The organism is Paenibacillus soyae (assembly GCF_024623455.1).
Lineage (GTDB): Bacteria > Bacillota > Bacilli > Paenibacillales > Paenibacillaceae > Pristimantibacillus > Pristimantibacillus soyae.
On record NZ_JANIPJ010000015.1, the window covers coordinates 113,786 to 208,765 of the forward strand.

Genomic DNA, 94,980 nt, shown 5'->3' on the forward strand with positions numbered 1-94,980 from the left:
GGCGACACGCCGATGATTTTTTGGATAATGCCGTCCGTTTTCCATATTTGCTGTTCGAATTGATACATGCTTAGCGTGGAGAACACAGCGTGATTAAAGGAATGATTGCCAATAATATGGCCTTCCCGCATCATTCTGGCAACAAGATCAGGATGCTTGGCAGCCCGGTCTCCCACGACAAAAAAGGTGGCGCAAACCTCGTATTGAGCCAGAACATCCAGAATGGCAGGCGTGTATCTCGGATCCGGAGCATCGTCGAAGGTGAGCGCCACTTTCTTTTGATCACGGGCGCCGTTTGTCATAAAGACGCTTGGGAATTTCCGTTTCAACGTATCCCAGGACATCACAGCCGATTGACGCCGTGCGGTACGCCGAACCGGACGTTTTTTTGTTTTGCGCTCACGCACAGCTTTCGGGCGCGATTGTTTTTTGGATGCAGCCGCCCGCTTAATCGTTTTGTTCTTAGGGGCCTGTTTGGCCGCTGGATTGACGACGGATGTCGGCGAGCTAGGACTGCCGAAGGCGTGAGGAGAGAAGCAGGTAAGGCACAGCGCGAGCAACAGGATCGTTTGTAAACAGGTTTTGGCGTGGTTCCGCATATCGCTTCATCCATTCCGCTTAAGTGTTGTACGCATTAGTGTGCCGCCTGCACGGAGGTTCATACATATTTCCGAGGAAATGACGGTAAGAAAAGCCCGACAGCGTCAATTGCTGTCGGGCTTGAAGAATGGGGATTATTTCATTTTGAATACTTGAATCGTACGTTGAAGCTGGGTTGCCATTGTAAGCATGCGCTCCGTTTCTTGTACGACCGCTTGCACGGAGGCGATCTGTTCGTTCATCGAAGCGGATACCTGCTCGGTGCCGGCAGCAGACTGCTGCGTAATGGCGGATATATTCTGAATCGCTGCAGAAATTTTTTGCGCGCTTTCAAGCATAGCGTCGCTTTCTTGCGAAAACGTATAAATTTGCTCCGAAATAAACGAGACGCTTTGTTCGATTTCTTTGAACACGTGCTCCGATTGGCGAATATGCTCGGTTTGAAGCTTGACGACTTCTTCGTTCACCTTCATATTGCTGATGACTTCTTGAATGCCTTCATCAATGCTCTTCACTAGATGGAATACTTGCTTCGTTGAGGTCGTCGATTCCTCCGCCAGCTTCCGCACTTCCTGCGCGACGACCGCGAAGCCCCTGCCATGCTCCCCGGCTCTTGCCGCTTCGATCGACGCGTTAAGCGACAGCAGGTTCGTCTGCTCCGCGATATCGGAGATCGTGGTCGTGATGGCGGAGATACCTTGCGCCTTGCGCGCCAAATCCTCAATTGTAGCGGCAACTTGGGAGGTCGCCTCCACGTTTCTCTGCATGCCTTCGGCCTGCACTTCCAGCGCTTCCCGGCCTTTGTCGACGAGCGCTATCGTCTGCTTCGACTTATCGTTCATTTCCTTGGTGGAATGGGCATAAGCCTCGACCTTCTTCTCGATCTCCGTGATCGATTCGCTCATATTCATAACGTCTTCCGAAATTTCGTTGGAGCCTGTAGCGAGCTCGTTTGCCGACGCTGCTACTTGCTGCATAGCCGTCTGAATGTTGTTGTTCTTATCGAATATGCTTCGGCTGGTGTCTGCGACATGCTTGATGATGTTGGATGTTTCCGTCAAGATTTCGCGAAGCTTGTCCACCATGCTGTTGAACGAGTGGCCGAGCTCTCCTGCGCTGGAGCTGGAGGATGTGTCGATTTTTTGCGTGAAGTCTCCTTTGGCGATGCGATAGGCTGCTCCCGATATTTCGTTGAAGGACTGCGTTATGGAACGTTCGATGAAGGAAACCGCGGGATACGCCGCGATGGCGAGAACCACGGCTCCGATAAGAACGGCGAGCACTTTGCCGCCGAGTATTGCTGTCATTAAGAGGGTAACAATGGCAAATAGCGCTAAAAGCAAATAAGTCGTAACCAATAATTTATTGCGTACCGACTGCGAATAGTACCATTGAATCATTATGTAAGCGCTCCTTTTATTAGAATAACCATATTATAACACCGATGCCGAAACCGGTCTATAATTGTCGAACCATAAAATAGCAGAATCGACAGGACTAAAGGCTTATTCGAATAGGTCTCAAAACGCAATAATAAATTCGGAAAATACCAATAATTTTTTCGGTGAACATTGAGATAGCGGATGCTACCATAATAGACAATTAACAGCATAAAAAAAGACGATATTTGTCGGAACAATCGATCGATTGTCGAAAAAACGAGGAGGAATCGAAAGATGGATTTTAATTCGGTATCGCTGGCCAGGCAAGTGGATTTTGTATTCAGGCAGTTGGAGGGCGAATTGAAGGATGCGACCGCAGGCACGGTGCTGATTCATATCCGCAACAATTCGGTTGGGAAGTTCGGCCTCAGGCATCATCCGATCGAGACGAAGGACGGCATGATCGAAGTCAGCGGAAAGGGGCTGACGCAGTCGCAAGTGCAAGCCTTCCGTCAGATGGCGATTGAAGCCCTTAAGTACAGAAAGGATTGGACGCACGGTGAAATCCTGTACGACTTTTCCGTCAAACCGAGCACAAACTCCTGGTCGGCCAGCGTTCTGTACGAGTCGAATTACAACATGGCCACATGGAATAGCCGTTATGTACCGAATGCCAAACCCCAGCAGTTACTGCGGGAATTTTCATAGTCATATTGGAAGATCTTGAACTGAAACCGGCCGCTCATGCCATAGAGAGCGGCCGGTTTTCTTTATAGCGGTTCATTCTTTTACCCGGATGCTAGATTTTACTATTCCACAAAGAGGCAGCTTCTCTTCATTCGGCTTCTCATCTTGTCGAAATAATGTAAGCGAAGACTAATTTGTATTCGTAACTAACGCGAAAATCTTGTCGGATTATAGCCAGTAAGACCCAAAAAAGGAATTGTAAACGATTGTGGTGCATGGTGCATCATACTATAATTAGGAATAATTCTTAGTACTTTACTCCTTCATTGCGTGCGCTTATGGGTGAATTTACTTGCAAAGTGGTGACGAACATGAAAGCCCAGCTTGCCAATAATCAATCATGGAATCGATGGATCCTAACGGCCTTCTGGTTGTTAATATCCATGATTCTCTTATTCTCCCAAGTTGTATATTTACTGAGGCAATCGGGAGACGGCTTGTTCGGAAGCAGCTTCGAGCTGTCTCCTTCCGTGATGCCGGTAGCTATTCCTTCTCTTCTAACTCTCATAGTCGCGGAATGCTTGATCCGGATGATGAGGCGGTACTTTGAACATTTGCTTATCGTCATCGGCTTCGCTTTTGCATTGTTGATCATGCTGACATACAGCGAGCAAGAGACCGGCATGTATATTACGCTCGGCATCCCGATTATCATTTCCTATTGTTATTTCGACCGGGGGCTCCTGCAGTTTACAACCTTCTTCACATCCGGCGCTTTTTTTGTTGCCGTGCAATGCTTTCCTTCGCTAAAGCAGCAAATCCATTTCGTTGATATCATCATTATTTTCGCCTTTACGATCGGGATGACGATGATCGGATATGCGGTCATCTCCAGAGGCGAAGAGCTCCAGCGTTCGCTCGAAAGGGCGATCTTGTCCGAGCTTGAAGCGTTCGCCGACTCCGTCGCGGTTGAGAACGACGCCAAAATCGATCACTTGACCGGACTATATAACCACATAACTTATCAAGAGTACGCGTCATTGCTGACGGAGCAGCATGAATGGTATGGCATGAAGCTGCTGCTTGCCGTGATCGATATCGATAACTTCAAATACGTGAACGATACGTACGGGCATCACGTTGGCGATATCGTCCTGATGAAAACGGCAGCGCTCCTTAAACATTCGATCTCGCACGAGGATATCGCCGCCCGTTACGGCGGAGAAGAATTTGTCGTGCTGCTGACGGGCAAAAGCTTGGAGGAAGCCGTGGCTTTGTTGGACCTTGTTCGTATGCGGCTTGAGGAAGCCTCCTTCCCCGAATTAGGAGAACATCATGTGACGATGAGCGTGGGTCTAGCGGAATATCGATCCGGCATGGATAAGGACAAGCTGTTCAAGCAAGCAGACGCTTATCTCTATGAAGCGAAGCGGTCCGGCAAAAACAGGATCGTCAGCCGGCATGGAGAGGAGGCAGCCAGTTATGCGTAGCTTGTTTCGGAAGCCCATGCACATGTCGTTATGGAATCATCGGATTCGGATGACCTACTGGTGCCTTACCGTCATTCTCATCTTGTCCATGCTCGTGCTCCTGCCGTTCGTGAAGCAATATTACCCGGACTATTTAGATACTTATATGAAGAATCAGATCTATTGGCAGTTCGGCTTCTTAATCAGCATGATGGTAATAGGTGAATGGCTGTATAAGAAAATAACGGTCATTCAGGATTACCTCGTGATAACGATTGGTGCAGGCTTCTCGACCGTCGTTTTGTTTTTTAATTACTCGGAATCATTCGGTCTGCTGATTGCTCTTATCCTGCCAATCGTGGCGTCCATCCTTCATTTCAATTATGCGAAGGTGCTGTATGCGAGTCTAGTGACGCTCGTGCCATTCGTCACCATTATGCCTTTTGATCATTATGAGCTTCTGGAGATGCCGATAAGAACTACAATGATCGGCGTGTGCATCATCGTATGCGCGACTGTGGCAACGCTTGGTATCGTAAACCGGGGGCTCAAGCTCATCGCCGATGAGAAAGAAGCGCTCGTGAACGAAAGGAATCACCGGCTTCAGCAGCTGGCGATTCAAGAAGCTTATTGCAAAGATTCTTTAACGGGACTGGACAATCACAAGAGGTTTCAGGAGCGCCTGCGATGCGTGCTCGACGACGAACAGGCAGCGCCGATCCATTTGGCCGTCATCGATATCGACAATTTCAAGTCCATTAACGACACGTTTGGCCATTCGAATGGCGATTTGGTGCTGCGGAGGGTAGGCGCGCTGTTGAAGGCGCACGAAAGCAAATGCGTCCACCCTTCGAGATACGGAGGAGAAGAGTTCACGATTATTTTCAAGGGCTTAGCCTTCCAGGCAGTTGCCGACGCGCTTGAAGACGTGAGGTCCCAAACGGAACGCTTGCTATTCCCTGAGCTTGACGGGAGAACGATTACCGTCAGCATTGGCTGTCATGCGGCCGAGGATGAGAAGGATGCCAGCACGCTGTTCCGGATTGCCGACACCGCGCTGTACCAAGCGAAACGAAACGGCAAAAACCGGGTCCAATATTCCGATTTCTTCAAGAAGGAAGGGGGTGTCCAGCGATGAGTTCGACGCTTACGATCGTTATGCTGTTATCCTTTATTGTGCCTGTACTGGTCCTTGCCGACACGGCGCTTGTCATTATTCGGCGCAATCCTGGACATTTGGAGAACCGCCTTGCCTTCTTGACGACAGCTGCTCTTGCGCTGATGGTGTTCTTCCATTTCTTCGAGCAGATGCTGCCTGAGCAGTACGCGGAGCGAATCACCCTCTACCTCGTGCACCCTGCTGCGATGGCAGCGGCAACCTGCGGGATGCTGCTGCACGTGCTGGTTACGAGACATTACCGCAAATGGCCGAAAAAAGTATGGCTAGCCGTCAGCGCGGTCCCTTACGTCTTCTATGCTGTAATGCTTGCGCTCAAGGGGGAGCGATATTTCGTAACGGGCGTTACCGTCGAGCATGGGTGGAAACAAACCGAAATGGCTGGCGGTATGTATATCGTGCTGGCGATGCTGGCTTCCTGCGCCGCTGCGAATTTTCTCATGAGCTTAGGGGCCTTACACAAATCGAATCATTCCGCGGGACGAAGCAGGTACGAGGTGCTGTTCAAAGCGAATGTTTTTTATATCGTGTCGACGGTGCTGGTCATGGCTTTATACGCGTCTTTCTCCAAGCTGTTTTTTATTCCGCTATCGATACTGTACCTGACGGCAGTCGTGTGGGGAGTCGCTTTACGCGTGTTCATGCATCATGACTTCCTGCCGACGGCGGAGCGTAAGTACGAGCTGCTATACCAGCTGTCGCCGGCGGCGATCGTTATCATGGACCGTCATTTGCAGTTGAAGGAAGTAAATCCAGGCGCCTTGCGTTTATTCGGCTTCGAACGGGATGAGGAGTTGAAGAATCGTTCCCTTCTGGAATTCGTGCCGGAGATCAATCGGGACCCGCTCCGCGAAGAATACCAAACGCTGTTCCCGAACGAGGATTGGTCGAACCGGGAGTTTGCCATCGTCAATCGTTACCAAGCCGCAAGACAAGTCGCCGTGGATACGGAAATTATGATGGAAGGCGAGGAATGGCGCGTTCTCGCCGTCATCAAGGATATAACGAGACAGAAGGAAGAAGAGCAGACCTTCCATTATATGGCGCATCATGATGCTTTGACGAAGCTGCCGAACCGTTACTTATTCAATGCGGAGCTGGAAGGCTCCTTGGCGGATATAAGGCCCAAACAAGGGATGCTCGGCGTTCTGCTTATCGATCTGGACCGGTTCAAGCTGGTGAATGATACGCTTGGGCATTCGGCCGGGGACGAGGCTCTGATCAAGGTGTCGGAGAGGCTGCTGTATTCCATCGGCGAGCTGCATCTGCTCGCTAGGCTGGGCGGAGACGAATTTATCGTACTGATCAAATACGCCAAGGAATACGAAGACATTATCGGCTTGGCGGAGGAGCTTCTCGCCTCCTTCCAGCGTCCGGTTACGCTGCTCGGCCAAGATTTCTATTTCGGCGGAAGCATCGGCATCAGCGTATATCCTTACGACGGGGATTCGTCCGACGTATTGATCAAGAAGGCTGATATCGCCATGTACAATGCCAAGCGCAACGGGGGCAATCAGTACCGCCTCTACACGGATGACATGATTGCATTGGTGCAAAGAGATGTCCGCTTGGAGAAGCATCTGCGCAGGTCGCTCGAAAAAAACGAATGGGTCTTGCATTATCAGCCGCAGTTCGATATCCAGTCGGGCAGACTGATTGGCGCGGAAGCGTTAATCAGATGGAACTCCGAAGAGCTTGGCATGGTATTCCCCGGCGACTTCATAACGCTGTCCGAACAGCTCGGGCTAATCAACGAAATCGGGCGGTGGGTTATTAATGAAGCCTGCGTTCAAGGCAAGCGCTGGGAGGACCTTGGCTGGACCGATTTCGTCTTATCCGTCAACGTGTCGTCGAGACAGCTGGACGAGCCGTATTTCGTCAAAAACGTGCAGTCGATCCTGCAATCAAGCGGTCTCGAGCCCTCCCATCTCTGTCTCGAAATTACGGAGAGCATGGTCGTGGATAAGCTGCATGCGGCGCGCTACATGCTGGACGAGCTGGTAGCGCTCGGCATTCATATCGCGCTGGACGATTTCGGCACCGGCTACTCGTCTCTCAGCGTGCTCAGACAGCTGCCGATCTCCGTCATTAAGATCGACCGTTCCTTCATTACCGATATGGAGAACGATCACGAAGGCTTGTCCATCGTCAAGACGATCGTGTCCATGGGACACGACTTGAACAAGCAGATCGTGGCGGAAGGCGTGGAGACGAAGGCGCAGCTGGACCTTCTGCTCGATATAGGCTGCGACAAAGCGCAAGGCTACTACTATTCCAAGCCATTGCCGCTCGAAAGCATGAACGAACTGCTGGAACGATCGGGCGAGCTCAGCAAAAGACGAAACGCATAACTTAGAAAGAAGAAAGCCGGTCCTCGAGAGGGCCGGCTTCAATATTGTTGGTGCCGTTAAGTTCCGAATTCGAAATCGGGGTAAACGTACGGCGTGGACGGCGCGGCAATCCGTTCGATCTTCGAAGCCTGAAGCGAAATGATGGAGTTTCCGTCATATTCGATCACGGTCAGCTCGCCTTTCACCTTGATCCATTCGTCCTCGTTATATTGTTCCGCTTTCGGCCATGTAATCACGAGGCCATAAGGGAGCGCGTCGGCCGAGCAGCAGTTCATCGCGAAGCGGCTCACCGCGATGCGGTCTTCGCCCATCTCCTCCTCGCGATATACAAAGCCGCTGATTTCTACCTCCTTGCCGGCTAGCGCGTCGCGATAAAGGTCGAGAGTCGTCAATGTCTCGATGAATTGCTTCTCGGGTACGATAATCAGCTCTTCGCCGTACAGCTTTTTGCCGAGCTTGGCATGATCGACCGTATATTCGTCGTAAGGAAACAAGGCGTCCAGCTCCTGCTCGATGACATCGGGCGCGCCATCCGAATTGCTCCGTTCCGCTGCGCCTGCATCCCGGTTAACGGACTCGCTGCCGGTGAAGCTGATCCCCTTCTTCTCTGCCATCGCGCTTCCCAGCGTGCTGGTTGGAACGAGGAGGATCGTGAGCAGAGGGAGCAGAAACAATCCGTACATGACCGTTCCTTTAAACGGCGACTTGGAATGATGGTGTCCGCAATCGCAATCGGTTCCGTGGTCAGACGAGCCTGCTTTGGATTTCGATCGGAGCGCTGCGAATATCTGGTATACGGCAGCCGCATACAACCCCAGCGCCGAAAGCTTGACAAGCAGCTCCATGCGCGGCGCGATGTACAGCACGGCCTGTCCGGAGTTGAACAAATAAACGATCATAAAGGCGAAGCCGGCAAGAAGCGCGGCTCGAATGAAATGATGGATCATATCAGCACCTCCGCAAGCATGGATCCTCCCAGCGTGAGAGCGAATGCGAGAGCGATAAGCAGCAGAACGACTTTAAGCTTGAACGTCGAGAGCATCATCAGCGTATTCTTCAGATCGACCATCGGGCCGAAGACGAGGAAGGCAAGCAGTGCCCCCGGCGGGAAAAGCCCGTTAAAGGAGACCGCGATAAACGCGTCGGACGTCGAGCATATCGATAATAGGAAGGCGAAAGCCATCATGAACATGTAGCCGATCAGCGGCTGGTCGGCAACCGAAGCGATGGACTCCCGATCGAGCGACGTTTGGATGACGGCCGTAAGCAAAGCGCCGAATATTAAATATTTGCCCATGTCAAAAAGTTCGTCGGACGCGTGAGCGAGCGTTGAAGACCATTTGTTCTTGATTCTACCAACTCGCGATACCGGCGCGTGATGATCCGAATGATCATGGAGAGCGGATGCCGCGCGAAGCGGACTGTTCTTCGCGAATTTGGCGAATAACAAGCCGATCGTCATCGCAACCGCAAGCGCTAAAGCCATTCGTCCATATACCATCTCTGGTGAAGCGCGGAACGCCAGATAAGTGGAAGAGAATACGATCGGATTGATGATGGGCCCGGCAAGCAAGTAAGTAATACCTATGTAGGCGGGCATCCCTTTGCGGATCAGCCGGCGGATAACGGGGATCATCCCGCATTCGCATAAAGGAAAGACAACGCCAAGCAGCCCTCCGAACAGAATGCCGGCCACCTTATTGCGAGGCGTGAATTTCCGAATCGTCTCGTCGGACACGAACACTTGCAATAGCGCGGAGAACAGGACGCCAAGCAGGATGAACGGAAAAGCTTCAAGCAGAATGCCGATGAACAGTAAATTGAACGATTGCATATGAACGGATTGCAGCAGGGCCGAAATGGCGCCCGGCAGCTCTCTGTTCCATAAAATCAGGGCCAGCATAATCGCGCATCCTAGACCGAGCAGCGGCGTTGCGTATCGAAATATCGTTTGTCGCATATTCGAATACCTTCCTTATTAGTAATGATTACGATAACATTATATACTATACCATATGCGAATGGGACAAACTATAGGACTATTTCCGATTTTTTCATAAAAAAGGCCGGCTTCCGCTGTCGCGGAAACCGGCCTGGTGTCGATTAATCGATTTTGTTCCCTCTTCTTCTTAGCTTGGCCTTGGTGATGAAGCCCGCGCCGATGCTAAGCAAGGTCAACATGCTGAATACTAGCACCAGCCAGCCGTTATGGGCGATCGATATGGCTGTCGCGCTCATGAAGAGCACGGACAAACAAGCAAAAAACAAAGATAGCGATTTGGACATTCCCGTCACTCCCCGTAGTTTTCGAAAAGGTTTGAAAATATTTTATAAGGTCTAGCATACTTTTATGAGCGATGCACATAATAACCTTGCAAGCTTGCAACACAACAAAGTGCAAAGGACGAAAGGAGAAATATCCTATGGCAAGAAGTAACCAACTTGTGGTCCCACAAGCAACGCAAGCACTGGAACAATTGAAGATGGAAGCAGCTCAGACTCTTGGTGTACAAGTTCCCGCTGACGGTTACTATGGTAACGTATCCACTCGCGACGCTGGCTCGCTTGGCGGCTATATTACAAAGAAGCTAGTCCAAATTGCAGAGCAGCAGCTGTCTGGCGGGTTGCGTTAATCGCTTTTTATACACAAGATGTACAGGCCCAAGGGTAACCTTGGGTCTTCTCTATTGTCGGCAAGAGTGATGAAACCGAATAAAAGCCCCTTCCCATTGTGAAGGAAGAGGCACATCCCGTCAATGCTTCAATATGTGTCCATGCGCAGCCGCTTCATCAGGCGATCGTCGCTGAGCCATCCGACATAAGAGCCAACCGTCTCGAATTGCTTGTTCATAAGGAGTACGCCGACGAAGGGATATTGCTTGCGGTGGCGGTAACGAACATCGGACCACCTTACCTCATAGCCCCAGTTGTGCTCCTTCACGTCCGCGCATGCGAAGCTTGTGAAATACAAAAACGAACGGATGGCCGGATCGTTTTTGGATTTTTCAACGGCTGCGTGAGTGGAGCATTTGGCCTTGTCGAGCCATTGCAGCTTGTCCCCTCTTAAATTGCCGATATGGAACGTTCCGTCCGCCGATTGCTTGACAATGTTCCAGATCGAGAGCGATATCGTTGGAATCGCGATATACCAATCGCCCCGCTCATGCTGCTTGTCCATCCACGTCAGCCGCCGTACCGTCTGCTTGGCCGCGAAGGTGCGCCATACGAAGTAGATGGCGAGGAGCAGGTACAGAAAGGGGAACAGGTTCGCGGGATTTACGATTCCGCCCGCCCAAAGTAAAATAGCGATAATATGGGACGTGAAGATGATGGGGTCGAAGATGTGGATAATGTTCCACGAAATCCATTTTTCGTTGAAAGGTCTCATGGCCTGCGTCCCGTACGTGTTGAACAGATCCGTAAACACATGCACGCATACGGCGAGCAGCACCCAGCCCCCCACATGAAGCCATGGCAGACTGCCTCGGTAAACGAGCTGCAGGAGACCCGTAATCGCGGCGGTCCAGATCAGAATGGCCGGGAGCGAATGGGACAAACCTCTGTGATTCCGGATATAACAAGCATTGCCTCTCAGGCGAAGCAAATTGTCCAGGTCCGGTGCTTGCGAACCGGCAATGGTGCCGATCAGAACGGCGGTGTGGACGGCGGGACTCCCCGCAACGACGGGATCGACCATCGCAAGACCCGCAAGTCCGATGCCCATAACAAGATGTGTGCCAGTATCCATAAGATGTGTTAGCCTCCCTGGTCGCATGATTAGGGATAGTATCGCCTCGGGAGCACCACTTTATCAAAGCGCATGGAAGGAGACTCGAACCAGATGCATGTTTGCTTCGCGGAATATCGCATCCTGCCCGAATTCAGGGAACAATTCCTAGTTCTCGCGGACAAATTGGTAGCCGGCGAGAACGGACTTGTCCAATTATATGAAGGAACCGATCAACCGGGCTTGTTCGTGGAGATTTGGCAGACGCCTTCCGAAGAGGAGGCGGAGCGCGTGAAGGAAGAACGCCTAAGCGGGCATTCTTCCTGGTCCGCGCTGTCGCCCTGGATTGCAGGGGGGACGGATAAGCTTCACGTGTGGACTTTCAAGCCTGCGGTTTCCTTACCGGGAAGCGGCTAGGATTAGCCGTTGATAGGCGTGCCGGGCGTCACGACTTCGCCGTTGAACGGATATTCGTAATTTATCGGTCCGTCGAACGTGACATAGTCCAGGTTAAGCATCAGAAGCAGGAAGCGCATGCCCGTCGCGGGATCGCTGATCACGATATGGTCGCGGCCAGCGGCTTCGATGACGCCCTTGAATATTTTGGCGTTCCATTCGCGGTTGTTCTCATAAGTCATATAGAATGTAGCGAGCTTGCCGCGGTTCAGGCGCAAAATATTCTCTACGTATGATTCCTCTACTGCTGGAAGCGTTACGATGTTTCCGCCGCCCGGCGTAATGAACGAGCCGCTCGGCACCGGAGGCGGCGTTTCCGCGCTGGCAGCTTGCACCGGGGTGCCCATCGGCATAGGCATAGGCATAGGCATTTGTCCGCCTGTCGGCATTGTCATTGGGCCACCCATCGGCGCCGCCATTTGACCGTCTGTCGGCATTGTCATTTGGCCGTTTGTCGGCATTGTCATTTGACCGCCTGTCGGCAACGCGGAGATGGAAGCCGTCGATCCGGCGCCGTATGGGTGAGCGTATGGATAGTACCCTCCACCGAAGCCGCCTGCTTGTTGACCTGGATATTCCTGTCTGAAACCATAATTCGTCATGCTGTTAATCCTCTCTTTCGCGCGTATGCGTGTGAAATATACCGCCATGAGGCGGAGCTAATAAACGGAAGGGCAATCGCCTGCGGTCGGGATGTAGAAGCAGTGGGCCTTGAAGCGTCCGCTGTTCGTTTGATCCCACCAAGTCCCCGGACAGCCTCCGGCCGGCCGGAAGAACCAAAGCGCGTTGGAGGCGGGATGCTGCCTTTCGCCGTTAATGACTCGTTTTGCTAGTCTGATCTCGCTCTCCCGCGCTCTCTGATAGAAGTAGCTCTTCTGTATCGCCTCGAAGCCGCCTGGGCTTTGATACACCATTTGCGGGATGGAGCGTATGTTTTTGAAATCGAGGCAGTTGCCGCGAACCCGGTTGACGCCTACGTTGCCAACCATCAGCATGCCTAGCTGGCCTTCGCCTTCCGCTTCGGCGCGCATAAGCCTCGCGAGCATCCTTGTGTCCTCCGTGTTTGCTTTAATAACGGCCATAGATGGGAGCCTCACTTCCCTTCGCGATTCGTCGAAATCTAATAGGCGTTACACCACATGGTTATTGTATTGCCCAGACGTTCGAATGGTTCCTGACCGAATACAATTGATTGCCACATTTTGAGTGTCGAAAATATGAACAGTGGGCGCGAACGTTGTCACATCTTCTTTTTTTCGGTATGATTAGATTCGATTCATCAATGAATGGAAGGCGCGGCATTGCTCGCGTCTCGTCGCATAACTCGGGAGGCTTGTTTTGTGTTCAAGGATTTAATCGCATTAACGAAACCGCGGCTCCTTCGTCTGAACATATTCGCGGCGCTGGGCGGCTTCTGGGTAGCTTCCAAGTGGGATTTCGATATTCCTCTTCTCATATGGATGTTGATCGGTTCTACGCTAACGATGGCTTCCGCAACGGTCGTGAACAATTATTGGGACAGAGAGCTGGATCAGAAGATGGAGCGCACGCGGAACCGCGCGCTGCCGATGGGCCGCATGAAGCCGGGCGCCGTGCTCGCGTACGGGCTCAGCATGGGCGTTGCGGGCATCGCGATCCTGTTCCTCCTCGTTCACCCGATCACGGGGTGGCTGGGACTTCTGGGCTGGTTTGCTTACATAGTCATTTATACGATTTGGCTGAAGCGCACTTCGACCTGGAGTACCTCGATCGGAGGAATCTCGGGAGCGATGCCGCCGGTAATCGGCTACTGCGCCGTAACCGGACAAGTCGACGCCGGCGCATGGATCTTGTTCGCCCTGCTGTTCCTGTGGCAGCCCGCGCATTTCTGGTCGCTCGCCATACGTCGCGTAGAAGAGTACCGGGAGGCCGGCTTTCCGCTGCTGCCCGTTGTGAAAGGCATCAAACGAACGAAGCTGCAGATGATTCCGTACGTGCTGCTGCTTATTCCGACGGTTTGGTTTATGTACTACTTCGATTACGCAGGAATATATTTCCTCATTATTTCGCTTGCGCTCAGCGTCGTATGGCTGATTCACACGCTGACGGGCATCTCGGCCAAAGACACGGAGAAGTGGGCCAAAACGAACTTTCTGATTTCCGTCAATTATTTGATGATCGTCTTTATCGTTATGATCGTGGATACGGCTAGAGCTTAGCCTAGTCCGAGGGGAGTGTATGCAGAATGGCATTCATTAAGAAACACAGCTTCAAAATTGCCGTACTTGCACTTTGCGCGGCAATGGGGATTTATTTGTTATTTACTTACGTGTGGAAGCCGGCCGAGCCGCTGCCGGTCCTTCAGGCGGCACCGTCGTTCGAGATGAGCGACATCGACGGCAATACCGTCTCGCTGGAATCGACGAACGGCAAGGTACGGCTCGTCTACTTCTACTTCGCGAATTGTCCAGACGTTTGTCCTCCGACGACGTTCAAGCTCTCCGAGGTGCAGGAGAAGCTGCGGGAGGAAGGAACGCTAGGCAAGGAAGTCGAGTTGATCTCCATTACGTTCGACCCGGAACGGGATACGCCGGAGGCGATAAGAGAATTCGCGGGGAATACGTTCGCCGAATTCGACGGCTGGCATTTCTTGCGCGGCGAAGAGGAAGCGACCATCGAGCTCGCCCGGAATTTCGAGGTCGGAGTGAAGAAGGACGAGGCGAATAATTCTTACATTCACTTCAACATTATTACGCTGGTCGATCAGGACGGCCAGATTCGCCAGTGGATGAACGGCAGCGACGACGAAGCCGTTACGCCCGAATACATCGTTAGCCAAGTGAATAGGCTGCTCTAGAAATCATCTTTGCTCCATTCGGAAGCGGGACTCTGCGCGGGATACACGATATGCGCATCGAGTCCCGCTTTTTCTAATTGCTGGATCAAATAGTCCTCCGGCGTGTTCTCGACGCCTGCGTATCCCCTTCTCGTATAGATATGCTCGGCGTCGGGGAACAGGTCGCGCAGCATGCCTCGAATTCTCTTGCCGGAGGAGTCGTTGTCCGTGAAAATGAACACTTGGCGGTCGCCGACCGCATGCCGCAGCTTCTCCAGCTGGTCGGTGCCCGGCGTCCCGAACGTGCAATAAATGTCGACTCCGCCGTCCAGCACGCGCCGCAGCCGGCTTCTATCGTTTTTTCCTTCCACCACAATCGCGTACTCCATGCCGCTTTCGCCTCCCTCAAAGATCATGAGCTTAGTTTACACCAATGCCCGCAACAAAAAAAACAAGCAGCCCGCCGAAGCGAGCCGCCTGTCAGGGGATGCGTTGGAACGGCTTACCAGAAGCCGGCACACGCGATAATTACAAGCAGAATGAACAATACCAGAATGCCTACTACGTTGTTGTTGTGATGGCCGCAGCCTTTGTCAAAAGCGGAGTTTACGCCAGTCATCTATGGTCACCTCTCTCCTGATTCTTGAGAGTCAAGTCGACCGTCTGACGGTCCCGCGTTCGCGGTGGGTCACTTGACATAGTTCATCCTATGAGCGGAGGAGACGAATGCCTTGTGCGTTCACCCAGTTCTACGAAAAATGGGTGTTTGGCGTATTCGGCGCGATCGGGCGAAGCTTGAAGAAGGGAAGGAACGCCGCCGCCAGCATTAACCCGAGGAATGCGATGAAATACGGCGATATGTAATCCCGGAGCTGACCGGCAAGCATCGGGCCCAGGAAAGCCCCGACCGAAAAGGCGATCGAAAGCACGGAGAAAGTACGCCCGTACTTGGCGCCGCCGCTCAGCTCGATGAGCAGCGTCGAAAGCGCGGGCAGAATGATGCCCTTCATCATTCCGATGCCGAGCAGCAGTACGGGAAGCGGCAAGGGGACCCCCGCCGCCATGCCGAAGTAGAGAAGCCCGAGGCAGACGGAGCCGAGCAGCGTCCGGTAAAATGCGGGATACCGGTTCAGGAAGAACATGCTGAGCGTGATAAGCGCGCCGATGCTAATGACGGAGAACAACAAGCCGGTTGTCATCATCGACTCCTGCGACTTCGCCAGGAGCGGAAGCTCGAAGGAGAGAATGCCCTGCGCGCAGCTGAAGCCGACCGGCAGCAGGAAGACCAGCCAAGGAAGAGGCTGCGCGGCAGGCTTCTTCTCTTTAAGCTTCTTCGCGGGGCCGGCTGCGGTCTGATTGGCTGGATGCTGATCCAGCTTGCGGTTAATGTCCTTAATGAACAGCAAAGCGCAGATCGCCGTGATGACAAGCACCCATCCGAGAAGCGTGAAAGCGACAGAGAAGCCAATCTTCGCCACGAGATAAGCGCCGGCCGCCGGGGAAACAACCGAGGCCAGCGTATGGACGAGGCCGTTGCCGGCCATGAGCTTGCCTTGCTCCGTAATATCATCCGTGAGCCGCGCAAGCAAAGCGAGGCACGCCGGAGACAAGAACGCGAGCACGAAGCCGCTGATGGAGCGCAGCAGCAGCAGCTGCCACGGATCGGTCACTTGCGATTGGAACAGAAGGACAATGCCGGCGGCCATCAGGCTGAAGACGATGAACAGCCGGCTGCCGTACCTGTCGACGCCGAAGCCCGCGATCAGATTGCCGGGCAGATGGGTGATCGAATACATGCCCATCATGAGTCCGATGAAGGATGGAGCGGCGCCGATCGAGATGGCGAACGGCGTTAGAATCGGATATTGGGCATGCAGGTCGAAGAAAGCGACGAACAGAAACAAATACAGCCAGATGGCGGTTTTCACGGGCGATCCTCCTTGGTTCTTACCTTGATAGTTACTAGTACGTGACGCTTGGACAGGATATGACTGCCTTACATGGAAGGCGGCGTTTACGCCCTATCTTTGCTAGGCTATAATGTTTGATAATAGGGTTTAGAACGAGATATAATGGAGGGGTTCGAAGGTGGATTTTTTGGATTTTTCGTCGTATGACACGGAGACTTGGACTACATTTCTGAAGGATAATTGGCTTGTGCTCGTCGTTGCGCTGATCGTGCTGCTTCTCGTCATCCGAATCGTGAAGACGGTCGTGAAATGGGCGATCGTTGCCGCCGTCGTCATCGGCTTGATCTTCTACAGCGGCTATACGCTGGACGACGTCAAGGAGATCGGCTCGAAGGTGATGGACGGAGCGAAGCAGGAAGCGATCGCCATGCTTGGCAAGGCGCAGGACGCGGAGTATACGGTGGACGAAGACGGCACGTATATCGTGAAGTCGGAGAGCATAGAGCTGAAGGGCGAGGTCGGCAAGAGCGAGGTTCAGGTATCTCTGTACGGCGCTCCATATATTACGCTTGAGCTCGACGGCGTTATCCAAACCTTCATCGATCAAGCGAAACAAAACGGTTAGCTTGCAGGCATTCCCGCCTGCATGAATGGGAGTGAAACACATGCAGGACGATCCGCAGAAGCGGGAGATCGACAACCGGCGGAACTTCTCGTTCCGTCTGAACTTTTTTTTCTTTATTACCTTTGCGTTATTCAGCCTGCTGATCGTGCGGCTGGCGGTGCTGCAGTTCGTTGAAGGCCCGACGCTCAACGCCAAAGGCGTCGACATCAGCACGCGAAGCAATCAGATTCCGCCGATTCGCGGCAATATCTACGACTCGAACGGGTATCCGATCGCGTATTCGACGTCAACCCAGTCGCTGTATTACAATATTCAGCCGTCCACCAAAGCGAAGAAGTATGACGCGGCAGCCAGGGAGACGGCCGAGAAGCTGGCGAAAATTTTCGAGAAGTACGGCGACCCGGAAAACGCGATGACCGTAGACGATATTTTATTCCAGATGGACCTTGAGTTTTCGCGTAACGTATTGTCCGTACCGAGACGGATCAAGTCGGGGCTGACGAACGCGGAAATCGCTTATTTCATGGAGAACAAATCAGAGTTCACGGGCATCGACATCATGGAGGAGAGCGTCCGCAACTACGACAAGAGCTCGATCGCGGTACAGCTCGTCGGCTATCTGAAGAAGTACAAAGGCGTCCGTACGACTAACGATTTCTACAAGACGAAGCTGGAGGAGACGGATCCGACGCTTCAGTACTTGGAGGAAGAAGAGGTCGGACTCGACGGACTCGAGTTCATGTATCAGGATGTCCTCCGCGGCAAAAACGGCCTGAAATCGTATCCGGTCAACAGCAAGGAGCATATTATCGGCCCGGTGCGCATCACGAATCCGGAGAAAGGCGCGAACTTATACCTTACGATCAATAAGGACGTACAGCTGAAGACGGAAGAAGCGATCATGACGCATCTCGAGAAAATCCGCACATCGAAGAACCGGTATGAGTACGCGCCTTATGCGCAGACAGGCTTTGCGGTTGCAATGGAAGTCGATACCGGTAAAGTAGTTGCCATGGCCAGTATGCCGGATTACGATCCGAACATTTGGGCTGGAGGCAGCATTAGCACCAAAGACTATGAGAACTTTGGATATGTACTGCCAAACGGAACGATTCGAACGGTGTATGGACCTTATACCGATGAAGAGCGCGGTAAGCATCCATCTTCCATAGTTCCGCTTGGTTCGACGGTGAAGCCGTTGACCGTGTTGATAGGCCTTAACGAAAAGCTGTTTTCGACAACAACTCGATATAATGACACGGGCGCCTTCTACTTCGGTGCAGAAGGACACCAGAGGAGAATCGGCAACTCGGAAGGCAAAGTTTTCGGCAGCATCGACGGCGCGGCGGCGATCGCCAACTCCTCCAACCCGTTCATGGCTGCAATGGTCGGTAATAAGCTTGCCGCTCGCGGAACGGTAGACGGCAAGTCCGCCGTCGAGATCTGGGACAGCTATATGAAGATGTTCGGACTTGGAGTCTCGACCGAAAGCGGACTGCCTGGAGAATCTTTGGGCGTTATCGACTATTTCCACGAAGCTAAAAGCGCGAGCACGCAATCCGCGCTAGTCTTCTCGTCGTTTGGCCAACAAGGCCGATATACAACGCTGCAACTCGCGCAATACGTGTCGATGCTTGCTAACCATGGCCAACGGATGAAGCCGCAATTCGTGAACGAAATAAAGGACACCGAAGGCAATGTGATTCAAGGCTTTACACCGGAGGTGCTTAATACGGTCGATATGCCGGAACAGTATTGGGAAGAGATCGAGGCCGGCATGTCTCAAGTTAAGGTGCAGGGCTTCGAGGGTTTCCAGCACAGCTACAACCGGAAGACGGGTACCTCAGAACAGGCGGTCGCTGGTGGGGAAATTGCTAACAACGCGGTATTTATCGCGTACGCGCCCGCGGACAAACCGAAGCTGGCCGTCGCGGTCGTCGTGCCGGATGGCGGCTTCGGCAGCTTCGGCGCCGCGCCGATCGCAAGGCAAATCTTCGACGCGTACGATGCGGAGATCGGTCTGACCGGCACGCCGAACACGGCGCTCAAAGCCGCTCAGACGCAGACGGCATCAGGTGCGAATGGCGCTGCCGGCGCAGATGACGCGGCTGCGGTGACAACCAACGAGCAGACGGAAACAACGGAGCAATAAGCCATGCTTGACCACGAACTGTCCTTGACTAACCGTCAAGGACAGTTTTTTTATTGCGATTTAATGGGCAGCGGCGGAGCCGAAAATAAATGTTGCACGAGAGAAACATTTTTGTGTATTATTAAAAAAGAGGCGCTGGTCTAAATAAGGTTGACTAGGGCAAAATCTATTAAAATGAACGGCAAGCTGTTACGAGAAAAGTTGAGAACCGGATAAGATGGGGAGGCATAAATGATGGGCAAAGGAAAACGGAGTCATTCCGCGTTAAAGAGATTTTGGATGACGATTTTATTTTTGGCCGTAACCGCGGTTGCGTTGGCCGCTTGCGGCAATGCCGCGGAGACACCGGGGGACGGCAAGCTGCGCGTTACCGCCACGACGGGCATGATCGCGGACATCGCGATGCAGGTAGGCGGCGAGCATGTCGACGTTACCGGGCTGATGGGGCCCGGTATCGACCCGCATTTGTATAAAGCTTCGCAAGGAGATGTCGAGAAGCTGGATGACGCGGATATCATTTTCTACAACGGTCTTCATCTGGAAGGGAAGATGGGGGAAATATTCGAGAAGCTGGAGAAGAGCAAGCCCGTCGTCGCGATCTCCTCGAAGTTGGAGGAATCGCAATTGATGACGGATCCGGCAGCGACCGGAGGCGCGGTGCACGATCCGCATATTTGGTTCGACGTGAAGCTGTGGATGTCGGCCGTGGAAGTCGTTCGTGATACGCTTGCCGAGAAGGATCCGGACCATGCGGAGCAATACAAGGCGAATGCGGAAGCGTATTTGGCCAAGATGGAGGAGCTGGACGGATACGCGCGCGAGCAGATCGCGTCCATTCCCGAGAAGAGCCGGATTCTCGTAACGGCGCATGACGCGTTCGGTTATTTCGGCAAAGCGTATGGCTTGCAGGTCACAGGATTGCAAGGGATGAATACGATGTCGGAATACGGCTCGAAGGATGTTAGCGAGCTGCGCGATTTCCTTGTCGAGAACGGGATCAAAGCCGTATTCGTCGAATCCAGCGTGTCCACGAAGTCGATTGAATCCGTCATTGAAGGCGCCAAGAAGCTGGGACATGAAGTGAGGATCGGCGGGGAGCTGTTCTCCGATGCCATGGGCGATGAAGGAACGGAGGAAGGCACTTATCTCGGCATGGTGAGACATAACGTAGACACGATCGTGAGCGCGCTCAAATAACGATCGTCGGGATCAAACGCGAAAGGATGTGAACGTCATGAGCGAAGCGGCAAAGCATCTTCGGCAGGAACAAGGTCCTGCTCCGCTCTCGGTGAGCGGCCTCAGCGTCGCGTATCAGAAGAAGCCCGTACTGAAAGGCGTAACGTTCGATGTGAATGAAGGCGAATTAATTGGGGTCATCGGACCGAACGGCGCGGGCAAATCGACGATGATGAAAGCGGCGCTCGGCTTAATTCCATCGATTGGCGGAGAAGTTCTCGTATACGGCAGGCCGGTCAAGGCTCAGCGCAAGCTGATCGGCTACGTGCCGCAGCGGGAATCCGTCGATTGGGATTTCCCAACGAACGCCCTGGACGTTGTGTTAATGGGCACCTACGGCAGGCTCGGCTGGTTCGGCCGTCCGGGAGCCAAGGAGAAGGCGCAGGCGCTCGAATGTCTGGAGAAGGTCGGCATGGCGGATTTCGCCGACCGGCAGATCAGCCAGCTGTCCGGCGGCCAACAGCAACGCGTATTTCTAGCGAGGGCGCTCGCTCAGAACGCGAAGCTGTACTTCATGGATGAACCGTTCGCCGGCGTCGACGCCGCCACGGAGAAGGCGATTATTACGCTGCTGCAAGAGCTGAAGAAGCAAGGCAAGACCGTAATCGTCGTTCATCATGATTTGGCGACGGTGCAGCAGTATTTTGATTCGGTGCTTCTATTGAATGTAGAGCTTCAGGCGTACGGTCCTACGGCCGAGACGTTCACGCAGGAGAAGCTGCAGCGCACGTACGGCGGGCGGCTGGCGTTTCTGGATCATAGCCTGATCCAAGGGGGAAGCGGCCAAAGCTGCGATAGAGGTGATCGGACATGTTGAACTTTATGGCCATGCTCGCCGATCCCAACATGCAGTGGATCTTCTTCGGCTGCCTGCTGCTCGGTCTTAGCAGCGGCGTAATCGGAAGCTTCTCGTATTTACGCAAGCAGAGTCTGGTCGGCGATACGCTGGCTCACGCGGCTTTGCCCGGCATATGCATCGCCTTTATGCTGACGGGCGTCAAATCGATCGGCATATTTCTGATTGGAGCGGGCATCGCGGGCGTTATCGCGACGTTCGGGATCGGCTATATTACAAGGCATTCCAGGCTCAAGCAGGATGCGGCGCTTGGCATAGTGCTCAGCGTTTTTTTTGGACTCGGCATCGTACTTCTTACGTTCATCCAGCATGGCGACTATGGCAATCAATCGGGCCTTGATAAATTTCTGTTCGGGCAGGCGGCCGCGATGGTCGGCTCGGATGTCGTAACCATGTCGGTCATCTGTTTATCGCTCGTCACGATTTGCACGCTGTTCTTCAAACAATTTAAGCTGATCTCCTTCGACCCCGGTTTTGCCAAAGGAATCGGTTATCCCGTCGCGCTCCTCGAGCAGCTTCTTATGCTGCTGATCGTGGTCGCCGTCGTTGTCGGCATTCAGGCGGTCGGCGTCGTGCTGATCGCGGCGCTTCTCATTACGCCGGCTGTATCGGCCAGATATTGGACGAATCGGCTCGGCGTCATGGTCGCCTTATCCGGCCTGTTCGGAGCGCTGAGCGGCGCGCTAGGCACATGGGTCAGCTCGTCCGTGACGAATTTGCCGACGGGACCCGTAACCGTGCTGGCCGCGACGTTGTTCTTCTTCGTCTCGGTGCTGTTCGGACCTCAGCGGGGGTTGATCGCCAAGCGGTTAGTCAGACTACGCGTGAAGAAGAGCTTCCTGCTCGAGAAGGAGCTTCGCGCGGAGCCGATGAAGGGAGAGACCGCGTTATGAGCGACTTCTGGATTTTGTTAACCGGCTCGCTCGTCGCGGCTTGCTGCGGAATCGTAGGCGTGTTCCTCGTGCTGCGCAAGATGGCGATGATCGGGGACGCGATCAGCCATTCCGTCATGCCGGGCATCGTCATCGCTTTCCTCATGAGCGGCTCGAGAGATTCCCTGCTTATGATGTTCGCCGCTCTCGTATTCGGCGTTTTCACCACGTTTCTGATCGGGATGTTCGAGCGGGGGGGCATTCAATCGGATGCCTCGATCGGCGTTGTTTTCACCGCGTTGTTCGCGATTGGCGTCATTCTGGTCAGCTTGTTCGCCCGTCAGGTGCATCTGGACCAAGACGCGATTCTATACGGAGAGATCGCCTTTGTGCATTGGAACCTATGGGAGATAGGCGGCGTCAGCATGGGGCCGAAGGCGGTGTGGCTCCTAGGCTTCACGCTGTTCGTCATCGTCGCCGTCATCGGCTTGCTCTACAAGCAATTTAAGCTATGCTCGTTCGATCCGGCTCTAGCCGCGGCGATCGGCATCCCGGTCGCTTTCTTCCACTATTTGCTCATGGGACTGGTGTCCATGGCCACCGTCAGCTCCTTCGAGAGCGTAGGCGCCATCCTCGTGGTCGGCATGCTGATCGTACCCGCATCGACGGCTTATCTGCTAACGGACCGGCTCGGGATGATGATCGTCCTGAGCGTCGCGGTCGGCATAGCAAGCACCTTCCTTGGATATGGCGCGTCCGTCTGGCTGGACGCTTCGATAGCCGGATGCATGGTATGCGCGGCTGGCGTATTGTTCATTATTGCGTTCTTGTTCTCTCCGAAGCACGGGCTCGTGAGCCGCAAGCTTCGGCAGCGCTCGCTCGCGGCCGCCGCGAATGGTTAAATAAGAGGCAAGCAAAGCCGTTTCTCGGTACGAGAAACGGTTTTGCTTTGTGTTATAAAACCATTTCTCGGTTCGAGAAACGGTTTTGCTTTGTGTTATAAAACCATTTCTCGGTTCGAGAAACGGTTTTGCTTTGTGTTATAAAACCATTTCTCGGTACGAGAAACGGTTTTTGCTTTGAGCACGTACTACCGAGTGCAGGTACGCCCCAGCAGATCAAGGCAAGCACGCAACCGAGTCGTATGGTTTCCGGACCATAATGTGTTAAAATAAGTTGTGCGTTTGGAACGGCGACAGAGATAAAGGAGATGAACATCATGCCGAAATACAAATTGCTGGCGCTCGATATGGACGGGACGCTGCTTAACGAGCGGAGCGAAATAAGCGAAGAAAACGCGGAATGGATCAGGCGGGCGCGGGAAGCGGGCGTTACGGTCAGCTTTTCGACCGGAAGAGGCTTCGTCAGCGCGCTGCCGTACGCGGAGCAGCTGAAGCTGGATTCGCCCATGATAACGGTGAACGGCGGGGAAATTTGGACGAAGCCGCACGTGCTGCATAAGCGTACGGAGCTCAGCCCGATCTACGTGGAGCGGCTGCACAAGCTGGCAAAGTCCTACCCCGAGGTTTGGTTCTGGGCTTATACGACTCTTGCGATTTACAACAAGGAACGCTGGTTCGGAGCCGGAGAGAGCTATGACTCCCATCATTGGCTGAAGTTCGGCTACTATACGGAAGACGACCGCGCGCGCGAGCTGATTTTGGCCGAAGTGCAGAGCTGGGGAGCGCTGGAAATCAGCAACTCGTCCCCTAATAATATCGAGCTTAATCCGCAAGGCGTGTCCAAAGCGAGCGCGCTTCGGGATCTCTGCGACTGGATGGGCATCGGGATGTCCGAGGTCGTGGCGGCCGGAGACAGCCTGAACGACATTGCGGCGATCCGGGAAGCGGGGCTCGGCGTGGCTATGGGCAACGCGCAGGAGGCCGTGAAGGAAGCGGCGGATGTCGTAACGCTGACCAATGACGAGCACGGGGTGGCGGAATTGATCAAGCGTTACGTGCTGTAGTCCGCGTAATGGGCCGGGGGCGGCCATTCGAAGCCTGAAAAGGAGCGATTACAATGGATATATTAGGTTGGTCATTAGTCATTCTGCTGTTCGTGGTCGGAATGGCGGGCACGATTTACCCGATACTGCCGGGATCGGTCGCGATTTACGCGGCGTTTTTCGTTTACGGCTTCTTCTTTTCATTCGACGAGCTTGGCATTATCTTCTGGATTTTGCAAACGTTAATATTCATCGTCCTCTTCATCGCGGATTACGCGGTGAGCGCCTGGGGGGTCAAACGCTTCGGCGGGTCGAGGGCGTCGGTGATCGGCAGCACGATCGGACTTATCTTCGGTCCGTTCGTTATACCGGCGTTCGGTCTCATTATCGGTCCGTTCGCGGGAGCCGTCATCGGCGAGATGATGGCGGGCTCGAATTTCGAGAAATCCGTTAAGGTCGGCTGGGGCTCGCTTGTCGGGTTATTCACCAGCGTCGTCGTGAAAATCATCCTTCAGAGCGTGATGATTGCATTGTTCGTGCTCTGGCTAGTATTCTAAGGTAGACACTATTTAAGGTAAAGGCGGTTGTACGCAGATGGTTAAAGTAACGGTATGGAACGAGTTTTTGCACGAGAAGCAGCATGAAGAAGTGAAGGAAGTCTATCCCGACGGCATACATAACGCCCTCGCCAAAGGCATTGCGGCCGGCGACATCGAGGTTGCGACGGCAACGCTGGAGGAGCCGGAGCACGGATTGACCGAGGAGCGCTTGAACAATACGGACGTACTGATCTGGTGGGGCCATATGGGCCATGACCAAGTGGACGACGCCATCGTGGAACGCGTGGCGCAGCGCGTATGGGCGGGCATGGGGCTCGTCGTGCTTCACTCCGGACATTTCTCGAAAATATTCAAAAGGCTTATGGGCACAAGCTGCGACCTGAAATGGCGCGAAGCGAACGAAAAGGAGCGCCTGTGGGTCGTGAACCCCGCGCATCCGATCGCGTCGGGCTTGCCGGAATACATCACGCTGGACCGCGAAGAAATGTACGGCGAGCATTTCGATGTTCCGACTCCGGACGAACTGATCTTCGTCAGCTGGTTCGAGGGCGGCGAAGTATTCCGCAGCGGCTGCACGTGGAGCCGCGGCCAAGGCAAGATTTTCTACTTCCGCCCGGGTCATGAGACATATCCGACCTACTATAATCCGCAAATTCTGCAGGTGATTCAGAACGGCGTCCGCTGGGCGGCTCCATCCGGCGCGGCGGCTCCCGTCCGCGGCAACCACCAGCCGCTTGAACCGATCGCGAACAAATCGTAAGGGGATGGCGCAGTGGCCACGCTTAAGAAAGATTCACTCATCAAAGGAACGCTAATTCTAGCTGCCGCCGCGCTGGTCGCCCGGTTCCTCGGTCTCTTCCAGCGCATTCCGCTTGATTACATGCTCGGGGACGAGGGCAATATCGCCTTCTCCGCCGCCAATATGGTCTATATGATCGTGCTCATGATCGCCACGGCGGGCTTCCCGAGCGCGATCAGCAAGATGGTCTCGGAGCGGTACGCCCTCGGCAGACCGGATGAAGCCCAGCGCATATACCGTGCAGGCTTGCTGTTCGGCGCGGTGGCCGGCCTTGTGCTGGCCGTCTCGTTGTTCGTGCTCGCGCCCGTTTTCGCGACGATCGCGAAGAAGCCCGGCATCGATCTGGCGGTGCGGGCGATCGCGCCGGCTCTCTTGTTCTTCCCGATCATCGCCATGATGCGGGGCTACTTCCAAGGGCGGCAGATGATGTCCGCCGGCGGAACATCGCAGATTATTGAGCAGTTCGTCCGCGTCATTCTGGGTCTCCTGCTGGGCTGGATCGTTCTTGTGCTCGGCTGGGGCGACCGATGGGCCGCGGCGGCCATTACGTTCGGAAGCGTGTTCGGCGGCATCGCGGCATTCACCGTTATGCTTCGGTTCGGACGCAAGCTGAAAAGACAGGACGCCGGGTCAAGAAGAACGTATAACGCCGAGGCTTCGGCCGCGTTCATGCCGTCGAGACCGGCTCCTTCGAGAATGCCGGCAAGCACGCTGCGCTACCGTACGATCTACAAAGAAATATTGAGCATGTCTATCCCGGCACTAATTACCTCCGTAGCGATCAATTTCATTAACTTGTTCGACGTCACGTTTTTTATGAGATTGACGGAACGGTTCTACACGGAAGCCGAAGCGACTCTGGAGCTGGCGGATTACGGCATCAAGGCTGTGTCGCTTGCCGGCATTCCGCCGATACTGGCCATCGCGCTCAGCTCGTCGATTATCCCGGTTATCTCCTCCGCCTATTCGCTTAAGCGGATGAACGAGGTGCAGCGCCAGTCGTCGACGGTCATGCGGATCGTCTGCTTCACGGGCGTGCCGTTCGCGCTGCTGCTGACGGTGGCGTCTTATTCCATCACCGGGCTTATCTTTGCAAGCCCAAGCGGCAGCGGGGCGGTGGCGGCGATGTCCGCGGCGACGATTCTGCAGATTACGATGATGACGTCGAACTCCATCCTGTACGGCATGGGCAAGCAGCGGCTGTCGATGAGGCATACGATTATCGGCCTAGTGCTTAAAGTCGTGTTCAGCGTCGCATTTGCGCCGTTCTTAGGGGTGTATGGCTTGATCCTGGCGTCGACCGTTTGCTTCGGAATCGTCACGCTGCTGAATCTCGCCAAGATCAATAAAGAAGTGAAGCTGTTCGTGCTCGGTAAACGTTGGTTTCCGTATTTGCTGGCCGTTGCCCTTGCCGCGCTTGCGGGCTGGGGAGCGGAGGTCGGTTTGCTGGCCGTTACGGACGGCTGGGCCGATAAGCTATCGTTCCTCGCGGCGGCGGCCGTTGCAACCATCGTCGTAGGCGGCATTTACGCGGTGCTGCTGCTGGCTCTTCGAGTCATTACGCCGGAGGATGTAGCCTCGTTCCCGAGAGCTCTTCGAGGTCCTATGAACAAGCTTTTGCGCATTTTTCAGCGCGGCGCTGCCACCGCTTAGCTGGCAGCATGAACAATACGGTTATCCTTTCGCCTAACGGCTGGAGGATAACCTTTTTTATTGCCGCTATTGGAATCCCATTCATTTACAACGGAGTGCGAACTTTAGTACAATAGATGAATCTATCAACCTATGAATCTACGATATGCGTAATTGGCGAAGGAGAGAATGGACGAATGAAAAGGAATGGGAAGGCTAGAGCGCTTGGATTGCTTCTGCTGACGCTGATTTTGGCGATTGCGGCAGGCTGTCAATCGTACGGCGGAGTCGATCTGAACCAAACGATCAAAAACTCGCTGATGGTGACGTCGAGCGAAAGCAAGGGAAGCTATGAGCTGGAGCTTCACCTGAACGAGGAAACGTTCGAGGATTACGAAGAAGAGGAAATCGAGATGCTTCAGCTGTTCTCCCGCATGAAGCTGGAGCTGCATCAAGCGAAGCTGCAGGATGAAACGAGCATGTCCTTGGAAGGCAGCCTTGTACTAGGACAGGACCAAGACATCTCCGTTGACTTCGGCGTTCAGATGGATGAAGAGACGCTTGTCATCGAGCTGGAAGACGCGAAGGCGCCGTTCGTGTTCGATGTTACGGGAACGGAGCTGTTCGAGGAGTACGACATTGAAGAAGAGCCTTCCATCGACGACGAGACGTTGACGCAGCTCGGATTCGATCTCATTGATATCGTCGGAAACTATGGGATCGGCAACCTCCCGAATCCGCAAAGCTTAAACGTAACGCCAGTGAATTTGCCGATCGGGGGCGCAGATACGCAGCTGATGCGCGTGTCGTTCACGATGGACGGGGACGAGCTGTGGGACTGGATCAATCGATATGTCGAGGCGCTGGTCTCCGACCGCGAAGGCTTGGAAGCGATGGTCAATGGCGTCTTCGACATGCTCGAGGCGAATCCCGGTTTATGGGAGCTATTAGGAGAGGTTAACCCGGTTCAGAAGGGAGTACTCGACGCGCCGACGCTGGACGACGTCGCGGCGGATGCCGTGGACGTTATTGCCGAAGAATTGGCGTATATCCAGGAGGAGCTGGAGTATATCGGCACCGAGGATCGGGAGTCGCTTGAGCTGCTGCTCGGAGACGAGCTGCAATTGAACGTCGACACCTACGTGGATGGTAAGCTTGCTATTCGCAAGCAGGATTTCGAATTGTCGTATACGGCCGGGGAAGGCTTCGAGGAAGAGATGCTTCTCCCGATTACCGGATTTACGCTTCGCGCTGGAACCGAACAATGGAACGTGAACGGTACGGTCGCGGCGGAAAAGCCGGCGAAGGCGGACAACGCCGTACAGCTTGAGGAAATCGAGCATGGCTATCAATTCCTGGAGCTGATTGACCAGGATTCCGATCTGCACGCGCTTCTGAAGGATACGTTCCACTTGAATCGTCAAAGCTACTACGGATTTACGGATGATTACATCAACCCGCCGATTCTGATGCCGGGCTATATCACAATCGTTCCCGTGAGAGACGTGGCGGAGGCTCTGGGCGCGGAGATTAAATTCGACGAAGAGTCTAGACGCGTAACCGTCTCGGATCCGATGACCGATACGACGATCGTATTCACGCCGGGAAGCGAGCAGGTCATCGTGAACGGGAAGGCGGAAGTATGGCCGCTGCCGACCATGGTCATCGACTGGACGACGTACGTGCCGGCCCGGAAGCTGGCCGAAGCGCTCGGAGCGGAGATCGAATGGGAACCGTTTTACGAAGGCAGCAATATACTTACGATCGAACGGGAACTCTAAACATAAGGAAGGTGAGAAGCATCATGGAGAAATTAACAACGGACGCCGCTTACCGCGAAGCGATAGCCGGCGAAGAGCTTGCGATCGTCGTATTCAAGACGACTTGGTGCAAGGACTGCCATTTCATCGACCCGTTCATGCCCGAGCTGATCAAGCATTACGAAGGCCGCGCCCGATTTTTCGAGATCGACCGCGACGAGCTGCCGGATCTGTGCTCCGAGCTTAACATTCTCGGCATACCGAGCTTCATCGCCTTTCGAGGGGGCAAGGAGCTCATCCGCTTCGTGAGCAAGCTGCGCAAATCGCGCGAGGAAATCGAATCGTTCGTCGACAAAGCGATCGCGGTCAGCGACGCATTGGCATAAACGCTCGGCATTCCATTTTTATCATAACTTATGCAGTCCGTATGCGGATCGGCGTTCAAACGCCTTCCCGCGTGCGGGCTTTCCTTTTTTGCCGGAAATGTAACCAATTCGGACGCATATCGTCACATTTTCAACATGGCTTTTAAGGGCTTTAATCGCTATAATTGAAAGGGTCATAACTTACGGAAAATAGGTGATTTCTAATGGTAACCGGCCGTTTTCGCGCGTTTGCTATCGCATCGTGCATCGGAATGCTTCTCGTACTGTTAGCCGGAGCGCTTGTTACGAATACCGAATCCGGCCGTGGCTGCGGAGATGATTGGCCGCTGTGTCACGGCAAATTCATACCCGCGTACACGTTCGAAACGGCGATTGAATTATCGCATCGGGTCGTGAGCGCGCTGGAAGGTCTTCTCGTTCTTGGAGTGCACATCGCGATTTACCGGAAGTACAAGCAGGATGCCAAACGCTTCAAGGAGCCTTATTATTATTCGACGGCGGCCTTATCGTTCACGATCATTCAAGCGCTGATGGGCGCTGCTGCGGTCAAATGGTATCAGTCGCCTCCCGTCATGGCGATTCACTTCGGGATCTCGATCATCGCTTTCGCCGCGACGATGCTTCTGGTCATCTGGACGTACCGCGCGCGCAGCGAGCGGCAGGAGACGTTCCTTGTGCCAAGCAGCATATATCCAAGGGCGCTTGCTACGGCCATCTACTGCTATGTCGTCATTTATTTGGGCGCGTTCATCCGCCACACGGATTCGGCGGGAGGCTGCGAGGGCTGGCCGTTATGCAACGGACAAGTCATTCCCGAGATGGAAGGAGCCACGGCCGCGGTATTCATCCACCGGGTAGCCGCGCTCATTCTCGGCATCGCGATCGCGGGTCTGTATGTGCATATTAGAAGGGTAAGCCCTGGCGGAGCGGGCCTTACGAAGCCGGCATGGTGGGTGCTTGTGCTCGTCGTGGCACAGGTGCTGAGCGGAGCCTATCTGACGGTTACCGTCGGCAATGAAGATGTTTTTATATTTACGAGCTTGCTGCATAACTTAATTATTGTAGCCTTATTTGGACTACTCCTCGATATAGTCATTCGTTCATGGAGGCTCAGGGAAGGACGCGCAAGGCCATAAGCCGCGCGTGTTGCGAGGTGCAATCTATCCGGCTGTAACGGCCGAAAGCGGAAAGGCGGCATGACCATGCTTCATTTCATGTTCGGAGAAGAAGAGAGGATGCCGGACGGCGCGTTCGCTGAAACCTGCTCGTATATGGATCAATTCGTATCAGCGCTGTCGAGACGGATCCGCGGCGGGCAAGACCCGGACAACAAGCTGCGCAAATACGAGGTGTGGACCAAAGGCCTGCGCTCGTCCCTGATCGAGCTCGAGCAGAGCCACTACGCCGCCATTCGTTTCAAGGAAAGGATCAAGTCGGGCTCGGCCTCGGACATGAGCCCCGAGGAACGCCTGGATTACGATCGTTACGTGTATTTCGACAAAAACAGCTTCATCCGCGTATTTTCCTTACTCGATAAGCTGGGCACGTTCCTGAACGAGCTGCTCGGCATGCGAACGGAGAGAATTAAGCCTCATTTCTCCTATTTCACGGTCCTTCGGAATATGAGGGAGCGCAATGCGCACCCGAACCTGACCTGGCGTCTTAACGACATCAAGGAGCACTACAAGGATTCCACGAATCGCCTCCGCAAACGAAGAAACGTCGAGATTCACTATATGAATTCCGAAATGCAGGATGATTTGATCCAAAGCCAGCGCATGTACGGAGCGGAGATCCAACTGGAGAACATTCAGCTTCAAGCGGAAGATCTGACGCGCTGCTTGCATATGGCGACCGAATCGCTAAGATTGACGTTTCAATATGCGGTCTCGCTCGAGAGGCAGCATCACCTATAATCCCGGGAGGGTGAATCCAGTGGAGCTAATGGGGAGAACGGCACTCGTGACCGGCAGCGCCAAGGGACTTGGCAAGCGCACCGCGATGCAGCTTGCCGAGCAGGGCTGCAATCTGATCATTAACTATTTGGAGAGCGAGCAGGAAGCGCTGCAGGTGAAAGCGGACATTGAGAAGCTCGGAGCGAAAGCTATAACGGTGCAGGCGGATATCGCCACAATCGAGGGAGCGCATAAGCTCGCGGACGCGGCTGAGCAGTGGGCGGGCGGCGTCGACATATTGGTGAACAACGCCGGCCCTTTCGTTCGTAAGCGGAAGCTGTTCAGCGAATATGACGAGGAGACCATCATCCGGCTGACGAACGGCAATCTGCTTAGCGTCATGCTGCTAGATCATCGTTTGCTGCCTCGCATGCGGGAGAAGAAATGGGGAAGGATTATCCACTTCGGCTTCGGTCATGCGAATGAAGCGCGCGCTTGGCCTCATCGGGCGGTCTATGCCGCGGCGAAGACGGGACTCGTCTCATTCACCAAATCGCTGGCGGTCGAGGAAGCGCCATTCGGGATTACCGTGAACCTGATCGGGCCGGGCGATATCCGCGGCGTGAACAAGGAGCGGTCAATTGAGGAAGCGGAGAACGAACACGACGCCGAATCGCCGCTCGGGCGTCCCGGAACAGGGGAGGATGTCGCAAGGGTTATCCTCTTCCTGTGCCAGAAACAGTCGAGCTTCCTGACGGGCAACGTCATTGACGTGACCGGAGGCTTCGACCCAATCAGAGCCAATATTAAAGGTATGTTCTAACGCGCATGTTCTAGTGCAAAAAAAGAGTCTTATCCATGCGGATGGCCGCCGTGGATAAGACTCTTTGCATTAAAATACTTGTACGACTTCTACGACACCGTCTACTTCTTCAAGCAGCGCGCGCTCGATACCGGCTTTCAGCGTGATTGTGGAGCTTGGGCAGCTGCCGCATGCACCCATCAGGCGAAGCTTAACGATACCGTCTTCCACGTCGACCAATTCCACGTCGCCGCCGTCGCGTTGCAGGAATGGACGCAGCTTGTCAAGAACGTCCAGCACCTCGTCATACATCGTGTCTTGTACTTGTTCACTCATTGCAATCAACTCCTTTCTCCCCTATTATAGTACAAAGCGATACAATTGAAAATGGTTCGCAAACGCATTCCAATAAAGTAAGGTGAATAGGCCATCATGATAAAACCAATGATCGAATTTTGCGCCAGCAATATGCATCACGGAACGGATGAGCTCATGCAGGAGCTGGAGCTTGACGATTCCGTCGACGTTATCGAATACGGCTGTCTGGGTAATTGCGGCGAATGTTACGCCAGGCCCTACGCTCTCGTGGACGGGACGATCGTAGGCGCCGACAGCGTCGAAGAGCTTTCGGAACGTATCCGTGAAGCGATCAAGCGCCAGCAGGCCGATCGCGACGCTCTGGACAAGCTCCTCGATGATTTATAAGCTAGCTTATCCCAAATGATGCTTCGAACGCCATAACACGCCGCTCTTGACCAGACGCGGCACGCGTCCGAGAATCGGCGTGCTGCCCATAATGCCGAAGCCGCTCTTCTTGCCAAGCGATCCGAGCACGCCCTTGAGCTTAATTTTGCCTAGGCGCGGCGTCTTATTCTCCCACATGGCCTGGAGAACTTCGGCAATTTGCTTGCCTTGAGCTCCGGCCGCTTGGCCGCTTGGCGAGAACGGCAGCGACGCGCAGTCGCCGACGATAAACACGTTGTTGTAATCGGGGAGCTGGTGGTGCGCGTTAATAATCAGCCTACCTTGGGGATCCTTCGGCAGCTCCATCCGCTGAACGATCTCCACGGGCTGTATGCCTGCCGTCCATACCGTGACGTCCGTATAGATAGGGGAGTCTGGATTGTTGCCGTCGTATAATACGCCTTGCTCCAATCGAGTCAGGCCGACATGCCCTCTCATCTCCACTTGATGCTCCATGAACCACTCCGCGACAAAATCCTGCAGCTTGCCCGGGAATGCCGACAATACGCGCGGTCCTCTGTCCAATATGCGGATGTTCAAATCCGGCCTGCTCTCGCGCAGCTCGGACGCGACTTCGACGCCGCTAAGTCCCCCGCCGACAATTGTTATTTGTCCATAAGGCTTCACATCATTAAGAAGCGCATAGGTTTTCCGGGCGGCTGAGAACGTTTGAATGCTGGTCGAAAATTGTTCCGCGCCTTCGATGCCGTGATATTTGTCCGTGCAGCCAAGCCCAACGACGAGCCAGTCATACGAGATCGGATCCTGATCCTCCATCAATACGAGCTGCCGCTCCAGGTCAACGTCCTTGATTTCTCCGAATGCCAGTCTCAGACGAGGATCGGACGGGAATTTCACCCGAAGATCCATATCCGAAACCGTGCCTGCCGCAAGAGCGTAATATTCGGTTTTCAAGCCCTGGAAGGGCATTCTGTCGACCAACACGATCGATACGTCATGCGGCAATTGGCTTTCGAGCAATTCGTTCGCGATGGCTGCTCCGCCGTAACCGCCGCCCAATATAACTAGTTTTCTCATACGATTTCCCAGCTCCACGATTCATGATGTTGGTTGTAGGTTGCGCCTACGACCTTTAGATTAATCATTCATAAATTTTGATCTCGTTGTAGAACGTGTCCCTCTCGACAGGAATTCGTCCGGCTCCCTTGATGAGCCAGATCAAGTCTTCTCTCGTAATGCCTTCCGGCGTTAACGCGCCCGCCGCGTGACTGATCTTCTCCTTGACGATCGTGCCGTGAGCATCCGAAGCGCCCATCGTTAACGCGACCTGCGTCAATTGAACGCCAATGTTAATAAAATACGCTTTAATATGCTGGAAGTTATCCAGCATGAGGCGGCTGATCGCGATCGTCTTCAGATCCTCGAACGCCGAATTGCGTCTGCGTATGCCGGCTTTCGGGTTGATCGGCTGCATGGACAGCGGAATGAATACCAGGAAACCGTTGGTTTCGTCCTGCAGCTCGCGAATCTGCATCAGATGGCGGATGCGGTCTTCCTTGGTTTCGATCGAGCCGTACAGCATCGTCGTATGCGTGCGCAGACCGAGGTTATGGGCGGTGCGATGAACGTCCAAGTATTGCGAGACGTCGGCTTTGGTAACGCGCATCTTCTTGCGATAGTGATCGGACAGGATTTCCGCGCCGCCGCCCGTCAGCGATTTGAGGCCGGCTTTCATCAGCTCTTGGAGCACTTCCTTGTAGCTCAGCCCGCTGATGCGGGAGAAGAAGTCGATTTCGGCGGCTGTGTAGGCTTTCAGCGTGACGTCCGGGTACTTCTCGTTCAGCGCCTTCAGGGAATCGACGTAATATTGGAACGGTACATGCTGGTTATGGCCGCCGACGATATGGAATTCGCGCACGCCGGGGTGAATATGCTGCTCGACGTATTCGATCATTTGCTCGCCGGACAGCGTGTATGCGCCGGGATCGCCTTCATCCTTGCGGAAGTTGCAGAAGGCGCAATGCGCTTCGCACACGTTCGTGAAGTACAAGCTCATATTTTCGATAAAATAAACCTTTTTCCCGTTCTTCCGGAGCGCGACCTCGTTGGCCAGCTGGCCGATGGTCAGCAGATCGTCGGATTCATATAAGAAGACGCCGTCTTCCAGCGTCAGACGCTGCCCGTGACGTACTTTTTCGATAATTTCACCCATTCTGCTGTCTTGTGTAGGGATGATGACATTCATGGGAAGTCCTCCTTCAGTGGTAGTTCAAACAATAAGTATGTGAAAAAAATAACTTGCGATAACGCCTAAGAAGCTGTAACCATTATAAACCTCACACGTAGCAGGGGCAACTAGAAAGTCATGCAAGCGGTCACACCTGGGGCGGACTGGAGGCTGCGCTCAAGCCCTTGAGCGGGAGGGTGATGTGGGGTATACTATGGATAAGTAAGTGAAGTGAAGCGAATGGAGGGATGTAGGATGATCACGATCAGCGAGCTGGCATCCGAAAAAATAAAAGAAATGCTGGAGCAGGAGGCTTCCCCGGACCTGTTCCTAAGAGTAGGCGTGAAGGAAGGCGGCTGCAGCGGCTTCTCCTATGGCATGGGCTTCGACGACGAGCAGAAGGAAGACGACCAAGTCATTACGGCGCAAGGCCTTAAGGTTGTCGTGGATAACGACAGCGTCAAATATTTGCGCGGTCTCGTCATCGATTTCAAGGAATCCGCGATGGGCGGCGGCTTCACGATCGAGAATCCGAACGCCAGCGCGACCTGCGGTTGCGGTTCGTCGTTCCGTACGGCGACCGATGCGGGCAAGCCTGCTGCCGAGGGCGAATGCTAATCGTAACACGTTAACGCGAACAAACCTCTCCTGCGGACAGCCGCCGGGGAGGTTTTTTTGGCGAAGAGGGGAGTACACGACCGATGTACCGGATTTTTATTGTGGAAGACGATGAGAAAATCGCGGCTATCCTGAGGAACAAAATGGAGCAATACGGCTACGAGGCCGCCGCTGCCGCCGATTTTCGGGACCTGATGCCGGAGATTGCGTCATTTGATCCGCAGCTCGTGCTGCTGGATATTAACCTGCCGTATTTCGACGGATACTATTGGTGCAGGCAAATCCGAACGCGCTCCAGCGTTCCGATCATCTTCCTATCGGCGAGGGCGGGCGAGATGGATCAGGTGATGGCGATCGAGAACGGCGGCGACGATTATATTACGAAGCCGATCCAGCTGGAGCTGTTGATGGCGAAGGTGCGCGGCGTGCTGAGGAGAGCATATGGGGAATACGCGAGACCCGATAACGCGGAGCGCGGCGACACGGCGTTGGAAGCGGCAGCCGGGTACGCCGAAATTATCGTCCACGGACTTAAGCTGTCCCTAAGCCGCAACGAGCTGGAATGGGACGGCAGAAGTGTCGAGCTTACGAAAAACGAGAGCCTGCTGGCGGAATGTCTGATGCGCCGTCCCGGAACGATCGTCGCAAGGGAGACGCTGCTCGAAGCGCTCTGGGATGACGTGCAGTTCGTGGACGACAACACGTTGTCGGTGAACGTAACAAGGCTGCGCAAGAAGCTGGAGGAGATCGGTCTCGCGAAATCGATCGAAACCGTAAGGGGACTCGGCTACAAGCTGTCGCTCGATAACGAAAGCAAGGCGGCGCCATCTAATGGATAGACATGGCGGAAGCCGGCCGCTGCTTGTGTTTATGCGGGACAGGCTGCTTAACATCCTTTGTTTTATCATGCTGATAGGGCTTTGCTGCTGCCTGTATATGCTGGAGAACGTCCGCTATCCCGGCTTGATCGAGACCGCGACGATGCTTTATTTTGTCCTGCTCGCTGTAGTTGTGTATGCGGCGTGGCTGTCCATCGACTATATGCGCCAGCGCTATTATTTCAAACAAGTAAACGAAGCGCTGGAGAGGTCGGACGAGCTTGGAGCGGCGACGATCATACAATCCCTTGCGACGGAGGAGCAGAAGCTCGTAACGCGTCTTATCAGGGAGCAGCACAGGGCGTATCTGAACGAGCTCAACAAATATCGCAGGCAGCAGGAGATGCATAATCATTTCGTCATGCAATGGGTTCATCATATGAAGACGCCGGTCTCCGTAGTGGATCTGCTCATCCAGGAAGCCCGCCGTCAGCCGCCGGCCGGGGAGGAAGGCTGGCTGGAGCTTATCGGCAGCATTCAAGAAGAGACCGAGCGGCAGACGCGGGCGCTTGAGATAATGCTCCATACGGCCCGGCTGGACAAGTTCGAACTTGATTTGCATATCCGCAGGACGGCGCTTCACGAATTGATCCGGAGCTCGGTCAACGCCCATAAGCGTTTGTGCATCCGCTACTCGATCTTTCCGAAGATCGAAGGGGAAGCATGGGTGGAGACGGATGACAAGTGGATGATGTTCGTCATGAACCAGCTCATCAGCAACGCGATCAAATACAGCAAGCAGAAGCCCGGCGTGAAGACGCTCTTGTTCCGGCTGTACGCTGCGGATGGGAATGGAAGCGGTATTCGTCTGCAGGTAATCGATTCCGGCATCGGCATCGCTCCCCACGACCTGCCGAGAATATTCGAGCCGTTCTTCACGGGGGAGAACGGGCGCGCGACCGGCGAATCGACCGGCATGGGCCTCTATTTGGCCAAGCAGGTCTGCAGCCGGCTCGGCATCGGGATCGGCGCGGAATCGGAGCTCGGCGCAGGGACGACGTTTACGCTTACCTTTCAAACCCGGGGCATCCATGTCCTGGACGAGTAGCGGCAGGATGACAATATTGTAAGATTGCCGCTCTATATTGAAAGGCAAATCGATGGGTTCGGCTCGATCTCGGATATATACTAGACACATCACTTTACACCAGAACGAATATCCCAGGAGGACCCGCCGCGATGAGCGTACTGAAAGCGCAAGGACTTGGCAAACTATACAGCACCAAAGGAAATCTCGTTTATAAAGCGTTGGAAAATATCGATTTGGAAGTAGAGACAGGGGAGTTCGTCGGCGTCATGGGACCGTCCGGCAGCGGCAAAACGACGCTTCTTAATCTGCTGGCAACCATTGACCGGCCCACCTCCGGCATGATCGAAATTAACGGCGTCAATCCGACCAAGCTGACGGACAACAAGCTGGCGTTGTTCCGCAGGCGCGAGCTCGGCTTCGTGTTCCAGGATTTCAACCTTCTGGACACGCTGTCGATCAAAGAAAATATCATTCTGCCGCTCGTCATGGAGGGCGAGAAGCCGAGAATTATCGAGGACCGGCTGAAGCCGATCGCCGAGATGCTCCAGATCGAATCGATCCTCGGGAAACGAACGTACGAGGTGTCCGGCGGCCAGAAGCAGAGAGCGGCGATCGCGAGGGCGATCATCCATAAGCCGACGCTGGTGCTGGCCGACGAACTAACGGGCAACCTGGATTCCAAAGCGGCCAAGGACGTGATGGACTCCCTGAAGGAAATGAATGAGGTGTTCAGGGCGACCGTCCTGATGGTAACGCATGATCCGTTCTCCGCCAGCTATTGCCAGCGCATCATCTTCATCAAGGACGGCAAGTTTTTCTCGGAAATACGCCGGGGCTCGAACCGCCAGGCGTTCTTCCAACAAATTTTGGACGCGCTGAGCGTGCTGGGAGGGAATTTCGATGACATTCCGTTCGCTCGCCCTTAGCAACGTCCGTGGCAATTGGCGCTCGTACAGCGCGTTTTTTCTCAGCAGCGTGTTTTCCGTTCTGATCTTCTATATTTATGCGGCGTTTCTGAATCATCCGGACGTGCTGAGCGGCCAAATCATCGGCGCTTCCAAGGTGAAGATCGGCATGCAGTACTGCCTGTACATCATTATGATTTTTTCGTTCCTGTTCATTCTGTACAGCAATTCGGCGTTTCTGAAGACAAGGAAGCAGGAATTCGGCTTGTTCTCCTTGTTCGGGATGACGAGGTCGCAGCTGCGAAAGCTGGTTATCTATGAAAATATGGTGATCGCCGTGCTGGCCATTGCGGCGGGGATCGGCCTCGGCATTTTGTTCAGCAAGCTGTTTTTTATGGCGCTTGCCGCCCTGCTCGGCATGGATGAAACGATTTCGTTCGCGGTCCCAATGGATGCGGTCTGGCTGACGGCCGGAGGTTTTTTTGCTCTGTTTCTTATCATCTCGATCTGGTCCGTGCTCCGAATCGGCAAGCAGCAGATCATCGAGCTGCTGAAAGCGGCGAGGCAGCCGAAGGGGAAGCTAACCTATAAGAAGTGGCAGGTTGTATTGGGGGCGCTGTGCCTGGTCAGCGGGTACGGCATGGCTTTCGTGATGAACTCCTACACGTTCATCATCCTTTCGCTGCCTATTCTCGTTACCGTCGTCGCAGGCACTTATTTTCTGTTCACGCAGCTTAGCATCGTATTTCTCCGGTTCGTTCAGAAGCGGCACGGGGTGTACTACAATCGAACAAACATGCTAATTGTCGCGCAGCTCGGCTACAAAATCCGGGACAACGCTCGTATTCTGTTCGTCGTGTCCATTCTTAGCGCGGTCATCATGACGGCGCTCGGCACGGTGTACTTAATGCAGATCCAAGGCAAACAGGACATGCTGGAGACGTCTCCGTTCTCGATTGCCTATGTGGAGAGAGGGCTTCACGCGCATGAGGTTATCGATCCGGACCAGCTGAAGCGGACCATTGCGGAGGACGGCTTTACGGTCGCAAGGGAATCGAAAATCGTAGGGGTCGGTCTCGATCAATACGTGATCGAGTTTACAGGCGATGATTCTAGTCGGCTTGGCTGGGGAGATGACCCGGATTACCGGTACACATCCGATGCCATGATCATATCCGTCACCGACTACAATAAGCTTGCGGGGGAGGCGGGCAGGGAGCCGCTAGTCGCGGAGAGCGGTAAGCTCACCGTGCTCTACAGCAGCTTCGACGACTCCACGTTCGGCAGCGGCACGGCGAAAGGCCGGATCAACGGTGAGCCGGTCGAGCTGCCCGTATCGGGCTCCATCAACGTAAGCATGCTGAACAATTGGCTGGATTCGAACGCGATAACGCTCGTCATGGATGATCTCGGCTTCGTGAATTTGCTCGCCAGCGTGCCGGAAGAGCAGCAGCGCGTCTTCTACGGCTATGAGCTTAACAATTGGGAGGAATCCGCCGGACTGGTCAAGAAGCTTGACGGCATGATCTCGGAGGAGCGGGGGGGCGATAAGGATTTCGGCCGGGCGGAGCGATTCGCCAGAATGAAAGAGACGATATCGCTGACGCTGTTCATCGGCATGTTCATCAGCTTGCTGTTCTTCATCGCGGCGGGAAGCATGATCTACTTCAAGCTGTTCACGGAAATACAGGAGGATCAGGCTCAGTTCAGAGGACTCTCGCGCATCGGCATGACCCGCAAGGAAATTCGCCGCGTCGTCGTGTCGCAGATCGCGATCGTCTTCTTCATCCCGTGCGTCGTCGGCATAAGCCACGCATTGTTCGCGATGCGCTCCCTCGACAATATGATGAATACGTCCAACTGGATCTATTCGTTCGTGGTTATCGGCATCTATATCGTCATGCAGACGCTGTACTTCCTGCTGGCGAGCAACAGCTACATGAAAAGCATGCTTCGCGGCTCGGCCGCGTAACGGAATAGATCAAAAAGCGAAGGACCGTCTCCCGGCCATTATGGCCGGCGGAGGCGGTCCTTTGCCGTGCCTACTTGGAAATCCATGCTTCTGTAGCCGGCTTCCGTCCGGCAGGAGAACGTCACGCCGCTTCCGGTATCAAGGAGCGTGAGCCGATGCCCGTGCTTCGAGCCCGTATCGATAGCGATCCGCCGCTCATCCGCCCATATCTCCCCGGGCGCGGCCCCCAGCTTGAATGTCGGCGTGTGGCCGAACATGATGCGGCTGAAGCGTCTGGCCGGAAGATTGGCCGGATCCGCATCGATAAGAGAGGCCAGCCCGTCAACCGGGTAAGTATGGAACTCCTCGCGTATTTCCGTTAAGTCGCGGACGGATTGGCTGGCATAAGGAATGCCCGGACGTATGCCGGCATGCACGAACAACACTTCGTCCTCCATATGGGTGAGGGGCAGAGATTGAATCCATTTCACGTAAGAGACAAGTCTGCCCGAAGCGCGGAAGCCTCTTCGTCTTCGGCTGCGCTTGTAGGCCGAGACCAACTTCAGCTCCTGATTGCCGGGAAGCGCGACGGCCCCCTGCGATTCGAGCTCGCGCACGAGATCGATCGTTCTCCAGGAAACGGGATTGTCCGCGTCGATGTAATCGCCCAGCATGACGAGACGGTCCTTCGAAGGATCGTAGCCAGCTTCCTGCAGGAGGCGAAGCAGTCCTTCCTTATGGCCGTGGATGTCCGATATGGCAAGCAGCCTATTGCCGCCGTTCTGTAATAATCCGCTGTTCACACGATCAACGACCTTTCATTCGCGATGCTTTCTTTCAAGATGCTTGCTTTCAAGTCTCACATACAATATATAGCCGCTCCGCGAGGTTGGTCTCGGCTATAGCGGTCCAAATCCCGGACAAGAAAGTTTCGGCGTGGTAAAATATAGGTATCATATAGCGCGCAAAGGGGAGCGATAATGAGAATGGTTCAGCCTATGGAAGGGAAGCTAGTCGCCGTGACGGGCGCGAACTCCGGTATGGGACTCGCCACCGTCGTGGAGCTTGCGCGGATGGGCGCGGAAGTTGTTATGATCTGCAGAAGCAGAACCCGCGGGGAAGAAGCGCTTGCTCGCGCGAGGGAGGAAAGCGGAAGCGGCAGCATTACGCTTATGCTGTGCGATTTGGGTTCGTTCGCCAGCATCCGCACGTTCGCCGAAGCGTTCCGGAAGCAATTCGATAAGCTGGATGTGCTCGTGAACAACGCGGGCGTCGTATCGCTTAAGCGGCAAGCGACGGAGGATGGCTACGAAATCATGATCGGCGTCAATCATCTCGGCCATTTCCTGCTCACGGGCGAGCTGCTGCCCTGTCTGCTCCGCGCGGAGCAAGGCCGGATCATCAACGTGTCCTCCGGCGCCCACAAAGCCGGCCGCATCCGGTATGACGATCATACGATGATGAACGGCGTGAACGTGGTGAACGGCTATGCAAGATCCAAGCTCGCCAACATCTTGTTCACCAAAGAGCTCGCAAGGAAGCTGAGCGGCACGAGGGTCACCGTTAACGCGCTTCATCCCGGCGCCGTCTCCACCGCGATCGGCGTCGACCGGCAATCGGGCTTCGGCAAATCGGTTCATCGCATGCTGCGGCCGTTTTTCCGGACGCCCCAGCAAGGCGCGGCTACCGCCATCTATCTCGCGTCCAGTCCCGACGTGTCCCGGATGACAGGCCTTTACTTCATCGACCGCAATCCGGCGCGCGTCACTGCCGCCGCGAGCGATGAGGTCGAGGCGGCGCGATTATGGGCTTGGAGCGAAGCGCAGACGGGCGTGGCGTACTGACGAGCCGCGGAAGACGAATGCAGGGGCGCTAGAGCTATTAAACGCTCAGTCCTTTCATTGGCGGCGTTTATTTCTTATCGTTGAGCTCAAGCGCCTGACGGCTTATTCTTCAAACGGCAGCCTTACGATCATCGTCGTCCCTTGCCCGACAACGCTCTGCGCTTCGATGGAGCCGCCATGAGCCAGGACGAGCTCCTTGGCAATGGCGAGACCAAGACCCATGCCTCCGCTTGTTCGGGCTCTCGCTTCGTCCGTCCGGTAGAACCGGTCGAATATATGCGGGAGATGCTCCGCGCCGATGCCGGGCCCCGAGTCGGCAATACGGATCGTCAGCCAGCGCCGCCGCCCCCCTTCTTGCTCGGCAGTCCTCTCGATCTCGGTCGTTATCGCGACTAGTCCTCCATGCGGCGTGTACCGTACGGCGTTGCCGACGAGATTGAACAATACTTGCGTCATTCGATGCTCGTCGAGCGGGATGGACGGCTGGCCCGTTCGATCGATGAGCTCGATCCGGAGCGCCTTGCCGGCCGCGTCCTCGGCGAATCGATCCGCTACCCGGGCTAACAAGTCCGAGACGGGGCAGACTGTCATTCGCAATTGAAGCTGCCTGGCTTCGGCAAGCGAGAGCAGCTGAAGATCGTCCACCAGCCGGCCGAGACGGATAAGCTCATCCTGCAGCGGCAGCAGCTTATAAGTCTCGATCGCGCCGCCTCGCTGCTGGAACAGATCCATCTGCCCTTGCAGGATGGAGAGCGGCGTGCGCAGCTCGTGGGCGACATCCGCCACGAGGCTGCGGCGCGCCTGTTCCGCCCGCAGCAGCCGGACGGACATTTCGTTGAACGTGCTGGCGACCTTGCCGTATTCGTCGCGGCTGAGGACGGGAGCTTGCGTGCCGAGGCCGCCGCTTCCCAGCCGCTCGATGGCGGGAAGCAGCAGCCTTAGCGGCGCCGTCACCCGCCTTGCTACCAAATAAGCGGCGATTAGCGACACAAGCAGGAGGACAAGCGTGAAGCCGACGAGGATGACGGTTACGGAGCTGCCGACTCCGAGCTGTATTTTCCGCACGCCAGCCGCCTCCGGATCGTAATAGAACAAGCTTCCGATTTTGGCGTCGTCCCAGTACAAGTCTCTTTTTAGACCGAGGCTTAGGATGACGCCTTCCTTCTGTTTGCCCGCAAGCAGACGATCGCCGTCCGCCGTTTGCACAAGGAAGCTTCCGGCAGCCTGCATGAAAGGATCGTTTTTGACGACCGCCCAATCCTTCTCCGTTCCCCAATCTTCATCGTTCTCCTCATAGAAGGCAAGCAGCCGGCTTTCGATCCGGTCCATCTGCTCGCTGCGGTCCGTAATTTCAATCGATCGAATCGTTCCGTTCACGACTAGTACGGTGACTAGGATCGAGATGAAGCAAATGCTCACGATCAATGCCGCCATGGCCAGGAAGAGCTTGCCCCTGACGCTCACGAGCCGCCTCCGCCGAACCGGTAGCCGAAGCCGAACACGGTCTCTATATAGACGGGAGAAGACGGGTCGTCTTCGATTTTTTTGCGGATGCGGCTAATGTGCGCATCGACGGTCCGCTCGTCATTCAGCAGATCGTCCGTAAGCGCAGCCTGAAGGAGCTGAAGCCTGCTGTAGACAATGCCGGGCCTTGCGGCAAGCGTAAGCAGAAGCTTGAACTCGGTCGGGGTGAGCGGGATGTCCTGTCCGCGCTTTCGGACGCTGCATTTGGATTCGGAGATGGTCAGCTCGCCCCGCTGCAGCGCCGCTTCCTCCTGTATGCCCTGATGATCGCCGAGCCTTCGCAGGACGGCCCGAATGCGGGCCAGCAGCTCGCGCAGCGAGAACGGCTTCGTCAAATAGTCGTCGGCGCCGACCTCGAGCCCGATAATTTTGTCCGTTTCTTCCGCTCTAGCGGTGACCATAATAATACCCGCCTTCGATGAACGCCGCAGCTCCTTGCAAACATCGATTCCGCTCATGCCCGGCAGCATCCAATCCAGCAGAACAAGCGAGGGTTCATGCTGCTTGGCAAGCTTAATCGCATCGGGACCGGTCATGGCGGTTACGATCGTATATCCTTCTTCCTTAAGATATGGCTCCATGAAATCAAGCATTTTGCGCTCGTCGTCGACAAGCAGCAGCGTCTGTGCCCTCATGTGCATCCCCTTTCCGCGCGATCTTCCTAATTCGTATGGTAGTGAACCCTGGATCTTCAGTCAACTTTCAGCGGGCATTAAAGGTAGATTAAGGGACAAAGCCCATACTGAAGCCGTACCACACAAACGGCGAAAGGCGGAGATTGAGGATGAAACATAGGAACCTGAAAACGGCAGCGGCATGGGCGCTTGCTCTAACTTTGACGCTAGGAGGCGGCGCGTTCTGGACAAGCCAGCAGGCGAACGCCGCGGAGCTCGAAACGACGGACACGGCTCAGACGCCGGCGGCGGCGGACAAACAGGCAGCGTCGACAGAGACGAAGGGAATAGGAAAACATAGCGGCGCGGAAGGCAGAGGCTTCGGAAAAGGCGTTCGCTCGGAAGCCGCGGCGGCCGCTCTCGGCATGACCGAAGATGAGCTGAAGACAGCACTGAAGGAGGGCAAAACGATCGCGGCAATCGCGGCCGAAAAAGGCGTGGCGCTGCAAACCGTCTTCGATGCCCAGCTGGCGGTGGTCAAGGAGAAGCTGACGGAGGAGCTGACAGCGGGGACGATCACGCAGGAGCAATTCGACGAGAAGCTGGCTAAGGCGCAAGAGCGTCTGACCCAAGCGGCGAACGGCGAGCTGCCCGCCCGCGGAGCGGGTCACGGAAAAGGCGGTCACAAAGGCAAAGGCGGACCTATGAGCAAGCACCAAACGGATGACGCCGCGGCGGAGAGCAGCGGCGCAAGCGCATAACGACTTAGAGACTGTGCCCGAGAGGCGCAGTCTTCTTTTTTTTCTAACCGGAAATTCCGCGGGTTACTCATCATCCGCTGATGCGTTTCCTTCACTGGGTTGCTTCGGGAATCTCATCCCTTCCATTTGGTTACCCAAAAACCGGCCAGCACCATCCCTAGTCCGACGTACGTCTGCCACCGGGGAGCTTCCTTTAGAAGGATCGCTCCGAGTATGACGCAAACCACTATTTCAATCCCCTTCGAAACCGTCAAAGCGAACGTCAAATTGCCGAATGATTGGAACAGCCACTTGATCCCGTATCCGATCATGAGGTTAGCTGCGAAGAAGACCGGTAGCAGCTTCAATTGGTAACGGAAGACCGACCAGAAGGCGGGATCGATATGCTTCCCCTGGTATGCGAAGATTCCGTTCACGGCAAACAATCCGATTAACAGCAGCGCGAAAGCAAAAAAAATCAGCATCTTGTCCTCCTGCGTTGGAATGCGGCACGAAACCGGCCGCCCGATTAATGTTGCCTTCGCCCAATCTTTTTAACCGTCATCAACTCCTGCCTTCCACAGCAAAAGCAAATTTCACGCCAAACGCACATCATCGTCACAAGTTCACAACATCTTGCTGGTAGTATGAATCTCGTAAACGGCAAATCGCAAGGGATGGAGAGTGAACAACTTGATGAGGGTAATGAAATCGACGAGGTTCAAAATGATCGCGCTGGCGCTTGTCATCGCCATGCTGCCCCTTCTGACGGCAGCCTGCGGCTACTATAAGCTGAAATTTCCCGAGGAAATCAATATGGCCGATATGAGCGCCCACAGCGGGCATGCTCATGGCGCTGCCGCAGAACCCGGCGGCACTGGAGCAGCGACGGCAGCCGCTTCCTGCGCGGAAATGGTCGAGCCCGCCTCGAACGCGCCTGTTCGCGCATTCGAATTAACGGCGCAGAAGACGAAGGTAGATATCGGCGGCGGTAAGACGTCGGATGCGTGGACCTTCGACGGAACGACGCCCGGGCCGGAGCTTCGCGTGAAGCAGGGCGAACGGATCGTCGTGACGCTGACGAACAAGGACATCGACAAAGGCGTTACGATCCATTGGCATGGCGTCGTGCTGCCGTGCTCGCAAGACGGCGTCGCGGGTGTCACGCAGGATGCCGTATGGCCGGGCGAAGCCTTCACGTATGAATTCGTCGCGAAGCACGCAGGCACGTACTGGTATCATTCGCATCAGCAGAGCTCGGAGCAGGCGACGCATGGCCTGATCGGCCGGCTAATCGTCGAGCCGCGGGAGAACGCGTTCCGCTACGACAAGGATTACGCGGTCACGCTCCAGCATCTGAACGGGAAGCATTGGCTGACGAACGGCCGTCGCGGCGGAGCGGATCTTACGGCGGCCCCGGGAGAGAGCGTCCGGCTGCGGCTCATTAACAGCACAAGCGAGGTGCAGTGGATGGGCGTGGCGGGAGCGGAATTCCGGGTCATATCGATGGACGGCCAGGATTTGAACGAGCCGGATGTCATAAGCGGACAATGGATCCCCGTGGGCGGAGGGCAGCGTTACGATGTTCTGTTCACGATGCCGGAGAGCGGTCAGGTCGAGGTCTATAGCAGAGAGAAGCCGGCTTTAACCGCCAGGGTCGGCGAAGGCGCAGAGCCTGCGCGGCTGGATAAGGACGCGCCCGCATTCGACTTTACGGCGTACGGCAAGCCGGTCGACGACGGCATTACGGCGGACATGAAGTTCGACCGGACGTACGAGCTCGTTCTCGGTCCGATCGACATCAATGGCAAGAGATTCCATGAGATTCCGCCGATCATCGTCAAGGAAGGCGAATGGATCAAAGTGAAATTCAAGCATAAGCTCGGGGCGGAGCACCCCATGCATCTGCACGGCCATCTGTTTAAGGTGCTCACCAAAAACGGGAAGCCGTTAACCGGCAGTCCGATTTATGCCGACAGCATTCTTCTGTTCATGGGCGACGAATACGAGGTCGCGTTCCAAGCGGATAATCCGGGGCTATGGATGGAGCATTGCCATAATCTCGGCCACGCGGCGAACGGAATGTCCATGATGGTCAATTACGAGGGCGTTACGACGCCTTACCGGGTCGGCACGAAGTCCGGCAACTTGCCGGATTAATAGCATTCAACATTCAGGAGGTAGGTCTACTATGATTAGAAAAACGATTTGGTCCATCGCCGCTTTGATCGGCGGGTTCGTGCTCGGCATCATCGTATCGGAGCTGCTGGCGATCGCCGGCTTGGCGATGATCGGTCCGACTAGCTGGCTGCGGGGTCTCCGCTATGTTCCGTTCATCTTCGCGGCGCTTGGCGCGGCGTCGATCTGGATCTGGCTGCCCGCGCGGAAGCCTTCGCGTGAAACGAACAAGCGGGCATGACAGGGAGAACCGCAGCCCCGAATCCTATACTTGGCGCTACAGCTTTCCGAAAAATCGAAGCATCGCTTTGATCATATGCTCTCTGCCGATGGGACCCCAAGGGTCCCATTCTCTGCTGTCCGGGTAATAAACCCTGCTCTCCTTCACCGCCCTTAATTGCTGCCATCTCGGATCCGACGCGAACTCTTGTATCGCGGCTTCATGGCTCCAAATGACGAGAATGCGCTCGGGATCGAGCTCGACCAGCCTGTCGAAGGCATTGTCCAAATACGTGCCATGCGTAATGCGGTCGTCCGGCTTGAACCGGAGCCGATTATAGAACAGCTCCGTGAACGTATGCTCCTTGACCCCGTATATCCGGCAATTGCCGGGCAGCAGGCGGATAATGGTCCATTTGCCGTGCTTCACGTACGGCTCCAGCTTGCGGCGGGCGTCCTGCTCGAGCTGGGACATGGAACGGATAACCCGTTCCGCTTCGGCGCTTCTGCCGACCTTGGAGGCAACCGTGCGGAAATACTGCTCCCAGCTGGCGGAATGGTCGATGAAGATGGCGCCGCCCTCCTCGCCCCAATGCTTGTCGGCGAGGTCATGCAGCAGCTTCGTTCGAAGAATGAGATCCGGCGACAGTCTCACGACGTCGCTTGATCGGATCGGCCTCTCCGCGTTGAGAGGCACCGTGCCGCTCAGCCGATCTTGCAAATAGCTGGGGAAGCCCGACGGCGTGGCGAAATAATTCGGATAGCTTGGCGCGGCAATCGGCAGAATGCCAAGCGCCAGCAAGTGGTCCTGCAGGAAGTAGCTGCTGACGACCGCGATTCGCCGATCGCGCCGCTTCAGATAGACGGACGGCGAGATCCCTTCCGTCTTCTTGAACACGCGGCTGAAGTACAGCTCGTCCTGGTAGCCGACGCTTACCGCGATATCGCGGAGCGAGGCGTTGTTGTCGGCCATGAGCTCCTTGGCTCTCAGCATGCGCAGCCTTGTCAGATATCCGCCGGGCGTCAGGCCCGTCAGCCTCTTGAAGGCTCTGCTGTAGGAGCTCGGGGTCATGCCGGCAAGCTCAGGCAGCTCGCTGATCTGGAGAGGCTTCGCCAGGCGCTGCTCCATATATTCGATAGTCGCCTGGATGGAGTCGTTCCCGATACGGTCGGGCGCTTGCTGATGAGCATGCAGATGCAGGAGGAGCTCCAGCAGCGCGTGCTGTCTTCGCAAGAGGCCGATTCCGCTTTCTTCGGCCATCGCTTGACGGAGCTGGGAGAGCAGAGACTCGGTAAGTGCGGGGGCGGCGCGGTGAACCGTTCCATTTCCTAGAATAGCAGCAAGGTTATGAGGCCCCGCCCCTTTCTCCTGGGTGGTCTGGACGCTGTACGAGATTAAGGTCGCCTTCAAGCTGCCGCCCGGATCGGCCATCAGCTCGAAGCTCTCCTCCCCCGCGTGAACGAAGAAGAACGCGCCTTCCTTGAGCGCGCTGGATCTTCCGTCCCTCATGAACAGCTTCCCGCTGCCGCCCTGAACGATGCCGATGAGACCGCTTCCGCTTTCCATCGGTTCCGAGCGGAAGCCTTCTTTATAATGATGAAGACTTAAAGCTATGGGATAGCAGGTAATGTAATCGCTTGTCGACATGAGCCTTTTCCTTCGCATTATGATATTGATAATTATTATCAATTAAGATATTAACAATTTCGGAGCTTATAGGCAATAAAGATTTTGCGTCAAAAACCGCGGGGAGGGAGCACAAACCACCCATGTTGAAAATTTTGTCCATAAAAAAATGACAATAACGTGTATTGGAAACCAAAATACCGATGGTTACAATAGTTGATGAAAATGATTATCATTCACAAAGGTAAGGGGTTGTGGAAAACGGTTCGGTACATATCGCTCCTATTGTTCATCGTATTGCTATTGACCGGCTGCGGAGCTGCCGAGTCCGGCGGGCAGGAAGAGGCTAGCAAGCATGTCGCGGGGGAAGCCGCGTCGGTCGAATCGGCCGGTGATCCACTTGGCCATATAGAGGCGGCTCCGATCGACGATCCGGCCGCGGCGGCGGAGGAGATGACCAGCTTGATCAAGACGTTCAAAGCGGCGGTGGAGTCGGACAACCGGGATGACGCCATCGCGCAGGCGGAACGTATGGCATCGATCTGGAAATCGCTTAGCCAAGGTATGCCGGAAGAGCAGTCGGATCGCTTGAACCAGATGAATGCCGATCTCGGCGGGCTGCTCGAAGCGGTTCATGCCGAGAGCTGGGACAAAGCTCGGCTGGTCGACCTCGATTATTCGCTTTACCAAGGGTTCCGGGACGTGAAGACGGTTTTGCAAATTTCATAAGGGAAAGGTGAAACAAACATGTTCTCCAGAAAAAAATGGCTCGTATTCTTACTCTGTATCGCCCTCGTGGCGGCTCTTGCGCCTGCGACCGCGGCAACCGCGGCAGCGAAAACGATCAATGTCACGATCGACGGCAAAAAACAAAGCTATTCGGTAGCGCCGCGCGTCGTCAACGGCCGCACGCTGGTGCCGTATCGCGCGATTGCGGAAGCGCTCGGCGGCACGGTCGCCTATGACGCGAAAGCGAAAAAAGCGACAATCAAAAAAAGCGGCTCGACTGTCGAGCTGACGCAAGGCAGCCGCACGGCGAAAATCAACGGCAGCGCGGTCACGCTTGACGCGGCTCCGCTTAACGTGAACGGCACGCTGCTCGTTCCTCTTCGTTTCGTGGGCGAATCGCTGGGCGTGTGGGTGACTTGGAACGGTTCTTCTTCCACGGCCGCGCTGGAAACAAAACGGTCGTTCAAGCACAAGCTCGGCACAGCGACGCTGAACAAAGTGCCGAAGCGCGTCGTCGTGCTGTTCAACGGCGGAGTAGACATCTCGGTTCTGCTCAAAGTGAAGCCGGTCGGCGCCGTTGAGTCTTACATTCAACAGCCATTCTACGAATACATCCGTCCGAACCTGATCGGAACGAAAACGCTGGGCGACGAGACGCAGCCGAACGTGGAAGCGATCGCCTCGCTTAAGCCGGACGTTATTATCGGAACAATCGAGCGCCACGAAAAAATTTATCCGCAGCTGAACAAGATCGCTCCGACGGTCATTATGAACGATTTGTCCGCATGGCAAGAAAACCTGCAAACAATGTCCAAGGTGTTCAACAAAGAAGAGATCGCATCGACGTTCATGGCGGATTGGAAAGCTCAGGTCGCGGATTTCAAGCGCAAGCTGCCTTCCAGCGTTAAAGGCGCGGCGATCTCCATCATCCGCATCAACCCGAACGGAACGGCGCGCGCGTACAACGCGGGCTTCGCGTACAAAATTTTCAAAGAATTGGGCTTCACGACGCCGAAAGCGCAGCTCGCGACAGGCGAAGAGTTTATTACCGTAAGCTCGCAGGAGCAGGTGTCCCTGCTTGACGGCGATTATATCTTCGATTTCACGACGGACTGGGACGGCGACGGTGCCGTGCTGCAGCACCAGAAGGCATGGACGTCCAGCGCGCTGTGGAAAAACCTGAAGGGCGTTAAAAACAACCATTACTACAAAGTCAATTCCGTGACGTGGAACCTGTCGGGCGGAGCGCTCGCGGCGAAGCTGATGCTGGATGACCTGTACTTCTACTTCGACTTGGAATAAGGCTAGGACGAAATAAGATGCGCATAGCGGAAGAATGAGTCGATTAGGCTCATTCTTTTGCTGCGTATACGAAGCGGGAGAGGAAGCGGGCACGGGTATGGAGATCAATACGAAAATAAACGTTTACCGGAGCGCGGGACTCCTAGCCAGCGGCGTCTTGCTGCTGGCCAGTATCGTGTCCAGCATATGCTTCGGCTTTATCGCGATCAGCTGGAAGGACATGCTTGCTTCTTTCACGAGCTATGACGAGACGGTGATGGACCAGGTTATCGTCCGCACGGCCAGGCTGCCGCGGGCGATGATCGCGGCGGCCGTGGGAGCTTCGCTTGCTTTAGCGGGCGCCGTGCTGCAGAGCGTGACGAGGAATCCGCTCGCTTCGCCCAGCGTGCTGGGCATCAATGCCGGAGCTTCGGTCGCGGTCGTGGCGGCGATTACCGTCCTCGGCATTCGCGAATCGGAGGCTCTCATGTGGTTCGCGTTCGGCGGCGCCGCAATGGCGGCCGCTATGGTGTACGCGTTGGGTTCGCTTGGCGGTGAAGGCTTATCCCCGCTCAAAATCATTTTGGCGGGCGCCGCGTTAACCGCGCTGTTCTCTTCGGTGACGCAGGGGATGCTTGCGCATAACGAGAACGGCCTGCAGGAAGTGCTGTTCTGGCTGACGGGGTCCGTAGCAGGCAGAACGACCGAAATGCTGCTGCCGTCATTGCCTTATATGGCCGTCGGCATTGTATTGGCGCTTGTCTTATCCCGGCATTGGAACGTCATCGCGATGGGCGAGGAATCGGCTAAGGGACTAGGCCAGCATCTATCCTTCGTGAAAGCGGCGGCCGGCGTCATCGTCATTCTGCTTGCGGGCAGCGCGGTTGCCGTGGCCGGACCGATCGGTCTTGTCGGCATTATCGTTCCCCATATCGCGCGGCGCTTCTCGGGCATGGACTATCGATGGCTTCTACCGTTCAGCGCTCTGATCGGGGCGACCTTGCTGGTGCTTGCCGATCTGGCGGCCCGATTCATCAACTATCCGATTGAGATTCCCGTAGGCGTGATGACGGCGGCTCTCGGCGCGCCATTCTTCATCTATATTGCCCGGAAGGAGCGTGCCAAGGAATGAACGCGTCCAAATTGACGGCTCCGGCCACGGGGCGGCCGGCCAGAGCGCATCGCCCTACGGTTAAGGCGGTTTCCCTACTCTCTGCCGTATTACTCGTAATGGCTGCCGCTTATTTGATGATGGGGGAGACGATGTATGATCCGGTTACGGCATGGCTTGCTTTATGGGGGAGCGGGACGGAGGACGGCACGATGATCGTGCAGTCCCTTCGCGCGCCCCGCTTGGTCGTTGCTTTGTTAGTCGGCGCTTCTCTGGCGTTATCGGGCGCCATCCTGCAGGCAATCATCCGAAATCCGCTTGCGGCGCCGGACGTCGTCGGCATAACGGGGGGAGCTTCTTTCGGAGCGGTTATTTTCATTACCGCATTCGCCGGAACGGTCGGCATCCGGCTGCTTCCTGTTGCCGCGATTATCGGAGCGGTTTGCGCGGCCGCGCTTGTTTATGTACTTGCGTGGAAGCGCGGAGTCAGCTCGCTTCGCCTCGTGCTGGTCGGCATCGGCTTGTCTTCGCTGCTGTCGGCGGGCGTTTCGTTCATGCTGGCGTTCAGCCCGGTTTATTCGGCAACCTCCGCCTATATTTGGCTGACGGGCACGATCTACGGTTCGTCATGGGAGCATGTGTGGACGCTAATGCCGTGGACCGCCGTCCTCGGCATCGCGGTTTACTTCCATACGCGCACGATACAAGCGCAGCTGCTTGGTGACGAGCTGGCCGCCGGTATCGGCTCCGCCGTACAGCGGCATCGGCTGCTTCTTGTGCTGCTCTGCGTGGGCCTCGCCGGCTCCGCCGTATCGATCGGCGGCGCGATCGGCTTCGTCGGTTTGATCGCGCCGCATGTGGCAAGACGGCTTGTCGGGCCCGTCATGAACCGGGTGCTCCCCGTCAGCGCGCTGTTCGGCGCGATTGTGGTGGCGGCGGCGGATTTGATCGGCAGAACGGTGTTCCTGCCGCTCGATATTCCCGTCGGCGTCTTCACCTCGGCGATCGGAGCGCCGTTCTTCATCTATTTACTGTACCGCTCTCGGAATAGAGGTTAACGCAGAGAAGGAGCCGCGATACGGATCGATTACGATCCGTCAGCGGCTCCTTCGAATTTGACGTCGATTCGCAGCACTTCCGAGCGGCTGCCGATCCGGATCGGCGGTCCCCAGAAGCCGAAGCCCGACGAGACGATAGCATGCAGGCCCCCTTTTTTCTTGTAGCCCCAGTCCAGCTCGAACGTTCTTCTTGTGATCAGGTGATTGGGGAACATCTGTCCCCGGTGCGTATGGCCGGACAAGCTGAGATCGATTCCGCTTGCCTCGGCCGCTGGCAAGTCAGAGGGCTGATGATCCATCATGATAAGAGGAAGCGACGTATCGAGCGGCTGCAGCAGCTCTTTGATGCTTTGGCGACCGCCTTGGCCCCCGGCGTTCGCCGCCCGGTCCTTGCGGCCTATGACGATGAAGCTGTCATCGATGACAGCCGCTTCGTCCATGAGCAGCCTGATGCCGATCGCGTCCAGCGCCGCGCCGAATTCGGGAACCTTGCCGCCGTAATATTCGTGATTGCCGGTAACGGCATATACCCCGAGCGGCGCTTTCAGCCGTCCGAGCGATTCGGCCATGTTTTTGCGCAGGAAAGGATCGAGAGCGTCATCGAGCAAATCGCCGGGCAGCAGGATGATGTCGGGCTTGATTTCGTTTATTTTGCCGACCAGCCTGTTCAAATGACCGTTGCCGATGACCGTGCCGAGATGCAGATCCGACGCCATGGCGATCGTCAGGTTCGTTCGTTTGCCCGCGCGCTTCGGGATGCCGACGCTGTAGCTGCGGATGACGGGCGACCATGCGTTGCGAGAGCCGAGGAGGAGAATGCCGGCAAAGAGCAAGGCCGCGATGCCGCCGACCGATACAATGGCCGCATCTTGGGAAACTCCAAATCCTATCAATAGCAAGCCTGCAAGATCCGCGAACGGAAGAATTAGAATGCCGTACTGCAGAATGGCCAGCCAATACGATCCGAGCAGCTTAAGCGGCTCGGCCAGCGGGTAGAGCGGGGTCGATTGGCCGATTCGGCCCAGTACGTAACCAAGCGCCATTACGGCGACGATGACGGAATAAACGAGGGGGCTGTCGATCCCCGTCGTACGCGAGAGGAACAGCCAGCCGTTCCAGCCGATATAAGCCGCCAAAGCGCCGTATAAGGCGAGAAATCCAACAAATACGGGAATAAATCTCAGCTTCATTGCAGATTCGAGCTCCTTCTGATCCATAGATAAGAATGAATCTACTATAGCATATCACCTTCCCCGCGGGCGAACCCCGCTAGATTCGAGGCAAGCTGCCTTCTATGGCAACCTGCACGAGATGAATATACGACGGGGCGCGGCGCGATATGTAAGGTTTACGAACAATCAATAAGCGCTCGTTGCGGCCTCTCGCCGCTTGTGGTATCTTGTCTCCATACAAGAACGAAAGTGGGAGAGGAACGCGATGAAAGCATTGGTGCTGGCGGAGAAGCCAAGCGTAGCCAAAGAAATCGCCCGAGTGCTGGGCTGCACGAACAAGCAAAAAAGCTATATAGAAGGACCGAACTATGTCGTTACCTGGGCGCTCGGCCACTTGGTCACCTTGTCGGAGCCGGAGGATTACGACGCCAAATATCGGACCTGGAACCTGGAGGATCTGCCGCTGCTGCCGGACAAGATGAGCTTGAAGGTGATGAAGGAAACCTCGCACCAGTTCAAGGCGGTCGCGCAATTATGCAAACGGAACGATATCGGGGAGCTGATCATCGCGACGGACGCGGGACGCGAAGGGGAGCTGGTCGCTAGATGGATTATGGAGCTGGTTCATTGGCGCAAGCCGTTCAAGCGGCTATGGATTTCGTCGCAGACGGACGGCGCGATCAAGGAAGGATTCAAGCGGCTTAGACCCGGCAAAGAATACGACGCGCTGTACGCTTCGGCCGTCTGCCGCGCGGAAGCCGATTGGCTGATCGGCCTCAACATGACGAGGGCGCTCACGAGCAAATACAACGCGCAGCTCGCAGCCGGACGCGTACAAACGCCGACGCTTGCCATGCTTATGGAGCGAGAGCGCGAAATCGCGGAGTTCCAATCTAAGCCTTATTGGACGGTAACGGCGAATTTCGGCGCCTTCCAAGGATTATGGCGGCAGAAGGACGACCATGACGGCCGGATATGGGATCGCGCGGAGGCGGAAGCGATAGCCGATAGAGCGGCGAAGGCGGGCACGTCCAAGGTCGTTGGCTTACGCACGTCCGAACGGTCGGAGCCGCACCCTCATGCTTATGACCTGACGGAGCTGCAGAGGGACGCGAACCGGAAGCTCGGCTTCTCGGCGAAGCAAACCTCGAACGTGCTGCAGAAGCTGTACGAGGCTCATAAGCTCGTCACGTATCCGCGGACGGATTCCCGTTACTTGTCCAGCGACATGGTGCCGACTTTGAAGGGCAGGCTCGAGAGCGTGGCGGTAGGTCCGTACGCTCCGCTGGCGCGCAAGCTGCTTCGCGCGCCGCTGCAAGTGACGAAGCGGATCGTCGACGACAGCAAAGTAACGGACCATCATGCCATTATCCCGACGGAGCAGTTCGTCAATCTCGGCGCCTTGAGCAACGATGAGAGAAGACTGTACGATCTCATCGTCCGCAGGTTTATCGCCTTGTTCTACGGTCCGTACCGATACGACGAGACGAGCGTCGTGCTCGAGGCCGGCGGGGAACGCTTCTACGCAAAAGGCAAAACCGAAAAAGACGCGGGCTGGAAGGAAGTATACCAAGGCGGCAATTCCGCTTACGATGACGATGAGGAAGAAGAGGACGGAGCCAGCCGGTCGACGGAGCAGAAGCAGCCTTCGCAGCTGCTGCCTGCGTTGTCGTCCGGGCAGGCGGTTTGCTTGAAGAGCGCCGCGCCGAAGGAGCTTCGGACGCTGCCTCCCACGCGATACACGGAGGCGTCGCTGCTGACGCGCATGGAGAAGCATGGACTCGGGACGCCGGCGACCCGGGCGGATATTATAGAGAAGCTGCTGTCGACGGATACGATCGAGCGGGTGCGCAGCTCGCTTGTTCCGACGGGCAAGGGCAAGCAGCTGCTGGACCTCGTCGTGGACGATCTCCGGAGCCCCGAGCTGACCGCGCGCTGGGAAAGCGACTTGGAACGCATCGCCAAGGGCCAGGCCGATCCTGCCGCATTCATGAAGGGCATTAGGGAGCAAGCGAAGAAGTGGATCGCGCAGGTCAAGCAGGAGACGAAGGACTATAAGCCCCATAACGAGACCAACTCCAGCTGTCCCGAATGCGGGAAACGACTGCTCGAGGTGAAAGGGAAGCGCGGGAAATCGCTCATGTGTCCCGACCGGGAGTGCGGGTATCGCCGCAACACGGACCCGATTCTGCTGAACAAACGCTGCCCGCAATGCCATAAGAAGATGGAGATGCATGACGGCAAAGCCGGCAAATACGCGCAGTGCCGCCCGTGCAACGTCATCGAAATGCTCGGCGACAAAGACGGAGGCCGCATGAACCGCAGGGAGCAGCAGAAGCTCATTCAACAGTTCAGCGACAGCGCGCCCCTTACGAACAGCCTGGCTGATAAGCTGAAGGCGGCGCTCGAGAAGAAGCCGGATTAATTATCTTTCATCTATCCACCCGTCAATCATCCAAGAGCCAAGGCTCCCCGCGCCATATGCTATAGGGAGAAGGCGACTGGAAAGGAGTTGGATAGCAGTGGCTGATCATGCAGGAAGGCAGCTGGCCAGCAAATGGGCCAAGACGGAAGCGCTCCTCTCTCATCCCGCGCTGGCAGATCATGTTCCGGAGACAAACCGCTACTCCCCGGCGCAGCTGCGCCGAATGCTCGATGTGCATAGCTTTGTCGTGATCAAACCGGTTGTCGGTTCGGGCGGCAGCGGCGTGATCAAAGTAACGAAATCGGAAGGCGGCTTCGCCTATACCCACCGCGAGACTACGAAGCGATTCACTAGCTTCGGCGGCTTGGTGAACTCGCTCCGAGGCCGGACGGCGAGACGGAGATATTTGATCCAGAAAGGAATACGCTTGGCGGAAGTGAACGGGCGACCGATCGATTACCGGGTGAAATACGTGAAGTCGTTCCGGGGATGGGAATATCGGGCGCTTGTCGGCAGGATTGCCAGACGCGGATTATTCGTGACCAACCTCAGCCAGGGAGGAGATATGGTGCTGGCGGGAGAAGGAATAAGAGCGTCTCTCGGTCCGTCCTCCGTGAAAGAAAAGAAACGGAAAATGAGAGAGTTGACAGTGATTGCAACAAGAGTGCTAGAGCAGAGATACCCCGGCATTTCGCAGCTCGGGTTCGATTACGGTATCGACCAACAAGGGAAAATCTGGATTTTCGAAGTGAATACGCGTCCGCATTGATGTGGCGGCGCAATGAAGAAGCCTCAATCAGGCAGCTGATCGCACCCTAGCTGGGTCGTCGTTCAGATTGGCCGGAGGCTTCTTTTTCTGTGATATATTTCGTTAATAGTTTTATAGATTGTCATTAAAGTTTTTTATGGAAACAAACATATTGGCAGGATGTGGATAAACCTATCCACATTATCCCTCCGATATTTTCCGTATATTTCCGTTTTATGCACATCCCGTTCACAAGGTATCCACAGCAGGTTGTGCACAGAGGGGGTTATTGTATCGGTTCTAAACCGCGTGCTACACTAAAAACTGTAAATCAGGGCATAGAAAATTGTCGGAAGTTTGCGAGAGAAGCCGTGATTTATCAAAAAAGTTTAAGAGGAGGGATTATGATGGACCAATTGACGGACGAACTGCTCGTGGATACGTATTACGCGGCTGTCGAATACAAGCTGGAGCCGGATTTTATCCGAATGCTGGCGGACGAGATGAAGCGCAGAGGCGTGGAACTAGCTTCGCAGAAGCATACAGCATAATTCCTCTAACCGCCTTCCCATTGTGCGAGACAGACTTCACTTGATTGATCACAGGCTGCGCAGTAGAAGACGTGACAGCATACAGCCTCTAATTGTATAGATGATGCGGTAATAGAAGGCGTCTGGCTGGTAAGCGGCTCGTACGGTTCGTACGGTCCCGTCCAATCGGACGAGCGGCCGTAATCCGACAGATCGCCCCCGCAGGCAGAGCAAGATTGATGATAAGAGGCAAGTCCGTTGCATAACGGGCAAAGCATAAGGGTATCCCTCCCGGCCGTGGTTATCAGACGCGGTTAGGTTACCCTTCGGAATGGCTTCCCATTCCATTACAGCTTCATATTGCTGCTATGCCCAGGCGACAGCTTGGCGCTTGGATCGATATAAACCTTGGCGTTGTTAACGGCCGTAGGCGCTTCGCCGAAGCCGACCGCGATCAGCTTCAGCTTGCCGGGGTACGTCGTAATATCGCCGGCGGCGAATATGCCGGGAATATTCGTCTCCATCCGCGTATCGACCGCAATCGATCCCCCTTGAATGTGAATTCCCCAGTCGGCTATAGGCCCCAATGAGGATACGAATCCGAAATTAACGATGACGGCATCTACTTCCAGAGCCGTCTCTTCTTTTGTTTTCACATCGGTCAACGTGACCTTCGCGATGTCCTGGTCACCGTGCAAAGCGGTTATCTCCGTAGGCGTGATCACTTTCACGCTAGACTTCATTAAATTCTCGACGCTGTGCTCATGGGCGCGGAATTTGTCTCTCCTATGAATCAACGTAACGCTCTTCGCGATCGGCTCCAGCATAAGAGACCAATCCACGGCGGAATCGCCGCCGCCGCTGACGAGCACTCGCCGGTCTTTGAAGCGCTGCAGGTCTCCTACGAAATAATGAAGATTCCGGCCTTCGAAGCGCGCCGCTTCCGGAAGCTCCAGACGACGGGGCTCGAACGCTCCGACCCCCGCGGTTATAATGACGGCTTTGGCGTAATGGGTTCGTTTATCCGTGACGACTTCGAACAGTCTTTCGTCTCGTTTGACGACGCCAACGACTTTCTCCTCCAAACATATTTCCGGTTTAAACAAGTTAATCTGTTCTTTGAGCCGGTCTACCAGCTCCTGAGCCGTTACTTTGGGGAAGCCGGCTACATCATAAATGTACTTCTCCGGATAAAGCGCCGCGAGCTGACCTCCCAGAGCAGGCATGCTTTCGATAATTTTGACGGTTGCCTGGCGCATGCCTCCATAGAAGGCGGCGAACATACCGGCCGGGCCGCCGCCGATGATGGCGATATCGACGGTTTCAATCGATGGTTGAATGTTTGTCACGAAGTGCACCTCCCGCTTAAATGCCTTTACGGTTTCCATTATAAACTTTAGGCAATTCGGATGGAAATATTTTAATTGTGCAGGACTCTAAAGTTTTTCGTATAAATTACCCTTGAACTTTTTATGAAAAGTCTGTAATATGTCTGATGTATATAATAGAAAATTGCATTTCGAAGATTATGGCGAAAGCTGTCAATTTGTCTCGAAACGCGGTCACGCTGCATATCGTGATAATAATACTTATTCAAGCGCAAACTCTTAGTAAAACATTAATTTATGACTCGGTTTGTGTAATTTTTCACAAGGCTGTCGCGAGATTGCCCGCACAGCGTTAGAGCAGCAGCTGTACGATTATGTTTGTTATGCGAACCCGCCAGGCGGCGGGGCTTTTCATATCGCCAAATCAAAAACAGAAAAATCAGGAATGGATGGGATCCTACGATGAGCAACATACCGAAAATTGTTATCCTCGGCGCCGGCTACGGCGGCGTTCTGACGGCGCTCCGCCTTCAGAAAGAACTGAATTATAACGAAGCGGACGTAACGCTGGTGAACAAGCATGACTATCACTACATTACGACGCATCTTCATATGCCTGCGGCAGGCACGGACAATCCGGAAAATGCCCGCGTCAGCATCTCCAAGCTGATCGACGAATTCAAAATCGATTTCGTTAAATCGACGGTCGTTCAAATCCGTCCGCAAGACAAGAAAGTTATTCTCGAAGACGGCACCTTGTCTTACGATTACCTGGTAATCGGCCTTGGCGGCGAGCCGGAAACATTCGGCATTCCTGGTCTGGCCGAGCACGCGATGAACATTCGCAGCATCAACTCCGTTCGCCTGATCCGCGAGCATATCGAATATCAATTCGCACGCTTCAAACGCGAGCCGCACCGTACCGACTACCTGACATTCATCGTAGGCGGCGCGGGCTTCACGGGCATTGAGTTCGTGGGCGAGCTGTCCGACCGCATTCCTGAGCTGTGCAAGCAATTCGACGTGGATCCTTCCCTCGTGAAGATCTACAACATCGAAGCGGCTCCAACGGCGCTTCCGGGCTTCGATCCGGAGCTCGTTCAGTACGGCATGGACGTGCTGACGAAGAAAGGCGTAACGTTCCGCATCGGTACCGCGATCAAGGAATGCACGCCTGAAGGCGTAGTCGTCGGCGAAGGCGAAGAAATCAAATCCGCTACGGTCATCTGGACCGGCGGTATCCGCGGCAACCGCTTGATCGAAGAAGCGGGCTTCGAAACGATGCGCGGACGCGTGAAGGTTGACGAGTTCCTGCGCTGCCCTGGCAGCGAGAACATCTACATCGTCGGCGACAACTCGCTGATGTTCAATCCGGAAGGCCGTCCATACCCGCCGACTGCGCAAATCGCGATGCAGCAAGGCGTCGTATGCGCGCACAACCTGGTTGCTTCGATCCGCAACCAGCCGCTGAAGACGTTCGTGTTCTCGAACAAAGGCACCGTGGCGTCCCTCGGCAAAGGCGAAGCGATCGGCATCGCGTTCGGCAAGAAATACAAAGGCCGCGTAGCCGCTTGGCTGAAGAAGCTGATCGACCTTCGTTACCTGTTCATTATCGGCGGCATTCCGCTCGTATTGCGCAAAGGTAAATTCCTGTAATGAGACACTGCAGCGTACAAGTCCGCGGCTTGTTGACGAGAGACGAGCTTGATCGTTACAACGCCCTGATTGAAGTAGGCTCCTACCTGGAATCGCAGATGCGCCATGATCTGGCTTATCCGGTGCAGAAGGAGATCGACCTTCTCATTCAGCCTGCCATCGAGAGGCTGAAGGACAAGGGAAGGGCAAGAGACAGGGCGACCCAAGAATATTTGGAAGCGAAAGCGCAGGCTGCTGCAGAGTTAGACGAGGATGAAGAATAACAATAGTAGGAATAAGCTTCCGCTGAACGACGATCGTCGTTCGGTGGAAGCTTTTTTTGTGTCCATGCGCGGTGATCCAAAGATAGGAATGTCCGCCCAATAAACGGATAGTCCCTGCCCAACGAAAGGGCTAACGATCTGAAATAGCGGCGGTATACAGCCTGTTCCTCGTGCTCTATGATGAACGATATTCAACCATTATGAACACCCGAATGTATTGAAGGAGCAGGCCTTGATGGTTATCAAGGTCTGTATTATCGTTCCTCCTAAAGAAATCACAAGCGCATCTGGAAAAAACGAAAAGGGAATGGGTGGCAGGAAAAGGAATTGTAAAGACAGACTTTCATAACGAGGGGGGAACGTTGATGTCGAACCGTCAGGTCGCCTCGAAGGGCCGCAAGATGTTCCGGCGATCCGTATTTATTCAGCTTCTCATGTCTTTCATGTGCATTTTGCTCATTCCCGTTCTCATCGGCTTGCTGCTTTACAACGAGATGGAGCAAGCGATGATCGATAACGCGAATGAATCCAATCAAGCGCTGCTGGAGCAGGCGCGGCTGTCCATCGACAGCCGAATGAACGAGGTGGAGCAGCTGGCCGTCCAAGTCGGGCTGAATCCGACGCTGCAGCTTCTTCTTTACGGGGAGGAGAATAAGGAAAACTTCGACGAGTACAAGTACGTGGAGTTAATCAACGGCTTCAAGCGTTACCGGAACGTCAGCCCCATTATCGACGATTATTACGTCTATATCCGGGATACCGGACATATTCTGACGACCAGCGTCAAGACGGATAGCCGCATGTTCTTTAATTACATGACGAAGTACGCTAACCGTACGGAGAAGGATATGGCGGACCAGCTTTCCCGTTACCACCTCCGCACCTATATGGCGGCCGAACCGGTCAAGTATAGCTTGAAGCAAAAAAATATGATCACGTACGTCAAATCATTGCCGCTTGGAGAGTCGCGCGATACTAAAGGGGCGCTGGTCGTCATGATCGACGAGACCAGCATTCTGGGCTTGCTGCGCAAAGAAGCGAACCGGCACGCCGATTATTACATTCTGAACGAGCAGGGGGAGGTCTTGACCGCGACCGCGCCTCGAAATGGTCTCATGCATAGCCTGTTGCCAAAGTTCGGCGGGACGCAAGGGGACTTCGAAGCCGTCGTCGACGGCGAAAGCATGATGATCTCCTATACGCGATCCGAGCCGAATAACTGGACGTACGTATCCATGCTGCCCAAGGGGGTGGTGTTATCGAAGGTGAACGAGACGAAGTCGCTCGCTCTTATGCTGATGCTGGTCTGCATCGTGGCCGGCGTGACCGTCTCGTATTATTTGGCCTACAAGAACCATCGCCCGATCCGCGAGCTGATCCATACCATTCTGAACGGCAAAAACATGAGGGAGGTCGACATCCGGAACGAGTTCGCGTTTATCCGGAGCGAGCTGATGACCTCGATGGACGGGGAACGCAATATGCGGGGGCTGCTGACGAAGCAGGCGCCCGTTATCCAAGCGGATTTTATAGCAAGAATGATTAAAGGCTACGTCGATACGAAAGCGCTGTCAGAGCGGGATTTCGATTTTATGGACGTGCACTTTCGCCATGCGGGCTTCGGGGTTATCGTCTTGCAGATCGACGATTGCCATCAATTTATTCAGGAGGACACGGAGCGGGAATGGACGCTTATAAGGTTCATTCTGATCAATCTGAGCAGCGAGCTTCTGGGGGACGGCGGGTATGCGATCGAGATGGAGAGGGATCGCGTTTGCATCCTGCTTAACCACAATGGAACGGGACAGTGCCGTCCGGAGCTGGAGGGGCTTCTGGAGCGTCTGAGGGCTGAGGTCGGGCAGAAGTTCAGGACCGGCATGACGATCGCGGTCAGCGGCCTCGGCCACGGGATCGAAACGATAGCGGAGGCCTACGGAGAAGCGGTCATGGCTCTGGATTACCGTTTCATCCAAGACCACGGCTCGATTATTTATTACGACGATATCAAGGATGCCGAACATCATTATTTCTATTATCCGATGGAGACGGAGGCCCAATTGATCAATTACGCCAAATGCGGCGATTACGCAAGCTTGTCCAAGGTGCTCGACTCCATCTTCAAAGTGAACTTCGAGACCCGCGCCATATCGCCGGAGATGGGCCGCTGCCTGCGCTACGAGCTGCAGGGTACCGTGCTCAAGCTGTTCAGCGCGATGCAGATGGACGAAAAGCCGTATTTGGAGGGCGATCGTTTCTTGATGAAGCTGGAGACGCCGGAGAAGATGAAAATCAAGCTGCTCCAGCTGTACGCCGCCGTCTGCGACAAAGTCGAATCCGAGAAAACGGATCACAGCGACAGGCTGTTCGGGCGAATCGAACATTATATCCGAGGGCATTACGACAGGAACGATATTAGCTTAACCTCGATCGCGGACCATTGCGGTCTCAATCCGTCGTATCTGTCGACCTTCTTCAAGAAGCAGTGCGGGCAGAACGTAACGGAATATATCACGGCGCTTCGGGTACAGAGAGCTAAGGAATATCTTGCCGAAGGCGGGCTGACGGTCACGCAGATCGCGCTTAGGGTAGGTTTCGCCAACGATATAGGCTTGATCCGCGTGTTCAAGAAGGCCGAGGGCGTAACGCCGGGGAAATACAAGGAGCTGATCTCGGACGGGAACGCAAGGCGGCAGGTCAGTCAATCCTAAAATTCGTCCGTTCATCTGAAAAATGGATAGCCCCCGATCTAAGGAAACGGCAGTTGATCTAAAATAGCGGCCGTAGGCGCAAAGAGATCGTCCCGTTACGATGGAATCAGCCGGATGGGCTGACGATGAACGAGGACGAGAGGAGAGGGGAACGAATGATGAAAACAAGCAAAATCAACAGGCTAAGACCGATGCTCACGGTGCTGACGCTGCTGGCCGTATTGCTGACGGGCTGTTCGGGGAACAATCCGGGAGGATCGGACAACAACGAGCCGGAGCAGCCGGAGGCAAGCGCCTCCGTGGAGACGGGAGAGGTTGACTTCCCGGAGTCGTTGTCCTATTGGGTCGGACTTAACGCCAACGCCGCCGCCACGATGACGAATCTGGGGGAAAGCAAGATGTATCAAGAGCTGGAGCGCATTACGGGGACGAAGGTGGAGTGGCTGCATCCTTCCGGCGACGGCGCCCAAATCGAGGAGCAGTTCAATTTGATGCTGGCGTCCAAAAAGCTTCCCGACGTGATCGAACGCAACTGGTTCTCCGTATCCCGGGGGCCGGACGACGCGATTAACAGCGGGACGATCCTCCGCTTGAACGAGCTGATCGACAAGCATGCGCCGAACCTGAAGCGTTACCTGGACGAGAATCCGGAAGTGAAGAAGATGGTCATGACGGATGAAGGCAACATCTATTCCTTCCCGTTCATTCGCGGCCATGAGAAGCTGAACGTGTTCTTCGGTCCGATCATCCGGAAGGATTGGCTGGACAAAGCGGGTCTCGAGGTGCCGACGACCATCGAGGAATGGGAAGCCGCATTGATCAAGTTCAAGGAGATGAACAATGGCGAGCCGCCGTTCATGCAGACGATCTCCGATCTGAAGATCGGCCATGCCTTCATCGGAGCGTACGGGATCCCGCTCGAGTTCTACGTGGAGGACGGACAAGTCAAATACGGCTCGATGCAGCCGCAATACAAGGATTACTTGACTTTGATGAACCGTTGGTACGAGATGGGGCTGCTGGATCCTGAATTTGCGGCTATGGATACGCAGTTAAGAGATTCGAAGACGACAACGGGGAAAATTCTCGCCTTCGTCGGCTACACGGGCAGCGGCATCGGCAAATATATGGGCCTCATGGAGAACGATCCCGAGTTCGAGCTGGTGTCCGCGCCGTATCCGACTCTGAATGAAGGGGACATACCGCTCTGGGGGCAGAAGGACTTCCCGTATACGGGCATCGGAGCGGCCATAACGACTTCGGCCAAAAATCCGGAGCAAATCGTCAAATGGCTGGATTACGCCTACAGTCCGGAGGGTCATAACCTGTTCAACTTCGGCATCGAAGGAGAGAGCTACGAATTGGTTGACGGCAAGCCTGCTTATACCGACGTCATCCTGAACAATCCGGATGATTTGCCGGTCACGCAAGCGATGGCTCAATACCAGCGGGCGGTCTATAACGGACCGTTCATCCAGGATCCGGGCTATATCGAGCAGTATTTGGTGCTGCCGTCCCAGCAGGAAGCGCTTGTCAATTGGGAGAAGGCGGACAATTCGATGAGGCTGCCGATGGTGACGCCGACGGCGGAGGAGAGCAGGAAGATCGCTTCGATCATGACCGACTTGAACGTCTATCACGAAGAGATGATGCTGCGGTTCATTATGGGCTCGAAGCCGCTTTCGGAATTCGAAGAATACGTGGAGACGCTGAAGGCGATGGGCATCGAGGAAGTCATTAAGATCAGGCAGGCCGCGCTGGAGCGGTTCGACCAGCGTTAGGGCGTAGGCGCCGCGCCGGCCGCCCGCAAGGCCGGCGCGCGAAAGCCGAAGACCACGAAGAAGGGATGCGAGCGACATGCAGCGGATCGTCAAGGATTTTCGCCGGAACAAGCTGATCTATTTGATGCTGAGCCCCGCCGTCCTGTATTTTCTTATTTTCCACTACGGGCCGATGTACGGCATGCAAATCGCGTTTAAGGATTATTCGATTCATCTTGGATTTACGGGAAGTCCTTGGGCGGGACTCGAGCATTTCAAGGAATTTTTTAATAACTTTTATTTTTTTCGGATTATGCGGAACACGATTTTACTTAGTGTATACAGCCTGCTGTTCGCTTTCCCCGCGGGCATTATATTGGCATTGCTGCTTAACGAGATCCGGAGCACGTGGTTCAAACGATCGGTGCAGACGATTACGTACATGCCGCACTTTATTTCGCTGGTCGTCGTCGTCGGGATCATGTTCGATTTTTTGGCTCGCGACGGCTTGATTAATCAGCTGCTTTCGGCGCTGTTCGGCTTCGAGCCGGTTTCGTTCATGCGCGAGGCGGATTGGTTCCGGTTCCTCTATATCGGCTCCGGCATCTGGCAGAACATCGGCTGGAGCTCCATTATTTTTCTCGCGGCGATCGCGACGATCGACCCTTCGCTGTACGAAGCGGCCAAGATCGACGGCGCAAGCCGCTGGCGTCAAACCTGGAACGTCACGCTTCCGGGCATGGCGCCGACCATCATCATTCTGCTTATTCTCAATATCGGGCAGCTGCTGACTGTCGGCAACGAGAAGATCCTGCTCATGTACAATCCGATTACGTATGAAACCGCGGATGTGATCGGCACCTATACGTACCGAAAAGGGATTCTGGAGACGGACTACAGCTATGCCGCCGCCGTGGGTATGTTCAATGCGGTCATCAGCTTCTCGTTATTGATCATCGCTAACAGCATCTCCCGCAAGGTGAGCGAGACCAAGCTATGGTAAGGAGAGGGAGAGGTGCCATATGAAACTAACGGCCGGAGAACGCGCGTTCCAAACCGTTAATATCGTCGTTCTGGTTCTGCTTTCGCTTGCGGCGCTTTATCCGCTCGTATTCGTCCTGTTCGCGTCGTTCAGCGATCCGGGTCTTCTCGTTCAGAACAGGGGACTGCTGCTTCTTCCGAAAGGCTTTACGACCGAGGCATACAAGATGGTGTTCATGAATCCGTCGATCGGAACGGCCTACTTGAATACGTTGTTCTACGTGTTCGCCGGCACGGCCGTCAATATCGCGCTGTCCTCCATGGCGGCGTACGGGCTTTCCCGGCGCGATGTTTTCTGGAAAAACGCGATTATGTTCATGATCGTCTTCACGATGTTCTTCGACGGGGGCATCATTCCGTCTTACTTGCTGGTCGGCAATCTGGGGCTGCTGGATTCGCGCTGGGCGCTCATCATCCCGGGAGCGATCAGCGCGTTTAATCTCATTATCATGAGAACGGCATTCCAAGCTGTTCCCGTGGAGCTCGAGGAATCGGCGCGGCTCGACGGAGCGGGCGATTTCCGGATTTGCTGGTCGGTCGTCTTCCCGCTGTCCTTGCCGGTAATCGCCGTCATGCTGCTGTTCTACGGCGTGTCGCACTGGAACTCGTGGTTCTCCGCGATGATCTATCTGCAGGACCGCGCCTTGTTCCCTCTGCAGTTGATCCTCCGCGAGATATTGATTTCGAACGATACGGGCAGCATGCTGACGAGCGTCAGCTCGGGCGATCAGATGCCGATCGGCCAGACGATTAAATACGCGACGATTATTATCGCCACGATTCCGATCCTGTGCGTCTATCCGTTCCTGCAGAAATATTTCGTGAAAGGCGTCATGATCGGAGCGATTAAAGGTTGAGGCGCGGCGCGGCGGCAAAAAAAGGCCGTACATGAGATGCTGTTACCATCTCATGTACGGCCCTTGGGTTCTAGATCGAAAGAAGCTTATCGAATTTCTCGGCGTCCAGGAAATTGCCGACGTAGAAGTCGCCGAAGTCTCCGTAACGGGCGCTTACTTCATCGAAGCGCATCTCGTAAACAAGCTTCTTGAATTGCAGCGCGTCGTCCGCGAACAGCGTAACGCCCCACTCCCAGTTGTCGAAGCCGACGGAGCCCGTAATAATTTGCTTGACCTTGCCTGCGTATTTGCGTCCGATCATGCCATGGCTGCGCATCATCGCTTTGCGCTCGTCCATGCTCAGCATGTACCAGTTGTCGCCTCCGGCGCGGCGTTTGTTCATCGGGTAGAAGCAGATATGCTTCCACTTCGGCAGGATCGGCTTCAGTCTCGCGACAACCTCCGGGTTCTCCATCGGATCGCTGCCCGGCTGGCCCATGTAGTTGCTGAGCTCGACTATGCTGACGTAGGAATGGACAGGATATGTAAAGCTTGCGAACGTCGTTTTGTTAAACGCGGTTTCGATCTCGTTCAGCTCCTCGAGCGTCTCGCGAAGATGCATGAATACGAAATCGGCTTTCTGGCCCACGATGGAATAAACGGCCGTGCTGCCTTGTTTGCTCTCTTCCACATCGTTCCACTGTTTCAGGAAGGCATGCAGCTCGTCCAGCGCGCGCTGGCGTTCGCTTTCGTCGGCCAGTCGCCATGCCGTCCAGTCGACGCTGCGGAAATCGTGGAGGGCGTACCAGCCTTCCAGCGTTTGTGCGGCTTCACTCATTTCTAAAAATCCCCTTTCGGCTTGTACCTTAAGCTTCTATTATTGTAGCTAATGCCAAGACGATGAGCAAATGGCGGACTTGTGACAAATCCCCCTTCTCGATTGACTTCATTTGCCGCTTTCATTAAACTAAAAATGGTTAAAACGTTAGCGGATGAGCGAAAGCTCGAGAGGAGTATGGAAATGCCGGATTTACTCGTATATATTATCCAAACTTGCGTGGCGACGGTGCTGTTTTTCGTCATGATGTTCGGAATCGGATTCATATTGAACATGCTGCTGAAGACCACCTGGTTCCCGATCGTGCTGTTCTTCATCGTGCTGATCGGACTTGCTATCTGGTCGCCTTGGGATGAAGCCTCCAATCCGACGATCGACAATATCGGCGACTACACCATTATCTACTATATCCCGATCACAGGCGCTTTGATCGGCGCTTACGTCAGCGGCTGGGCCATTCGCGCACTGCGTAAGGGCGGCTACAAAATGTTCTGATCGGACCTACAAAAATCCCTCTAGCGGGGGATTTTTCTATTTGTCCGGATCGCCATTCTTGCCTCGAATTGTGCTAGAATGATAGGAAAGACAGCTAAGGATGGAGTCGGTGCGATGCGCATCAATCATATATTGCAGTTTACGGAACATCACCGTTATTACATATTCCGTGATTTTTCTCTCGGCAGCTTGGACTATAAGATGCTTTCGCTTATCTATCAACCGATGATAGGCGCGTTTGCTATCTCCTTATACCAGCAGCTCTATCACGGCATAGCGGAGGACAAAGCCGGCTATTCGCCGCTTGAGCCTCACCGGAAGCTATTCCTGGGGCTCGGCCTCGAAATGAACGAGAAGAGCCGCCGGTTCGTCATCGAGCAGACGTCGAAGCTGGAGGCGGTCGGCCTTCTCGCGACCTCGAGGCTCGGCGGACCGGAGCATCCGGACGTCATCTATGAATACGAGCTGGCGCAGCCGCTGTCGCCGACCGAATTTTTCCGGAACATGCATCTAGCTATGCTGCTTCGGGACAAGGTAGGCAAATACGCGGTCATCGCGCTCCGAGAATCATTCGGAGCGAGCGAGCCCGACGAGCTTGCGAACGCCAACCTGGAGAAAGAGAATATATCGGTGCCGTTCTATGAATTATTCAAGCTGAACATGCAGTCCTTCGATTCCGAGCTCGAGCAGGCTTTGATCGAGGTTGCGCCTTCCAGGCAGACCTCGGCGAAGACGGAGCTTGCTTCGGCCGGCATCCCTTACGGGGAGCTCATTCTCCGGTTCCCGCGCGGCTCCGCCAATCGCTCGCACGTCGAGCGGCTCCGGAACGACGCCGAAGGAATGGCGCAGATCAATTACGTCGCTTACAAATATCATTTGTCCGTCGCAAGCGTCTGCCGGCTGCTCGATGAAGACGGAGTCTTCGCGCCAAGCGGCGAGGTGAACATGGACGAGCTCCAGCTGAGAGCCAATCAACTGTACAGGCAGGACAAGAAGCGGGAGGGCGAGCGCCAGCGGACGTTATCCCATACGGCCGTGCGAATGGTGGAAGAAGCGTCTCAGGAAGAAGATCCGGGCGAAGAATTCGAAGTTCGGGAGCAGGATTATCTCCCCGTGCCGAATCAATTGTCCGGGCGCTGCGATATCCAGCAGTATAATATGCTGATGCGGAACGAGCCTCATACGCGCTTCTTGAAACGGTTTTTCCCGGGCGCCGTGCCGGATTGGGTCGATAATGTGTTCGAACGCATCGATCTGAACTACCGTCTGGAAGGACCGGTTATTAATGTGCTGATTCATTACGTGCTGGGCGGGACCGATTCGGCCCGCGTGACCCGGAACTTTATCGATACGGTAGCCTCGAACATGCTGATGAAGGGTATCAATTCGTTCGAGAAGGCGGTCCAATACGTTAGGGAGCAAGCCATGCTCGAGCAGACGAAGGATCGTCGCAAGGACAGCGGTCAGCCTGGAGCGGGCGCGAGCGGTTATGGCGCTTCCCGCGGCGGCGGCAGAGCGGGGAGCGGCGGACGCGGCGTCTCGCGCAAGCCGGCGATCCCGATTGTGTCGGAAGGCCAGCCGGCGGGCGCGGTATCCGCGGATGAGCTCGAGGAGCTGCGCAAGCTCGCTCGGAAGCTTGACGGCAAATCTTAACAGCAGGGGGGAAGGACATGGAATCGTTAGGAGAGCTTCTGAAATCTTGGCCGGGAGGACGTTCGATATCGGAACGCGCGGAGAGCAAGCTGGCGGAGCTGATAGAGGATCCTTTGATCGTCAAGTTTATGGACAAATATCCCGGGGTCGATGAATCGACCATTCGACTGAACCTGAACCGTGTGCATCAATACGTGACGGAATACCGGAATTGCTCGAGCTGCCCTGGCCTCGACGCTTGCCCGAACGATTATGAGGGTCATTACACCCTGCTGTCCGCCGAGACGCTTCACGGCGTCACGCAGATGTATGACCGCAAAGTGTCGTGCAAGAAGTATTTGGCCAGGCAGACGGAAGACGCGGTACGCAGCCGGATTCGAAGCTTCTATGTCGATGACGCCGCGCTCCGGAGAGTGTACTCTTCCGATGATATATTGACCAAGGATTTGGAACGGGCGAAGGCGGTCGGGCAGGTGCTTCGCTATATCGATCGGACCCGGGAGACGGGTCTTGGCCAGGAGGGGCTATATTTGGCCGGCCGGTTCGGCACGGGCAAGACGTTCCTCATGTGCTACCTGCTTCAAGAGCTGGCGAAGGCCGGTTACTCCGGCGTCATCGTCTATATGCCCGATTTCGTCGAGGATCTGAAGGTTCTGATGCATGATCCGGCAAAGCTGAAGGAAACGGTCGAGATGATGAAATCCACGGATTTGCTCATCTTCGACGACATCGGGGCGGAAAACTTGAACCCTTGGGTGCGCGACCACGTGCTAGGCGCGATTCTGAACTACAGGATGGAGCGCAAGCCGACCTTCTATACATCCAATTACGATCTGGACGCTCTGGAGAAGCATTTCAGCTTCACGAGCAAGGACGGCGACGAGCTTCACAAAGGACAACGGATCATGGATCGGATACGTCCCTATGTGGAGACGGTCATCGTGGCCGGCGAGAATAAGCGAGGCAAGAAGTAACACGGAATTATATATGCGAAAGCGCCATGAGGTTGATTTATAATCAAACCTTATGGCGCTTATTATTTTTTTTGAAATAGGGATTGACAGGAATTGGTGTAGGCTGTAATATGCATTCATAACCAACTAAACAGGTAGGAATAATTGTTTAATGACCGGACGAACCGGAATTAACGTCGGCCTATCTCTAAACAAATATTCATAGGGGTGTAGAGATGATGAAAACAAAATCGGTTCGTCTTCATGCATTAATCGTATTCGTAGTAATGGCAGTACTGCTCGCCGCATGCGGCAGCAACGCAGGTTCGAATGGCGGAAACGGCGGAGTGACGGGGAACGCAGCTTCGCCATCGCCGACAAGCGGCGCATCGGAAGCGCCTGCCGATAATAAAGAGCCATTGCCTCCAGTGAAATTGCTCAACGTGTCCTACGATCCGACTCGCGAGCTGTATGTGGAGTTCAACAAGGCATTCGCCGACTATTGGCTGAAGGAAAAAAATCAGAAGGTCGAAATCGATCAATCGCATGGCGGATCCGGCAAGCAAGCCAGGGCGGTCGTCGACGGACTGGAAGCCGACGTCGTGACGCTGGCGCTTGGCTACGACATTGACGCGCTGCAGGAAAAGGAGCTGCTCGATCAAGACTGGCAGAAGCAGTTCGAGCTAAACAGCTCGCCTTACACGTCCACAATCGTGTTCCTTGTACGCAAAGGCAATCCGAAAGGAATTAAGGACTGGAACGACCTGCTGAAGGAAGGCGTCGAAGTCATTACCCCGAATCCAAAGACTTCGGGAGGAGCACGCTGGAACTACCTCGCCGCATGGGGGTACGCGCTGAAGCACAACAACAACGACGAAGCGGCCGCCAAGGACTTCGTGACGAAGCTGTTCAAGAACGTGCCGGTACTGGATACGGGAGCGCGCGGTTCCACAACGACGTTTGTAGAGCGCGGCATCGGCGACGTGCTGCTTGCTTGGGAGAATGAAGCATACCTCTCGATTAATGAGCTTGGTCCGGATGAATTCGACATCGTGTATCCTTCGCTCAGCATTCTGGCCGAACCGCCGGTAGCTGTAGTCGACAAAGTCGTGGACAAACGCGGAACGCGGGAAGTGGCTGAAGCATACTTGCAGTATCTGTACAGCGAAGAAGGCCAACGAATCGCGGGCAAAAACTACTACAGACCGACGAATGAAACGATAGCGGCGGAATTCAAAGACCAGTTCCCAGAGCTCGAGCTGCTTCAGATCGACAAGGATTTTGGCGGATGGACGGAAGCGCAGACGAAGCATTTCGCGGACGGAGGCGTCTTCGACCAAATCTATACGCCGGGCGCGTAATGGCGATCTCAACAAAGAGCGGAGCTGACTTCACATGAAAGGTTCCAATAATAAAAAGGTGCTGCCGGGCTTCGGCATATCGTTGGGCTTTACGTTGTTCTACTTGAGCCTGATCGTGCTGATCCCGCTGGCGGGCATTTTCTTCAAATCGTTTGAGCTCACCTGGGCGGAGTTCTGGGCCGCGGTGACGAATCCAAGGGTTCTGGCTTCGTACCGTATCAGCTTCGGCTCCGCCCTCTGGGCCGGTCTTATCAACGCCGTATTCGGCCTGCTGATCGCTTGGGTTCTAGTGCGATACCGGTTCCCGGGCAAGAAGCTGATCGACAGCCTTGTGGACATTCCGTTCGCTCTGCCGACAGCCGTAGCCGGCATCGCGCTGACGACGATTTATGCCAAGTCGGGCTGGATCGGTTCGCTGCTCGATCCGCTTGGCATCAAGATCGCGTATACGCAGGCGGGCATTACGATCGCTCTTATTTTTATCGGGTTGCCCTTCGTCGTCCGGACGGTCCAGCCGGTCCTTCAGGATTTCGAGAGAGAGATGGAGGACGCGGCGGCTACCCTCGGCGCTTATCGGTTCCGAACGTTCCGGAAAGTCATTCTCCCGGAGCTGATGCCCGCCTTGCTTACGGGCTTCGCGCTGGCGTTCGCCAGAGGGATCGGCGAATACGGATCGGTCGTCTTCATCTCCGGCAACATGCCGATGAAGACGGAGATCGCGCCGCTTCTCATCATGACGAAGCTCGAGCAATACGACTACGCGGGAGCGACGGCGATTGCGGCCGTCATGCTGATCGTATCGTTCATCCTGCTTCTGATCATCAACCTGCTGCAATGGCGCATGCAGAGAAAGGCGGCCGCCAATGCTTAACAGGAATCGAGTTCAAGCTGCCGGCGTTATAGCGGCAAGGAGGTGCGGCCGATGGCAGGCGCGGTAACCGTGTTCAGCAAAGAGGATGTGAAGAGGCCGAAGCACAGCACGGAGCATCCCGTCGTCCAATGGCTTTTGATCGGTCTGGCTTTATTGTTCCTGGCTTTGGTCGTTCTGCTTCCGCTCGCGTCGGTATTCGTGGAAGCTCTGCGCAAAGGAGTCGGCGTATATATCGATGCGTTGACGGAGCCCGATGCTTTGTCCGCTTTGAAGCTGACTTTGATCGTGGCGCTCATCGCGGTTCCCGCGAATACGATTTTCGGCGTGGCAGCCGCTTGGGCTATTAGTAAATTCAAGTTCCGCGGCAAAAATTTCCTGATCACGCTGATCGACTTGCCGTTTGCCGTGTCGCCTGTTATAGCGGGGCTAATCTATATGCTGATGTTCGGGGCGCAAGGTTTTTTCGGTCCGTGGCTCAGCGATAACGGCATTCAGATCATGTTCGCGGTGCCTGGGATCGTGTTAGCGACCATCTTCGTCACGGTTCCGTTCGTCGCGAGGGAACTGATCCCGCTAATGCAAGCTCAGGGAGTGCAAGAAGAGGAGGCCGCTTCGGTGCTCGGCGCCAAAGGCTGGTCGATCTTCTGGCGGGTAACGCTGCCGAACATCAAGTGGGGACTGCTGTACGGCGTTATTCTCAGCAACGCTAGAGCAATGGGAGAGTTCGGGGCCGTATCGGTCGTATCCGGACATATCCGCGGTCAGACGAATACGCTGCCGCTGCACGTCGAAATTTTGTATAACGAGTATCAGTTCTCGGCTTCGTTTGCCGTCGCTTCTCTGCTCGTCATGCTGGCCGTCGTCACGTTAATTGTCAAAGCGATTGTAGAACGGAAATCATCTTCTCATTGATATCCGCATATCATTTACAAGTAAATCCGACTTACCTGATCAAAATTGGAGGGATTATTATGGCAAAACCGTTCGAAGTGGATGAAGTGTGGCAAGATCGTATTTTGGGTCAGGTAGCGGGCATGCAGTACGGGCAAGTCATTATTACCGTTCACGACGGCCGGATCGTGCAGATCGACCGTACGGAGAGAACGAGGTACGACGCCGCGCCAGCCCAGAAGCAGCAGCCAGCGGAAGCCTCCGCGGTGTCAGGCTCTGCCGACGCCAAACGCCGAAGAAGCGCCGCGGAAGATAATAATCAATGGAAAGCAGCGCAATAGCCATTATCCATACGAACGTAAAGAAGCTCCGCAGCCGACCGGTTAACCCGGCAAGCGCGGAGCTTCTTGTCTCTCCTCTTAGGAGATGATGAATTTCACGATAACCGCGACCGCGAATACAACGGTCATAAAAATCAGCATGCCGCCGAAACCGAAAACAACATCCATCAAGTCGTGGCGCGGCTCTTCGTTATAATGTTCGCGCGGGTCTCTTACATTCTCCATCGTTGACGTCCTCCTTCAAGGCTTGCAGGGCAAACCATTCGCCGTAAGCATTCGCTCAAGATTCTTTCAATAGTATACCCAAACTTTCGAACAAATGTAAAGAAGGAACCAGTGACAATTGTAAGGTAGTTCAAAAAGTCCACTTTTGATCACGAAGCAAATCAGGAAGCTTATCCGACGTCGAATATCGAATTCAGCCGGAACTTCCGGTACTCACGTAGCTCCACTACGCTCCGTTCCTCATTTCCTAGCTTCATCCGATCTTCACGGTGCTGAAAACTGAACTTTTTGAACGTGATTTATAAGACAAAACCGCGGCCGAGTGTGATAAAATGTGAGCATGTCGAATGGGGACCGGAAGGAGGCCGAGAATGGCGGAAGAGATGGGGAACAATCAAATAATGGATGCCGAGGCCGCGAAAGAGCGGATTCGGAACAAGCTCGCCTTGCTGCCGGACAAACCGGGCTGTTATCTGATGAAAAACCGGGACGGCGTCATTATATATGTAGGAAAAGCCAAAGTATTAAAAAATAGAGTCCGTTCTTATTTCATAGGAAGTCATAACGGTAAAACGCAGCGGCTCGTGTCGGAGATCGTGGATTTCGAGTTCATCGTAACGGCGAGCAATATGGAGGCGCTCATTCTGGAGTGCAACCTGATCAAGCAGCATCATCCGCGGTACAACGTGCTGCTTAAGGATGACAAAACCTTTCCTTATATTAAAATAACGAACGAAAAACATCCGAAGCTGGAGGTCACGCGAAGAATCGTGAAGGACAAGGGCAAATATTTCGGCCCCTACCCGAACGCTTTCGCAGCCCAGCAAACGAAGAAGCTGCTCGACCGTCTATATCCGCTGCGTAAATGCAACACGCTGCCGGATAAGGTCTGTCTATATTATCATATGGGCCAATGCGTGGCGCCTTGCGAATATGACGTCGAACAAGCGACCTACGACGCGATGATCTCCGAGATTACCAAGTTCCTGAACGGCGGCGAGGATATCGTAAAGGCCGAGCTCGAGCGCAAGATGCAGGCGGCCGCCGAAGCGCTGGAGTTCGAGCGGGCCAAGGAGTTTCGCGACCAGCTGGTCGCGATCGACGCGGTCATGGAGAAGCAGAAGATCTCCATGTCCGACGCGATGGACCGCGACATCTTCGGCTATGCGGTCGATAAGGGCTGGATGTGCGTGCAAATTCTGTACATGCGCAAAGGGAAAATCACCGAACGCCACGGAACAACCTTCCCTTATTATGGGGAAGAATACGATGACTTCATGACGTTCGTGACGCAATATTACAGCGATAATCCGGCGCTGCCGAAGCAAATTTTGCTCCCGCATCCGCCCGAGCAGGATGCCGAGCATGAAGAAGAGGTGATCGCTTCCCTTCACAGCTGGCTGAAGGTGAAGGTGCTTATGCCGCAACGGGGGCGCAAGAGCGAGGTCGTCAGCATGGCGCTCGACAACGCCCGGGTCATGCTGGAGGAGAAGTTCCGGTTGATCGAGAGAGACGAGCAGCGCAGCGTCAAGGCGTCCCAATCGCTAGCCGGATGGCTGGGTCTTGAGCATGTGAAGCGGATCGAAGCGTTCGATAACTCGAACATTCAAGGCACGAATCCCGTTTCCGCGATGGTCGTCTTCACGGACGGCAAGCCGGACCGCAAGGAATACCGCAAATATAAGGTGAAGACGGTCGAAGGGCCGGACGATTACGAAACGATGCGCGAGGTCGTGCGGAGACGGTACGAGCGAGTGCTGAAGGAAGGGCTGACGCGGCCCGATCTGATCGTCGTGGACGGCGGCAAAGGCCAAATCGCCGCGGCGCTGGACGTGCTGGAGAACGAGCTGGGCTTATTCATTCCGGTCTGCGGCCTTGTGAAGGACGCGAAGCATAAGACGGCTCAGCTGATGACGGGCGACCCGGCGGAGATCGTGCCGCTGCCGCGCGACAGCCAGGAGTTTTATTTGCTCCAGCGGATTCAGGAGGAGGTGCATCGCTTCGCCATCACGTTCCATCGCGAACAGAGAGCGAAGTCGATGGTCGAGTCGAAGCTCGACGGCATACCAGGCATTGGCGAGAAACGCCGCAAGGCGCTGCTGAAGCATTTCGGATCGCTCAAAAAAATAAGAGAGGCCTCCGTCGAAGACTTCAGGCCTCTCTCGATCGGCGAGAAGCTCGCCGGCGAAATTATTGCTGCTCTGCGGGATGAATCGTCGACCTAGTCGGCGGATTCGTCCCTTTTCTTTTGCTCCATTCCCGAAGGATATAGGCAATGGGGACAGGCAGCAGGATGAAGACGATCGCGGATACGATATTCACCGTTCCCCCGATCAGGAACAGCGAGCTGCCGACCGCGACGCTGTTAAAGATCGCGTGGGTGAACATGGCCGTAATGAAGCCGTACCGCACGAAGATAAAGCTGAAGATTAAGCCGACGACCATCAGCTCGAACAGCCTTGTGGTAGCCGGATAGAACGGATACATGACGTGGCCGAGCGCCCAGAACAACGTAGGCAGAATGGCGGCAGCAAACGTATGGCGGAACCATCGGCGGAATAAGCCGATGCCGAAAAACCGGAAGACGGCTTCCTCCGAGATGGCGGCCGCCCAGGCCAGCACGGGCATAAGCCATAATGCGCTCATGTTGTATGGCGACATGGCGACGTCGCTTGCCCCCCAAGTGCCGATCAGCTTTCCAAGCGCCAGGAAAATCAGCGGCTGCAAGCCGAGCAGGATCGCGGCGAACAAGTAGGAGAGGCCCATACTTCGCCAAATGTAATCGCCATAACCGGCATCCTTCAATCGCGGCCACAGCCTGCGCCCTTGCGCCTTCCATAAGCCGTCGCCTCCCACAATCGAGAAGTAGACGGAAGCGGCCATAGCGACCGATAAGATAATGGTCGTGACGACAACGGAAATTTCCAAGATGCCGCCGCCGAAATGGAGCTCGCCTTGCGACGCGATGACGCCATCCATGACGCCGAGATTCATAATGACGTAAGTAACGAAGAACACGACGGTAAGCACGATGCCGTAAGTGAAGGATGTCCACCCGCGATATAGAATAGCGTAGATAATCGCAAGCACCCCGAGCACGAAGCTCATGAAGCCGTAACCGATTCCGGTCAGCCAGCCTGCGATGGAATCCTGTTTGTCCACGTAACGCTTATAATCGTCCGGCACATCGAAGACCGGCTTGAATTTCGTTAGGACGGGAGCTCCGTTCACGATCTGCGCGTTCGTATCCAGGGTCAGGCGCGCTTCGCCGATGGAGGCGCCGTCCAGATCGGCTGTGAGATCGCCGTCCTCATTTCTTCCCGAGAATAACCATTTACCGCTTTGCGGCTGCTTTTCGCTCCAGTAGTCCGCAACCATTTCCTGGGCTTCCTCCGGATCCAGAAGCTCCGCTCCTATGTAATAGCTCCAAGCGACGATCTCGTTCGTATACATATGGACGTAAACGAAGCCATAATCGCCGCTGCCGTCTTCAAACGCCAAATTGACTTGGAACGTATCGACGGGGAACTGTTCGTCATATTGCTTCTCGTAGTCCTTGAGCAGCTTTTCCTTGGACAAGTAACCGGCTAGCAGCTTGTCGGACTGATGGACAACACGCGAAGCTTCGACCTCGGATCCGGTCTGTTCTTCCACGAACGCGACGGCCGCTTCCTCCGCCGAGCTTTTCGCAATGACTTCGCCTCCGTAAGGGTTCTCCTTGACGGACTGAACGGAAGGAACGATTTCCGCGACGGCAAATACGATTACGAAGAGGAGCGCGGCTATCCAATACTTTTTCCATTCGTTCCGTTTAATCAGTTCAACCATTCGTTCACCTCTGCATGACAAATTGAGAATAACCTTACCCTACCATATCACATGATTGTCTAAATTATCCATCCTTTCGTATATTGCGCCGCCGCGGATTCAAGGCTCAGGTTATGGCAATAATGTAATCAATTATATCTAGCCGTAATTTCGTTGATGTACTCCCGAACCGTCGGGCTCAGCGCCGCGGGAGCGACGTGGATAAGCGATGTCGTACGCTTCGCTTCCTCTAACTCCCGAATGGGGACCGCGATCAGATCGTTATCTTCGAGTAGCTGATCGCGCATGTACGATTTCGGCAGCAGCGTGCCGGCTCGGCATGTATGCAGCAGCCTGAGAATCGCTTCGAAGGAATCGATCTCCATGCGAACATCCGGCGAGATATGATGCTTCTCGAACAGCTCGTCCGTCAGAATGCGGTACCAAGTACCCTTGGAGAACAGAATCATGGGCAGGCCGTTCAAATCCTGGATATGCAAGGAGCCCTTGTCCGTCACGAAATGGTTGCGCGGCAGCACGAGCAGCAAGTGATCGTCGAACAGCGGCGCGCACCGGAGCGAAGGGTCGTCGATGCTGGAGGCAACGAGGCCGATATCGACCCGGTGCTCCCTGACGTAGGAGACGATTTCATGCGTTTTGCCCGTTATCGCTTTGATGTCGCATTCGGGATGGGTGGAGGTCAGCAATTGGATCAAGTCGGGCAGTGTTGTCTGGAGAGTCGTCAAGCTGGCGCCGATCGTCAGCGTCGTTCTTCCGGTAGCCGTGAACTCGGAGACGGTCTGCAGGTAGCTGCGGTGAAGCTGCTTCAGCTCGAGAGCGTATTCGTAGGTTAACTGGCCGATGCGCGTCAGCTCCAATCGTTTGCCGATGCGGCGGAACAGCTCGACGCCGATCTCGTCCTCCAGCTTGGCCAGCTTGCGTGACAAGGCGGGCTGAGACAGGTTAAGCAGGGCGGATGCCTTGTTCATGCTGGACTGCTCCACGATGACCGTGAAGACGTGTAGCTCTTCGTACATAACGGATAGATCTCCTTATATCATTTTGTTATAAGAAATTATAAAAAATAAGCAATTCCATTATAAGCTCAAAAGGAGTAGGATGGAAGTGTGGCAAATGTGTGTCGAGTTTTGTTGACGGGGGTACATGCAAGCGTTACAATGTAGAATGGTTTGTTTTGCAGAGGTTGTTCAAAAAGTCCGCTTTTGATCACGAAGTATCCCATGAAGCCCATTCGACATCGAAAATTGAATTCAGCCGGAACTTCCGGTGCTCACGTAGCTTCCACTACGCTCCGCTCCTCAGTTCCTAGCTTCTTTCAATTTTCTCGGTGCTGAAAACCGGACTTTTTGAACACGAACTAGTAACGAAATGGGCATTTCACAGTCTTGAAAGGAGAAGGAAAAATGAAAGGAAATTCGTATTTCTCGCGCAAGCTGCACTCGCTTCTGGGGATTATTCCGCTCGGCGGGTTCATTGTCGTGCACGGGCTCACGAACTACCAAGCTTTCGAACGGGGACCTGAGGGCTTCGCGAAGGGCGTGGAGACGATCAATAGCCTGCCGGTGCTGCCGCTGCTCGAAATTTTCGGCATTTACCTCCCGCTATTGTTTCACGGTATTTACGGCTTATACGTCGCGTACCAATCGAACTCCAACACCGGCCGCTTCCAATATGGCCGCAACTGGGCGTTCACGGCGCAGCGCGTGACCGGCGTCATCACGTTCGTGTTCGTGTTCTGGCATGTGTACCAGACTCGGATTCAGGTTTACTTGGGCAACATCACGCATGAGGAGCTCGGCTCCACGATGAACCACATCGCAAGCAGTCCGCTTATGTTCGCGCTATACGTAATCGGCGTGCTGGCTGCCGTGTTCCACTTCAGCAACGGCCTGTGGGCGTTCCTGATCAGCTGGGGCATTACGATCGGCCCTCGCGCGCAGCGTATTTCTTCTTATATTTGCATGGGCGTTTTCGTGATCGTATCGGCCCTGTTCATTCTTTCCCTGGTTGCCTTCAGCGGCGACGAGTTCAAAGAAGCAGCGAATGCCGCTTTGACATGGACGAATATCGGATAGTAGTACCGAAGACAAGGAGCGAAACGTAATGGCAAAAAATAAAGTTATCGTCGTAGGCGGCGGACTCGCCGGCCTGATGGCGACTATTAAAGCGGCGGAAGCCGGCGTTCACGTTGACCTGTTCTCCCTCGTGCCGGTTAAGCGCTCGCACTCCGTGTGCGCGCAAGGCGGCATTAACGGCGCCGTGAACACGAAAGGCGAAGGCGACTCGCCATGGGAACACTTTGACGACACCGTATACGGCGGAGACTTCCTCGCGAATCAGCCTCCGGTTAAGGCGATGTGCGAAGCCGCTCCCGGCATCATCCACTTGATGGACCGCATGGGCGTTATGTTCAGCCGCACGTCGGAAGGCTTGCTTGACTTCCGCAGATTCGGCGGCACGAAGCATCACCGTACGGCATTCGCGGGCGCGACTACCGGCCAGCAGCTGCTCTACGCGCTGGACGAGCAAGTACGCCGCTGGGAAGCAGCCGGCCTTGTGACCAAGTACGAGCATTGGGAATTCCTCGGCGCGATTATGGACGACGACGGCGTATGCCGCGGCATTTCCGCTCAGGATCTGCGTTCCATGGAAGTGGTTACCGTACGCGGCGACGCGGTTATTCTGGCATCCGGCGGCCCTGGCATTATCTTCGGCAAGACGACGAACTCCGTCATCAATACGGGGACTGCGGCAAGCGCGGTGTATCAGCAAGGCGTGAAATACGCGAACGGCGAATTCATTCAGATTCACCCGACGGCCATTCCGGGCGACGACAAGCTGCGTCTTATGTCGGAATCCGCGCGCGGCGAAGGCGGACGCGTATGGACCTACAAAGACGGCAAGCCTTGGTACTTCCTTGAAGAGAAATATCCGGCTTACGGCAACCTCGTGCCGCGCGACATCGCGACGCGCGAAATCTTCCACGTCTGCGTAGACCAGAAGCTCGGCATTAACGGCGAGAACATGGTTTACCTCGATCTGTCGCATAAGGATCCGAAGGAGCTGGACGTGAAGCTCGGCGGCATCATCGAGATCTACGAGAAGTTCATGGGCGACGATCCGCGGAAAATTCCGATGAAGATTTTCCCTGCGGTTCACTACTCCATGGGCGGCATGTGGGTCGACTACAACCAAATGACGAATATTCCGGGTCTCTTCGCTGCCGGCGAGTGCGAGTACCAGTATCACGGCGCGAACCGTCTGGGCGCGAACTCTCTGCTCTCCGCTATTTACGGAGGCATGGTGGCAGGACCGAAGGCCGTCGAATATATCAAAGGCCTCAAGAAGTCGGCTGAGGACGTATCGTCTTCCGTATTCGACCGTTACAAGAAGGAACAAACGGACAAATACAACCGCATTCTCGGCATGAACGGCACGGAGAACGCGTATGTGATCCACAAAGAGCTCGGCGAGTGGATGACGAATAACATGACGGTTGTACGTTTCAACGACAAGCTGGAGCAAACAATCGGCAAAATCAAAGAATTGAAGCAACGCTACAATAACATCAACATTAACGATACGGCGCAATGGAACAATGCCGGCGTGGCGTTCACTCGCCAATTGTGGAACATGCTTGAGCTGTCGGAAGCAATGACGCTTGGCGCGCTCATGCGGAACGAAAGCCGCGGAGCCCACTACAAGCCGGAATTCCCGGACCGCAACGACGATCAATTTATGAAGTCGACGATCGCGGACTGGACGCCGGACGGACCGAAAATTTCGTACGAGGATATCGACGTTAGCCTCATCGCTCCTCGTAAACGCGATTACTCCACCGATAAGAAGAAAGGAGAATAATCATGGCTGAAACGACTACGGCAAAGAAAACGGTCAAGTTTATCGTCTCGCGCCAAGATACGCCGGACGCCAAGCCTTATACGCAAGAGTTCGAGCTGCCTTACCGCCCGAACATGAACGTCATCAGCGGCTTGATGGAAATTCAGCGTAACCCGGTTACGGCCGACGGCTCCAAGACGACGCCGGTATGCTGGGAATCCAACTGTCTGGAAGAAGTTTGCGGCGCTTGCTCGATGGTGATCAACGGCAAGCCGCGCCAAGCGTGCAGCGCGCTGGTAGATCAGCTGGAGCAGCCGATCCGCCTCGAGCCGATGCGCACGTTCCCGGTCGTACGCGACCTCGTCATCAACCGCGAGCGTATGTTCAACGCTTTGAAGAAAGTAAAAGCTTGGATCCCGATCGACGGCACTTACGATCTGGGTCCTGGTCCGCGCATGGCGGAGACGAAGCGTCAGTGGGCATATGAGCTGTCGAAGTGTATGACTTGCGGCGTCTGCCTGGAATCCTGTCCGAACGTCAACGACCGGAACAGCTTCATCGGTCCTGCGGCAATCTCCCAAGTTCGTCTCTTCAACGCCCATCCTACGGGCGAGATGAACAAGGAAGAGCGTCTGGAAGCGCTCATGACGGACGGCGGCATCGAAGGCTGCGGCAACTCGCAGAACTGCGTACGCTCTTGTCCGAAGGGCATCCCGCTGACGACTTCGATCGCGGCGATGAACAAGGATACAACCAAACATCTGTTCAAGAAATGGCTTGGCATGTAATCTAGCGGCAATTATGGTGTACAGCGAACTGATCCCGGAGCGGGCCACGCTCCTCTGGGATCAGTTTTTTTTAATTCTTTTGATATTGATAATTATTATCAATAGTAATTTTACTGGAATTGGAAGCCGAAGTCAACCAGGTTGTAATTTACTCTTTTTGGAGTACAATATACGAGGGTAATCAAATTTGAGTACGGAATGAGGGGCTGCAATTGGATGCGAATAAAAGTAATGTAAAATTAGTCGTCGCGGGACTACTGCTTGGATTGTTCATGGCCGCGCTGGATCAGACGATCGTATCGACGGCGATGACGACGATCATCAAGAAGCTCGGCGGCTTCGAATATTTTATTTGGGTGTATTCGGCCTATATGATTGCCATGGTCGTCGCTACGCCAATATTCGGGAAGCTCTCGGACATGTACGGACGGAGAAGATTTTTTCTGCTGGGCTTATTTCTATTCGTCGTGGGGTCGGTCCTTTGCGGCACGTCGCAGAACATGGAACAGCTCATCATCTACCGCGCGATTCAGGGGATTGGCGGAGGCGCTCTTATGCCGATCGTGTTCACGATCATCTTCGACTTGTTCCCGGCCGAGAAACGCGGCAAAATGATGGGGCTGTTCGGCGCGGTATTCGGCATCTCCAGCGTGTTCGGCCCGATTATGGGCGGCGCCATTACCGATAATTTCAGCTGGCGCTGGATTTTCTACATTAATGTTCCGATCGGAATATTGTCCTTCTTCTTCATATGGCGCGCTTACCACGAGAGCCGTAACAGCAAGAAGCAGTACATAGACTGGGCCGGCGCGATTCTTCTTACGGCATCCATTCTCTGCCTCTTGTTCGGTCTGGAGCTGGGAGGGACGGACGGATGGGCCTGGCAGTCCGTTCAGACGATTTCGTTGTTTGTCGGTTCGGCCGTTCTGCTCGGGCTGTTCCTATTCGCGGAGACGAAAGCGAAGGATCCGATTATTAAGCTGAGCTTGTTCGGCAGACGGCTCTTCACAAGCAGCATGATGATCAGCCTTCTTTACGGCGGAGTGATGATCGCGGGAGCAACGTATATCCCGATTTTCATCCAAGGCGTTTTTGGCATAAGCGCTACACAGACGAGTACGGTACTCATTCCGATGATGCTTGGCGTCGTCGCGAGCAGCCAGATCGGCGGCAGAATCGCGGGCAAATTCCCGTTCCGCAATATTATGCTCGTTTCGGCGCTGACCTTAATTCTCGGTACCTCGCTGCTCGGCTTCGCGATGGATGCGGAGACCAGCAGATGGATGATCACCGTGTATATGGTTATTATAGGTCTCGGTATGGGCGTATCCTTCTCGCTTCTTAACATTTCGACGCTTAGCTCCGTTCCGCCGCAATATAAGGGCTCGGCTTCATCTCTAATCACCTTCTTCCGAACGATCGGCTCCGCTCTCGGGGTCACGATATTCGGCGTGCTGCAGAAGTCCAGCTTCCAGTCCGGCGTCGAAGAACTGCCGAATCTGGGCGCGGAGACGGCGGAACAAATCAAAGGCGGCCAAGCGCTTCTTGATCCTGCGATTCAGGCGCAGATGGGTCTGACTCCGGAAATCATCCAAGTGCTGCTCGGCAAGCTGGCCGATTCCATCGTGTTCGTGTTCCAGTGGTCCGTTATTCTGCCGGCGGCGGCTCTTGTGTTTGTTTTCCTAATGGGAAGAGCGCGGCTCGAGGAAGCGGCGAAACCAGCAGCGCATGGAACCAACAAGGCGGAGCCTTCGCCATCGCGGGGTTAGGATGGTCAAACTGCTCGTGCTTGGATTACTGATGGAGAAGGACCGCCATCCCTACGATATCCGTCAGACTATCATAGGACGGAATTGGCATCTGACTTTCAAAGTGCAGGATGGCTCCTTGTATTATGCCGTGGATCAATTAAGGGAGCGGGGGTTCATCGAGGCGGCGGAGATTATTCGGAACTCGGGGGACAGCCGCCCGGACAAAACCGTGTACCGTATCACGGAGGAAGGCAGAGCTGCGTTTTTGGAGCTTCTGGATAAGCAGATGAGCCAAACGGCGTTCCCGCAGCATCCTATTTTTGCCGCTTTGCCTTTCTTGGCGCGCGGCGATCGCGACCAGACGAGAATTCATCTGAAGAAGCAATACGAAGCTTGTGTGGCTCGACTAGAAATGCTGAAGGGAGTTTCGGCCAAGAAGGAGGGCGCATTGCCGGGGGGAGCCGTGCAGCTTATTCGGGGGATGCTGAAATTCAGCTTGGCGGAGAAGGAATGGCTGGAGGAAGTCATGCATAATGCCGAGTCCGGACAATTGTTCGATCCGAAGCCTTCAGGTTAAGCCAAGGAGCTAGCATGAACATAAAAAAACGTCGGGGATGTCATCCCCGACGTTTTTTTTGAGAGCTACATCCAAGCCTCTCCCCATTTTTGAATGGACTCGATAACCGGCTGCAAATCTCTTCCTTTGGGCGTTAATTCGTATTCGATGCGCACGGGCATCTCCGGATATACTTGACGAATGACGATTCCCATCGTTTCGAGCTCTTTCATTCGATCGGTCAACATCTTGTCGCTCATCTCGGGAATCTGTTCTTTCATATCTTTAAACCGCTTCGGGCCGCCAAGCAGCACCCTTATGATTCTACCCGTCCACTTCTTGCCTAACAAGTCAGCCGCAGCTTCGTATCTTGGGCACATTGTCGAATAATCCAACAGAATCACCCCGCTTTTTGTAGTTCTATTGTAGCATATGGACAAACTAAAAGTAAGTGCAATTCGATAAAGCGCGATGGAAATGGACGTTTACAGCCGAATGACGATCAGCCCCGCTAACAAGAACATAAAAGCCGTCGTCTGAATGAAGGTAAGTCGTTCTTTATAATAGGCAATTGATCCGATGGCGACGATTAAGCTGTTTGTCGCGAATATCGGGGCAGCCAGATTGGCTTGACCCGTTGCGATCGCGACGGCGTATAGCTGAAGTCCTCCATAGGAGAACAATCCGGCGGCAAGGCCGAGCATGAGGCCCGTCCTGTTGTTGGAAGGAGCGGAATGCTCCTTGACCGCCGGCTTTAAAAACCAGGCGAACGACAGGGCGTATGCAACGAACAAAACAGGTGCACTAGCGAGTCCAAGCTCATCGGTAACCTTCAGCCCGCCATTCCGGAGCGCGAACATGAGAATCGCCAAAGCAACCAGCAGAAACCAGCGTTTCTCCTTAATCGTGAGCGGCTCTTTGCGTTTGTAAGCGATGAGCATAACGGCGGCAAGCAGCAAGACAATGCCGGCACCCTGCACGAAGCTTAACGGTTCGTCGTACCAGAACGTCGACATCGCGACGACTAAGACGATGTTCATATTGGTAAGCGGCGACGTTAAGCTGGCGGGACCGTGCTCGAGCGCCTTCATGAAAAGGGAGTTCCCCCATGCCGAGCCGGCGCCGATTAGAATGCCCGCGATCCAAACCTCAAGCTGGAGCAAATCATGGAAGCGTCCTTCGACCGCGCAATGAATGCCGAAGCCGGCTGCCCCGGAAGCATATAACCCCTGAAGCAAAGTCCTTGTTGAACCGCCTTTCATCTGAGAAACCTTCATCCACCAGCCTGCGAGACCGAATACAACCGCGCTGCCGATGGCCGTCCACAACCACATGACTTCACTCTCCCGAAATTGTTACACAACTGAAATGTTTCTGTTACGGCGTTATCACATCCAGGGGCTAATATAATAAACAAGACCCCCTTTTTATATAATCTCTTTCGGACCTGCCGCGTGCGGGTCCACTTTTTTTGCTCCGCGCAATGAAGAAGGAGAGACGTCGTAACGTCTCTCCTCCGCATAAGCTACAGAGGCACGATAACAGGCTGCCTCTTCCGATAAAACACCCACTGTGAGAAGCCGATTTCCTTCAACCGTTTGGCGACCAAGTCCCACTCGTCTCCAACCCTGGAAGGAACGTGCGCATCCGAACCGAAAGTCACGTTCACGCCAAAATGGAGGGCGCGCTCCAATATGTCGTCGGAAGGATACCAGCCGCCTACGTCCTTGGTGCTGCCGGACGTATTGATCTCAATGGATACCCCGCACTCGCCGATCGTCCGCAGCGCGTTGTCGATATGCTCATGGGCCGGAATGTCCGAGAATGCCGGATAGTATCCTTTCATGGCGTCAATATGACCGAGTATATCGAACATACCGGCGCGAGCCGACTGCTCGATAAGCTGGTAATAGCTCTTCTTCTCGTTGATATGGCCCTTCTCGTCCAGCTTCTTCCATCGGTTTCGATTGAAGATGCTGACGCCGCCCACCTGATGAACGGAGCCGATCAAGTAATCGAAAGGTATGCCCTTGTAGGCTTCCCGATATGCTTCGACGTAGTCGGGGAAATAGTCCGATTCGATGCCGAGCAGCACCTCGATTTTGCCTTCGTACTTTTCCTTCAGCCTGAGCACTTCGTTCACATAATTCGAGAAATCGCTTCTTGCCATGGCCACACCCGGAGACGGCTGGTCTTGCTCGTGGTAGAAGTAGGGGGAGTGGTCGGAGATGCCGATCACCTGAAGGCCGGCATTCATCGCGGCGACGATGTAGTCCTCGATAGTGCCGTCCGCATGCCCGCATCTGAAATGATGCGTATGTAAATCGAATTTCATTGCATTCACTCCTACTCGCTGCTAATGAATTGATGCTCCGGCATCCCCTTTAAGTCGCTCAAAAATTGCTGCATGGCCGTATTGAGGTAACGTCCCGATTTGTATACGACGCCTACGGGATGGGTCGTCTCCAGCTCGTGAACCTTGATAAGCTTCAAAGTGCCGTGCTTGAGCTCGGTCGGAATTGACAGCTTGGAGACGATGGCGGCGCCGAGATCAATCTCGACCATCCGTTTCACCTCTTCGCTGCTGGACAGCTCCATCACGATATTCGGCTGTATGTTGTATTTGCGGAACAGGGCATCGACGAATTTTCTGCCGAGTGTGTCCGGCGCGAGCATAATCATGGGCACGTCTTTGAGTTTGTCCACGGTAGTATGCGTAAGGCTGCTCAGCGGGTTTTCCGGAGATACGACCAGCTCGAATGTATCGTAATAGAGAACGGATGAGGCAATGTTCGGATTTTTCTCCGATAGATAGGTTATGCCAACGTCGACCGAACCATTCTCGACGCAGTGCATGACTTGGGAGGACGGCATCGTATGAATCGTTGTTTTGATATGAGGGTATTGGTTCTGGAAATAGGATAAGACCCTGGGCAAAATTTGAATGGCGATGGATGATGTCGTGCCGAGTAAGATATGGCCTTGCGGCGTATGGTTCAAATCGTCGAGCTTCTGCTTCAATTCTTCGACGATATCCAATATGCGTCCCGCGTGATCCAGGAACACGCGGCCGTGATCGGTGAGCGTAACGGGTTGATTGCGGTCGATCAGGACGGTTTTGAACTCGTCTTCCAGACTTTTGATCTGGGCGGATACGGCCGGCTGGGTCAGATTGAGCAGCTCCCCCGCTTTGCGGAAGCTCATCGTCTTGGAAATCGTAAGCAGCGTTTCCAGCTGGCTGATATTCATGTCCGGTATTCCCCCTTCCGAGGCGTTCATAGCCATATTTCTAGTATATCCGATTAGCCAGATTGCGGCAAAAAAAGAGGAATGGCCGCTATAGCCATTCCTTCTTGCGGAAAATATATAACATGCAGAAGCCAAGCACCAGCATGATGGCCAGCAGCACGTAGGCTCCCCAGCCGGCATGAACGAACGGCAATATATCGAAATTCATGCCGTAAATGCCGGTCAGGAACGTCAGCGGCATGAAGATGGTCGTGATCGCCGTGAACACGCGCATGATTTCGTTGGCGCGGCTGGACAAGCTGGACTGGTAAGCCTCTCGCAAGTTGCCCATCAGGTCGCGATACGTATCGAACGACTCCGCGATTTTGAGCGCGTTCTCGTAGACGTCGCTGAAATATTTCTGGAGCTGGTCGTCGATGAGGCGAAGCTCCTTCTTGTTGAGGGTGAAGATGACCTCGCGCTGCGGGCCGAGCACCTTTCTAACCCACAAAATCTCGCCGCGCAGGCCGATGATTTCGTTCAGGTGCGACTTCTTCGTATGCATCAGAATCGCTTCTTCGAGCGTTTCGATCCGATTATCGATCCGGTCGCCGACAAGGAAATAATTATCAACCACAAGGTCGGTCAAATAGTAGAGGAATTGATCCGGTCGGCTGACTTCCTGCTCCCACAATATAGGCTTGAGCGAGCGAAGCTCGTTGATCTTCTGCTTCGTGACCGTGATGATGTAATGCTTGCCTAAAAAGATGTTCAAGGCTCTTAAGAAAATTTCTTCATCATCGAAGCGAATGCTGTTGATTACGATAAAATAATGATTTTCGTAAATTTCGATCTTCGGACGCTGCTCTTCTTCGTTTAAGCAATCCTCTACGGCCAGATCATGCATGCCGAATAAGGGCTGCAGGACGGCTAAGTCCTCGACGTCCGCGTCGATCCAATAAAATCCTTCCGCCGGAGCGACTAACGTCTGCTCGATCTGGTCGACGGTGGTGAATAAGCCGTTGTTAACATGTCTGATTTTCATTCGCAAATCTCCTCTCTCGTCTTGCAGGAGACTGCCGGCCAGGACTTAGGCGAGCGCGGCGTTTCGTTGTCAGAGTTTATTGGACAACGCGCCGGGACTTCATGGCGAAGCGGCTCTGCTTCAGGCTGACCGACAGCGGCCTTATGCGGTTCGTTTCGGGCTTCGGTCGATCACCTTCCATGTCCTTTTACACTCCTTTTGAACATCATCGTTTAATGTCGAATAACGAATGAATGAACGTCCCAATCCTTGTCTAGTATACTCCCGCGCAAGGAGAACATTCAAGCGAAAAATGACTGCAGGGATCCCGGTTTAACAGCATATGCAAGTGGGTTCTTGACGGGAATGGCGGAATGGATTAAAGTAAAATTAATTGGAACCGCAATAACTGAATAGACTACTTTCTTATCAAGAGCAGGCGGAGGGACTAGCCCGATGAAGCCCGGCAACCGGCGTAATGAGCACGGTGCTAATTCTTGCGGAGACGTAAAGTTTCTGAGAGATGAGAGAGGCGGATGGCTACTTTTCCCGAGCATACGACCTCTTCTCACGCAGAAGGGGTCTTTTTTTATTGCCGACTTCTAATACACTACTTCATTAGGAGCGTGACAAAAATGCCGATTAAAGTACCGGACAGCTTGCCAGCCAAAGAAATTTTGAACAACGAGAACATCTTCGTCATGGACGAAAGCGTAGCCTACCATCAAGATATCCGACCATTGCGCATTGCGATCCTGAACTTAATGCCAACCAAAGAAACGACGGAAACGCAGCTGCTCCGCCTCATCGGCAACACGCCGCTGCAGGTCGAGGTCGTGCTGCTGCATCCGCGCACCCATACGTCGAAGAACACGTCCTCCGAGCATCTGGAGGCGTTCTACAAAACGTTCCACGAGATTTCGCATCTTTATTTCGACGGCATGATCATTACGGGCGCTCCCGTCGAGCATTTGCCGTTCGAAGAGGTCAATTATTGGGATGAATTGAAGGAAATCATGGCATGGAGCAGACGCCACGTCACCTCGACCTTCCATATATGTTGGGCTTCGCAGGCGGGTCTGTATTATCATTTCGGCGTGCCGAAATACAACCTGGACGAGAAGGTGTTCGGGGTATTCCCGCATACGGTGGCGAGCGACAAACGGAATACGCAGCTGCTTAGAGGCTTCGACGAATTGTTTTTCGTGCCGCAATCCCGCCATACCGAGGTGAGGAGAGAAGATATCGAGCCAATCGAGGAGCTGGAGATTTTGTCGGAATCCGAAGACTCGGGCATTTATATCGTAGCTTCGCGCGACGGCAGGCAAATCTTCGTAACGGGCCATTCCGAATACGATCCGGCCTCGCTCAAGTTCGAATACGACCGCGACGTGGCCAAAGGCTTGGAGATCGCGCTGCCCAAAAATTATTTCCCGGGCGATAACCCTGCGCGCATGCCGTTGTCGACTTGGAGAGCGCACGCGAATTTGTTATTCTCGAATTGGCTCAACTACTATGTGTATCAGCAAACGCCTTATGATCTGGGCGCAGGCATCTAATATAGAAAGCTTACCTTACTACCATTAGAGGAGTTGCTTATCGAAGATGAAAATCGAAAGTCATTTGGCCCATATCGGTTCCGAAAAGGAGCCTGTTACGGGAGCGGTCAGCTTTCCCGTATACCAGTCGACCGCTTTCCGCCATCCTAAGCTAGGTCAAAGCACGGGCTTCGATTATGCGCGGACCAAAAGCCCGACGCGCGCCGTTCTTGAAGAGGCGGCAGCTCAGCTGGAATCCGGAGATGCCGGATTCGCGTGCAGCTCCGGCATGGCGGCGCTGCAAACGATTTTCGCGTACTTCAGCCAAGGCGATCACCTCATCGTATCGCTGGACTTGTACGGCGGCACGTACCGGCTGCTTGAGCGGATTATGTCGAGATTCGGCGTTACGGCATCGTATGTCGATACGAACGATATTGACGCCATGTCTACTCTCGTTACGCCGAACACGAAGGCGGTTCTGATCGAGACGCCGACTAATCCGCTAATGATGATTACGGATCTGGAGCGCGTCTGCTCCTGGGCGAAATCCAAAGGACTGCTGACGATCGTCGACAATACGCTGCTTACGCCTTATTTGCAGCGTCCGATCGAGCTCGGCGCGGATATCGTCATCCACAGCGCGACCAAATATTTGGGTGGTCATAACGATGTTCTCGCGGGACTGATCGTGACGAAAGGCGAGGAGCTGTCGCAGCAGATGGCGATCCTCCATAACTCGATCGGAGCCGTGCTGGGTCCTCAAGATTCTTGGCTTCTGATGAGAGGGATGAAGACGCTGGCGCTTCGCATGGAGAGACATCAATACAACGCGACCAAAATCGCGGAATACTTATTGGAGCATCCGGCGATCGAAGAAGTGTATTATCCGGCGCTTCCTCATCACCCGGGACATGACATCCAGAACAAACAATCGTCCGGCAACACCGGCATCTTCTCGTTCCGCCTGAAGGATGCCCGTTACGTCGAGCCGATTCTGCGTCATATCAAGCTGATCGCTTTCGCCGAAAGCCTAGGCGGCGTCGAATCGCTTATGACGTACCCGGCCATGCAGACGCATGCCGACATCCCGGAAGAAATCCGCCAAGCGATCGGCGTAGACGACCGCCTGCTGCGCTTCTCCGTCGGGATCGAGCATGTCGACGACCTGATCGCCGACCTCGATCAAGCGTTGAGCGCGGCTAAGCTGGAGATCGACGAAAGATAACCACCCGCAACAGGGTAAAGCGAAGCCCGCACAGTCGAATTGCTGTGCGGCTTTTTTACGTTTGCGATACTGTCGATGGTTAACCGTAAACGACTAGCTGATTGGCAGAATAGAGGATCGTGTAGGAAAGATTGAAGGTTTTGTTTAGTTATGACTCCAGTTTCGCAGAAACGGAGCAGACGAATGTTCTGGAGAAGCGGCAGCGCTCGCCTTTGTAATTCGGGTTCCAACCTTGCCGCTTGTTCAAGGAACCCGATTACAACAGCGATCGGAAGAATATTCGACTGCGCAGTGGCCCTGAAGCTGAGTCAATAGATTTCAGCTTCATCGGCGCAAACCAACTTTCGCATTTTTGCCATAATGGCCAGCAACCTGGTGGATGACTAGTCTTCCATATCTATGTTAGGATTAAGTATTGCGACATACTACGAATGAACGTTAAGGAGGTCTTGCGGATGAGCGCGATAGACCGGATATTGGATAAAGCGCTGCGCGGCGAGCGCATTTCGCTGGAAGAAGGAATGGAGCTGCTCGCTTCCGATCAGATCGAGAAGATGGGGCACGCGGCGAACCAGATCATGATGAAGAAACACCCCGAGCCGATAACGACCTTCGTCGTGGGCCGGAACGTGAACTATACGAACGTGTGCGACGTTTATTGCCGCTTCTGCGCGTTTTATCGGGCACCGGGCTCCAAGGAAGGTTACGTGCTGGATGACGAGGTTATTCTAAATAAAATTCAAGAAACCGTCGACGTAGGCGGAACGGAAATTCTGATGCAGGGCGGCACGAACCCGAACCTGCCGTTCTCGTATTATACGGATCTGCTGCGGAAGATCAAAGCGAGATTCCCGCAGATTACGATGCACTCCTTCTCGCCAGCCGAAATACAGAAGATGAAGGTGGTCTCTGACGGCCTGTCTCTGGATGAGGTCGTGAGGCAGCTGCACGAAGCGGGACTCGACTCTCTTCCTGGCGGCGGCGCCGAAATACTGGACGATCGCACGCGCCGGAAGATCAGCCGCCTGAAGGGTTCCTGGACCGATTGGATGGACGTTATGAACGCCGCTCACCGTCATGGCATGAACACGACGGCCACGATGGTATACGGTCTCGGCGAGACGATCGAAGAGCGCGCGCTTCATATGCTCCGCATTCGCGACGAGCAGGACAAAGTGCTGGCGAACGGATATCCTTCGCCTGGTTTCCTGGCGTTTATCTCGTGGCCGTTCCAGCCGGATAACACGAATCTGAAGCTCGAGAAAGCGAAGCCCGAGGAATACCTTCGTATCGTGGCGGCCAGCCGGATCATGCTGGACAATATTCCGAACTTCCAATCGTCTTGGGTGACGATGGGACCCGAGATGGGCAAGCTATCCTTATCGTACGGCTGCAATGACTTCGGCAGCACGATGATCGAGGAGAACGTCGTGTCGGCGGCGGGCACGACGCACAAGGTCAATATCGAACTTATCCTTCAATTAATCCGGGAAGCCGGCAAAATTCCCGCGCAACGCGATACGAAATATAATATTTTGCGCATGTTTAACGATATGGACAAAGCGGAAAAGGATTTCGTCATGCAGAATTAGCATGACATTCCTTTAAAGCGGCTCGGGCAAATGCCCGGGCCGTTTTCTTTTTGTACGCCCAGCATGGGCGTCATCTCTAGGGTGAAAGTCCCGAACGGGGGCTGGCGAACGCCTACCGTTAGCCAAGAGCAAGGGTGTCCGTCGCGAGGCGGAATCTGAAGGAAGCTGGAGGCAAATGC

Annotated in this window: 92 protein-coding genes and 1 riboswitch (1 of these 93 running past the window's edge); of the genes, 62 read left to right on the plus strand and 30 right to left on the minus strand. The window is 54.7% G+C overall.

Going from position 1 to position 94,980, the window contains the following annotated elements:
• Both NQZ67_RS19985 and NQZ67_RS19990 read right to left on the minus strand, forming a co-directional pair.
• Positions 1 to 344 carry the 5' portion of a polysaccharide deacetylase family protein gene (locus NQZ67_RS19985; RefSeq protein WP_257449335.1) on the minus strand. Its footprint begins 316 nt before the window's first position, so 344 of the gene's 660 nt are visible here — the first part of the coding sequence; its start codon is at positions 342 to 344; its stop codon lies beyond the left edge, outside the window.
• 390 nt (positions 345 to 734) lie between these two features.
• Entirely contained in the window at positions 735 to 2,000 is a 1,266-nt protein-coding gene (locus tag NQZ67_RS19990; RefSeq protein ID WP_257449337.1) for a methyl-accepting chemotaxis protein, read from the minus strand.
• 276 nt (positions 2,001 to 2,276) lie between these two features.
• Here NQZ67_RS19990 and NQZ67_RS19995 point away from each other — a divergent pair, with 276 nt between their 5' ends.
• The 4 genes from NQZ67_RS19995 (at position 2,277) to NQZ67_RS20010 (ending at position 7,666) form a co-directional block, all read left to right on the plus strand.
• Complete coding sequence (locus NQZ67_RS19995) at positions 2,277 to 2,690, plus strand: O-methyltransferase (protein WP_257449339.1); 414 nt, start codon at positions 2,277 to 2,279, stop codon at positions 2,688 to 2,690.
• A 350-nt stretch (positions 2,691 to 3,040) separates the two neighbouring features.
• Positions 3,041 to 4,159 carry a GGDEF domain-containing protein gene (locus tag NQZ67_RS20000; protein ID WP_257449342.1) on the plus strand — a complete coding sequence of 373 codons (1,119 nt, stop codon included), beginning with the start codon at positions 3,041 to 3,043 and terminating at the stop codon, positions 4,157 to 4,159.
• Entirely contained in the window at positions 4,152 to 5,276 is a 1,125-nt protein-coding gene (locus NQZ67_RS20005) for a GGDEF domain-containing protein (protein ID WP_257449344.1), read from the plus strand. Before NQZ67_RS20000 ends, NQZ67_RS20005 begins: the two co-directional genes overlap by 8 nt.
• Entirely contained in the window at positions 5,273 to 7,666 is a 2,394-nt protein-coding gene (locus NQZ67_RS20010; RefSeq protein ID WP_257449345.1) for a putative bifunctional diguanylate cyclase/phosphodiesterase, read from the plus strand. Before NQZ67_RS20005 ends, NQZ67_RS20010 begins: the two co-directional genes overlap by 4 nt.
• A 56-nt stretch (positions 7,667 to 7,722) precedes the next feature.
• On the opposite strand, the gene NQZ67_RS20015 is transcribed toward NQZ67_RS20010, so the two are convergent.
• The 3 genes from NQZ67_RS20015 to NQZ67_RS20025 form a co-directional block, all read right to left on the minus strand.
• The gene (locus NQZ67_RS20015) at positions 7,723 to 8,613 is read right to left on the minus strand and encodes a TIGR03943 family putative permease subunit (protein WP_257449347.1); all 891 of its coding nucleotides are present in this window, start codon (positions 8,611 to 8,613) and stop codon (positions 7,723 to 7,725) included.
• Complete coding sequence (locus tag NQZ67_RS20020; protein WP_257449349.1) at positions 8,610 to 9,626, minus strand: permease; 1,017 nt, start codon at positions 9,624 to 9,626, stop codon at positions 8,610 to 8,612. The genes NQZ67_RS20015 and NQZ67_RS20020 overlap by 4 nt, the downstream gene beginning before the upstream one ends.
• 143 nt (positions 9,627 to 9,769) lie before the next feature.
• Entirely contained in the window at positions 9,770 to 9,952 is a 183-nt protein-coding gene (locus tag NQZ67_RS20025) for a DUF5325 family protein (RefSeq protein WP_257449352.1), read from the minus strand.
• Positions 9,953 to 10,089: 137 nt separating this feature from the next.
• Between NQZ67_RS20025 and NQZ67_RS20030 the strand changes: the two genes are divergently transcribed.
• A complete protein-coding gene (locus tag NQZ67_RS20030) occupies positions 10,090 to 10,299 on the plus strand; it encodes an alpha/beta-type small acid-soluble spore protein (RefSeq protein ID WP_257449354.1) in 210 nt (69 codons plus the stop codon).
• A gap of 128 nt (positions 10,300 to 10,427) precedes the next feature.
• On the opposite strand, the gene NQZ67_RS20035 is transcribed toward NQZ67_RS20030, so the two are convergent.
• A complete protein-coding gene (locus NQZ67_RS20035; protein WP_257449356.1) occupies positions 10,428 to 11,414 on the minus strand; it encodes a metal-dependent hydrolase in 987 nt (328 codons plus the stop codon).
• A 93-nt stretch (positions 11,415 to 11,507) separates the two neighbouring features.
• Here NQZ67_RS20035 and NQZ67_RS20040 point away from each other — a divergent pair, with 93 nt between their 5' ends.
• On the plus strand, positions 11,508 to 11,810 hold the full coding sequence (locus tag NQZ67_RS20040; RefSeq protein WP_257449358.1) for a hypothetical protein: 303 nt from the start codon (positions 11,508 to 11,510) through the stop codon (positions 11,808 to 11,810).
• A gap of 2 nt (positions 11,811 to 11,812) precedes the next feature.
• On the opposite strand, the gene gerQ is transcribed toward NQZ67_RS20040, so the two are convergent.
• Together gerQ and NQZ67_RS20050 are read right to left on the minus strand one after the other, a co-directional pair.
• The gene (gene gerQ / locus NQZ67_RS30400; protein ID WP_306812970.1) at positions 11,813 to 12,451 is read right to left on the minus strand and encodes a spore coat protein GerQ; all 639 of its coding nucleotides are present in this window, start codon (positions 12,449 to 12,451) and stop codon (positions 11,813 to 11,815) included.
• Between the two features lie 57 nt (positions 12,452 to 12,508).
• Positions 12,509 to 12,931, minus strand: coding sequence for a cell wall hydrolase (locus NQZ67_RS20050; protein WP_257449360.1), 423 nt, complete (start codon positions 12,929 to 12,931; stop codon positions 12,509 to 12,511).
• Between the two features lie 204 nt (positions 12,932 to 13,135).
• Between NQZ67_RS20050 and cyoE the strand changes: the two genes are divergently transcribed.
• Positions 13,136 to 14,047 (plus strand): heme o synthase, encoded by a 912-nt coding sequence (gene cyoE / locus NQZ67_RS20055; RefSeq protein ID WP_257449362.1) that lies wholly within the window; start codon positions 13,136 to 13,138, stop codon positions 14,045 to 14,047.
• A 26-nt stretch (positions 14,048 to 14,073) separates the two neighbouring features.
• Complete coding sequence (locus tag NQZ67_RS20060; RefSeq protein WP_257449364.1) at positions 14,074 to 14,685, plus strand: SCO family protein; 612 nt, start codon at positions 14,074 to 14,076, stop codon at positions 14,683 to 14,685.
• Here NQZ67_RS20060 and NQZ67_RS20065 read toward each other — a convergent pair.
• Positions 14,682 to 15,053, minus strand: coding sequence for a ribonuclease M5 (locus tag NQZ67_RS20065; protein WP_257449366.1), 372 nt, complete (start codon positions 15,051 to 15,053; stop codon positions 14,682 to 14,684). The genes NQZ67_RS20060 and NQZ67_RS20065 overlap by 4 nt on opposite strands.
• A gap of 360 nt (positions 15,054 to 15,413) precedes the next feature.
• Positions 15,414 to 16,592, minus strand: a complete 1,179-nt coding sequence (locus NQZ67_RS20070) for an MFS transporter (protein ID WP_257449368.1) — start codon at positions 16,590 to 16,592, stop codon at positions 15,414 to 15,416.
• A 160-nt stretch (positions 16,593 to 16,752) separates the two neighbouring features.
• On the opposite strand from NQZ67_RS20070, the gene NQZ67_RS20075 reads away from it, so the two are divergent.
• The 15 genes from NQZ67_RS20075 (at position 16,753) to NQZ67_RS20145 (ending at position 32,115) form a co-directional block, all read left to right on the plus strand.
• A complete protein-coding gene (locus tag NQZ67_RS20075; protein WP_257449370.1) occupies positions 16,753 to 17,199 on the plus strand; it encodes a hypothetical protein in 447 nt (148 codons plus the stop codon).
• 40 nt (positions 17,200 to 17,239) lie between these two features.
• Positions 17,240 to 19,351: a peptidoglycan D,D-transpeptidase FtsI family protein gene (locus NQZ67_RS20080; protein ID WP_257449372.1), complete on the plus strand. Its 2,112-nt coding sequence runs from the start codon at positions 17,240 to 17,242 to the stop codon at positions 19,349 to 19,351.
• Between the two features lie 279 nt (positions 19,352 to 19,630).
• Positions 19,631 to 20,548, plus strand: a complete 918-nt coding sequence (locus NQZ67_RS20085) for a metal ABC transporter solute-binding protein, Zn/Mn family (protein ID WP_257449374.1) — start codon at positions 19,631 to 19,633, stop codon at positions 20,546 to 20,548.
• A 37-nt stretch (positions 20,549 to 20,585) separates the two neighbouring features.
• Complete coding sequence (locus tag NQZ67_RS20090; RefSeq protein WP_257449376.1) at positions 20,586 to 21,404, plus strand: metal ABC transporter ATP-binding protein; 819 nt, start codon at positions 20,586 to 20,588, stop codon at positions 21,402 to 21,404.
• Complete coding sequence (locus NQZ67_RS20095) at positions 21,398 to 22,336, plus strand: metal ABC transporter permease (RefSeq protein WP_257449378.1); 939 nt, start codon at positions 21,398 to 21,400, stop codon at positions 22,334 to 22,336. The genes NQZ67_RS20090 and NQZ67_RS20095 overlap by 7 nt, the downstream gene beginning before the upstream one ends.
• A complete protein-coding gene (locus tag NQZ67_RS20100; RefSeq protein WP_257449380.1) occupies positions 22,333 to 23,217 on the plus strand; it encodes a metal ABC transporter permease in 885 nt (294 codons plus the stop codon). The genes NQZ67_RS20095 and NQZ67_RS20100 overlap by 4 nt, the downstream gene beginning before the upstream one ends.
• A gap of 317 nt (positions 23,218 to 23,534) precedes the next feature.
• Positions 23,535 to 24,281, plus strand: a complete 747-nt coding sequence (locus NQZ67_RS20105; protein ID WP_257449382.1) for a Cof-type HAD-IIB family hydrolase — start codon at positions 23,535 to 23,537, stop codon at positions 24,279 to 24,281.
• 53 nt (positions 24,282 to 24,334) lie between these two features.
• Positions 24,335 to 24,817 carry a DUF456 domain-containing protein gene (locus NQZ67_RS20110; protein ID WP_257449384.1) on the plus strand — a complete coding sequence of 161 codons (483 nt, stop codon included), beginning with the start codon at positions 24,335 to 24,337 and terminating at the stop codon, positions 24,815 to 24,817.
• Between the two features lie 37 nt (positions 24,818 to 24,854).
• Positions 24,855 to 25,580 (plus strand): ThuA domain-containing protein, encoded by a 726-nt coding sequence (locus tag NQZ67_RS20115; protein WP_257449386.1) that lies wholly within the window; start codon positions 24,855 to 24,857, stop codon positions 25,578 to 25,580.
• Between the two features lie 12 nt (positions 25,581 to 25,592).
• Positions 25,593 to 27,272, plus strand: coding sequence for a putative polysaccharide biosynthesis protein (locus tag NQZ67_RS20120; RefSeq protein ID WP_257449387.1), 1,680 nt, complete (start codon positions 25,593 to 25,595; stop codon positions 27,270 to 27,272).
• A 176-nt stretch (positions 27,273 to 27,448) separates the two neighbouring features.
• Positions 27,449 to 29,032 carry a copper amine oxidase N-terminal domain-containing protein gene (locus NQZ67_RS20125; RefSeq protein ID WP_257449389.1) on the plus strand — a complete coding sequence of 528 codons (1,584 nt, stop codon included), beginning with the start codon at positions 27,449 to 27,451 and terminating at the stop codon, positions 29,030 to 29,032.
• A 23-nt stretch (positions 29,033 to 29,055) separates the two neighbouring features.
• Positions 29,056 to 29,397, plus strand: coding sequence for a thioredoxin family protein (locus NQZ67_RS20130; RefSeq protein WP_257449391.1), 342 nt, complete (start codon positions 29,056 to 29,058; stop codon positions 29,395 to 29,397).
• A 203-nt stretch (positions 29,398 to 29,600) separates the two neighbouring features.
• The gene (locus tag NQZ67_RS20135; RefSeq protein WP_257449393.1) at positions 29,601 to 30,533 is read left to right on the plus strand and encodes a COX15/CtaA family protein; all 933 of its coding nucleotides are present in this window, start codon (positions 29,601 to 29,603) and stop codon (positions 30,531 to 30,533) included.
• 66 nt (positions 30,534 to 30,599) lie between these two features.
• A complete protein-coding gene (locus NQZ67_RS20140) occupies positions 30,600 to 31,313 on the plus strand; it encodes a Cthe_2314 family HEPN domain-containing protein (RefSeq protein WP_257449395.1) in 714 nt (237 codons plus the stop codon).
• Positions 31,314 to 31,341: 28 nt separating this feature from the next.
• Positions 31,342 to 32,115 (plus strand): SDR family oxidoreductase, encoded by a 774-nt coding sequence (locus tag NQZ67_RS20145; RefSeq protein WP_257449523.1) that lies wholly within the window; start codon positions 31,342 to 31,344, stop codon positions 32,113 to 32,115.
• A 69-nt stretch (positions 32,116 to 32,184) separates the two neighbouring features.
• Here the strand turns inward: NQZ67_RS20145 and NQZ67_RS20150 are convergent, their stop codons facing one another.
• A complete protein-coding gene (locus tag NQZ67_RS20150; protein ID WP_068685047.1) occupies positions 32,185 to 32,430 on the minus strand; it encodes a NifU family protein in 246 nt (81 codons plus the stop codon).
• 96 nt (positions 32,431 to 32,526) lie between these two features.
• Between NQZ67_RS20150 and NQZ67_RS20155 the strand changes: the two genes are divergently transcribed.
• Positions 32,527 to 32,799, plus strand: coding sequence for a YuzB family protein (locus tag NQZ67_RS20155; protein ID WP_257449402.1), 273 nt, complete (start codon positions 32,527 to 32,529; stop codon positions 32,797 to 32,799).
• A 6-nt stretch (positions 32,800 to 32,805) separates the two neighbouring features.
• On the opposite strand, the gene NQZ67_RS20160 is transcribed toward NQZ67_RS20155, so the two are convergent.
• Together NQZ67_RS20160 and mqnE are read right to left on the minus strand one after the other, a co-directional pair.
• Positions 32,806 to 33,876 (minus strand): NAD(P)/FAD-dependent oxidoreductase, encoded by a 1,071-nt coding sequence (locus NQZ67_RS20160; protein WP_257449404.1) that lies wholly within the window; start codon positions 33,874 to 33,876, stop codon positions 32,806 to 32,808.
• 64 nt (positions 33,877 to 33,940) lie between these two features.
• A complete protein-coding gene (mqnE, locus tag NQZ67_RS20165) occupies positions 33,941 to 35,044 on the minus strand; it encodes an aminofutalosine synthase MqnE (RefSeq protein ID WP_257449406.1) in 1,104 nt (367 codons plus the stop codon).
• A gap of 237 nt (positions 35,045 to 35,281) precedes the next feature.
• Here mqnE and erpA point away from each other — a divergent pair, with 237 nt between their 5' ends.
• The 5 genes from erpA to NQZ67_RS20190 all read left to right on the plus strand — a co-directional run bounded on the left by erpA (position 35,282) and on the right by NQZ67_RS20190 (position 40,429).
• Positions 35,282 to 35,644 (plus strand): iron-sulfur cluster insertion protein ErpA, encoded by a 363-nt coding sequence (gene erpA / locus NQZ67_RS20170; protein ID WP_257449408.1) that lies wholly within the window; start codon positions 35,282 to 35,284, stop codon positions 35,642 to 35,644.
• Between the two features lie 83 nt (positions 35,645 to 35,727).
• Positions 35,728 to 36,483 carry a response regulator transcription factor gene (locus tag NQZ67_RS20175; protein ID WP_257449410.1) on the plus strand — a complete coding sequence of 252 codons (756 nt, stop codon included), beginning with the start codon at positions 35,728 to 35,730 and terminating at the stop codon, positions 36,481 to 36,483.
• Positions 36,476 to 37,570, plus strand: coding sequence for a sensor histidine kinase (locus NQZ67_RS20180; RefSeq protein ID WP_257449412.1), 1,095 nt, complete (start codon positions 36,476 to 36,478; stop codon positions 37,568 to 37,570). The genes NQZ67_RS20175 and NQZ67_RS20180 overlap by 8 nt, the downstream gene beginning before the upstream one ends.
• Positions 37,571 to 37,701: 131 nt before the next feature.
• A complete protein-coding gene (locus NQZ67_RS20185; RefSeq protein WP_257449414.1) occupies positions 37,702 to 38,478 on the plus strand; it encodes an ABC transporter ATP-binding protein in 777 nt (258 codons plus the stop codon).
• Entirely contained in the window at positions 38,453 to 40,429 is a 1,977-nt protein-coding gene (locus tag NQZ67_RS20190) for an ABC transporter permease (protein WP_257449416.1), read from the plus strand. The genes NQZ67_RS20185 and NQZ67_RS20190 overlap by 26 nt, the downstream gene beginning before the upstream one ends.
• Positions 40,430 to 40,467: 38 nt before the next feature.
• Here the strand turns inward: NQZ67_RS20190 and NQZ67_RS20195 are convergent, their stop codons facing one another.
• Positions 40,468 to 41,211, minus strand: coding sequence for a metallophosphoesterase (locus tag NQZ67_RS20195; RefSeq protein WP_257449417.1), 744 nt, complete (start codon positions 41,209 to 41,211; stop codon positions 40,468 to 40,470).
• Positions 41,212 to 41,406: 195 nt separating this feature from the next.
• On the opposite strand from NQZ67_RS20195, the gene NQZ67_RS20200 reads away from it, so the two are divergent.
• Positions 41,407 to 42,252: an SDR family oxidoreductase gene (locus NQZ67_RS20200; RefSeq protein WP_371825334.1), complete on the plus strand. Its 846-nt coding sequence runs from the start codon at positions 41,407 to 41,409 to the stop codon at positions 42,250 to 42,252.
• 102 nt (positions 42,253 to 42,354) lie between these two features.
• Here NQZ67_RS20200 and NQZ67_RS20205 read toward each other — a convergent pair whose 3' ends face one another.
• Together NQZ67_RS20205 and NQZ67_RS20210 are read right to left on the minus strand one after the other, a co-directional pair.
• A complete protein-coding gene (locus NQZ67_RS20205; RefSeq protein ID WP_257449421.1) occupies positions 42,355 to 43,716 on the minus strand; it encodes a sensor histidine kinase in 1,362 nt (453 codons plus the stop codon).
• The gene (locus NQZ67_RS20210; protein ID WP_371825330.1) at positions 43,713 to 44,411 is read right to left on the minus strand and encodes a response regulator transcription factor; all 699 of its coding nucleotides are present in this window, start codon (positions 44,409 to 44,411) and stop codon (positions 43,713 to 43,715) included. The genes NQZ67_RS20205 and NQZ67_RS20210 overlap by 4 nt, the downstream gene beginning before the upstream one ends.
• A 149-nt stretch (positions 44,412 to 44,560) precedes the next feature.
• On the opposite strand from NQZ67_RS20210, the gene NQZ67_RS20215 reads away from it, so the two are divergent.
• Positions 44,561 to 45,151: a hypothetical protein gene (locus NQZ67_RS20215; RefSeq protein WP_257449425.1), complete on the plus strand. Its 591-nt coding sequence runs from the start codon at positions 44,561 to 44,563 to the stop codon at positions 45,149 to 45,151.
• 113 nt (positions 45,152 to 45,264) lie between these two features.
• Here the strand turns inward: NQZ67_RS20215 and NQZ67_RS20220 are convergent, their stop codons facing one another.
• On the minus strand, positions 45,265 to 45,615 hold the full coding sequence (locus NQZ67_RS20220) for a hypothetical protein (protein WP_257449427.1): 351 nt from the start codon (positions 45,613 to 45,615) through the stop codon (positions 45,265 to 45,267).
• A 211-nt stretch (positions 45,616 to 45,826) separates the two neighbouring features.
• Between NQZ67_RS20220 and NQZ67_RS20225 the strand changes: the two genes are divergently transcribed.
• Positions 45,827 to 47,290 carry a multicopper oxidase family protein gene (locus NQZ67_RS20225; protein WP_257449526.1) on the plus strand — a complete coding sequence of 488 codons (1,464 nt, stop codon included), beginning with the start codon at positions 45,827 to 45,829 and terminating at the stop codon, positions 47,288 to 47,290.
• Positions 47,291 to 47,321: 31 nt separating this feature from the next.
• The gene (locus NQZ67_RS20230) at positions 47,322 to 47,549 is read left to right on the plus strand and encodes a DUF5957 family protein (protein ID WP_257449429.1); all 228 of its coding nucleotides are present in this window, start codon (positions 47,322 to 47,324) and stop codon (positions 47,547 to 47,549) included.
• Between the two features lie 36 nt (positions 47,550 to 47,585).
• On the opposite strand, the gene NQZ67_RS20235 is transcribed toward NQZ67_RS20230, so the two are convergent.
• Positions 47,586 to 49,175, minus strand: coding sequence for a helix-turn-helix domain-containing protein (locus NQZ67_RS20235; protein WP_257449431.1), 1,590 nt, complete (start codon positions 49,173 to 49,175; stop codon positions 47,586 to 47,588).
• Between the two features lie 195 nt (positions 49,176 to 49,370).
• Here NQZ67_RS20235 and NQZ67_RS20240 point away from each other — a divergent pair, with 195 nt between their 5' ends.
• The 4 genes from NQZ67_RS20240 to NQZ67_RS20255 all read left to right on the plus strand — a co-directional run bounded on the left by NQZ67_RS20240 (position 49,371) and on the right by NQZ67_RS20255 (position 53,333).
• Positions 49,371 to 49,883 carry a hypothetical protein gene (locus tag NQZ67_RS20240; protein ID WP_257449432.1) on the plus strand — a complete coding sequence of 171 codons (513 nt, stop codon included), beginning with the start codon at positions 49,371 to 49,373 and terminating at the stop codon, positions 49,881 to 49,883.
• A gap of 18 nt (positions 49,884 to 49,901) precedes the next feature.
• Positions 49,902 to 51,185: a stalk domain-containing protein gene (locus tag NQZ67_RS20245; protein ID WP_257449434.1), complete on the plus strand. Its 1,284-nt coding sequence runs from the start codon at positions 49,902 to 49,904 to the stop codon at positions 51,183 to 51,185.
• A 97-nt stretch (positions 51,186 to 51,282) separates the two neighbouring features.
• A complete protein-coding gene (locus NQZ67_RS20250) occupies positions 51,283 to 52,296 on the plus strand; it encodes a FecCD family ABC transporter permease (RefSeq protein ID WP_257449436.1) in 1,014 nt (337 codons plus the stop codon).
• A complete protein-coding gene (locus tag NQZ67_RS20255; protein WP_257449438.1) occupies positions 52,293 to 53,333 on the plus strand; it encodes a FecCD family ABC transporter permease in 1,041 nt (346 codons plus the stop codon). Before NQZ67_RS20250 ends, NQZ67_RS20255 begins: the two co-directional genes overlap by 4 nt.
• Positions 53,334 to 53,362: 29 nt before the next feature.
• Here NQZ67_RS20255 and NQZ67_RS20260 read toward each other — a convergent pair whose 3' ends face one another.
• Positions 53,363 to 54,523, minus strand: a complete 1,161-nt coding sequence (locus NQZ67_RS20260; RefSeq protein ID WP_257449440.1) for a metallophosphoesterase — start codon at positions 54,521 to 54,523, stop codon at positions 53,363 to 53,365.
• A 247-nt stretch (positions 54,524 to 54,770) separates the two neighbouring features.
• Here NQZ67_RS20260 and NQZ67_RS20265 point away from each other — a divergent pair, with 247 nt between their 5' ends.
• From NQZ67_RS20265 to NQZ67_RS20275, 3 genes are all read left to right on the plus strand, one after another.
• Positions 54,771 to 56,930, plus strand: a complete 2,160-nt coding sequence (locus tag NQZ67_RS20265) for a DNA topoisomerase III (RefSeq protein WP_257449443.1) — start codon at positions 54,771 to 54,773, stop codon at positions 56,928 to 56,930.
• Positions 56,931 to 57,027: 97 nt separating this feature from the next.
• Positions 57,028 to 57,699, plus strand: a complete 672-nt coding sequence (locus NQZ67_RS20270; protein WP_257449445.1) for a YheC/YheD family protein — start codon at positions 57,028 to 57,030, stop codon at positions 57,697 to 57,699.
• 383 nt (positions 57,700 to 58,082) lie between these two features.
• Positions 58,083 to 58,229: a sporulation histidine kinase inhibitor Sda gene (locus NQZ67_RS20275; protein ID WP_371825331.1), complete on the plus strand. Its 147-nt coding sequence runs from the start codon at positions 58,083 to 58,085 to the stop codon at positions 58,227 to 58,229.
• A 326-nt stretch (positions 58,230 to 58,555) separates the two neighbouring features.
• Here the strand turns inward: NQZ67_RS20275 and NQZ67_RS20280 are convergent, their stop codons facing one another.
• Positions 58,556 to 59,557 (minus strand): NAD(P)/FAD-dependent oxidoreductase, encoded by a 1,002-nt coding sequence (locus NQZ67_RS20280; protein WP_371825332.1) that lies wholly within the window; start codon positions 59,555 to 59,557, stop codon positions 58,556 to 58,558.
• 441 nt (positions 59,558 to 59,998) lie between these two features.
• Here NQZ67_RS20280 and NQZ67_RS20285 point away from each other — a divergent pair, with 441 nt between their 5' ends.
• The 6 genes from NQZ67_RS20285 (at position 59,999) to NQZ67_RS20310 (ending at position 67,821) form a co-directional block, all read left to right on the plus strand.
• Positions 59,999 to 61,192 (plus strand): NAD(P)/FAD-dependent oxidoreductase, encoded by a 1,194-nt coding sequence (locus NQZ67_RS20285; protein WP_257449447.1) that lies wholly within the window; start codon positions 59,999 to 60,001, stop codon positions 61,190 to 61,192.
• Positions 61,192 to 61,455, plus strand: a complete 264-nt coding sequence (locus tag NQZ67_RS20290; protein WP_257449449.1) for a hypothetical protein — start codon at positions 61,192 to 61,194, stop codon at positions 61,453 to 61,455. Before NQZ67_RS20285 ends, NQZ67_RS20290 begins: the two co-directional genes overlap by 1 nt.
• Before the next feature lie 365 nt (positions 61,456 to 61,820).
• A complete protein-coding gene (locus tag NQZ67_RS20295; RefSeq protein ID WP_257449451.1) occupies positions 61,821 to 64,163 on the plus strand; it encodes a helix-turn-helix domain-containing protein in 2,343 nt (780 codons plus the stop codon).
• A gap of 155 nt (positions 64,164 to 64,318) precedes the next feature.
• Entirely contained in the window at positions 64,319 to 65,944 is a 1,626-nt protein-coding gene (locus NQZ67_RS20300) for an extracellular solute-binding protein (RefSeq protein ID WP_306812971.1), read from the plus strand.
• Between the two features lie 76 nt (positions 65,945 to 66,020).
• A complete protein-coding gene (locus tag NQZ67_RS20305) occupies positions 66,021 to 66,926 on the plus strand; it encodes an ABC transporter permease (protein WP_257449453.1) in 906 nt (301 codons plus the stop codon).
• Between the two features lie 19 nt (positions 66,927 to 66,945).
• Positions 66,946 to 67,821 (plus strand): carbohydrate ABC transporter permease, encoded by an 876-nt coding sequence (locus tag NQZ67_RS20310; protein ID WP_257449455.1) that lies wholly within the window; start codon positions 66,946 to 66,948, stop codon positions 67,819 to 67,821.
• 70 nt (positions 67,822 to 67,891) lie between these two features.
• On the opposite strand, the gene hemQ is transcribed toward NQZ67_RS20310, so the two are convergent.
• Positions 67,892 to 68,638 (minus strand): hydrogen peroxide-dependent heme synthase, encoded by a 747-nt coding sequence (gene hemQ, locus NQZ67_RS20315; RefSeq protein ID WP_257449457.1) that lies wholly within the window; start codon positions 68,636 to 68,638, stop codon positions 67,892 to 67,894.
• Positions 68,639 to 68,821: 183 nt separating this feature from the next.
• Here hemQ and NQZ67_RS20320 point away from each other — a divergent pair, with 183 nt between their 5' ends.
• From NQZ67_RS20320 to NQZ67_RS20350, 7 genes are all read left to right on the plus strand, one after another.
• The gene (locus tag NQZ67_RS20320; RefSeq protein WP_257449459.1) at positions 68,822 to 69,133 is read left to right on the plus strand and encodes a YuiB family protein; all 312 of its coding nucleotides are present in this window, start codon (positions 68,822 to 68,824) and stop codon (positions 69,131 to 69,133) included.
• A 114-nt stretch (positions 69,134 to 69,247) separates the two neighbouring features.
• Positions 69,248 to 70,786, plus strand: a complete 1,539-nt coding sequence (locus NQZ67_RS20325; protein WP_257449461.1) for a replication initiation and membrane attachment family protein — start codon at positions 69,248 to 69,250, stop codon at positions 70,784 to 70,786.
• A gap of 17 nt (positions 70,787 to 70,803) precedes the next feature.
• Positions 70,804 to 71,760: a primosomal protein DnaI gene (dnaI, locus tag NQZ67_RS20330; protein WP_257449464.1), complete on the plus strand. Its 957-nt coding sequence runs from the start codon at positions 70,804 to 70,806 to the stop codon at positions 71,758 to 71,760.
• Positions 71,761 to 71,978: 218 nt separating this feature from the next.
• Positions 71,979 to 73,100 carry a sulfate ABC transporter substrate-binding protein gene (locus tag NQZ67_RS20335; protein ID WP_257449537.1) on the plus strand — a complete coding sequence of 374 codons (1,122 nt, stop codon included), beginning with the start codon at positions 71,979 to 71,981 and terminating at the stop codon, positions 73,098 to 73,100.
• Between the two features lie 34 nt (positions 73,101 to 73,134).
• Positions 73,135 to 73,971 carry a sulfate ABC transporter permease subunit CysT gene (cysT, locus tag NQZ67_RS20340; RefSeq protein ID WP_257449467.1) on the plus strand — a complete coding sequence of 279 codons (837 nt, stop codon included), beginning with the start codon at positions 73,135 to 73,137 and terminating at the stop codon, positions 73,969 to 73,971.
• 51 nt (positions 73,972 to 74,022) lie between these two features.
• On the plus strand, positions 74,023 to 74,883 hold the full coding sequence (cysW, locus tag NQZ67_RS20345; RefSeq protein WP_257449469.1) for a sulfate ABC transporter permease subunit CysW: 861 nt from the start codon (positions 74,023 to 74,025) through the stop codon (positions 74,881 to 74,883).
• 59 nt (positions 74,884 to 74,942) lie between these two features.
• Positions 74,943 to 75,203: a YezD family protein gene (locus NQZ67_RS20350; protein ID WP_257449471.1), complete on the plus strand. Its 261-nt coding sequence runs from the start codon at positions 74,943 to 74,945 to the stop codon at positions 75,201 to 75,203.
• Between the two features lie 78 nt (positions 75,204 to 75,281).
• Here NQZ67_RS20350 and NQZ67_RS20355 read toward each other — a convergent pair whose 3' ends face one another.
• Positions 75,282 to 75,428, minus strand: a complete 147-nt coding sequence (locus NQZ67_RS20355; protein ID WP_257449473.1) for a YqzM family protein — start codon at positions 75,426 to 75,428, stop codon at positions 75,282 to 75,284.
• Between the two features lie 371 nt (positions 75,429 to 75,799).
• Between NQZ67_RS20355 and uvrC the strand changes: the two genes are divergently transcribed.
• Positions 75,800 to 77,653, plus strand: coding sequence for an excinuclease ABC subunit UvrC (uvrC, locus tag NQZ67_RS20360; RefSeq protein ID WP_257449475.1), 1,854 nt, complete (start codon positions 75,800 to 75,802; stop codon positions 77,651 to 77,653).
• On the opposite strand, the gene NQZ67_RS20365 is transcribed toward uvrC, so the two are convergent.
• Both NQZ67_RS20365 and NQZ67_RS20370 read right to left on the minus strand, forming a co-directional pair.
• The gene (locus NQZ67_RS20365) at positions 77,619 to 79,256 is read right to left on the minus strand and encodes a CPBP family glutamic-type intramembrane protease (protein WP_257449476.1); all 1,638 of its coding nucleotides are present in this window, start codon (positions 79,254 to 79,256) and stop codon (positions 77,619 to 77,621) included. The two genes, uvrC and NQZ67_RS20365, sit on opposite strands and share 35 nt — an antisense overlap.
• 128 nt (positions 79,257 to 79,384) lie before the next feature.
• Entirely contained in the window at positions 79,385 to 80,272 is an 888-nt protein-coding gene (locus NQZ67_RS20370; protein ID WP_257449477.1) for a LysR family transcriptional regulator, read from the minus strand.
• Between the two features lie 387 nt (positions 80,273 to 80,659).
• Between NQZ67_RS20370 and NQZ67_RS20375 the strand changes: the two genes are divergently transcribed.
• From NQZ67_RS20375 to NQZ67_RS20395, 5 genes are all read left to right on the plus strand, one after another.
• On the plus strand, positions 80,660 to 81,331 hold the full coding sequence (locus tag NQZ67_RS20375; protein WP_257449478.1) for a succinate dehydrogenase cytochrome b558 subunit: 672 nt from the start codon (positions 80,660 to 80,662) through the stop codon (positions 81,329 to 81,331).
• Positions 81,332 to 81,359: 28 nt separating this feature from the next.
• A complete protein-coding gene (gene sdhA / locus NQZ67_RS20380) occupies positions 81,360 to 83,117 on the plus strand; it encodes a succinate dehydrogenase flavoprotein subunit (protein WP_257449479.1) in 1,758 nt (585 codons plus the stop codon).
• A 2-nt stretch (positions 83,118 to 83,119) separates the two neighbouring features.
• On the plus strand, positions 83,120 to 83,884 hold the full coding sequence (gene sdhB, locus NQZ67_RS20385) for a succinate dehydrogenase iron-sulfur subunit (RefSeq protein ID WP_257449480.1): 765 nt from the start codon (positions 83,120 to 83,122) through the stop codon (positions 83,882 to 83,884).
• Positions 83,885 to 84,096: 212 nt separating this feature from the next.
• Positions 84,097 to 85,653, plus strand: coding sequence for an MDR family MFS transporter (locus NQZ67_RS20390; RefSeq protein ID WP_257449481.1), 1,557 nt, complete (start codon positions 84,097 to 84,099; stop codon positions 85,651 to 85,653).
• Between the two features lies 1 nt (position 85,654).
• Positions 85,655 to 86,212: a PadR family transcriptional regulator gene (locus NQZ67_RS20395; RefSeq protein WP_257449482.1), complete on the plus strand. Its 558-nt coding sequence runs from the start codon at positions 85,655 to 85,657 to the stop codon at positions 86,210 to 86,212.
• Between the two features lie 65 nt (positions 86,213 to 86,277).
• Here NQZ67_RS20395 and NQZ67_RS20400 read toward each other — a convergent pair whose 3' ends face one another.
• The 5 genes from NQZ67_RS20400 to corA all read right to left on the minus strand — a co-directional run bounded on the left by NQZ67_RS20400 (position 86,278) and on the right by corA (position 90,464).
• Positions 86,278 to 86,586 (minus strand): winged helix-turn-helix transcriptional regulator, encoded by a 309-nt coding sequence (locus tag NQZ67_RS20400; protein ID WP_306812972.1) that lies wholly within the window; start codon positions 86,584 to 86,586, stop codon positions 86,278 to 86,280.
• 90 nt (positions 86,587 to 86,676) lie between these two features.
• On the minus strand, positions 86,677 to 87,525 hold the full coding sequence (locus NQZ67_RS20405; protein ID WP_257449484.1) for a DMT family transporter: 849 nt from the start codon (positions 87,523 to 87,525) through the stop codon (positions 86,677 to 86,679).
• Between the two features lie 191 nt (positions 87,526 to 87,716).
• Positions 87,717 to 88,526, minus strand: a complete 810-nt coding sequence (locus NQZ67_RS20410; RefSeq protein WP_257449486.1) for a histidinol-phosphatase — start codon at positions 88,524 to 88,526, stop codon at positions 87,717 to 87,719.
• A gap of 11 nt (positions 88,527 to 88,537) precedes the next feature.
• Complete coding sequence (locus NQZ67_RS20415; protein ID WP_257449489.1) at positions 88,538 to 89,440, minus strand: LysR family transcriptional regulator; 903 nt, start codon at positions 89,438 to 89,440, stop codon at positions 88,538 to 88,540.
• An 88-nt stretch (positions 89,441 to 89,528) separates the two neighbouring features.
• Entirely contained in the window at positions 89,529 to 90,464 is a 936-nt protein-coding gene (gene corA / locus NQZ67_RS20420) for a magnesium/cobalt transporter CorA (protein WP_257449491.1), read from the minus strand.
• Between the two features lie 402 nt (positions 90,465 to 90,866).
• Positions 90,867 to 90,973: riboswitch (SAM riboswitch) on the plus strand.
• Positions 90,974 to 91,078: 105 nt separating this feature from the next.
• On the opposite strand from corA, the gene metA reads away from it, so the two are divergent.
• From metA to mqnC, 3 genes are all read left to right on the plus strand, one after another.
• The gene (metA, locus tag NQZ67_RS20425) at positions 91,079 to 92,002 is read left to right on the plus strand and encodes a homoserine O-acetyltransferase MetA (RefSeq protein ID WP_257449494.1); all 924 of its coding nucleotides are present in this window, start codon (positions 91,079 to 91,081) and stop codon (positions 92,000 to 92,002) included.
• 46 nt (positions 92,003 to 92,048) lie between these two features.
• Positions 92,049 to 93,209, plus strand: coding sequence for an aminotransferase class I/II-fold pyridoxal phosphate-dependent enzyme (locus tag NQZ67_RS20430; protein WP_257449497.1), 1,161 nt, complete (start codon positions 92,049 to 92,051; stop codon positions 93,207 to 93,209).
• 455 nt (positions 93,210 to 93,664) lie between these two features.
• On the plus strand, positions 93,665 to 94,801 hold the full coding sequence (gene mqnC / locus NQZ67_RS20435; protein ID WP_257449500.1) for a cyclic dehypoxanthinyl futalosine synthase: 1,137 nt from the start codon (positions 93,665 to 93,667) through the stop codon (positions 94,799 to 94,801).
• Here the strand turns inward: mqnC and NQZ67_RS20440 are convergent.
• Positions 94,798 to 94,980, minus strand: a 183-nt coding sequence (locus NQZ67_RS20440; protein WP_257449502.1) for a hypothetical protein, incomplete at its 5' end; no start/stop codon positions are given. The two genes, mqnC and NQZ67_RS20440, sit on opposite strands and share 4 nt — an antisense overlap.

Bases quoted from the DNA above. Each gene is read 5' to 3' on its own strand.
- NQZ67_RS19990 (WP_257449337.1), bottom strand. From the start codon at position 2,000: ATGATTCAATGGTACTATTCGCAGTCGGTACGCAATAAATTATTGGTT.
- NQZ67_RS19995 (WP_257449339.1), top strand. From the start codon at position 2,277: ATGGATTTTAATTCGGTATCGCTGGCCAGGCAAGTGGATTTTGTATTC.
- NQZ67_RS20000 (WP_257449342.1), top strand. From the start codon at position 3,041: ATGAAAGCCCAGCTTGCCAATAATCAATCATGGAATCGATGGATCCTA.
- NQZ67_RS20005 (WP_257449344.1), top strand. From the start codon at position 4,152: ATGCGTAGCTTGTTTCGGAAGCCCATGCACATGTCGTTATGGAATCAT.
- NQZ67_RS20010 (WP_257449345.1), top strand. From the start codon at position 5,273: ATGAGTTCGACGCTTACGATCGTTATGCTGTTATCCTTTATTGTGCCT.
- NQZ67_RS20015 (WP_257449347.1), bottom strand. From the start codon at position 8,613: ATGATCCATCATTTCATTCGAGCCGCGCTTCTTGCCGGCTTCGCCTTT.
- NQZ67_RS20020 (WP_257449349.1), bottom strand. From the start codon at position 9,626: ATGCGACAAACGATATTTCGATACGCAACGCCGCTGCTCGGTCTAGGA.
- NQZ67_RS20025 (WP_257449352.1), bottom strand. From the start codon at position 9,952: ATGTCCAAATCGCTATCTTTGTTTTTTGCTTGTTTGTCCGTGCTCTTC.
- NQZ67_RS20030 (WP_257449354.1), top strand. From the start codon at position 10,090: ATGGCAAGAAGTAACCAACTTGTGGTCCCACAAGCAACGCAAGCACTG.
- NQZ67_RS20035 (WP_257449356.1), bottom strand. From the start codon at position 11,414: ATGGATACTGGCACACATCTTGTTATGGGCATCGGACTTGCGGGTCTT.
- NQZ67_RS20040 (WP_257449358.1), top strand. From the start codon at position 11,508: ATGCATGTTTGCTTCGCGGAATATCGCATCCTGCCCGAATTCAGGGAA.
- gerQ (WP_306812970.1), bottom strand. From the start codon at position 12,451: ATGACGAATTATGGTTTCAGACAGGAATATCCAGGTCAACAAGCAGGC.
- NQZ67_RS20050 (WP_257449360.1), bottom strand. From the start codon at position 12,931: ATGGCCGTTATTAAAGCAAACACGGAGGACACAAGGATGCTCGCGAGG.
- cyoE (WP_257449362.1), top strand. From the start codon at position 13,136: ATGGAAGGCGCGGCATTGCTCGCGTCTCGTCGCATAACTCGGGAGGCT.
- NQZ67_RS20060 (WP_257449364.1), top strand. From the start codon at position 14,074: ATGGCATTCATTAAGAAACACAGCTTCAAAATTGCCGTACTTGCACTT.
- NQZ67_RS20065 (WP_257449366.1), bottom strand. From the start codon at position 15,053: ATGGAGTACGCGATTGTGGTGGAAGGAAAAAACGATAGAAGCCGGCTG.
- NQZ67_RS20080 (WP_257449372.1), top strand. From the start codon at position 17,240: ATGCAGGACGATCCGCAGAAGCGGGAGATCGACAACCGGCGGAACTTC.
- NQZ67_RS20085 (WP_257449374.1), top strand. From the start codon at position 19,631: ATGACGATTTTATTTTTGGCCGTAACCGCGGTTGCGTTGGCCGCTTGC.
- NQZ67_RS20090 (WP_257449376.1), top strand. From the start codon at position 20,586: ATGAGCGAAGCGGCAAAGCATCTTCGGCAGGAACAAGGTCCTGCTCCG.
- NQZ67_RS20095 (WP_257449378.1), top strand. From the start codon at position 21,398: ATGTTGAACTTTATGGCCATGCTCGCCGATCCCAACATGCAGTGGATC.
- NQZ67_RS20100 (WP_257449380.1), top strand. From the start codon at position 22,333: ATGAGCGACTTCTGGATTTTGTTAACCGGCTCGCTCGTCGCGGCTTGC.
- NQZ67_RS20105 (WP_257449382.1), top strand. From the start codon at position 23,535: ATGCCGAAATACAAATTGCTGGCGCTCGATATGGACGGGACGCTGCTT.
- NQZ67_RS20110 (WP_257449384.1), top strand. From the start codon at position 24,335: ATGGATATATTAGGTTGGTCATTAGTCATTCTGCTGTTCGTGGTCGGA.
- NQZ67_RS20115 (WP_257449386.1), top strand. From the start codon at position 24,855: ATGGTTAAAGTAACGGTATGGAACGAGTTTTTGCACGAGAAGCAGCAT.
- NQZ67_RS20125 (WP_257449389.1), top strand. From the start codon at position 27,449: ATGAAAAGGAATGGGAAGGCTAGAGCGCTTGGATTGCTTCTGCTGACG.
- NQZ67_RS20130 (WP_257449391.1), top strand. From the start codon at position 29,056: ATGGAGAAATTAACAACGGACGCCGCTTACCGCGAAGCGATAGCCGGC.
- NQZ67_RS20135 (WP_257449393.1), top strand. From the start codon at position 29,601: ATGGTAACCGGCCGTTTTCGCGCGTTTGCTATCGCATCGTGCATCGGA.
- NQZ67_RS20140 (WP_257449395.1), top strand. From the start codon at position 30,600: ATGCTTCATTTCATGTTCGGAGAAGAAGAGAGGATGCCGGACGGCGCG.
- NQZ67_RS20145 (WP_257449523.1), top strand. From the start codon at position 31,342: ATGGGGAGAACGGCACTCGTGACCGGCAGCGCCAAGGGACTTGGCAAG.
- NQZ67_RS20150 (WP_068685047.1), bottom strand. From the start codon at position 32,430: ATGAGTGAACAAGTACAAGACACGATGTATGACGAGGTGCTGGACGTT.
- NQZ67_RS20155 (WP_257449402.1), top strand. From the start codon at position 32,527: ATGATAAAACCAATGATCGAATTTTGCGCCAGCAATATGCATCACGGA.
- NQZ67_RS20160 (WP_257449404.1), bottom strand. From the start codon at position 33,876: ATGAGAAAACTAGTTATATTGGGCGGCGGTTACGGCGGAGCAGCCATC.
- mqnE (WP_257449406.1), bottom strand. From the start codon at position 35,044: ATGAATGTCATCATCCCTACACAAGACAGCAGAATGGGTGAAATTATC.
- erpA (WP_257449408.1), top strand. From the start codon at position 35,282: ATGATCACGATCAGCGAGCTGGCATCCGAAAAAATAAAAGAAATGCTG.
- NQZ67_RS20175 (WP_257449410.1), top strand. From the start codon at position 35,728: ATGTACCGGATTTTTATTGTGGAAGACGATGAGAAAATCGCGGCTATC.
- NQZ67_RS20180 (WP_257449412.1), top strand. From the start codon at position 36,476: ATGGATAGACATGGCGGAAGCCGGCCGCTGCTTGTGTTTATGCGGGAC.
- NQZ67_RS20185 (WP_257449414.1), top strand. From the start codon at position 37,702: ATGAGCGTACTGAAAGCGCAAGGACTTGGCAAACTATACAGCACCAAA.
- NQZ67_RS20190 (WP_257449416.1), top strand. From the start codon at position 38,453: ATGACATTCCGTTCGCTCGCCCTTAGCAACGTCCGTGGCAATTGGCGC.
- NQZ67_RS20200 (WP_371825334.1), top strand. From the start codon at position 41,407: ATGGAAGGGAAGCTAGTCGCCGTGACGGGCGCGAACTCCGGTATGGGA.
- NQZ67_RS20210 (WP_371825330.1), bottom strand. From the start codon at position 44,411: ATGAGGGCACAGACGCTGCTGCTTGTCGACGACGAGCGCAAAATGCTT.
- NQZ67_RS20215 (WP_257449425.1), top strand. From the start codon at position 44,561: ATGAAACATAGGAACCTGAAAACGGCAGCGGCATGGGCGCTTGCTCTA.
- NQZ67_RS20220 (WP_257449427.1), bottom strand. From the start codon at position 45,615: ATGCTGATTTTTTTTGCTTTCGCGCTGCTGTTAATCGGATTGTTTGCC.
- NQZ67_RS20225 (WP_257449526.1), top strand. From the start codon at position 45,827: ATGAGGGTAATGAAATCGACGAGGTTCAAAATGATCGCGCTGGCGCTT.
- NQZ67_RS20230 (WP_257449429.1), top strand. From the start codon at position 47,322: ATGATTAGAAAAACGATTTGGTCCATCGCCGCTTTGATCGGCGGGTTC.
- NQZ67_RS20235 (WP_257449431.1), bottom strand. From the start codon at position 49,175: ATGTCGACAAGCGATTACATTACCTGCTATCCCATAGCTTTAAGTCTT.
- NQZ67_RS20245 (WP_257449434.1), top strand. From the start codon at position 49,902: ATGTTCTCCAGAAAAAAATGGCTCGTATTCTTACTCTGTATCGCCCTC.
- NQZ67_RS20250 (WP_257449436.1), top strand. From the start codon at position 51,283: ATGGAGATCAATACGAAAATAAACGTTTACCGGAGCGCGGGACTCCTA.
- NQZ67_RS20255 (WP_257449438.1), top strand. From the start codon at position 52,293: ATGAACGCGTCCAAATTGACGGCTCCGGCCACGGGGCGGCCGGCCAGA.
- NQZ67_RS20260 (WP_257449440.1), bottom strand. From the start codon at position 54,523: ATGAAGCTGAGATTTATTCCCGTATTTGTTGGATTTCTCGCCTTATAC.
- NQZ67_RS20265 (WP_257449443.1), top strand. From the start codon at position 54,771: ATGAAAGCATTGGTGCTGGCGGAGAAGCCAAGCGTAGCCAAAGAAATC.
- NQZ67_RS20275 (WP_371825331.1), top strand. From the start codon at position 58,083: ATGATGGACCAATTGACGGACGAACTGCTCGTGGATACGTATTACGCG.
- NQZ67_RS20285 (WP_257449447.1), top strand. From the start codon at position 59,999: ATGAGCAACATACCGAAAATTGTTATCCTCGGCGCCGGCTACGGCGGC.
- NQZ67_RS20290 (WP_257449449.1), top strand. From the start codon at position 61,192: ATGAGACACTGCAGCGTACAAGTCCGCGGCTTGTTGACGAGAGACGAG.
- NQZ67_RS20295 (WP_257449451.1), top strand. From the start codon at position 61,821: ATGTCGAACCGTCAGGTCGCCTCGAAGGGCCGCAAGATGTTCCGGCGA.
- NQZ67_RS20300 (WP_306812971.1), top strand. From the start codon at position 64,319: ATGATGAAAACAAGCAAAATCAACAGGCTAAGACCGATGCTCACGGTG.
- NQZ67_RS20305 (WP_257449453.1), top strand. From the start codon at position 66,021: ATGCAGCGGATCGTCAAGGATTTTCGCCGGAACAAGCTGATCTATTTG.
- NQZ67_RS20310 (WP_257449455.1), top strand. From the start codon at position 66,946: ATGAAACTAACGGCCGGAGAACGCGCGTTCCAAACCGTTAATATCGTC.
- hemQ (WP_257449457.1), bottom strand. From the start codon at position 68,638: ATGAGTGAAGCCGCACAAACGCTGGAAGGCTGGTACGCCCTCCACGAT.
- NQZ67_RS20320 (WP_257449459.1), top strand. From the start codon at position 68,822: ATGCCGGATTTACTCGTATATATTATCCAAACTTGCGTGGCGACGGTG.
- NQZ67_RS20325 (WP_257449461.1), top strand. From the start codon at position 69,248: ATGCGCATCAATCATATATTGCAGTTTACGGAACATCACCGTTATTAC.
- dnaI (WP_257449464.1), top strand. From the start codon at position 70,804: ATGGAATCGTTAGGAGAGCTTCTGAAATCTTGGCCGGGAGGACGTTCG.
- NQZ67_RS20335 (WP_257449537.1), top strand. From the start codon at position 71,979: ATGAAAACAAAATCGGTTCGTCTTCATGCATTAATCGTATTCGTAGTA.
- cysT (WP_257449467.1), top strand. From the start codon at position 73,135: ATGAAAGGTTCCAATAATAAAAAGGTGCTGCCGGGCTTCGGCATATCG.
- cysW (WP_257449469.1), top strand. From the start codon at position 74,023: ATGGCAGGCGCGGTAACCGTGTTCAGCAAAGAGGATGTGAAGAGGCCG.
- NQZ67_RS20350 (WP_257449471.1), top strand. From the start codon at position 74,943: ATGGCAAAACCGTTCGAAGTGGATGAAGTGTGGCAAGATCGTATTTTG.
- NQZ67_RS20355 (WP_257449473.1), bottom strand. From the start codon at position 75,428: ATGGAGAATGTAAGAGACCCGCGCGAACATTATAACGAAGAGCCGCGC.
- uvrC (WP_257449475.1), top strand. From the start codon at position 75,800: ATGGCGGAAGAGATGGGGAACAATCAAATAATGGATGCCGAGGCCGCG.
- NQZ67_RS20365 (WP_257449476.1), bottom strand. From the start codon at position 79,256: ATGGTTGAACTGATTAAACGGAACGAATGGAAAAAGTATTGGATAGCC.
- NQZ67_RS20370 (WP_257449477.1), bottom strand. From the start codon at position 80,272: ATGTACGAAGAGCTACACGTCTTCACGGTCATCGTGGAGCAGTCCAGC.
- NQZ67_RS20375 (WP_257449478.1), top strand. From the start codon at position 80,660: ATGAAAGGAAATTCGTATTTCTCGCGCAAGCTGCACTCGCTTCTGGGG.
- sdhA (WP_257449479.1), top strand. From the start codon at position 81,360: ATGGCAAAAAATAAAGTTATCGTCGTAGGCGGCGGACTCGCCGGCCTG.
- sdhB (WP_257449480.1), top strand. From the start codon at position 83,120: ATGGCTGAAACGACTACGGCAAAGAAAACGGTCAAGTTTATCGTCTCG.
- NQZ67_RS20395 (WP_257449482.1), top strand. From the start codon at position 85,655: ATGGTCAAACTGCTCGTGCTTGGATTACTGATGGAGAAGGACCGCCAT.
- NQZ67_RS20405 (WP_257449484.1), bottom strand. From the start codon at position 87,525: ATGTGGTTGTGGACGGCCATCGGCAGCGCGGTTGTATTCGGTCTCGCA.
- NQZ67_RS20410 (WP_257449486.1), bottom strand. From the start codon at position 88,526: ATGAAATTCGATTTACATACGCATCATTTCAGATGCGGGCATGCGGAC.
- NQZ67_RS20415 (WP_257449489.1), bottom strand. From the start codon at position 89,440: ATGAATATCAGCCAGCTGGAAACGCTGCTTACGATTTCCAAGACGATG.
- corA (WP_257449491.1), bottom strand. From the start codon at position 90,464: ATGAAAATCAGACATGTTAACAACGGCTTATTCACCACCGTCGACCAG.
- metA (WP_257449494.1), top strand. From the start codon at position 91,079: ATGCCGATTAAAGTACCGGACAGCTTGCCAGCCAAAGAAATTTTGAAC.
- NQZ67_RS20430 (WP_257449497.1), top strand. From the start codon at position 92,049: ATGAAAATCGAAAGTCATTTGGCCCATATCGGTTCCGAAAAGGAGCCT.
- mqnC (WP_257449500.1), top strand. From the start codon at position 93,665: ATGAGCGCGATAGACCGGATATTGGATAAAGCGCTGCGCGGCGAGCGC.